Genomic DNA, 114062 nt, shown 5'->3' on the forward strand with positions numbered 1-114062 from the left:
AAGGATGAAGGAACCATTGGCTCTGTTATCTGCGAAGGCATCATAGAAAAACTCCTTCGCCGTCTTCAACTGCACGTCGGCAATTTCGTTCAGCTTCAGCTCGCTGACTTGTGTATTGTTGTCCAGCGTCACCACATCTATCAGGTTGGAAAGCGTGCTCACCTTCGCCTTGGCTACGTTTACCCCATGCTGCAACAGGTACGTACTCCCGGCCCGGAGCGGCTTTTTATCCATCCAGCAGATGGTGGCCTCCAGCTGTCGGCTTTGCCTCGGCAACTGGCTTAGAGGCACGATCATGTCGCCCCGGCTTATGTCTACGTCGTCCTGCAACAGTACACTGACAGACTCTTTGGCTTGCGCCGCTTCAATTTCACGACCAAATTTTTCAATGCGGGCGATGGTGGTTTCCTGTCCGCTTGGCAGCACGACTACCCGCTCGCCTTTGCGCAGCAGCCCACTGGCTACCTTACCCGCATAGGCTCTGTAGTCATGAAACTCCTCAGACTTAGGTCGCACCACATACTGTACAGGGAAACGGCTTGGCTCCTCTGACAGGTGCTGCTCCAAAGGTATAGCCTCCAGCAGACTTAGCAGTGGCGCCTCCTGGTACCAGGGCATGAGCTCTGACTGACGCACCAGGTTTTCGCCGTACAGCGATGACACAGGTATAAAGCTGATTTCCTGTCCCGGGAAGCGCACTTTTTCAGCAAAGGCCATGAAAGCGGCCTTTGTTTCCTCGAAACTTTTTTGGTCGTAGTCCACCAGGTCCATCTTGTTCACGCACACTACCACATTCGGTATGCGCAGCAGGCAGGAGATGTAAAAGTGTCGGAACGTTTGCTCCACCACCCCGTTGCGGGCATCCACCAGAATCATGGAAACATTGGCATTGGAAGCGCCCGTCACCATGTTGCGGGTATACTCAAAGTGCCCCGGTGTGTCGGCGATGATGAACTTTCGCATTGGGGTGGAGAAGTAGATGTGCGCCACATCGATCGTGATGCCCTGCTCGCGCTCCGCGATCAGGCCGTCGGTGAGGAGCGACAGGTCTATATAGTCGAGGCCTTTCTTTTTGCTGCTCGCCATAATGGCTTCCAGCTTGTCGGTGGTGATCGAATTGGTTTCGAACAGGAGCCGACCGATCAGGGTGCTTTTCCCATCGTCCACACTTCCTGCGGTTGCTATTTTTAGAACGTCCATACCTTAAAAATATCCTGCTTGCTTTCTTTTTTCCATGGCTGCTTCGGAGCGCTTATCGTCTATGCGGGCACCTCTTTCTGATACCGTGGCACTCAGTATTTCTGCAATGATGTCTTCGATCGCAACAGCCGTTGACTCAACGGCAGCCGTACAGGTCATATCGCCCACGGTTCGGAAGCGGACCATGCGGGTGCTCACCGGCTCGTCATCCGAAACTAGCATAAAGTTAGAGTAGGGGAGAATCTGACCGTCGCGCTCAAAAGTCTCGCGCTCGTGCGAGTAGTAAATGCTAGGTATAGCCAGCTGTTCTTCTCTGATGTAATTCCACACATCCAGTTCGGTCCAGTTGCTGATCGGGAAGACGCGTACATTCTCGCCCATACTGATTCTGCCGTTCAGCATATCGAAGAGCTCCGGTCGCTGCTTCTTGGCGTCCCACTGTCCAAAGTCGTTTCTGACGGAGAAGATGCGCTCTTTGGCGCGGGCTTTTTCTTCGTCGCGGCGGGCGCCCCCAATACAGGCGTCAAAGCCGAACTCCTCGATGGCATCCAGCAACGTGACGGTTTGCAGCACGTTGCGGCTGGCATATTTTCCGGTCTCTTCCACCACCTTCTGCTGGTCGATGCTGTCCTGTACATAGCGCACGATCAGCTCCAGGCCGAGTTCTTCTACCAGTTCATCCCGGAAGCGAATGGTCTCTTCGAAATTGTGCCCCGTGTCAACGTGCAGCAGGGGAAAGGGAATTCTGGCAGGATAGAAGGCCTTTTGTGCCAGCCTTACCAGTGTGATGGAGTCTTTTCCGCCGGAGAACAGAAGGACCGGTTTCTCAAACTGCGCGGCCACCTCCCGCAGAATGTAAATGGCCTCGTCTTCCAGTTCTCTGGGGAATGCCGTGTTGTGAGTAGCCATATTAATTTTTTTGGTTGAAATAATTTGCATGAAGTCCGCACTCTTTCTGGGTTTGTTCCCACCACCACCTGCCGGCCCGTGGTTCTTCGCCCGGCTGGATGGCCCGTGTGCAGGGGGCACAGCCGATGCTGATGAATCCCTGGTTGTGCAGCTTATTGTAAGGAACATCGTGCTCCTGCAGGTAGGCGATCATCTCGTCGTAAGACCAGTTAATGATCGGATTGAATTTGATGACCTGGAAAGCCTCGTCCCATTCCAGCAGGTTGAAGCTGCTACGGTTTGCACTTTGGCCGGAACGCAGCCCGGTCACCCAGACAGCCACTCCTTGCAGCGCTCTCGTTAGTGGAAGTACCTTGCGGACATGGCAGCAGGCCTTCCGGCTTTCAACGGAGTCGTAAAAACCGTTGATGCCATCGCGGCTGATGTACGCTTCTACATCGCTGGCCTGCGGAAAGAAGGGCTCTATTTTGCTGTTATATTTTTGCTCCGTTTCGCTCCAGAGGGTGTAGGTTTCCTGAAACAGCCGTCCGGTGTCGAGCGAGAAGATCCGGATCGGAAGCTTGTTGAAAAAGATGGCATGTGTAATGACCTGGTCTTCCTGGCCCAGCGCTGTCGAGAAAGCGATGCTACCGGGGAAACGGCTTGCCATTCGGGCAAGCGCTTCGGAGAGCGGCAAGTCCGCCAACTCCTCAAGCAGGGACGGAATCTGATCTTTCAAGTTCATGGGCGTGGTTTTTTGCGGTGAATCTTTCCCAGATTCGTTCGTGCACGTAGTAGAGCAGGATTTTGCTGAAGACCTCAATCGAACCGATCGAAAAAGCCATTTTCAGCTCGCCGGTGATGAAGTAAGAGATAACAATGGTGTCCAGGGTTCCCAGGATGCGCCAGGAGAATGCCTTGGCGACGCTCTTGAATTTGCTGTCCTTCTTAGGACCTTGCTTCCTGTTAAAAGCTTTTCGAAGATATTGGTCTAATAGCATAGCGCTGCTTTGAGCACTAAAACTACATAAAACCTACAAACTAAGTAGGGTATGCGATTAAAAAAAACTAAAATTATCTATGCTTAATATTTAAGATACTGTTTATCAGTAGTTTTTGATATAAGATCGGAGAGGGTTTTATTCTCAACAACGGCCAACGTTTGGTCCCGAACCTGGCACATAATCAGGTGCATGTTGCAGGTAGCTTCATCCACGCAGTCGGCGCATTTCTCATAATAATTCAGGCTCACGCAGGGTAGCCATGCAATGGGGCCGTTGAGCAATCGGATGATTTTGGCTAGTGTAATTTCTTCCGGCTTTTTGATGAGGTAATAACCGCCGCCTTTGCCTTTTTTGCTGCCCAGTATACCTGCCTTTTTCAATTCGAGCAGAATGTTCTCAAGGAATTTGTGCGAGATGTTCTTACTGGATGCGATTTCCTGTATCAGCACAGCGCCCTTCTCCTGGTTCTCGGCCAGGTAGGTGAGGGCATGAAAAGCATACTTTGTTTTCTTCGATAACATGTACCGTACTATTTAAAGTAATTAGAGCGATCCGAAGATATGGACCAGGTTGCGTTACAAAACTAAGAAGTATTTCAACAAGGTACTGTTTTAGTAGCCGATAAAGTGAACGACTTAGCTTTACTGCCTTCCGAAGAAGCCTATTAGACCTATACCTGTTGTTATTGAGAGAAAACAAAAATACCACTCCCGTTTTATCAGGAGTGGCATTGACTGGCATAGGATGATAAGGTCAGCCGTGCGGTGTGCATTTGCCTATCGTTCCAGAATCACTTCTTCGGTTTCTATCATTGTCTGGCCGTCTTTCTTCTCCTGTTCCACTTTTACAAGTGTGGCTCTGTTTCCGGAAAAGGTGACCGTATAAGGTTCTTTATTCGGGTGGTCCTGGCCAATGAAGAGCTTTCCATCGGTCATCCAGGTGGGCAGCGTGGTTTGCCCCCTTCCATGGCCATCGATGATGATGACTTTATTATTGTCAGTGAACTCGTAGGTCTTTTCACCTTTAGAGTACAATTCCTGCTCCCGTTCTACCTCATTGTCACCGATTTTCTCTGTGTCTGTTTTCGACATCACGCTCCATTTACCCAGCAGCCTGTTGTCTATAGGATTCTGTCCGGATTCATCTTTGTCCTTGCATGAGATGGTTATCAGGCACATCAAAAAGATCATTGAAAGCGTGAGATTTCTTGTAAGCATAGGTATGTTTTTTTGAATTGTAGAAAAAATGAATTTTAATCAGGGTATTCGATGCCGATGTTCTTGCTTTAATCTTTAAATTGAACAGTTGGGCAAAAGCAGTCCCATGCCCCACTCCGAGAAGGGAGTGGGTACAACAGGTCAGGCTAAAAGTTGTAGTGGATTCAGCCAGGGTATGGCCAGACTAGAGAATCATCTGGTGTTAGGGACGCTCCTCTGGAAATGGTATTAATTAATTCCCTCTGTAAGTGGCGTAACCGTAAGGAGACAGCGTGATCGGAACGTGGTAGTGATCGTTGTCTTTGATTTGGAAAACGACCTCAATGAAAGGGTAGAAACTTTCAGTTTTCTGGTTTTTGAAATAATCAGCCACTAAAAAACGAAGTCTGTAAACGCCTTTGTTATCCTTTTTATTGGATAGAAACTCCTTGATGCGACCATTTTCATCGGTGATCTTCTCATCAATCTGCTTCCATGCCTGGGTCTTCTCATCGAGCTTCTCTAACCTCACAGGAACTCCTTTGGCAGGTGTACCGGTAGAAATATCTATAATGTGACTGGATAACTGGTAAGTATTGGTCCGTGCAAAGGCAACGCTTGTTGCGAAGACAAACAGGAGCGATAAAAGTAATTTTCTCATAGTGTAACTATATATTAATGTATAAGTATGGCTGCGTCTTCTATGGCCGCAGCTTTTGCAATGTTGTGATCATTTTCTGGACCACCGCCTCCGGCTACACCGATGCCTCCAATAACCTGTCCTTTGTACCAAATGGGGAAACCACCGCCCAATAGTAACAGCTCCGGTAGGTTGGCCAGGTTTTCGGTATCTGCATTCGCTTTTGAATTGCGGGCCAGTTGCAGGGTAGGTGTTTTGGTGGAAAGCGAGGTATAGGCTTTTCTGCGGGCGGCTTCGGTATTGTGCGTTCCCACCCCGTTGCCCCGCGTCAGTATAATTACCTGGCCTGAGGCATCCACGATAGCAATGCTCACGTCTTTGTTCAACGATTTGGCAGCAACCCGGGCCCGGTTGGTCAGCTCAATAGCAGACTCCAGCGTGAGTTGGTGCGTTTCGCTTGTATACGTTGCCTGTGCCTGTTTATCCGATAACTTTTGTTTTGCACTGGTCTGTGCCAGCGACACCATCGGGATGAACAGAAACAAAAGCAACTGCAGTTTATAGATCATAACTAAATTTTTTACAAAATTACCAGCACTTCCTGTCAAAAGCATTGCCCTAAGTCAACGTTTTCAGAGTCTGACTTTTATCCTGCTTAAGGTGGAAGGGGAGAGGCCAAGGTAGGACGCAGCCATTTTATTGGAAACGCGCAACAGAAAATCAGGCTGGTGCTGGATGACCCACTTTACTTTTTCCAGTGCGTCAAATCCCTGAAAACCATAAATGCGCTTTTGGGCGGTAATAAAACCCAACTCCAGAATCTGCCTGTAGATGAGTGCGAATTGTGGGGTGGTGTCGACTAGGTGATAGAAATTGTCCCTGCTGATTCTGAGCAACTCTGATTTTTCGATGGTCTGCATGTATTCGCGGGCGGGTGTCTGCTCGATCAGGCTGGGCAGGGCGGTTCCGAACCCGTCTTCAAAAGCGAAGAACCGCGTAGTTTCTATACCTTCACTGCTGATCGTGAAAAGCCGGATGCAGCCTTTATTCACAAAGTAGTAGTGCTTGCAAACATCGTTGTAGTTCAGTAAAAGCTCGTTGCGTTTGGTTTTTACCGGCTCGAAGAAGGAGCAGATCAATTTCAGGGAGGCGTCGTCTATCTTTGTTCTGCTTTTAATAAAAGCTTCCAACAGGTTGTACATGGTGCTGGTTTGAATTCTTTCTCAGGAAGCCCACGGCTCCGCATGTTCGTTCTTAAAACGTAGACAACTATGTACAGTCCAGAAAGTTTAAGAATTTTTGTGCACCACGTACCTATACTTGCCTGTCAGTACGGCTAGCCCTGATGGTAACTGACAGGCAGGTATATGATTTTTGTAACAGTAATAAATCACCTTATTGGTTCAGGTAATCTAAAATAATCTGCACCTGTGCTTTTACTCCGCTCTCCAAAGCATCTTCGTCGAGGTTGAATTTTGGATGGTGGTTTGCTACACTTTTGCCTATACCCAGGGTTAGAAAACAGACTGGGGCAACTTGCCGGTAATAGGAAAAGTCCTCACTTGCAGTCATCAAGGGGGCATCAAATACATTGTTCTGTCCAAGTGCTGTAATGGCGCTCTGCTTTGCCAGGGAATTTAATGCTTTGTCGTTTTGAATGGAAGGATAGCTAAGGATGTAGTCGAGTTCATACGCTGCGCCGTGAGCCTTTGTGATATTCTCTACAATTGATTTGACCCTGGTCTCCATTAGTTTGCGGGTTGAGTCTGTTGTGGTGCCAATACTGGCTCCCAGTTCTGCTTTATCGGCAATCACATTGGGTGCATCGCCCGACTGAAATTTTCCTACGGAGATAACAGCCATCTCGCCCGGGGTCACTTTACGGGAAACGATCGTTTGTAGAGCACTTACAATTTCAGCGCCTACCACGATCGGATCTATACCTAGTTGTGGCATAGAACCATGCGAACCCTTCCCTTTAATTGTCAGGTAGAACCCATCTGAGGTAGTGGAGGCTGCGCCATCGGGCAGAACCCCAACATGACCTACAGGGAAATTAGGCATGACGTGCATCCCGAAAAAGGCATCTACGTCCTTCAGTGCACCGGATTTGATGATGTCCAGCGCTCCCCCCAGATCCTGCTCTTAAGCGTGTTGAAAAACAAAGTAAACCGTTCAGTTCACCTGGTCTTTCATCTTAGATAAAGTTGTGGCGGTTGCCAGTAACATCGCGGTATGGGCATCGTGGCCACAAGCGTGGCTTACGTTTTTGATCTTGGAGGCAAATGGCAAGCCTGTTTCTTCCTGAATGGGCAAGGCATCCATGTCGGCTCTGAAAGCCACCGTTTTTCCAGGCTTCGATCCCTTTAAAACGGCTATGATGCTTGTTTTGGAAGGTTTGATTATTTCCAGGTTATCAAGCTTTTTCAAAATGCCTTCAACATATTTACTTGTCTTCTCTTCTCTTCTTTAAAGGAGAATTCCGGGTTTTCATGAATATGCCTCCTCCATTTGATGAGGTCGTCTGTAGGTATGTTTTTCATCCAGGCGGTATTTGAAGTTTGGTTGGGTTTGTTGGTCTGGGGTTTTGTCTGTGCGAAAAGTATGGTGCTACTTAACAAAAGCAGTAGTACGGCAGGTACTTTTTTCATCCTTTTTGTTTATGGGAGTTTATTGTTAAAATGCTATACGAGCAGAAAGTCAATTTTGCATGCTGCCGCATATACCTTCACTCGGTTTTGGGTATAGGTTATACCTGAGCAAATGGAAGGAATCCTTCTCTATAGAGTGGCTACTTCTTCAATGGGCTGCATAGCAGTGTAGGTATAAAGATAGATGCCACTAGTGGGGCTATACCTTTTGTTAATACACCACTTTGCCTTGGTGGAGAAGTGATTTTACAGGCGATACACGCGATACGGCCTCTGCCGAGCAACTGGCATCCACCAGCACCAGATCAGCCTTATCACCTGCTTTTGGCCACTGTTGGTTTCCCTTGTCGTCGAGCGGAAGGATATTGTGTGTGGCTAGTTTCAGGCATCTGGAAAGCTCCAGCTCGGTAGAATAGCCGTACAGCTGCGCCATCAGGTTTGCTTTCTGTAAAACGCTGCCAGATCCAAAGGTATTCCAGTGGTCGATAATCGAATCGTTGCCGGTGCGAACATCCACGCCATACCTGTATAGTGTCGGGATGGGCATAATGGTATTGCCGAACGGAATGGTAGAAATGATACCGATCTTGGCATTGCCCAGCTTTTCTGCCACTTCATCAAGTTTGCGCTGCTCGAGTCTGGCGAGTACGAAACAGTGGCTCAGGAAAGTTTTGCCCTTCAATTCCGGATTCTCATTTACCTGGTCTATCAGGTACTCCACCGTTCTCAAGCCGGATTCTCCGCCTTCGTGCAGGTGGATGTCTATACCTTTGTTATGGTCCAGTGCCAGCTGCAGGACAAAGTCCATACTTTTCTCCAGGTTTCCATCGATCGCGTGCGGGTCCAGACCACCGATATAATCGATTCCCATGGTAGCAGCTTCTTTCATTAGTTGCTGCGAGTCGGAATGGAATATGCCGTGCTGCGGGAAGGCAACTAGTTCTGCAGAAAAGGAATCCTTTTTATTTTCAAGGGCCAGCTGCAGATTTTTAAGGGAATCGAGTTTGGAAGTAGGCTCGATGTTGACATGGCTTCTGGCAAAGTTAGCACCATGGAATTGCAGCAGCTCGATGATCTTCTCTGCCCGATGGGTAGAAGTCTTCAGCATATCCGGGAGTACCTGCTGCTCGTAAGCAATCATGTCCTGCACTGTCCTGTTTTTTTTACGGCGGGCCTGCCAAGGTCCTCCATAAAAGGTTTTGTCCAGGTGGATGTGCATGTCCTTGAAGGCAGGCAGCAGTAGTAAGCCTTTGGCATCGATGGCCCGGGCATTCGGGTTATTGGGCAGGATGGCTTTTATTTTATCCTCGCTGATCTCCAGGGTGAACAAGTCAGTTTTGGTGCCGGTAACTTCACCTTCCTCGTACTCAAAACCTGTTTCAAGCCTTACATTTTTCAACGTGAGTGTATCACCAGTGCTGATGTAGCCGGTCTGCTCATCAGCATCCGGTTGGTTTACAGCAAGCACGCTGCTACACGACATCAGACTGCTACCAGCCAGAAGAATAGAAGAACTTTTTATAAAATCTTTGCGGGAAAGTAAGGGAGTCATATAGTTATCTTTTAACTACAAAGTTTCCGCGAGTTAATATTGCATTGATGCAGGATTTCTGCCATAACTTGTAAATTTTATAACTGCTTCCGAAACCCCCGGGGCGAAACACCGGTCTGATTCTTGAAAAAATTGGAGAAGTAGGCCAGGCCATTGAAGCCCAGTTCGTAGGCAATTTCTTTTATAGACATCTCGGAAGCTCGTAGGAGCCGCTTTGCCTCCAGCGTGATCCGGGTTTGAATCAGAAACATGGCGGATACCTGTAGCTGCTTTTTACAGAGAATGTTCAGATAATTTGCTGAAATATGGAGCCTGTCGGCGTAGGCGGCAACCGTTTTATGCTCTTTAAAATGAAGATCGACCAGGGCATGATACTTCAGTAAAGCAGGGGCTGCCCGGTACAGCGTCAAATCCTCAAACTTACTTTCTGCCTCACGACTGATTAATTGAGCAATCAGCCTGCTCCGTAAGTTCACAATTCCCCAATGAACTGGCTTAATACTCAGCTCGTCCCGAATAGACTGAAACTCGTACTGCAGCTTACGGAATGCTGCAGGAGACAGCTCGATGACAGGGTGGTTTTGGTAGAGCACAAATGAAAACTGCAGAGAAGAAGTGAACAACTCAAAGAACGGTTTACTGATCATGAGCTGGTAGGCGAGGGTGCTCTTTTTCAAATCCCATTGGTGTACCTGACCCGGAAACAGCATGTGTAACTGATAATCGCCTACATTATACGACTGAAAGTCGATGGTATGCACCCCATTTCCTTCCTCAAATAAAAGTATAATAAAGAAGTCGTGCTTGTGCGGTTTTTCGATGAGCCTTTCCCCATGAATTTCGTGGTACTGCAAACTGTCATCTGATTGCAGGTCAAGCTGGAATTCTTTTATTCCGAGTATAGGAAAATGGTGTTTGTTGCTCACAATTGTAAGGTATATAAATCTCTGCACTCTTTATCAGCTGTCTCTGCTGTTATTTGTTAGTATAGATTGGTACAGTCTATATTAATGTAATAGTGTTCCTAACCTCGAGATAAAATATCGAGCACAAAAAAAGCCGCTTCAGTTATAGCAAAAGTACCTTTTGGTAGACCGAAAGATTGAATCGAATAATATGCACAGTGATTAAGCTGCGTTAGGAAACTATCAAAGGGTAGGAGAGGAATTAAAATAACTGATAATCCATAAAGGATAACCTTATCCTTTATGGATTAATTGCGTACCTTTAGAATATGAGCATCTTATAACCTGTTGACTTGACGAACTATAAAATGGATTATATACTCCCCAAAAACCGTTCAAAGCTCTTTAACGTCATATTCCTAACAACTTTTAGCCTCCTTCCGGCTGCCGCCTTTGCTCAATCTGAGAGCACGGGAGATAGCGGTCTTTTCAGTTTGCCGGGTATCCTGATCACCATCACCCTGCTGATTGTACCTGTAGTCGCCGCCATTTTTCTATTGGTAGTGAAGGCAAATGCACTCTTTAAGAATATTCAGAACAGAAAAGACTCCGAGGAGGCCACCCGTTTTGCCGCATACCTGAAGACGTTGAATGTGGAGCAGCTGGAAGCGCTGCAAAACGACAGGCTCCACCAGGATTACCACTTAAATAACCAGGAGCTCTCAGGGCCTTTTTCACCGGAAGATTCCAAGGGCCTTTTAAGCAGCGTTAATGAGCGAGCCAACATCCGCTTCATAGAGGCCAAACGCAAGGCCATCGTCCGGCCCGGCATCGACCCGGCTCTTTCAAGACTCATCCTTTGGTTTTTAGGTACTGCCACTTTCTGGCTTGTCTTCGGTACCTCGGTGGGGGAATATGTCGGCATTAAGTTCGTGGCGCCGGATGTGGACCAGGTAAGCTGGCTGAGCTTTGGCAGGCTGCGTCCGGTGCATACCAATGCCGTGTTCTGGGGCTGGTCGTCGCTGGCCATGCTCGGACTGGGCTACTACGTTGTGCCGCGGGTAAGCAATATCCAGATTCACAGCCTGAAATCCGGTTGGTGGTCGCTGATCCTCATCAATGCATCGGTTGTGTTGGGTACCATCGCGCTGATGGCGGGCATTAACAACGGCGGCGGCGAGTACCGTGAGTATATCTGGCCCATCCAGTTGCTGTTCGGCATCGGCTTGGTCATCACTTTAGTCAATTACCTGAGGACCGTCGCGCGACGAAAGACGACCGAAATTTATGTATCAAACTGGTATATCGTGGCGGCGGTGATGTTTGCGATCGTGATTTCCATAGTGGCCTATGTGCCTAATTTCCAGAACGGACTAGGCGAAACCATTATACAGGGCTACTACATGCATCAGGGCGTGGGCATGTGGTTTATGCTTTTCACGCTGGGTTTGGTTTACTATTACCTGCCGCAGCAGCTCAACAAACCCATCTATTCCTACAGCCTCGGTATACTTGCTTTCTGGTCGCAGATATTCTTCTATACCTTAATCGGAACGCACCACTTTGTGTTCAGCGCTATACCTTGGTCGCTGCAGACGGTGGCGATTGTAGGCAGTGCAGGTATGGTTATACCTGTCGTGTCTGGCACTACCAACTTTATAATGACCTTCCGAGGCGCCTGGCATAAGGTAGCCGGCAGTTATACTCTGCCATTCTTCATTGTGGGCATCATCTTCTATTTCACGGGCTCGCTGCAGGGCACGGCAGAGGCCTTCCGCAGCACTAACCTGATGTGGCACTTCACGGACTTTACGGTGGCGCACTCGCACCTGACCATGTATGGCATCATTGCTTTCTTTCTGTGGGGTGGCATCTACGCCATTGTGCCGCGGCTCACGCGTCAGGAGCCGCCACAAATCACGGTAGGCATTCACTTCTGGATGGCTTTTATCGGGATGATGTTCTATACTATTCCGCTGATGTGGGGTGGCACCATGCGCGGTCTGATGTGGATGGAAGGGCTTCCTTTTATTGAAAGTGTGACCATGATGGCGCCTTACTGGTTGTGGCGTGCCATCGGCGGCTCGCTGATGTGGGTATCGCACCTGGTGTTCGCCTACAACATGTACCGGATGATAAACCCGCGCAAAACAGTGAACATTAACGACGAAGCCATCAAGAAGCTCCATTCGAAGGACTATGAATTGGTGGACATCCTCGATAAATAAAAGCAGCAGACAATAGCACCCATTAAATTCCTAACAGTTGCTCTTTAGCACACACAGCATATGATGGATTTTTTTAACGACTATAGAAAACTATACCTTACGGCACTCGGCTTGTTTGTTCTGCTCACCATACTGGTTGCCATTATGCCCGCCATCAGCAACCAGAACAACAACAGTCCGCTGCCCAGCGAAGAGCCTCTGAGTGCCGCCGCCCTGGAAGGCAAGGCGCTTTATGTGGCCAACGGCTGTGTGGCCTGCCATACCCAGCAGGTGCGTAACCTCGATATGGACAAGGTATGGGGCAAGCGCCCCAGCATAGCGGCCGATTATGCCGATGAGCAACGCACCGATTTGTGGCGGAATACCGCTACCCTGATGGGGACTGAGCGCACCGGCCCTGACTTAGCCGATGTAGGCAACCGCCAACCCAGTGCTGAATGGAACCTGTTGCACCTGTATCAGCCACGCGCGGTAGTAGCTGAGTCGATTATGCCGGCCTACCCGTGGTTGTTCGAAGAGAAAGCCGAGTTGGAGGAAGGCGATGTAGAGGTTCCCGTGCCTGATGCCTTCCGAAAGGGAGTGAAAGGCAGGATTGTAGCAACCAAAGACGCCCTGAATCTGGTGGCCTACCTGCAGTCGCTGAAGCAGGCGGAGCTGCCCGGCTCCATGGCCCCGCCGGAGTTCCTGTACAAGCGGGAAGAAAAAGCTACTGCGACCACTGGCAGCGGCGAAGACCTGGGACTGGATGGCGCTGCGCTTTACGCGGCCAACTGCCAGAGCTGCCACCAAGCCAGCGGCGAAGGCCTGAAAGGAGCTTTTCCGCCCCTGAAAGGAAGCCAGATTGTACTGGACGATAACCCCGAGGTGCTGATTGATGTAGTGATGAACGGTTACGATGCCCGGCCGGAGTTTGCGTCTATGCCGGCTATTGGAACGAATATGAAGTTATCAGCTGCGGAAGTAGCCGCCATCATCAACCACGAGCGCAGCAGCTGGGGCAACAGCGCGCGCAAAGTGCCGGAGGAAGAAGTCCAGAAGATCATGGATCTGCTGAAACAGTCAGCCCAGAAATAAGGAAACATAAAGTTTATATCAAAAACAAGACTATATCTATGCAAAACCAGGAAGAAGATTACCTGCCGAGCCTTATTACTGCCACGCCCTTTGAAGGACGGCAACTTGCCATAAAGTTATCCCGGAAATCTATTGGCGCTATTCAGCCGGATGCCGGTGTACGACAACAGTTACGTGCGGCTTATGCTTCCGATACTGCTCAATTGATTGCATCAGCTCACGTAATAGCGATAGAATTTCAAACGATTGCACAGGCAAACAATTACTGGAGAACAAAAGATTAAAAAAGAACTGACCTATGAAAACATTACTGCTTACGGTTCTCGCCACACTCCTTAGCCTTGCAGCCTTTGCGTGTCCGGTGTGTGAGAAGCAGCAGCCAAAGGTGCTGCAGGGCATCAGCCACGGGGCCGGCCCGCAAAGTGACTGGGACTATATCCTTGTGTGGGCCACAGTGGTTATTGTGGTGGCTTGTTTGTTTTTTAGCATAAAATGGCTGGTCCGTCCGGGTGAAGAAAGTAGGGACCACATCAAAAGAACTGTATTAGAATTTTGACAGAATGGAAGACAAGAGCTCTGTAATAATTTTTGTAGATGACGATCCGCAGCCGGTAGGCTCCTTCAAATCGCCCATTAACTTCGAGCTGGATACCCGGAAACTGGTGGATGGTGAACATACCCTGCGCATCGTCAGCAAAGACCCATCCGGTAAGGAAGGCATCCGCAGAATTCCGTTTGTAGTGCGTAATGGGCCGGACATAAATGTGGAAGGCATTTCTGAGAATGAAGTGGTAGACGGTGTGCTACCCATCATGGTGAGTGCCTATGGCAAAGGCGATCAGAAGGTGTTCCTGATAGAAGGCAGTGAAACTCCACGGAGTATACCTAACTGGGTATGGATATTGCACATCCTTTTTGGCGGCTGGGCATTGTATTACCTTATCACACAATTTGCAATTTAGATATGACACAAAAACACGATATAACGGGACTGGAAGATATAAAAGTATTGGTAGATGAGTTCTATACATTGGTCCGGAACGATGAGCTGCTGGCACCCATTTTTCTTTTCAGACTCAATACTTACTGGAAGCCGCACCTGGAAAAGATGTATACCTTCTGGAACGCTGCGCTGTTCGGGGTAAGAGGCTATACCGGTAACCCATTTGCAAAACATGCGACCATGCCCGTAGATGGAGAACACTTCGAGCGCTGGCTCTCCCTTTTCATCGGCACCGTAGATACCTATTTTGAAGGGCCGATGGCAGAGGAAGCGAAGAAAAGAGCTTTGATTATGGCAACCAACTTCGAAAGGCGAATTGATGGTCTGAAGGGAACAGATAAGATAATGCTGGTATAAATAATTTTTGTAATTGAGCTGAAGTGGTTGAAATGGAAATGAAAGAAATTCATGCCAACGCTTCTTACAAAGTATTTAGCGTTAGCTTAGCAAAAGGTGAGGAGATGCCACGGCATTATGCTTCATCAGATGCATTCCTGGTTATCAGACAAGGCAAGGCGGTGCTCAAGCTTCAGGAAAGAGAAGTCGTACTGGAATCTGGTGCGACAATAGCTATTCCAGCGAATGAGCCGCACAGCCTGCATATTTTGGAAGACTTTGCTGCCACGGTTGTTTTAGCTGCCGATGCGCAGATAAATTTCATCAACGTCCAGTAAGACCGAAAGATCAATGACATATTTCTAATGGCTGCAGTAGCATTCCGATCAGGTATAGCTTAGAACCGTAAGCCGGTGCGTAAAGTTTTCTGTCTTATCTTAGGGTTTATACTTTATGTTTGTAGCAGGATTATTAAATAAGGGGAAAGAATATGATTTCCAAGTCGTGCAAATATGGTATCAGGGCAGCCGTTTATATAGCCTCAAAAGCAGGAGAAGGGGTAAAGTTGAATGTGAAAGCTATAGCAAAAGAGGTAGATGCACCCGAGGCCTTTACCGCAAAGATTCTGCAAATTCTCAACAAGCACCGGATCATTACTTCTTTAAAAGGACCCTATGGTGGGTTTTTCATTGAAAAATACCAACTGGAGCAGCCTGTTATCAATATCGTTAATGCCATAGACGGAATGGCCGTTTTCTGGGAATGCGGACTGGGTTTGAAAAAATGCTCTGAGACCCACCCATGCCCCATGCACGATAAATTTAAGGTGGCACGTGAGTCCCTGCGGGATGTGTTTCAGAACACCACCATACAGCAACTGGCTCAGGAGCTTAAAGAGGGTACTTCATTCATTAAGAACCTAAAGTAACGCACTCCCTGATAGGGGTTAAACTTGCCGGAGTCTTTTCAAATTGCCTATACCTGCAGGTTGCTCAGAGCTCACAACGAGAGGCTTGTTTGTACGATTCTAATAGGATAATCATGCCACAAGGTTAATCAGGCATTCAACTGGAAGTAAGTGAGTCGTAGAATTTGAAGGTATTGATCATATCACAGGAAAACTGTTTCTGTTTATCAAATTGATAGGTATCTGTCATGTTATGGTATAAGGTCTTTATAAGTAAGAAGGTAATTTTGCATTATCATTCAGCTTATTAAAACAGAAATATTATGAGTAAGAAAGCTTTGCTTGTCATAGACATACAGAACGATTATTTTGAAAACGGAGCCTGGGAACTGGAAGGACCGGTAGAGGCGAGCCTGAAAGCCCGTAAAATGATCGATCACTTCAGAGAAAATAGCCTGCCAATCGCACATATTCAGCATTTTGCAGCTGATGTTAACATGCCTTTCTTTCAACCGGATACAGCGGGCGTAGAGATACATGAAAACGTAAAACCACTTGAAGGAGAAAAGCTATTTAAAAAGTATTATCCGAATAGCTTCAGAGACACCGACCTATTGGAATATCTGAAAGCCAATGAGGTAACTGAAGTGGTGGTGACAGGTATGATGACCCATATGTGTGTGGATGCCACCACACGAGCCGCTAAAGACTTTGGATTTGAATGTACGGTAATCGGTGATGCCTGTGCTTCCCGCGATCAGGAAATCAATGGAAAAGTAGTAAAAGCTGCTGATGTACATCATGCCTTTTTAGGCGCTCTTTCCTTCTTTTATGCTAACGTCCAGAATGCGGAGGAATTCCTTTCAGCCTAAGAAACATTTCAGATTGAGGAAAAAACTTCCTGCCAGGTATATGGCGGGAAGTTTTTTTATTTTAATTGAATACCTGTTGGCAGATATTCAGGTAAAGCATTATGTATTAAATTTTCCTGCAGTAAAACAATGTCTGGTAATCTTCCTCAACTATGTTAGCATTGGCATTAGCAACACTAAGAACCTCGTTAAATCTCTGTTTAGGGTAGTACTGGTGTTTACAGCTCGAGTCCGTCCATAAGTACATTTTGTCTTTGCCTTTGGCCTGGAGAGCATCACCGCTGGTGAAGAAACGGAAATGGCCGGCATAGAATGATGTTCAGCTACCCAAAAGCGGGCAAATCCCCGTTGGTCAGCAAGCTTTGCCAGTTCTATGCTGTTTTGTATAGTTTCTATGGCAGAATAGCCTTTTCCTGTAATGGCAAAATCGAGCAAAGATACTGGGACAGGCGCATTCCCTCTTTTTGTTACTGGTTGAAAAGCTGTTGGTTGTTCTCCTTTCGGGGTATTCTTATCAGTGATTTCTTTAGTCAATTCCTATATTATCAAAATTTTGTTGCAAAATTACCCATGCAGAAGAGGTGCACTTAAATCAGGAATGGCCTGAATACTACCATTTTGATAAGGGCATTACTTTACTTTATTTAAATTAATTTATACTTGAAGATAGAGGCCAACAGCTTCAACCATTGGTAGAAGGCATCAAGAGCCGATCGGTAGATAGGGTTTTAGATGTTCATTTTTTGTAAATTGCCTGACAGCAGATCCTTGGGGTCAAGGTATGGGGCTATCTTGGTCGTAGCATTTTCATGAACATAACATGCTACCTTTTGTGCCAAGGTATAGCAATGGTAAGCTTATGGAAACCCTTAAATTTCTTAAGACGGAATGTGGCGTAGAAGTACTCTTGAACGTACTTCACTTTACAAGTGCTGACAGCGACTATTTAAAGAAAGTACCGTTTAACACAGATTTTTTTGAGGTCGTTTTCTTTAAGAAGGCCAAGGGGAAACTCTTGTTGAATGACCATCAAATCGAATTGACTGGTAACAGCGTCATTTTCCTTTCTCCATACCAGAAAAGGCAGTGGCATTTCGAAGAGGGCGAACAAGATTTTACCATACTCCTTTTCCAGGAGGATTTTCTGAACGACTTTTTTGCTGATAAGTTATTTGCCTTTCGCTTGTTGTACTTCTACCAGCTGGATTATCCGCTGAAGATGGATGTCGGAAAAGAAACAATTCAAAGCTTCTGTACACTTTTGACCGAAATTAAAACCGAGCTTGTAAATCCCAAGGCCGACAGCGGACACATCATACGGTCGCTGCTCTATTACATTTTACAGAAGCTGAACAGGGAATATGCTGTCGTTAACCAACTAAAAATGGAAAGGGACAATGACCATTATGCCTTTCAATTCAAGCGGTTGGTTGAGATGAATATAAAGCATAAGCAGCGTGTGAGCGACTATGCCGACATGCTGGGCATCACGCGGGTTTCTTTGAACAAAGCGGTAAAAGAGCAATTCAATGTCACGGCCAAGCACCTTCTCAAGCAAAGGCTGCTGCTCGAAATAAAGAACTATCTTTTCCATTCGAAGCTGACCCTCAGTGAGATTTCCTATGAACTCAATTTCCCGGAACCCAATCACCTGATGCGGTTTTTTAAAGCCCAGACAGGTATGACTGCAGGAGAATTTCTGCAGGCTAATGGTAAAGATGAATCTTTATAAGTGCAGCATTTACTGAAGATCAGCCGCAAAAAAAAGCCGCTCCAGTTTTAACTGAAGCGGCTTTTAGTAGTCCGTAGGGGAATCGAACCCCTGTTGCCAGAATGAAAATCTGGAGTCCTAACCCCTAGACGAACGGACCATTCTGTGTTATTGTGATGCAAATATAGCGTGTTGCTTTTATTTTGCAAACAGTCACCCATACTTTTTCTTGTATAAGAAGGCCATTACAGGCTAACTGGTTCATTTATAACCAGTAAATTTTGCCCTTTCCTGCTACTTTAACTGCTTAACTGGGGCTCCAATTCAAAATAGGCTTCTAAACTAAACTGACCAAGTGCTGGTGCTACACAGTCTACTTTGCTGACGGCAGTCATAAAAGTGAGTTTGTCATATAGGTTTCTGCTGAGCAAACGAACAAAAGGTAAAAGTGTTTCCACGTAGTCGAAAGGGATTTCAGTAACCCGGCCATTATAGCTGGCTGCTTCACACACCAGCTGCGCCAGCTCCTGTCGGGTATAGGTGACAGGTCCGCCCAGTTCAAGGGTCTGGCTTGGTTTTCCGATGCAGGAAATGGCGATGCTGGCCAGATCGCCATCATAGATTGGGTTAATAAGTTTTTCGCCCTGTCCAAGCTGCCCGATTTGTCCTTTGCGCGCCTTAATCGCCATTTCCTCCAGCATAGAAAACAGTGCAACGGGCTTAAGAATCGTGTGAGTGAGTGAACTGTTTTGCAATGCTTTCTCAAAATTGGCATGTGCCTTAAAATAGGCAAGCTGCTGAAATTGCCCGGCTCCAAAGGCAGACACATAAATGAATTGCTTCACACCCGCCTTTTCTGCTTCTTTGAGCAGATGTAGATTTGCTTCGTAATTAATGTCATGAAAAGAACCGATGCCGGTGTGACGAAGACTCAGATTTTTGCCAAGTGCTGATACCACCACCTCTACTTCCGTGCAACAACCTTCCAGTTCTTGTGGCCTCGTCGCATCGGCGAGCACGAGCTCTTCCGGATCAGGGAAAAGGGATTGTGCTTTTTTCAGATTGCGTGCCAATACACGCACTTCATATCCCTGTTGTTTCAGCTCCCGGAAAATATGCCTCCCCAGGTGCCCTGTTGCGCCGGCCAGTAGAACTTTTATCATATAGAAGGGGTGTTCATTTTGCGTTAATTCATATACGTGATAAGCAATTGATTTGCAGTGAATTAAAGGAAAAATACAATGCTGCATTACGTAATACCTGCAGCTTTGTTCAAAAATTCCTATCTTCGGCTATGCTTTTTGTAGGACAGAAAATAAACCCAATTCAACTGATACTACCGAATGGTTTGCTTAAGTAAGTTCAGCAATGCCTTAGCGCTTGCTTCTATATGCCTGGGATTGGCGGCTTGTGTTCCGCTCGAGCAGCAAGGCTACGCCACATCGGGCAGTACGACGACACAACAGTCTGTACTCTACGAAGATTTTGTGTACGACACCAGCATACGCTCAGTGCAGTGCTACCGGGGCACGGGAGGGCCGGAAGCCGTGCTGGAGCCGGCCGTTGTTTCCATAGGCCAGGAGCAACCCATCCTGCTCGAATTTGACCGCCTGAATGCCGGTCCGCAGCGATTGGTGGCCAAACTCGTGCATTGCAACGCCGACTGGACTCCTTCCGGTCTGAATGACGCACAGTTTCTAAACGACTTCAACGAGTTTTTTATTACCGACGTGCAGAACTCGATCAACACCCGGGTGCCGTATGTACACTATCGTTTTCGTGTGCCGCGCGTGAAGCTTAGCGGAAATTATGTGCTGCAGGTTAGTGAGGAGGGAGGCAATCTGCTGTTGACCAGGCGTATACTGGTATACCAGAATTTGGTAGCAGTGACAGCCAAACTAGGCGCGCCAACCGGGCCGGAGGGAAGGGCTGCACGCCAGCCGGTTGAGTTTAATGTATTCTACAAGGACTATGCGTTGGTAAATCCAGCGCAGGAAGTAAAAGCAGTGATGCGACAGAACCACCGCTGGGACAACGCCAAGGTATACCCGAAGCCAGCTTTTGTGCGTGACGACCAGCGCCGCCTGGAGTATGTGTTCTTCGAAGCCAAGGACCATTTTCTCGGCCTGAGCGAGTTCCGTTCATTTGATTCCCGCAGTATCCGCTTCAAAGGGCTAGGTATAGAACAGATCAACCTGGAGGCAGTGCCGGTGCATATTCAGCTTCAGCCGGAGCGTAGCCGAGCCGGGTTAGCCTACAGCCAGGACCCTGATGCTGATGGCAAGATGTTGTATGGCAACAGGGAGTATGGCAACTCGATTGTGAATGCTGACTATACCTGGGTAGATTTTGAGTTGAAGGCGGGAGAGGAGCAGGGAGAGGTATTTATACAGGGCGGAATGACCGATTGGCTGCTTAACGATGAGAGTCGGATGCGCTACGACCAGGAGCAACAGGCGTACAAAGGCAGACTGCTCCTGAAGCAGGGGTATTACAATTACTTCTATGCGCTTAGGCCATCAAAGGGGCAGGCAGCCGATGCCAGTTACTTTGAGGGAAGCCATTTTGCCACAGGCAACTCCTACGATATCCTAATATACTACCGTCCGCCGGGTTCCCGTGCCGACCTTCTGATAGGGTATGAAGAGGTCTTATTCAACAACCGATAAAGTCTCTACATAAATACCCAGTTGTGGGTATTTCGGAAAAGGTGTGGACGCTATACCTTTGAACATGACAATAGACTGATACGATCTGAGGTTAGCCTGCTATAAGCCCTTCTTATATGGCTAGCTTCAGTGACTATCAACTAAAAAGGCGGGAGTGATCCCGCCTTTTTAGTTGTGTAAAAGAATGTCTTAAACGCTATACGTTGAAGCGGAAGTGCATGATGTCACCGTCCTGTACAACATAATCTTTGCCCTCTACTGCCATTTTACCGGCCTCTTTGATCTTCGCTTCGGACTTGTACTCCTGGTAATCTTTCAGTTTGATCACTTCAGCACGAATAAAGCCTTTCTCGAAGTCGGAGTGGATAACACCCGCAGCGGCAGGGGCTTTCCAGCCTTTACCGATTGTCCAGGCACGAACTTCTTTTACACCAGCGGTAAAATAAGTGATCAGGTCAAGTAATTCGTAAGAGGCACGGATCAGCTTGTTCAGGCCAGACTCCTTCAAACCATACTCAGACAGGAACATTTCTTTTTCCTCTGGATCCGTTAGTTCGGCAATCTGAGCTTCAATAGAGGCAGAAATTAGAACAACCTGTGCATTTTCGTTTTTCACGTGCTCTGCCAACGCTTTGGAGAATTCGTTGCCATCGTTCATGGAGTTTTCGTCCACGTTGGCAGCATAGATCACCGGCTTGTCAGTGAGCAGGTTCAGTTCGCTAACTGTTTCCTTGTCGTCTTCAGTAGCCTCGAGGCTACGGGCGTTCAGGCCCTGCTCCAGATGGTTCTTATATTTTTCGAGGCTGGCCAGCTCTTTCTTCGCTTTTGCATCACCTGCTTTTGCGGAGCGCTGTACCTTGATCATCATCTTCTCGATCGACTCCAGGTCTTTCAGCTGAAGCTCGGTATCGATAATCTCTTTATCAGAGATCGGATCTACTTTGCCGGCGACGTGCACGATATTCGGGTCTTCGAAGCAACGCACCACGTGAATGATGGCGTCAACCTCCCGGATGTTGGCCAGGAACTTGTTACCCAATCCTTCGCCTTTGCTGGCTCCTTTTACAAGGCCGGCAATATCCACGAACTCGATCACCGTTGGCAACACGCGCTGCGGGTTTACCAGTTCTTCCAGGATCTGGAGGCGCTCATCAGGCACCGTGATAACACCCACGTTTGGTTCGATGGTACAGAAAGGGTAGTTGGCAGACTCTGCCTTGGCATTCGAAATGGCGTTGAACAAAGTGGATTTGCCCACGTTTGGCAGTCCCACGATTCCGCATCTTAGTCCCATTTATCTTTATCTTGTTTTATATCAGGGTGCAAAGGTACGAAATTTCAGCAAGTTTAAAGTAGGGGGTGGGGGTATAAAAAAAGCCCGTGCTTGAAACACGGGCTCTCGTTCGCTAAACTAAAAACGTGGAAACTATTCCCACTTCAATTCTTCATCAAAAGATACCTCGGCTGCGGCCACCGGTATAGGAGTCGCCTCAGTTTCTGTTGGGTTCTCGAGAGCGGCAAGCGCCTCTTCTGTCAAAAGTTCAGATTTAACATGATCGATTGTGCCCTGTAATGCTTCCATGAACTTCACGAAGTCCTCTTTGTAAAGGAAGATTTTGTGTTTCTCGTACGAGAACTCATCATCCTTAAACTTGCGCTTGCTCTCTGTGATGGTCACATAGAAGTCATTTGAGCGAGTTGATTTCACATCAAAGAAATACGTTCTCTTCCCTGCTCTTACCCTTTGGGAATAAATTTCTGCTTTGTCGTTGTTCTCTTCCACCGTGTTATAGACGTTAAATTCAACTTTCTGAACCTAAAGCTAACATATTGTTCTGATATATAAAAATTTTTGAATTTAAAATTCGGTCATTTTGCAGCCCTGCAGAGAATAAATTCTATATTTGTCACTGGACCATATATAGTATAGTATGAATTTGCTTTCACTTATACTAGTATTTCTCTTTTCTTTCAACGCTAACACAGCGCTATATTCTGCTGACGGCAAGGCCTCTTACTACGCCGACCGCATGCACGGACACCGGACAGCCAACGGCGAACGCTATGATAAAACGCAGCTGACAGCCGCCCACGCTACCTTGCCATTTAATACCTATATACAGGTAACTAATGTGCGGAACGGCAAAAAAGTGATCGTGCGCATCAATGATCGTATGGCGCATAGCCGGCATCGTATCATCGACCTTTCGAGGGCAGCCGCTCAGGAGATCGAGTTGATCCGGGAGGGAATCGCCTCGGTTCAGTTGCACGAAGTTCCGGATGACGGACAACCCGAAATGACGACTATCGTTTCTGAGATAAAGCCGACCGGAAAAAAATAAGCCCTATACCTGTATGAAGAAGCCGCTCACCTTAGCCGATGTCCAGAAATTTGAGAACATGGAATTTCTGGCCAAGCAGCTGGTAGAGGGTTTTATCACGGGGCTGCACCAGTCGCCTTACCATGGTTTTTCGGTGGAGTTCTCGGAGCACCGCCTCTATAACAGCGGCGAAAGCACCCGCCACATCGACTGGAAGGTATACGCCCGCACCGACAAGCTGTTTGTAAAGCGCTTTGAGGAAGAGACCAATCTGCGCTGCCACATCCTGCTCGACGTTTCCCCCTCCATGTATTATCCGGTGGAGAACAACGGGAAACTGACCTTCAGCATACTCTGCGCGGCTGCTCTTGCCACCCTATTGCGCAAACAGCGCGATGCCGTTGGGCTAGTGACCTTCGCTGACAGCATCCGTCATCAAACGCCTGTCCGTTCCACCGCTTCGCATCTGCATACCTTGTTGTTGCTGCTCCAGAAACAGCTGGAAGAGGCCCCAACACGCGCCCAGACCGATGTGGCTTCCGTCATTCACCAGATTGCTCAGCAGATTCCGAAGCGCTCACTGGTTGTTATTTTGAGTGATATGCTGGGCCAGCACGAAAACAGCGACGCCATTTTTGCAGCCCTGCAGCACCTCAAGCACCAAAAGCACGAAGTGCTGATCTTCCATGTGATGGACCGCCGCACCGAAGAGGAGTTTGACTTTGCTGAACGACCTTACGTGTTTGTGGATGTGGAGACAGGGCAGGAGCTGAAGCTGCAGCCTTCGCAGGTGAAGGAGCATTACCGCAATGCCGTTGCCAACTACAAGCGCGAACTGGAACTGAAATGCGGCCAGTACAAGATAGATTTTGTTCCAGTGGATATCAGCGAGCCGTTTGACAAGGTGCTGTACAGTTACCTGGTGAAGCGGGCAAAAGTAAGGTAGGTATAGCAGCAGGCGTTTTTTTGCTACCTCATCAAGCTACTGGTTTCCCTGCCTCCTTCCAGGCTTTGAAGCCACCATCCATATGAGCGACATTCTCGTAGCCCATCTGTTTTAACGTAGCCGTTGCCAGGGCCGAACGTCCGTCGGAAGCGCAGTGCAGAATGAGGCGCTTGTTTTTGTCAAACTCCGGGCGATGGTAGGGCAAAGAGGAATCGGCGTAGAACTCCAACATGCCGCGCGGAGCATGTACAGAGCCTGCAATCTTACCATTTTGCTGCAGTTCATCGCTCTCGCGAATGTCAATCACTGTAGCATTTCCCTTTGAGATTTCTTCTTCCACCTGGTCAGGCGAAAGGTTTTCGATTTGCTGTTTGGCCTCATTCACCAAGTCAGTAGCGGATTTGTGTGCCATCGTTTCGATATAAACTAAGTCTAAAGTAAAAGTTAGTTTTATATCGTTGTTGGTAATTGAATGTTGTGACTTTTAGTTAAAATATAAAGCGATGTGGTTTATTATTTCGTCTGTCGGCAAGGCAAAACTCGCTATACAAATTATACAAATGGGTAATTGAATTGGTGTGGGACAACGTGCATACCTAACGAGTCCAGAAGCGCCTATGAACATGCAGATTTTACGTAGGCATATTGTCCAGCGACTGCCATAGGTATTTGCACGCAATGGTACGGTAAGGCCGCCAGTTCTCTGCAATTTCGAGCATCCTGGCTTTGAGTGCCTTGCCACTTTCCTCCAGGCCATAGTGCCGTTTCATGGCATTCTGTATACCCAGGTCATCGACTGGCATCACATCCGGCCTTTCCAAAGCAAACATCAGCAGCATTTCTACAGTCCAACGGCCGACACCCTTGATGTGGGTGAGGTGCTGGATCAATGCTTCATCCTCCATGGCGTCAATCACCGGATGTTCTAAGTTCCCGCCCTGCGCAAAAGCCGCTACGTTCCGCACATACCCGATCTTCTGAAAGGAGAGCCCGGCACCTCGCAGCGTTTCGTCCGGCGTTTCGAGTACAAAGTGCGGGTGCGGGTGCGGGTAGCGGTCTGGGAAGAGTTCCCGGAAGCGCGCAAATATGGTTGCGGCGGCTTTGGTGCTGAGTTGCTGCGAGACGATGGCACTGAGCAGTTTAAAATAAACGTCTTCTGATCTTGAAGATTCCAGAGGCTTACCCCTGCCGACTATACCTACCAGTATCGGATCTTTTGAGAACACAGCCATCACCTCGGAAGCCGGAAAGTCAGGGAAATAATTTTCTGTCATGATCGGATTTTATCAGGTATAGGTATAAAAGAAGGTATAGCCAGTGGCTATACCTCTACTTGTTTTTTGTTAAGCGAGTGCAGAACCTGCAGCACATGCTGCAACATCTCCTCGCTCACATCCAGGTGGGTCACGAAGCGCACCATCTGCGGCCCGAAGCTGGAAGCCCGGATATTGTTTTCAGCCAGCGCTGCTACAAAATCCGCATCCTTATACCTGTCGTTGAGTTTGAAAATGACGATGTTGGTCTGCACAGGGAGCACGAAGTCCACATAATCCGCTTCGTTCAAAACTGCTTCCAGCTGCTTTGCTTTTGCATGGTCTTCGGCCAGGCGCTCCACATGGTGCTCGAGTGCGTAAATGCCAGCTGCAGCAAGGTAACCGCCCTGACGGATGCCGCCACCCAGCACTTTGCGGATGCGGCGCGATTTTTTTATGAAGTCTTTTTTGCCAAGCAGCAGCGAGCCGACCGGCGCGCCCAGTCCTTTGGAAAGGCAGATCGAAATACTGTCGAAGTACTTGCCATACTCCTGCGGATTCTCACCTGAAGCTACCAGCGCATTGAAAACACGGGCACCGTCCAGGTGCAGGGCGATGTTGTGGCGCTTGCATACCTCCGCGATTGCCGCAATCTCGGGCAAGGTATAGAAGGAGCCGCCTCCTTTGTTGCAGGTGTTTTCGAGCGCCACCAGGCGGGTAGGAGGGTAGTGGATGTTATCCGGACGGATGTGCGCCTCTACCTGAGCCGGCGTCATCTTCCCGCGCTCGCCGTGCACGAGTGCCACCGATGCCCCGGAGTTAAACATGATACCGCCTCCTTCATACTGGTAAATATGGGCCGTGATGTCGCAGATCACCTCCGTCATAGGCTCGGTATGGGCTTTGATAGCAATCTGGTTGGTCATGGTGCCGGAAGGGCAGAAGAGGCCGGCTTCCAGCCCGAAGAGGGCGGCTGCTTTCTGCTCCAGTGCGTTTATGGTCGGGTCTTCTTCGTACACGTCGTCGCCAACCTGGGCGGCGAACATCGCCTGCAACATGTCAGGAGTGGGCCTGGTAACGGTGTCGGAACGGAGGTCTGTTATGTTCATATCGAATTTGATGCTAGATTTACTTTACTTTGTAAAAATAATAACTTACTTTTGCCCTTCAAATTTAAATTTTGCAACGATGGGAGTTACTAGACTTAAAAGAAAAGACCGTAAGAATAAGGCAAGAGCAAACAACAAGGTTGCCAGAATTAAGCAATTGCTTTTGACGCCAGTTATCAAGAACGTGGACATGGACGAGCTGCGTGCTCAGTTCGGTGAAGCGCCAAAGAACAAGAAGGAAGAAGAAGCTTCTGCTGAGTAGTCTTTTACGGCAAAGTAAAACCATCTGCCTGCCAACGCTGTGAAAGCTGCGGGTGGCGGGTTTTCCGAAGACTTCAAAGTGTGCTTGCACCAGCAGGCACGCTTTTTTTATGCCCTTTTGCCCAGTTCGATCACCTGCAGGTCGAGCACCTTTCCCGCCTCTATAGTGAAGCGTACCATCGTGCGTACTTTGTGAAAGCCGTGCATGCCAGCTGCACCCGGATTGATGTGTAGCAAGTTGTTCAGGCTTTTGTCCGGCATCACTTTCAGGATGTGCGAGTGACCGGTAATGAAAAGTCCGGGAGGGTTTGCCTTGATCTGATCCCTGATATCCGGATGGTACTTACCCGGATAGCCCCCGATGTGTGTCATGAGCACGTCCAGCCCATTGGCCTCAAATCGCAGCACTTTCGAGTATAGCACCCGGATGTCCTGCCCGTCGATGTTGCCATACACACCCCGGAGGGGGGCCACCTCGCTGAGACGCTCCGCCACCCGTGCTGTGCCGAAATCGCCGGCATGCCAGATCTCGTCCCGGTCGCCTAGCAGGCGCAGGATTTGATCGTCAACGTAGTCGTGTGTGTCAGAGAGGAGGCCTATCTTCATATTATCTTGGTTTCTTATACCTTCCAGGTTTCCGGTGATTGGCGCCATTCTGCCAGCGTTGGTAGGGCCGACTCCGGGATATAACCCTTTTGCAGGGCCGCTTTGGTCAGCGCCTGGTAATCACTCAGGGAGTGCAATGGTATACCTGCCTCTTTAAAATTGTTTTCTGCCACCGTAAAGCCATACGTGAAAATGGCGGCCATACCGATCACATTCCCGCCCGCAGACCGCACAGCTTCAGCCGCCTTCAGCGAACTGCCGCCTGTCGAGATCAGGTCCTCCACCATCACTACTTTCTGACCCGAAATTAATTTACCTTCAATCTGGTTGGCCATACCATGACTTTTCGGTTGGGGACGTACATACAGGAAGGGCATTTCGAGCAGATCGGCCACCAGTACACCCTGCGCTATACCTGCCGTGGCCACGCCTGCTATGGCCTCGGCCTCTGGAAAGTTTTGTCTGATCATGTCGGCCAGTTGCTGCTTGATATAGCTCCGGATGTACGGAAAGGATAAGGTTACGCGGTTGTCGCAGTAAATGGGCGAATTCCAGCCGGAGCTCCATTTAAAGGGCTGCTCTGGTCTCAATTTCACGGCCTCCGTTTCCAGCAGGAAAGAGGCTACCTGGTGTGCTGTCGTCTGATTATCCATGGCCGAATTTAAGAAATATTTCCCCTTTTTAGCGCCCTGTACTTTCTTTACATCGAAATATTGATTGATTTGTGTTAATTTCAAGCCTGATACACGAGCACCTTTCCCTATGAACGTTTTTATTAACGATATTCCGCTTATCATCAAAAAGTCAAACGAGAAGGTATACCGTCATCACTATGACCTGGTGCTCGATGCCGACAACCACTTCACGTCCAAGGATCTGGTAGGGGATGTGATGATCAAACGGGCTGATTCGCTGTTGATTGATCGAATTATCAGGTTGATGGAAGTAAAAAAGCTGAAAAAGCTGAACTCGCTTACTCTGGTAGCGAATAAGAAAAAGCAGCTGATCGAGCACCTGAAGGATCAGTTCAAGATCGTGAAGGCCGGTGGCGGACTGGTGCTGAAAGATGGCAAGGTCCTGATGATTTATCGCCTGGGCGTGTGGGACTTGCCAAAAGGGAAGCTGGACAAAGGGGAGAAGTCGCAGGATGGGGCTATACGCGAAGTTGAGGAGGAGTGCAACATCACAGTAGAGGTGTTGAGCAAGCTCCCAAAAACCTGGCATTCATATGCCTTTAAGGGCAAAAAGATACTCAAGAAAACAAGCTGGTACCTGATGCAGTGTACCGATGACAGCCTGATGAAGCCGCAGGCAGAGGAATTTATCGAAGAAGTGCGCTGGATGACGCCGGAAGAGGCCATGGAAGTACTACCCAAAGCCTATACCTCCATTGCCTTTATTGTGCGGGAATATCTCCAATCTCTGAAATCCGGAAAGGTATAAAATCATCTACGTTGCCCCCGAAACGGTGAATCTCGCGGATGATAGTGGAACTGATAGCCGCCAATGCCGGTGAGGTAATCAGAAACACCGTCTCCAGTTCCGGATTGATGTGGCGGTTGGCTTGTGCGATCGTGTTTTCGTATTCGAAGTCTGTCGTATTGCGCAGCCCACGCAGCAAAAAAGTAGCACCTACTTCCCGGGCAAACTCTGCCGTCAGCCCTTTGTATGCCTGCGCCTTGATGTGAGGCTGGTCCCTGAACACCCCGTTTATCACTTCCACCATTTTCTCAACCGGAATGTAGCGCTGCTTGCTACTGTTATTGCCGATAGCAATAATGATCTCATCAAACATTTTAGAACCACGCAATACCACGTCCAGGTGGCCATTGGTAAAAGGGTCAAACGATCCGGGAAAAATGGCGGTTCTTTTCATTTTTTAATGAGTGAGTTAGCGAATGAATGATTGAGTGAATTGGCTGAAGGTTGAATTGTTAAATTGTTGATTGTTAATTGCTGATTGTTAGTGGTTATATCTTGAAGCTACCTGGGTTTCGGTGTTTAAGAGCTCGCGTAGTGAAGGAAGCATCTAATTTTCGGAATGATATGGAGATCGTTTACCAATTTAACCATTTAGCAATATAACAATCATCACTCACTCACTCACTCACTCACAAAAATGTAAGCTAAAGAGCTCGAAGTAGCGATGATCAAACAGGTCGTCGAATTTGTAGCTGTAGCCTACGTCAGTAGGCCGCTTGCCGAATTTTACCTGCCTGATATACTTTTTGAGCATGTTGAAGAGGCTGGAGTCTGGGGTGATGTCGCCCCAGACAGTGATGGTCTCCTGCTCGGGATTCATCTTTTGCTCCTGCATCACAAAAACAACAAAGTAGATAAAGTCCTCCGGGCTCAGGTAATGGAAAACATTGCAGAACTGTAAGCCATTTTCGTCTATAACCAGTACCGTCACATAATTCCGTTCCACATACAGGTGCATCGTGCGGCCAGCCTTGCGGTCCGTCTGGTGCAGCAGGCTTTTGATCAGGGCGCTGGTCTGGTGCGTGAACCGGACGTTACGTTCCGGGAACAGGCTCTGAACCATGCGGTAGAGTACGCCATCGATTGCAAAGATATTTACCGCCTCCAGGCCGAATGTGCGATTGTGAAGGATGACGTGGTGCTGTGGGTCGAGGGTGCTGTGCAGACGCAGGTAATCTTCCTGGTGGGCCGGGTCAAAGAGGGTTTCCGGCACGAGTGTGAAGAACTGGTTGCTGATGCTGATGCGAATGTCCAGCCAGCGCTGCTCCTGCAGAATGGGGCTTTGGTCAGCGATCAGGCGCAGTTGTTCGGCAATCTGGAGGGGTGTAAAAACTGTGATCAGTTCATAATCTTCCAGCGCCACAAACTTGTTGCGCTCCACATCCGCTACAGCCAGACGCATGGCTTTGGAACTGATAGCAATGTACAGGTTGCAATTGCCTGCCTGCGAAAGCTGAAAAGCTTCGTCCTGTAGTTGGTAAGACAGCCGAAAGTGCGTGTTGATGGTATTCAAGGTATAGGAGCTCCAGGTAATGCTATATTGTGCTATGCAAGTATACTAAAAATATAGTAAAATGATCATCTCTGCACAAAGTGATGTGGCAATCCGAACAGATCGTCCAGCGAAAAAAGGTAATGGAGTATACGGTGTTTATCTGCCAAAGGAATCTGCCGGATTTCGTTCAGACTCAGAAAAGCAACCTCTTCGATCAGCTGTTGATCGGCACCCGCTTCAGGATCTATACCTGTCATCAGCTCCCCACCGGTTAGCTCCAGCTCAAAAAATAGCTCAACGGCCTGAAGCGGCTCCTCCAGAAATTCATTGACAAACAGGAAGCGCTTTACCTTTGTCCGCAAGCCGGTTTCTTCCAGCACTTCCCGCACCAAACAAGCTTCAACGGTTTCACCATACTGCAGTCCGCCACCGGGCGGCGCCCAGAAAGCGACATTGTTGAGCGTTGGCTGGTGGCGCACGAGCAAGAGTTTATCGTCCTGCAGGCAAATGCCGCACACGCGCAGCCTTACTTTACCGGCATAGGCGGCGGCATTGGGGTTTAGTGTGTTCATGTTTGCGTTAGCGGGGTATAGGTGGTAAATTTACGAAATGATACAGACCTACAACCCCGATTTTCGGGCAGATATAAAAGAAAAGCTGGAGCGGCAGGAGTTTATGAAGCTCATGGGCTTTGAAGTAACCAAAATAGAAGTGGGCAGGGTAGAGGGCGAAATGCTGTTGGAGCAGAAGCACAAGCAGCACAAAGGCTTCGCGCACGGCGGCGTTATTGCAACGCTGGCCGATATTGTGGCCGGCTTTGCTGCCGTGAGCCTGGTGCCGAAGGGCCACCATGTGGTAACGGCCGAGATCAAAGTGTCCTACTTCCATCCGGGAGTGGGCGAGAAGCTACTCGCTAAAGGCTACGTGCTAAAGCAGGGGCGCAAACTTAATTTCTGCGAGGCCGAGGTATACGTGGTAAAAGGAGGCCAAGAGCCGCTCATGATCGCCAAAGCCAGCGCCTCTATGGCCAATATCGCCCCCGAGGAGTTGAGGGGTTAGAGAGTTTGGAAGTTTAAGGGTTGACCAGATAGTAGGTTGCTTGAGCAGAAGAAGCCAGGCAGAATATTATTCGCATTCAAAAACTAATCTTCACGAGAATACCCCCTGCTAAGTCAACAAATTTAAATTTTCAAACCAGCCAATTTCACTCATCCACTCAATCACTAATTCACTCAATAATTTAACTCATGCGTCCAGTAGAGGCACTTAGAACAAGTTTTCCGTTTGAGCCTACCCAGGACCAAGCACGGCTTTTTGCCAGGCTTGACGAATTCATAATGGACACCGAAGCCGAAAAATCGGTGTTCCTGCTCAAAGGCTATGCCGGTACAGGCAAGACCACGGTCGTTACCTCGCTGGTTAAGATTCTCCGCACCTTCGGATATAAGTATGTGCTGCTGGCCCCTACAGGCCGTGCTGCTAAGGTGATGGCCTCATACAGCGGCCGCAAAGCGTTTACCATCCACAAAAAGATATACCGGCAAACGGCTAATCCTTATTCCGAAGGACTGGCTTTCACCCGCATGCCCAACAAAGCGGATAAAACCTTTTACATTGTAGACGAGTCCTCCATGATCTCAGATGACAGTGGCTTTGGGCAGAATGGTTTGCTGCGGGACCTGATGGGCTACGTGTTTGAGAACAAGAGTAACAAACTGCTGCTGATAGGTGATACGGCCCAGTTGCCCCCGGTTAACCAGGCACTGAGCCCGGCACTTAATGCAGATTACTTAAAGCAGAACTTCCGATGCCAGGTACACGAACTGGAACTGCGCCAGGTCATGCGTCAGGCAGAGGCCTCGGGAATATTGATGAATGCTACGCAGCTGCGTGACCAACTGCTAAGCGACAAGCCTGAGATAAAACTGCATACCAAAGGCTGGCGCGACATTTACCGCATGACGGGCGAAAAGCTCGAGGACGGCCTGCGCTACGCGTATGATAAGTTCGGGGTCGAGAATTCTATCGTGATCTGCCGATCTAACAAATCAGCCAACCTGTACAACCAGCACATCCGGCGGCAGATCTTTTTCTCTGAGGATGAGATAGGCGTAGGAGATTACCTGATGATCGTGCGCAACAACTATTTCTGGCTGCCAAAAGAGTCTAACATCGGCTTTATGGCCAACGGTGACTTTGTGGAGATTACTAAGATCATCCGGTATGAGGACATGTACGACCTTCGCTTTGCCGATGTGCGTGTACGTTTTGTCGACTATCCGGAGGAAGGAGAGCTGGAAGTGAAGATCATGCTTGATACTTTGTACACTGATGCACCGGCCTTACCCGCTGACCAGAATAAGAAACTATATGATGCGGTGCTGCAGGATTACGCGGACATCAAAAACAAGCGGGAGCGCTCCAAAGAAATGAAGCAGAACCCTTACCTGAACGCATTGCAGGTAAAGTTTGCCTATGCCCTGACCTGTCATAAAGCACAGGGTGGTCAGTGGAAAGCCGTGTTTGTGGACCAGGGTTTTTTGAAGGATGATATGGTGAACGAGGAATTTGCCCGCTGGCTTTATACGGCGCTCACCCGTTCGTCGGAAGAGCTATACCTGCTGAACTTTAGCAAGCAACTATTGGTTGACTGATATATTTGGATGGTCTGCCAAAACGTTAGAACTTAACAACAGACAAATCGTAACAGCAATAGCTAAACCCTTTATACGTATGAAAAAGTTAATCCTGTCTTTTGCAATGGCAGCACTGGTAGCCGGTGGTGCCGTAGCGCAGCAAGGCCCTGCAAAGCAATCCGCGGCTCCGCAGGCACAAGCCAAATCAGGTCCTGCCATCTCTTTTGAGTCGACCGAGCATAATTTCGGTGAGATCACGCAGGGCGATGTGGTGGAGCATACCTTCACTTTCACAAACACAGGCACTCAGCCGCTCATCATTGACCGCGTGGACGTAACCTGCGGCTGTACGTCACCTGACTGGACCAAAGAAGCAGTAATGCCGGGCAAGACCGGTTTCGTAAAAGCAAAGTATAACAGCGCCGGCCGTATGGGCCAGCAGAAGAAAGCTATTACGATCCATTCTAACACAGGCGAACCAACCTACGTTTACATCGTGACCAATATCAAAGAGAAAACAACTTCTGCCGCTAAAGCGCAGTAAGTTGCTATACCTTCCTAAAACAGAAAGGCTCCCGGTTATCTGTCGGGAGCCTTTCTGTTTTATTGATTTTCTATACCTTAAAGCGCTTTCAAAATAGCATAGAACAGAGCAGCCCAGCCCACGATCAAGGCCGTACCACCGAGTGGCGTGATGGCACCCAACCAGGTCACGCCTGTCAGTACCAAGGTATAGAGCGAGCCGGAGAAAATGAGGATGCCGATCAGGAAAGCCCAGGCGGCAACCTGCAGGGCCGGATGTTCCACTTTGAACAGCAGCAACCCAACCGCCAGCAGCGCCAGGGTATGGTACATCTGGTATTTCACAGCCGTCTCAAAGGTCTCGACACGGTTAGTGGCACGCAGCAAAGGAGCCAGCGCATGCGCCCCGAAGGCGCCGATCATCACACTAAGTGCGCCAAGGGCACTGGCTATCAGGAGTATGGCTTTTTGAGTCACGGTTTGAGAATAGTTTGGTTGAATCAGACGCTAATTTCCGACATTAATCCAGCATTTCATAATTCCCGGTACAAGTTCGGGTAATCAGAGATCAGGCCGTCTACGCCCATCTCTTTTAACCGCTGCATCTCCTGCAACTCGTTGATGGTCCAGGGAACAACCTTCATACCTTGTGCATGACAATCTTTGATCAGCTTTGGAGTAATCAGTTTATAATAAGGGCTGTAGATATCAGGTATAAAGCCCAGTGCCTCCAGGTTCTTGTTCAGTCCTTTCACGTTTTCAACCAGCAGGGAAGTTTTCATATGCGGGTATCGTTTATGCAGGACCTGCAGCGTGCGCACATCAAACGACTGGATGATGACCCATTCGGCTATACCTTTCTCCTCTATCACATCCATCAGCAGGTTCACAAACTCCTCCGGCGCGGGGTGCAGCTTGCTGTCGCCGCTTGGTTTTGATTTTGTTTCGATGTTGTAATATACCTGCGGAAGGTCATTCTGCTGCAGGTATACCTGTACCGAGTCGATCAGGTCGGAGAGGAGGGGTTTGTGTGTAGGCAGTTTCTCTTGGTGCGGAAATTTTTCATAGAATTTAGAACCCGCATCGAAAGTCCTGATGGTTGCATAATCCATCTGGTAGAGCACATACTTATGCTTGTCAGCAGCCGGTATTTCGTTGCCATCGGGCAGAAGGTCGTGCTCGTGATTGATGTACGGGTCATGGGACAAAACCACCTGTTTGTCTTTGGTGATGTGCGTGTCCATCTCGAGGGTGGTCACTCCCAGGTCAAGTGCCCGGATCATGGCCGGGATGGTATTCTCAGGCATCAGTCCGCGGGCGCCGCGGTGGCCTTCCAGATCGAAAGCGGGCAGGTGGCGGACTTTGCTGTCAGGTATAGCGCCTTGTTGTGCTGGCATAATGCAGGAGCTTAGCAGGTATAGGAAAGGGGCAAAAAGCAGGTTTTTGAGCATGCAAATCTTTTGACAGCAAAGTAGGCGAATCGGCAGGCAAGGCTATACCTTATACCCGTTAAGAAATCGTTAATTCTTATACCTGCCCTTCGGCCTGTTTCTGCTTCAGCTTACTCGTCTTCGCCTTCCAGCGCTTCGATTACCTGCTCTTCAAATTCATCCTGGCTGTCGTATTGCGTGAATTCCAGGGTCTTGCCCTTTTGCTTCAGTTCGTGCACCACGTCAAGCGCCACCACCAGCGGCTCCATTTCGCGGCCTACCAGGCTGGCATCCCAATCCGAACCGAGCAGCAGCTGGTCACCGTACATACCCACGCACCAATTCTCCAAAAACTCGACCAGCGTGATGGATTCCGGCTTGTAATCTTTCCAGTCATCTTCGGCACAGGCTTTGGCACCTGCTGCGTCGGACCAGAACAGGATCACCTCTGCGTCTTCGTACTCGGCAGAACTGGAAGTAGCCCAGGTTTCGTCGTGAGTCAGGCCCCAAACGCTTTCGGAGTCGACGATGCTTTGGATGAATTTTCTGTAATTGGCCTCTATGTTCTCGTTGGTATTCTCTTGCATGGTGCAGGTTTATTTAGTGTGAAAGGATGGTGTAAGGTATAATTATTTGTTGTAATTGCGAGCGCCAAATATGCCGCTGCCAACGCGAATTAGGGTACTGCCTTCAGCTACAGCGAGTTCCCAATCGGAAGTCATGCCCATCGAGATTTCCTTGAAGTCGTCGTTGCCGGCAAAGAATGTCTCTTTCAGCTTTTCGAAATAGCCTCTCAGGGTTCTAAATTCGCCCCGAAGTTTTTCCTGTTCATCGGTGTTGGTGGCGATGCCCATTACACCCGTCATACGGATAAAGTGCATGTTGCGGTACTCGTCACTCTGCAGCAGGGCAACGGCTTCGTCATAGCTCATGCCATACTTGGTATCCTCGTCGGCAATATCGAACTGCAGCATGCAGTTGACTGGCAAAGTCCGGTTAAACTGCTCGGCTCTTTTGTTGATCTCCACCAGCAGTTTCAGACTGTCAACCGATTGGATAGTATCGATGAACTGAGCGATCTGTTTTACTTTATTTGTCTGCAGGTGCCCGATCAGGTGCCAGGCGATGTCGTGGGGCAACTTGTCCCGTTTTTCCAGCAACTCCTGCACTTTGTTCTCTCCAAAAATACGATGCCCGGCATCATAGGCTTCCATGATCATTTCAGGAGAATGCGTTTTGGAAACAGCTACCAGACGGCAGGGAGTGTCGCGCAGCTTCTCATCAAAAAAACGGATATTATCAGCAATTACAGACATAGTTTTATGTGGTGTGTTCTAAATAAATTCCGCTCTCTTAAAAAAACGGGTATAGGTATAAGCTAGCCGCTATACCTGATTGATAGATTTAGCTTACAGGTATAGCAAAAAGGCTTTCTCTAATTCCTCAACTTTCTAACTCCTTAATCTTCCAGCACATTGGTCATGAAGGTGTTTTTCAGTAACATCCAAACCAGCAGCAACAGCAGGGCCCACTTCAGGTATACCTGGTAGTAATCGTAAGTGTCACGGAAGCGTTTTTCCCGAACCTCGGTTTTTTCGTACTGGTTGATGTTCTGGAAAACCTCCTGCAAACCGTCACGTGAGTCGGCTCTGAAGAACTGTCCTTCGCCGGTATCGGATATGTCACGCAGGCTTTTTTCGTCTAACTGCGTTTCGACTAACAAGGTTTTGCCATCTGCATCCACGTCGTAGGGCACGAGCCCGTCTTTCCCGATCCCGATTGTGTATACCTTTATCTGGTGCGCATAAGCCAGGCGGGCGGCCATGTGCGGATCCAGACTGCCGGCTGTATTCTCACCATCGCTTATCAGAATAGCTACTTTACTCTTCGCATTGGAGTCGCGCATACGGTTGATGGCGACGGCCAAAGCGCTACCAATAGCCGTTCCGTCGTTCGGGATCATCCCGTTTTCAATAGAGCGGATGCTCTCGCGCAGCAGTTCGTAGTCGGTAGTGAGCGGAGCCAGAGAGTAGGCATCGCCGGCAAAAACCACCAATCCGATGCGATCGGCTACACGGCCGTTTATGAAGTTGATAGCAACCTCTTTGGCAGCTTCCAGGCGACTCGGTTTGATGTCCTGCAGCTCCATGGAACCCGATACGTCCATGACCAGCACAATGTCTATACCTTCGGACGTTTGCTCTACCTGTTCGTTAATTCGCTGCGGTCGTGCCAAGGCCAGCAACACGAGCATCACAAACAGCATGTAAACTACTTCTGGCACAAAACGAAGCAGACTCGACCATTGCCAGTGAACGGTTCCCTCGAACATGGCCATGTCCAGTTTGCTGCGTGACTTCAGGCGGAGCAGGCCCTTGATCATAAACAGGAGAGGCACAGCCGGCAAGGCATAGAGCACCAACGGGTACACCCAGTCAAAGGAGCGCATTGTGCTCAGGCTAAACCACTCCAGGCTCAACCAGTCTAGCATGTCATTGCTTATTCCTTGCATTTCCGGTTATTTCACGATGTGTTTTATAGCGGCTGCGGGCGAAACGGCGCAGCATGCTCAGGGCTTGGTTTGTTTCCTGATCCGGCTCAGCGGTAACGTTGCCGTAAATGGCTTTATCGCATAGGCGCAGCGCCACGTTCACCTGTTCGTCATCGTTGTAGTACTCCACTATCTCTTTTGTAGTGAAAGAGTTGATAGCGCTCCGCTCCAATTTGGTCAGGTAGTTCTTCCAAAGTGCCACGGCTTTCTCCATACTGGTGGGCACACCCGTTTTCACGAAGCGGTCGACGTGGGAGTTATACCTGGAGTTGAAGTACAGGTGGTCTTTACGAAGGCGGTAAAGCTGGTATTTAATCTTGATCGTTTGCCCGAACACCAGCCACACCAGCGTGATAAACGCGGCTATCGTGACGATCCAGAGTAGTAGGATGGGCCAGTCGAATCGTTCTTCCACCTTTGCCAACGTGGTCTGCGTGTGTATTTTAAGGGGAGTAGAGACGTCCTGAACCAGCTGTCGCAACACCACTGACCGCCTTGGCGACACGACCTGCAGCGTATCCTTGCCCTGCAGCACGATGGCCGGCAGTTCTAGCGACTGCACAGGCGCTGTCTCGAAGGTACGCAAGGTATAGACGGTGCTGTCCGTGCTGATTCCCGCACGCGTGTTGGTCGGGTAGTATTCCTGTCGCACCAGTTCGAAGGGAGCGAAATTGTAGCTGGAGTCCGGAAGGATCACTTCCTGGGCTGCAGGGTGCCTGTGCACCAGGGTATAGCGCACGAGCTCCCCGATATATACCGAGTCTTTGCTGAAGCCACCAGCAGGCGGAAGCAGCAGCTGCGCCTGCGTGCCAATGGAAATCATGCAAAAGAATATAATCAGGGTTTTACGCACTTTTCTTGGACGTTCGGTTACGGAGTCGGAACAGGTTCACCAACTGCATGACATAGTCTTCGTTGGCCTGTATGGCCAGGTAATTAGCCTGGTATTTTTGGCAGATTCTGATCACGCGGTCCTGGTTCTGTTTATACTGGGCAAAATAATGCTCCTTAAATTCTGCCCCTGAGGTGTTGAGCCAGATCGTCTTCCCCGTTTCTTTATCCACCACCGGCACAATGCCCAGACTCGGCATGTTGCGCTCACGCAGGTCGAGCAGCTGAATCACGATCAGGTCATGGCGCTTGGCCAGCATAGCCAGCTCCCTTTCGTAGTCCACATCAATAAAATCGGAGATCAGCAGGATAATGCTGCGGCGCTTGACGATGTCAAGTGTTAGTTTGATGCCGGCGGCGAGGTTGGTCTTCACCGATTTAGGCTTCAGTTCTTTTAATGCCTTAATCAAGGTATAGGCCTGCTCAATCCCTTTGGCAGGTTTGATGTAGCGCTCTTTCTGATCACTAAAACAAATAATACCTATCTGGCTTTGCTGTCGGGCAGCGGCGAGGCTTAGTACGCCGCATATCTCTTTGCCCACATCTAGTTTGTGCTGGCGGCCCGTTCCCACAGTTTGAGAGGCGCTCACATCCAGCATCAGAAATACGGACTGCTCTTTTTCCTCCCGGTAGGTTTTCACGAAGGTACCCTGTCCTTTGGCGGATACGTGCCAGTCGATTGAGCGCACGTCGTCGCCGTACTGGTAGGCGCGCACGTCATCAAACTCCAGCCCCGTACCTTTAAAAACGGAGTGGAAGTCGCCCTGCATCTGGGTGTTGATGGCTTTGCGTATGCGTATCTCGTACTTGCGCAGCTTTTGAACAAGTTCCTTCATAGGGTAGGGGCTTTGCCTCAGATTTTAAAATTAGGACATATTCCCGTAATATTACATTCGTGAAACGATTTTTATACCTACTTTCCTTTGCCGTACTGGCTGGCTGCGGCCAAAGTCCTGAAAAGCGACCTGCTGACTTATTGCCAGAACAAAAGATGGTGCAGATTCTGGCGGATGTGCATATCGCTGAATCGCGCATCGAAACGCACGTGATGTACCCGGATACAGCACTGATGGTCTTCAACAAAGAGCAGCAGCAGATCCTGGCGGAGCATGGTGTTACACAGGAAGACTTTCGCAAGACCTACCGCTACTACCTGAGCAACCTTACACAGATGGATAAACTCTATGAGATTATTCTGGATACGCTGAGCGTTCGCGAGGCCAAACTGCGCGCCACCGATACAACGGGCGTAGCTCCAAGGCAACCGCCGGTGCCTATACTGGAAGGTATGCAGCAGGCTTATTAGCCTAAATCAGCTTGCTGCCATTCGGCACGGGGCCGGCCGGTTGCGCCAGCACTATATCTCCGTTCTCGTCGGCAAAACCTGTCACCAGCACCTCCGACATATATTTTCCGATTTGTTTGTTGCCCAGGTTGGTCACACACAGCACCTGCTTTCCGGGTAGATCTTCCAAGGTATAGTGCTTCGTGATCTGCGCGCTTGATCTTTTCAAACCCAGTGGACCCAGGTTGATGAGCAGTTTATAAGCCGGTCTGCGCGCTTCCGGAAATTCTGTGGCTTCTACGATAGTGCCCACTCGTATATCTGTTTGTTCAAAATGTTGCCATGAAATGGTCGGCATGGCTTCTTCGGGTGTATGCATTGTCTGTATGTTTTTCACGCCCAAGTTAAGGAATCTCCTTTAAATTAAGTTCGTTAAGCCCTCCTGTTGGCCTCTTGGGTAACATTAGGCTTATACCCGCGTATCCTAGGCAACTGACTTTCTTACTGTTAAAAATGCAGAAAGTGTAAGTTTGTCGAAGCTATTGCAAAACCTATAAACTATGAAAAGAGAATCTGGAGCAAGTTTACCCGTGTGGGTGGAGAATATATCGATGCCTGTGACCAGTCCCCTACAGGACAATATCCGATGTGATGTCTGCATTGTTGGGGCAGGTATAGCAGGAGTTACCACGGCCTACCTGTTGGCAAAAGAAGGGCGCGATGTTGTGTTGCTGGAGGCCAAAGAAATAGGCGGTGGCGAAACAAGCCGCACGACGGCCCACCTGTCCAATGCGCTGGATGAGCGGTTCGACGAACTGATTCGCCTGCACGGGGAGGATGGCGCGCGCCTGGCTGCCCAAAGCCATGGAAAGGCAATCGACAAGATCGAAGAGATCATAAAGGATGAAAAAATTGACTGCGATTTTGCCCGTGTAGACGGCTATCTGTTCGCCACGGACAACAAGCAACAAGATGACCTGATGAAGGAATTAGAGGCGCTGCAGAAAATCGGTTGGCTTGATGTGGTGCTTCGCAAACGCAGCCCGCTGAGTACGCTGACGGAGTTCCCTTGTCTGCAATACCCCAACCAGGCGCACTTTCACGTTTTGAAATACCTTTCTGCTCTGGCTAACGCCTTTATCAAAGCAGGTGGCCGTATCTTCACTAAAACCAAGGTTGAGCGTTTTGAGACCGGCCCGGTTGTATCGGCTGTTTCAAAAGAAGGTCATGCAGTGGCAGCTAACCATTTGGTGGTGACAACGAACACGCCGATCAACGACATGGTGACGATGCACACAAAACAGGCCCCTTACCGCACCTACGCCATCGGGCTTGCGGTACGGCAGGGCGAAGTGCCGGATGCGCTTTACTGGGACATGGAAGATCCTTACCACTACGTGCGGTTGATGAAAGGCAAAACAGGCGGTGAGAATGCAGAGGACCTCGACCTGCTGATTGTGGGAGGGGAGGACCACAAGACAGGACAGGGCGATCACCTGAGTGAGCGATTTGAGGCCCTTGAGCGCTGGACGCGCAAGCATTTCCCGATGGCCAAAGAAGTGGTCTACCGTTGGTCAGGCCAGGTGCTGGAACCTGTCGACGGCCTTGGTTTCATAGGACGTAATCCGGGTGATTCTGAGAATGTGTACATCGCCACCGGCGACTCGGGCCATGGCATGACAAACAGCACTATTGCCGGTATGTTGATTACCGATCTGATACAGGGAAGGCCAAATCCGTGGGAAAAGCTCTATGATCCGAGCCGTAAGAACACTCAATCGGTAGGTGAGTTCCTAAAGGAGAACATCAACGTGGCCGCTCAGTTCAAGGATTTCGTGACACCCGGTGAGGTGAAAGATCCGATGGAAGTGATGCCGGGAACGGGCAAAATCATGCGTAAAGGCATGAGCAAAGTAGCAGTTTACTGCGACCAAGATGGTGTGCGGCACCAATGCTCGGCAGTGTGTACGCACATGGGCTGCGTGGTGCATTGGAACGAAGTGGAAAGTTCTTGGGATTGTCCCTGCCACGGCTCCCGCTTTGATCCTTTCGGAAAGGTAATTACGGGTCCGGCTTCCAAAGACCTGGGTCCGGTTGAAGAATAACCTGCTTAAAAACTTAAAATCAAAAGCCCTGCTTTGCGATGTCGTAAAGCAGGGCTTTTGATTTTTGTCTTATTTCCAGGAGTCCAATTCCTGCAGGCGTTGTGTTATCCGCTCATCCCAATCTTGCTGAGCCTGTGCATCCAGCCCATGGCGGGACAATTTATCGAATTGATCTTGCTCAGCTTTCCAGGCTTTGAATGCGTTACCGACCGTGTTGTTAAGGTTTGTCTTTAGGTTGCCACAAGACATTCCAAGTTCCTTCAATTCCCGGCGCAGCATACGGGCATGCACCTCCGTGAGGTCAAAATGTAGTTGCTCGTGTGCCAGCAGCTTCTCCGACTTCTTGTTCTTCGACCAGGACTCTCCCGGAAGAAACACGCACTTCACCTCGTAGTAAAACATATTGTCTTTGCAGCGTGCGTCCACGGCCAGGTTGGCAGCCGTGAGGGCATGGTGCGGGTTAGTCGATTCAGGTATCCCTCTGAAGTCTTCCCAGTTTAATCTCCGCTCTGCAGACCAGGCCAGTTGTTCCGTATTAGAAACGGTGTGACTGGCTGAGTTCGGAACATGAATAACGGTCGCCGGCGAACCGGCTGGGGTGGGATATGGCAATAGCAAGCCCACCAGTAGGCTAAGGAGTAGAGTAATGATAAACATCGGCTAAAAGTTTAAAAAGTCTCTATCGGGGCAACACGGTCACGTGTAAATAGGTGCCACTATTGCATTATTTTATTTACTAAGCCTACTGCTTAGCATTTTAAAGCGCCAGAATAGTAATATAGCGGCTACTGACAAACCGACCAGCAGGCCAGTCCAGACACCGTGCACCCCGAAGCCCAGCTTAAAGCAGAGTATGTACCCTACCGGCAGGCCAATCACCCAGTAGGCAATCAGGGAGATAAGTCCAGGTATACGCACATCCTCAAGGCCTCGCAATGCTCCCAGTCCCACCACCTGTACACCATCCGAAATCTGGAACAGGGCGGCAATAATGAGGAGGGTAGAGGCCAGCTCGATCACCATCGGATCGTCCAGGTATAGGGAAGGTATAAAATTTTTTCCGGCTATCATAAGCAGTCCGCTCAGAATCATGAAAAGCACACCCATCATAAAACTGCTATTGCCGGCTACCTGCATAGCTCTGAAGTTACCAAGGCCCTTCTGGTTGCCCACCCGAATGGTAGCCGCCGCCGCAATGCCGCTGGCCATCATGTAAGTGACTGATGCCACGTTAATGGCGATCTGATGTGCGGCCAGTTCGCGTGCGCCCAGCCACCCGATCATGATGGCCGAGAAACTGAAGGCACCCATTTCAAACACCATTTGTCCGGAGATGGGCAATCCCAGTCGGAAGATGTGGTACACGTGCACAAATGAAAGGTGCCGGAAGGTAAGGAAGCGGTGAAAGGCAGCAAAACGCTTGCCGTAAAGCACATAGCCCCCCATCATCAAGGCCATGATGACACGCGAGATCAACGTAGCCCAACCTGCACCAACCAGTCCCATCGGTTCAAACCCAAGTTTACCGTAGATCAGGATGTAGTTGAGCACCACGTTGAGTCCATTGGCAATGATGGAGATGTACATGGCCTGCTTGGTGAGCGAAAGCCCCTCAGCAAACTGCCGGAACCCCTGAAACAACATCAGTGGCACCATCGACAGGAACAGGATATTGACGTAAGGTATAGCTTGCCTGACTACTTCTTCCGGCTGGTCGAGCCAGGTAATGTATGGTGACAGAAAGTACCCGGCTATGAACAGAATGACCCCAAGCAGCAGGTTGGAAAACAAACCGTTGAGTAAGAGCAGGGAGATGCGGGTATAATTTCGTCGGCCGTCGGCTGCAGCGATCAGAGGCGTGATGCTGTACGAAACTCCGAGCCCGAACACCATCGTGATCGTGAAAATACTGTTGCCCAGCGAAGCAGCGGCCAAAGGTATAGTACCGATCTGACCCACCATCATACTGTCAACCACACTCACCATAATGTGCCCCAACTGACTGAGCACCACAGGGTATGCCAGCAGGAAATTCTTTCGGAAGTGGTCTCGGTATTCTAATGATATCATAAAGGGAAAGGAAAAAGGACTGCAAAATTAGCCTTTTTTCCTTTCCCTAGCACAAGTCCAGTTGCATTAGTCAGTTATATCGATCTGCTCAAGTGGCTTTTTTTATACCACGTAGCTTTGCTAGAATGGCTTTCGCCGGTATCGGGAGCAGCACCAGGGCAGCAGTCAAAATGATCTTTTTCGTATTCATAGGATGATTAGGTCGATCCAAGCAGGTTAGATAGCTTTAAAAAGCATGTCCGCAAAGCCACCCTCTTCGTCAAGGTAGGACGTGACGAATTCAAAGCCAGCTGAGCGGCCCATTTCGGTGGCCTGTTGCAGAGTATATTTGTGCGAGCTCTCCGTATGGATGGCCTCCCAGGCAGCAAAGGTATACCGCTTCTGGGTAGCTTCCAGGTATACCTCCTGCTCGCGCTGACTTACTAAAAAGCTCTTCATCACGCCCAATTGTGGGTCGTATAGCGCAAAGTGTTTGAAAGCATCCAGGTCAAAATTGCCGCCCAATTCCCGGTTGATGCGTTCCAGTAAGTTCAGATTAAAGGCAGCCGTTACACCGCTTGCGTCGTTGTAGGCTGCCAGAATGGTAGCCGGATCTTTGGCTAAGTCCACCCCTAGCAGAAACAGGTCACCTGGTTTAAGGTGCCGTCTGATCTGGCGGATAAATTCCAGACCCTCGTCCCGCTCAAAATTGCCAATGTTCGAACCCAGAAACAGCACTACTTTTCTCTCAGGCAGGTGCTGTTGGAGCCATTGCAGACCCGTGATATATTCCGCTACGACTGTCTGTATGAGCAGATCCGGATGTGTTTGTCGCAGGTCTTTGCTCAGTTCCTGCATCGCTGACCCCGAAATGTCCACAGGGACGTAATTGAAGGGTTTTTCCTGCTTTACCAATTCGGATAGCAGCAGTTTCGTTTTCATAGCATCTCCGGCACCCAGATCGACCAGATGAAAAAAACCACCGGCTGCAAAAGTGCTGACCATGTCCGATCGGTGCTGCTGCATCAGGCTATACTCGGCGCGCGTCAGGTAGTACTCCGGCAAGGCCATGATCTGCTGGAAAAGCCTGCTTCCGGTGGCATCGTAAAAGTAGCGGGATGATAATTGCTTCGGGTTTTGGCTCAGGCCATCTGCCACATCGTTGGCAAAAGCAGCACGATCCTGGCTACCGTCGGTTTTGCGAGAGAGGTCAATCAGTGTATTAGGCGTTGTTTGTAATAGCATAGTTTTATTGTGCCAGTCGAATTCCGGTGAACTGCCAGCGTTTGTCAGGATGAAAGAAATTGCGGTAGGTGGTTCTGATGTGGTTTTCGGGAGTAGCGCAGGAACCGCCACGCAACACCATCTGGTTGATCATGAACTTCCCATTGTACTCGCCCAATGCACCGGCAGCAGTTGTAAAGCTGGGATAAGGGTGATAGGCGCTGTAGGTCCATTCCCAGGCATCGCCGTAGAGTTGCTGCATACCTTTGTTTTGCACAGCTGCTTTGGGTTCGAACAATCCTGATTCCTGAAAGTTGCCCGAAGCGGGCGGGTATACCTGTGTAGCGGCTTCCCACTCAAACTCGGTCAGGAGCCGCTTGCCTGACCAGGCGGCAAAGGCCTGTGCTTCGTAAAAGCTGATGTGGCTGACTGGTTTGTGAAAATCCAGTTTTTCGAGTCCATGTAATGTATACTGGAACCAGTCACCGTCCTGCTCCAGCCAGTACAAGGGAGCTTTCAGATTGTCTTTTCTTACCATAGCCAGGCCTTCGTCCAGCCAAAACCGAAAATCGCTATACCCGTCGTCCTGCATAAAAGCCAGGTATTCAGCATTTGTCACCAGGCGGTTCATGATACTGAAGTCCGAAAGCAGCACGACGTGTACGCCCAGCTCATTGTCGAAACAAAATCCTTCTCCTTGAAAACCAATGCGGTAAATGCCGCCGGGTACCTCCAGGAATTCAGGTTTCCCCGGATCCTCAGTTTTCAGTGATTTACTTGTTTTGGTATAGGCCGGTAAAAGCGGATTGGTGCTCAGGATGTATTTGATATCCGTAATGAGTAGCTCCTGGTGTTGCTGTTCATGCTGCAAACCAAGCTCCAGCACGGGCAACAGCTCTTCTAGTTGATCATCGCTCACGGTTTGCAGTAACTCACCCATGTTTTCGTTCACATGGCGGCGGTAGGCGTAAATATCCCGGAGCGGAGGTCGGGTGAGGGTGCTTCGTTCTGCCCGCTGCACGCGGTTTCCTACCGTATTGTAGTAAGAGTTGAACAGAAAGGCATAGCTAGGATGAAACACCCGGTATTTTTTCAGGTATGGCCCGAGCACAAATTGTTCAAAAAACCAGGTCGTATGCGCCATATGCCATTTTGGAGGGCTCACATCGATCATCGGCTGCACTACCGTGTCTTCTGGCTCCAGCGGAGAACAGATTTTTTCAGTCTGTGCCCTAATCTGGTTAAATCGCTCAAGTATGGTCTGGCTGATGGAGGCAGTTATCGTTGTCATGGGGATGCGCTGGTTGGCAAAATGGTAGAGAAGTAGGTGTTATTGGAAGCTTTAATGTGCTTGTGACTGTCGTGTTAACTCTTTTTCTACGTACTTTGTTTTCGATAAGCCGAATTTGGAAAGCCTAATTTTACGCCATTATGCCTTTACAATTGTCCGTTACGCCTCATCAGCTTCAGTTCAAATTCGATGCCCGCACCTCGCGCGGGGCCATGCGCACGCACCAGGTATACTACCTTCAGCTTTGCGATTCTGAGGATCAGAAGCTAACAGGTATAGGGGAGTGTGCGCCGCTTCAGGGCCTGAGCATTGACGCACGACCTGATCTGGAAGCGAAACTCAAGCAGTTTGAAAAAGAAGTAAATGAGAATTTATTTACACCAGACGATTTGCTGCAGTTGCTAAATTCTGAGGATCTGCGCGACTGGCCCGCTATCCGGTTTGCGCTTGAAACGGCGCTGCTGGACCTGCAGCGGGGAGGCCGTAAAATCCTTTACAAAAACGACTTCAGTCTAGGCAAGGCAGGTATACCGATCAACGGCTTGATCTGGATGGGAGAGAAGGACTTTATGCAGGAGCAGATCAGGAAGAAACTGGCAGAAGGCTATACCTGTCTGAAGTTGAAAATTGGCAGCCTGGATTTTGCCACTGAGCTCGAACTATTGCAACGGATCCGGGAAGTGGCTGGGCCTGAAGACCTGACCATCCGGGTAGACGCCAACGGAGCCTTCGCTCCCGATGAAGCTTTACGTAAACTGGAACGTCTGGCCAGGTATAGCCTGCATTCCATTGAACAACCCATCCGGCAAGGACAACCCGAGCAGATGCAGCAACTCTGTGCTTATACGCCTATACCTATTGCCCTGGACGAAGAACTGATCGGCGTGCAGGAAGCGACACAGCAGGTGGACATGTTAAATTTTATAAAGCCGCAATACATCATCCTGAAACCCACACTGGTAGGAGGACTTCAAGCGAGTGCGGACTGGATTAAGCTGGCAGAGCAACGAAAAATTGGCTGGTGGATGACTTCGGCACTTGAATCGAATATCGGGCTAAACGCGATCAGCCAGTTCACGGCTAATTATGACATTCACATGCCGCAAGGGCTCGGCACCGGACAGCTTTACCACAACAACATCGCCTCTCCGTTGCAAATTAACAAGGGCTGGTTATGGTATAGCGACGGCATCTGGGGTCAACTGCCGGAACAGGCATAAGCTATACCTATACCTATACCTATACTTACCCAAAACCAAAAAGGCCTGCAAATCTTGCAGGCCTTTTCTGATATAAGGAATCATTTCAATAATTACATACCCGGACGACCACGGTGCATTCCCGGACCACGCTGCATGTTCTCCTCAGGTGTCGGAGCACCTTTAAAGCTGCGGATGTTGTAAGAGAACGTCAGCATGAAGAAGCGCTGCAATACAGTTGACTGCACGTCTTCCACATAAGATTCTGTGATGTTGCGGCGAATGCTCACGTTCTGGTTCATCAGGTCATTCACGCTCAGGCTAATCTCACCTTGCTTATCCTTGAATATCTTCTTGCCGAGGCTCATGTTCCAGAGCAGGAAGCTGTTGTCCACGCCGGCTGACAGACCAGAATTATACTGGTGGTTCAGTTCCGTGCGGTATACCAGGTCTTTCCAAAGGATCCAGTTGTAGCGAACGCTCGTGTTCTGGTTGAAGAAGTTGTTGTTCTGGGTCGTGCGCAGTGTGTTATTCACGATGTTGTAGCTGGAGAAAGTAGACACTGTAAAGTCTATCTTCTCGCTGATATTGCTGCTGATGTTGAAGCCGGCACCAAGGTTAGTGTTGTTAGCGTAGTTCACCTCCCCATCAATCTTTCCTGGTATTCTGGAATATCCCACAGAGCCGTTCACGTTAAAGTTTGAGCTGATGAAGTTAAGCGGCTGTCCGTAGTTGAAGAATGAGCGCACGTTGTAGTAACCGTCCATGTTCTCAGGGCGGCTCAGGCGGGCACCCGGACGGAACTCATATCCTTCGGCTATACCTTCCGGTGCACTGGTTGTGTATACACTGTTGGCTACGTAGTTGTTGGTCATGGTACCGAACATACCAATAAAGAACACGCGGTTGGTTTCGGCATTGAAGTTACGGTAGCGCGCGTTAAAACGAGTCTGGTAATCCTGCTCCAGATCTGCGTTACCGATACGAGCCTGCAGCGGGTTAGAGATATCGAGTACTTCCTGCAACTGCTCCACAGAAGGAGCGTTGGTGTTGGTTCTCAGGTTGAGCGTCAGGTTCTGTGATTGAGAAAACTTAAACTCATATTCTGCAGACGGCAGGAAGTTACTGAAGGTACGCTTCAGCGGGCTCAGGTCAACCGGGAACTGGCTGTCCGTGTCGAGTGTGGCGTACTCGTAACGGGCGTTTACCTGCAATCTGGCTTTGTCGTTACGGTACTGGTAGCTTGGGCCCACGCTTTGCGAGAGGTAGTCACTCTTGAATGAGCTGCTCAGCGGCATGTTAAAATTGGCATATTCACCGGCGGTCTCTACATAGTCGTAGGTTCTGCGATCTGAGTCGCGCATCTGGTTACCGATGCTGTACTCCAACTGCCAGCGTGATTTCTCACCCAGGCGCTGCGAGTAGTTGGTGCTACCTGACCAGCTGAAGTTCTTACGGTCCAGGCGGATGAACTGGTCGCGCAGTACGTTGTTGTCAGAGTTCTCAAAGTTTTGAGTTTGCTCATACTGGAAACCATCACCCTCTACATTGTTAATGCTGGTGTTGAAGTTCGTCGTCAGGATGCGGCCAGAGTCACCGAATCGCTTGGAGTACAGGATGTTGTTGTTGAAGCTAAATGTGGTATTGTCTGAGCTGGCTCGGTTCAGAGACTCTGACAGCGTCCCGTTTAAGTCAAAGGTTTGGGCGTTTCTTCCTGTGAAGCTCTCGTCATTCTGAAGTCGGAGGCTTGGCGTTACGAGCAGGCGGTTGTTTTCGTTGATGTTGTATTGCAGGCGCATGTTCAGACGGTGCCCGTCCTCACGGTCTCTGTTGTTCGAGTCTTCGGTGTACTGCAGCCCTGCTTCGTCTGATACGAAGTCGCGGAAACGGTACTGATCGTTGACGATGTCGCGGTTGGTATAGTTGTAGTTGGCGCTCACATCCATCTTTTTACCCCACTTGTCCTGGTAGTTCACACCGAAGTTGTTCGTGTTGATAATACCTGTCGGGGTGCCGCCGCCCCAACCGCCTCTACGGCCGCGCATGCCACCGCCCGGTGTTTCGCCGATAGAGAAGTCGAACATGTTGATGTTGTTGGTCAGGCCTGTTACCGTGATGCGGCGATCGTTGTTAAAGTAGTTGATGGCTGCACCTGCCATGTAGCGCTCGTCGGTGCCGTAACCTGCCGAGATCTTGCCGGTATAGCCCTGGCGACGATCTTTACGGGTAATAAAATTGATCGTCTTCAGTCGGTTGCCATCTTCAAAGCCGCTGAAAGCAGCCTGATCGCTTTGCGCGTCAAATACCTGCACATTCTCAATCATATCAGAGGAGATATTGCGCATGGCAGAAGTCACGTCTTCGCCGGTATAGCGTTTGCCATCGATCATGACCTGGCGCACTTCCTCGCCCTGCGCCTGAATACGGCCGTCCTGTATCTGTACGCCTGGCATTTTAGTTACCAGATCTTCCGCGCTTGCATCCGGAGCTGTTTTAAAAGCTTTGGCGTTAAACTGTGAAGTGTCACCCTTTTGCTCACCGAGTGGCGCGCGACCGATAATTTGCACTTCACCCAGACGGGTGTTCTGCTCCTGCATGCTCAATACGCCCAGGTTAACAGGCGCCTGCGCTACCTGAACAGGTCTGGAAAGCAGGTCGTAACCCAGGTAACGAATTTCTAGGGTATAATTTCCGGAAGGCACCCGCTCAAAGCGGAAGGCACCTTGCACATCGGTCGAAGTGGTTAGAATCGCCTCGCTGGCGACACGTTTCATCACCACGCTGGCGCCCGGCAAACCGCTTTTGTCTGTAGCGCTCTGCACTGTGCCGGATACGGTTTGTGCGTAAACTTGTGAAAAGCCAATCAGCATGATCAGCAGAGAGAATAACTTCCTCATTCTAAGTAGTAGTGTAGTAGTTTTGGACTTTAATGTATCGCTTTAATCAGGGTAATACTGAGCCTTCTGAAAAGTGCTTCCTTGCCTTTCCTGAACCCCTTAGAGCAGGTGGCAGCCGTAAAGGTTTAACCACCCATCAAAAATATTTTCTGGGAATACTCCGATACACGCTGGATAGGCTACTGGCAGCGTAAAACGGCTCTATGGCTGAGTGCAGGCCGTTCAGTCACGATATAAAAGGGAGTAATGAGTTTGAGTTGGCTTTGTACTAACAGACTTTAGTTAGGAGGTATAGCCTTACAGATACCTTTCCAGAAGTAGTGTTTTAACTTTGTCCATACCTGTGCTGGCCTTCTCTTCGAACAGGTGCAGATTAGGCCGCGGGCGCACATAGGGGAGGTTTGGGTCAACAACCAGAACTGGTGCTTCGTCAGGCACCAGGTCCACCAGTCCGGCAGCGGGGTATACAACCAGTGAGGTTCCTACTACCAGAAAAATGTCAGCACTCATGGTATCCTCCATCGCCTTCTCCATCATGGGCACGGGCTCTCCAAACCAGACAATGTTGGGTCTCAGCTGTGACCCACGTTCGCATTTATCGCCCAGGTTCAGCTGCCAGCCTTCTATCGGGTATATTAATCTTGGATCAAGCGTACTGCGGCTTTCAAATAGTTTCCCGTGCAGGTGGATGACGTCGGTAGAGCCCGCTTGCTCGTGCAGATCGTCCACGTTTTGCGTGATGATCTTGACATCGAAGTCCTGCTCCAACTCCGCTAGGATCCTGTGTCCGGCATTGGGCTGCACGCTGTGCGCGTTTTTGCGGCGCTGGTTGTAAAAGTCCAGCACGAGTTCCGGGTTTTTGCGCCATCCCTGCGGAGAGGCCACTTCCATAACATCGTGCCCTTCCCAAAGGCCGTTCGCATCGCGGAAAGTGGCAATGCCGCTTTCTGAGCTTATACCTGCTCCTGAGAGCACCACGAGTTTTTTCTTCCCCATTTGTAGATGATTGTTCTGTGCTTATTTACTGGCTACGCCCCGAGCAGGTTTAATCCGCTAAACGCAATGCACGAAGTTGATGATGCCTATACCTATACCTGTTGTAGGCCTATACCTGCGGGCATAACAGAAAGAAGCCGCTCGGTTTGGAGCGGCTTCTTTTTAATTATTTCTTTTTCGGCGCTGCTTTTTTTGCCGGAGCCTTTTTTGCAGCCGGTTTCTTCTCGGCTGTAGCGGTTTCCGTCTTTTTCTTGAAGCCACCGCGGCCTTTTTTCTCCGGGGTCTGCTCCGCCAGATCCAAACATTCCTGCAGGGTCAGCTCCGCCGGCTCCTTGCCTTTCGGGATCTTCACGTTTTTCTTGCCCACCACGATGTAGGGGCCATATCTGCCGTTGAGCACCTGCACTTCCGGATTCTCAGGGAATGATTTGATCAGCTTTTCTGCATCTGCCTTACGTTTGGCTTCGATCAGAGCAATCGCCTCCTCAGCCGTTACCGTCATCGGGTCCATCGTTTTAGGCAGCGAGTAAAACTTGCTGGCATGGCTGATGTAAGGGCCGAAGCGCCCGATGGCAGCCTTCATTTCCTTCTCTTCATATACACCGACAATGCGAGGCAGTTTAAACAAGTCCAGCGCATCCTCCAGTGTCAGGCTTTCGAGGAACTGGCCTTTGCGCAAACTGGCGTATACCGGCTTCTCACCGGTTTCAGGGTTTTCCTCACCTAACTGCACATAAGGCCCAAAACGACCCAGCTTAGCGATGATCTGCTGGCCAGATACGGGGTCTATTCCTATCTCACGCGCCCCGGAAACATCGGCACGGTTGATATTCTCGCTGTTTTCGATGCGCTCATGGAATTTCCCATAGAAATTCTCCATCATCTGTTCCCATTCCTGCTGCCCCTGTGCGATCTCGTCAAACTCTGCCTCTACGCGGGCCGTGAAAGAGTAGTCAATCACATTGGGGAAGTGCTCTACCAGGAAATCGTTCACCACCATAGCCGTATCCGTCGGGAAGAGTTTGTTTTTCTCCGCACCCGTGATCTCGGTTTTGGTCTGGGCTGTGATCTGGTCGCTTTTCATGGTCAACACGTTGAATTTACGCTCTTTGCCCTCGCGGCTGTCTTTCTCTACGTACCCTCGCTTCTGGATCGTCGAAATGGTAGGGGCGTAGGTAGATGGTCTGCCGATGCCCATTTCTTCCAGTTTCTTCACCAGGCTTGCCTCGGTATACCTTGGGGCAGGGCGGGAGTAGCGCTGTGTCGCCTGCATCTGGCGCAAGCCAAGCGTCTGGCCAATGCTCAGCGGCGGCAACATTCCTTTCACATCCTCGTCACCGCCTTCTTCATCATCCCTCGATTCGATGTATACCTTCAGGAATCCTTCAAACTTGATCACTTCGCCGGTGGCCACCAGTTTCTCTGGCTGCGTCGATATATCAATGGTCGCGGTTGTTTTCTCTATTTCAGCATCCGCCATTTGGGAGGCAATCGCTCGCTTCCAGATCAGCTCATAAAGGCGCTGTTCGTTGCGGTCGCTGCTGGCAGTCAGTTGCGAGAAGTCGGTTGGGCGAATGGCCTCGTGGGCTTCCTGTGCTCCCGATGATTTGGTTTTAAAGCGGCGGGTCTTCACAAACTTCTCCCCGAAAGAATCGCGTATCGCGTTGGAGGCACCCTGTATTGCTTCCTCGGAAAGGTTCAGGGAGTCCGTACGCATATAGGATATTTTACCGGCCTCGTACAGGCGCTGCGCCACCGTCATGGTCTGAGCTACAGAGAAGTACAGCTTGCGGCTGGCCTCCTGCTGCAGGGTAGAAGTGGTAAAAGGAGGAGCGGGGCTACGCTTGAGCGGTTTGGTCTCGAGGTTGCCAATGGTATAGCTTGCTCCGATGCAACGCTGCAAAAATGCCTGCGCTTCTTCTTCCGTCTTGAATTTTGTAGGCAGTTCGGCTTCCAGGGTCTTGCCCTGCACATCAAACTGGGCTGTGATCCGGAAAGTCGGTTCGGCGTTGAATTTCTCAATCTCACGCTCGCGCTCCACCACCAGTCGCACAGCCACTGACTGCACACGACCGGCGGAAAGACCGGTTTTGATCTTCTTCCAGAGAACCGGCGAAAGCTCAAAACCCACCAGGCGATCGAGCACACGACGGGCTTGTTGCGCGTTCACCAGGTCCATGTCGATGCCACGAGGAGAACTGATGGCATTCAGGATAGCGTTTTTGGTAATCTCCCGGAAAACAATGCGGCGAGTTTTGGCTACGTTCAGGTCGAGGGCTTCGGTCAGGTGCCACGAAATGGCTTCTCCTTCCCGGTCGTCGTCCGATGCGAGCCACACTGTTTCAGCTTCCTTTGCCAGTTTCTTTAATTGCGATACTATTTCCTTTTTGTCGCTCGAGATCACATAAGTCGGTTTAAACTTATTTTTGATATCGATGGCGTTGTTGTCTTTAGGCAGGTCCCGCACATGGCCGAAACTCGATTTCACCACAAAATCTTTTCCCAGGTATCCTTCAATCGTTTTGGCCTTGGCCGGTGACTCGACTATGACTAAATTTTTTATCATCCTTTATAATTAGGGGCAATTCGTTTGAATTTTGCCCAAAGTTCAAATTTTTTTTCAAACATATACAACCTGAAATTGATAACATAGGTTTAACATGCCAACATTGTCTTCATTAAAAGGCTGTTTTATTAGCTTAAACTATCTATACGGACCACTTTTATATTTATATGCAACGATTGTTAGTCATTTGCCGGCACGCTGAGCCAAATGATCCTTTCCCGCTCCAGCCCGACTTTGAACGGGAACTTACTAAAAATGGGCAACACCAGGCGCGTATCACCGGCAAATGGCTCCGGGATACGTTCCAGAAGGTCGATGCCATTCTGAGCAGTCCGGCCCCCCGAGCCGGCCTAACCGCCAGGCTAGTAGCTGAAAAACTTTATTTTGATGAAGATCGCATCGAATACGAGCCTGACTTTTACAATGCGCGTGAAAGTGTGCTCGTCAACATACTGGCTAAGCTTCCTGACCATCTGACGCGGGTGCTGCTGGTGGGGCACAATCCAGGTATAACAAGTCTGTCGCGCACCCTGACGGGGGAGCACGTAGGTTACCTGGACCCCGCAGGGGCTTATGCCATAAAGCTGGAGCTCGCCACCTGGCAGGAACTGCATGTGACAAGCGGAAAGCTGGAGGCTGAGTTCACACAGCCGTAAGCCCGGAAACGGCCCAACTGGCATTATTTGTCAATTTTTTTTAATAGCTTTAAACACTCTTTACTTTTTGCACCTATACCTGATCATCATAAAGCTGGATGAAAACCAAAATAGTAGCCGTTATTAACCAAAAAGGCGGCACAGGCAAAACGACTACCACCATCAACCTGGGCAGCGCCTTAAGCAAACAGGGGCACAAAGTCCTCTTAGTTGATCTCGACCCCCAAAGTAACTTATCGTACAGCCTCGCTGTTTCCTCGCCTGACCAGACGCTGGCCGAAGCCTTTTTAGGGACACAAAACATAAAAGATATCCTTGTCGAAAAAGACGGCCTGTGGGTGGCTCCGGGTTCCAACGAATTAGTCGACGTGGAGATATCGCTCGTGTCGCAGCCGGACCGGGAACAGTTTCTGAAAACCATGCTGCAGCAGGTCAAAGGCTTTGATTATGTGTTGATTGACTGTCCACCCTCACTTTCGGTGCTTACCCTTAATGCGCTGACAGCGGCGCATGAAGTACTTATACCTTTGCAGATGGAGGTACTTACCCTTCAGGGCCTGGACCAGATCATGCAAACGATCGCGAAAGTAAAAAAGGCATTTAACCCGAAACTTAAAATTAAGGGAATCGTAGTGGTCATGTTTGATGTGCGACGCAAGCTGAGTCAGGAAGTACTCGCCTATCTGCAGGAGAACGTGAAAGAGAAGATTTTTGAAAGTCAGATCAGACTAAATGTGAAACTGGCCGAAGCACCCTCTTTCGGTAAGAGCGTGCTGGATTATGATAGCTCCTCCAACGGGGCGAAAGATTATGCCGCACTGGCCGCCGAATTCAGTCAAGCATAACAGGAGATTGCATAAAATCGCAATATTTTAAGTAAATTGCAGTAACATTCCCTTTGTACTGTTCAGCCAGTCAGCTAAAACTGATGCTGACGAAGGGCCGAACAGTTAACAAACCCTATACAACCCTAAACATATGGCCTTAGGTAAAAATTTGAAGCTGAGCAAAGACAAGCTCATTAGTGACGTAGAAACCAGCCAACCAGAAAAGACGACTCCATCGCGTGCGAAAGCGAAACAGCAGATGCCTGCTGCCACTACGACTGTGGAGGAGAAACAGGAGCCCCCTCAATTGAAACAGGAAAGTACCAATGCTCCTGCAGCCAGGACGGAAGCCCCTGATACTGCTGCCAGAAAAGAAGCAGGCACTAGTTCGCTTGCTGTGAAAAGCGCACCCAACGGAAAGCAGAGCCGCAAACAGGTGCTGCCATCCAGCCCGGAATATATTGGCGAACAGCTAAACAAAGTGCTTTATGCCCTTGATGCCTTTAAAAAAGGGGATATCTCGGTTCGTCTGACCAAACAGAACGACGACATTTTCGCAGAGATCGCCGAAGCCTACAACTCGATGGTGGAAATGATCGGCGGTGTAGGCGGTGAGGTGTCACGTATCTCGAAAGTGGCAGGAGTAGAGGGTAACCTGAAAGCCCGTGCCTCGGCCGAGAATGCTTCCGGTTTCTGGAAGGACATGATCAACAACATCAACGGCCTGGTGGACTCCATTGCGGTTCCGGTACTCGAAGTGGGTAAAGTACTGAAGAACATCTCGCGTGGTAACCTCGACGAAACATTCCAAATCCCGGTATCGGGTGACTTCAAGGTCATGGCCGAAACTATCAACCGTACCATCGACAACCTGAACCTGTTTGCCGGTGAGGTAACGCGTGTGGCGCTTGAGGTGGGTACCGAGGGTAAACTCGGTGGCCAGGCATCGGTGCCAAACGTGGCAGGCGTATGGAAAGACCTGACCGATAATGTAAATACTATGGCCAGCAACCTGACCTCGCAAATGCGTGACATCTCGAATGTGGCGACTGCGGTGGCGAAAGGTAACCTGGCTCAGAAAATATCAGTGGATGTTCGCGGTGAGTTTGCCCAGTTGAAGGACAACATGAACCAGATGGTGGACTCGCTCAACATCTTCGCTGACGAAGTGACAAGAGTGGCCCGCGAGGTAGGTACGGAAGGACGCCTCGGTGGCCAGGCCAAAGTGCCGAACGTTGGTGGTGTATGGAAAGACCTGACCGACAACGTGAACACGATGGCCAGCAACCTGACCTCTCAGATGCGCGACATTGCAAACGTATCTACGGCAGTTGCGAAAGGCGACCTGACGCAGAAGATCACGGTGAATGTACGGGGTGAGATGGCTGAACTGAAAGATATCATCAACCAGATGGTGGACTCACTCAACATCTTTGCCGGTGAGGTAACAAGGGTTGCCCGTGAAGTGGGAACAGAAGGTAAACTAGGCGGACAGGCAGCTGTACCAAATGTTGAAGGTACCTGGAAAGAACTCACTGACAACGTGAACCTGATGGCAGGCAACCTGACACTGCAGGTACGTGACATTGCAGAAGTAGCGACAGCTGTGGCGAAAGGTGACCTGACTCAGAAAGTGTCTGTAGACGTGAAAGGAGAGTTAGGTGATCTGAAAGACATCCTGAATGAAATGGTGGACCGACTGAATGTGTTTGGCGCGGAAGTAACCCGTGTAGCACGTGAGGTAGGTACCGAAGGTATACTAGGCGGTCAGGCCGACGTGCCGAACGTGGCGGGTATCTGGAAAGAGCTCACCGACAACGTGAACTACATGGCTTCCAACCTGACCCTGCAGGTACGTGATATTGCCAATGTGGCAACCGCTGTGGCGAAAGGTGACCTGAGCCAGAAGATCACAGTGAATGTGAAAGGCGAACTTGCCGACCTGAAGGAGAACCTGAACCAGATGGTGGACTCGCTAAACATCTTCGCTGACGAAGTAACAAGAGTGGCCCGCGAAGTAGGTACTGAAGGACGCCTCGGCGGCCAGGCCTCAGTGCCGAACGTTGGTGGGGTATGGAAAGACCTGACCGACAATGTGAACACGATGGCCTCCAACCTGACGCTGCAGGTACGTGACATTGCCAACGTAGCGACTGCAGTAGCGAAAGGTGATTTGGCGCAGAAAGTGTCTGTGGATGTGAAGGGTGAACTGGGCGAGTTGAAGGAAAACATCAACCGCATGGTGGACTCACTGAATATCTTCGCCGGTGAGGTGACTCGTGTGGCCTTGGAAGTGGGAACCGAAGGTAAACTGGGTGGACAAGCTACTGTTCCAAACGTGGGCGGTGTTTGGAAAGACCTGACCGATAATGTAAATACGATGGCCTCCAACCTGACCACACAGGTGCGAGGTATAGCCAAAGTAGCAACTGCCGTGGCGAAGGGTGACCTTAGCCAGAAAATTACAGTTGAAGCGCGTGGCGAACTTCTTGATCTAAAAGAGAACCTCAACCAAATGGTGGACTCTCTGAACGTATTTGGTGATGAAGTAACGCGTGTGGCTCGTGAAGTGGGTACAGAAGGTAAACTGGGCGGACAGGCCAATGTGCCAAATGTAGCCGGAACCTGGAAAGATCTGACTGACAACGTAAACTACATGGCTTCCAACCTGACTTCTCAGGTACGTGACATCGCTAAGGTAGCGACCGCGGTAGCGAAAGGTGACTTGAGCCAGAAGATCACGGTGGAAGCCCGCGGTGAGATTTTGGATCTGAAGGAGAACCTGAACCAGATGGTGGACTCGCTCAACATCTTCGCTGACGAAGTAACCCGTGTGGCACGTGAGGTGGGCACGGAAGGTCGCCTCGGTGGTCAGGCGAATGTACCTAAGGTACGTGGTACCTGGAAGGAACTCACTGACAACGTGAACACCATGGCCTCCAACCTGACGCTGCAGGTACGCGACATTGCTAAAGTGGCAACTGCCGTGGCGAAAGGCGACCTGACGCAGAAAGTGTCTGTAGATGTGAAAGGTGAACTGAACGAGCTAAAGGAAAACATGAACCGCATGGTGGACTCGCTCAACGTTTTCGCCGGTGAGGTAACACGTGTGGCGCTAGAAGTAGGTACAGAAGGTAAACTGGGTGGACAGGCCAACGTGCCAAATGTAGGGGGCACTTGGAAAGACCTGACTGATAATGTAAATACCATGGCCTCCAACCTGACCACACAGGTGCGAGGTATTGTACGCGTAGTAACGGCCGTATCAAAAGGTGACCTGACCCAGAAACTGACCCTCGAAGCAAGAGGAGAGGTAGCTGAGCTGGCCGACACGATCAACACCATGGTGGTTGACCTGAACCGCCTGGCGGGTGAGGTTAGCCGTGTGGCGAGAGTAGCTGGTGTGGAAGGAAAACTGACCGAGCGAGCCACTCTGCAAGGTGTAGGCGGCAGCTGGAAAGAACTGGTGGATACGCTGAACGACCTGCTGGAGTCCATCGTGACGCCGGTACTGGAAGTATCCCGCGTAGTGCGCGCTATCTCAGAGGGTGATTTGACCCAGAAAGTGGAGGCACATACCGCTGGTGACATTCTGGACATGGCCAACGCCCTGAACCTGGCGGTTGACAACCTGAACGCGCTTCTTGGTGAAATTAATGACTCATCGCTGGTAGTAGGAAGCTCTTCCGAAGAAATGGCTGACAAAGGCCTTGAAATGAACCGCGTGACGCTCGATGTGGCACTTGCCATGCAGCAAATGGCGGAAGGTGCCCAGAATCAGGCCCTCAAGACAGACCAAGCCTTCAAGCTGATCGAAGAGATCATGAAAACTACGAAGGATACGGCAGCTCGTGCAGAGGTAGTGAACAAATCCGCCACGCTGGGTGAGGAAACATCTCAGTTGGGTCTGAAAACAGTAGCCGAAGTGGTGAAGAACATGGAAGAGATCTCCAGTTCTGCCTCGCTTACCTCTAAAACAATTGAAGTACTAAGTGCCCGTTCGCAAGAAATTTCCAAATCACTTGGTGTGATCACCGACATTGCCGCACAAACAAACCTGCTTGCCCTGAACGCTGCCATTGAGGCGGCCCGTGCCGGTGAGGCAGGACGCGGTTTCGCGGTAGTAGCTGAAGAGATTCGCAAACTGGCCGAGGGATCACGCAAATCTGCTAACGAGATCAACACGCTGGTAGAAGACGTGAAAAAAGATACCGCCTCTGCCGCAATGGCGATCTCCACCATGGAAGGCCGTGTATTGAAAGGAAAGAATGCGACATTCGAAGCATCCGGTGCCTTCAAAAATATTGCCGCTTCCTCTGGTGAAACGCTTCGTTCGGCACAGGACATCCTGACAGCAACTGAGGTACAGAAGTCATCGATCGGTGATGTAGTGAAGTATGTGGAAGAAGTAGTAGCCATTGCCGAGCAAACGGCCTCTGGTACACAGCAGGTGGCGAGCACAGCCAAGCAGCTGTCCGCTTCGATGCAGGAACTTACGTCTTCTTCTCAGAACCTGAACGACATTGCCGCTGACCTGCAGATTAGTATCTCCGCCTTTAAACTGGTGGATGGTAACCTGGTGTTTAACCATAGCCCGAATAACCGTCGTCTGGCTTCTATGCCTGCCAAGCCGAAGCAAAAGCAATTGGCTGGTAACTCACGTCTGAGCTCTGTTAGCTCCAGAAATAAAACCAGCGAGGACAACAAATAAACCGTCCCGAACTGATGAAAGAAAAGACGAACAAGAAAGAGGAGCAATCAGCAGCTGAGTCCGTTGCATCCAGAAAGGGTAATACAGCTGAAACTACCGTGGCTCCTGCTAAAGAAAGTCCGGCCAAGCCTGAAGCAGTGAAGGACGAGATGATTCACCTGATCGTCTTTAAGCTTGGCGCGGAAGAGTACGGGATTAAGATAGATCAGGTAAAAGAGGTGACGGTAACTCCAAATGTGACCCGTATGCCGCGAACGCCTGATTTTATCAAAGGGGTGGCCAATATTCGTGGTGACATTATCGCTATTATGAATCTGGAAGAGCGCTTTGGCATTCGTTCTGTTCCACTGGCCAATGACGTGAATCCACACATTACCTATACCCTGGTAATAGAAGCAAGGGAATACAGTATAGGTGTGATTGTGCGCGAAGTTCCACAGTCCCTGAACCTTTCGATGACCAAGATTGACAAGACTCCTTCGTTTTTGCAGGATATCAATATCCACGAAAATTACATTGAGGGCATTGCCAAGGTCAATAGCCGCCTGATCATTGTACTGGATATGTATAAAATCCTGACCCAGGATGAGATAAGGGAGCTGAAAAATAATTAAAGCAATTCATTCAAATTGAAGCTATACTTTAAAGTATGAAAAGAATTCTGATTGTAGATGACTCCTTCTATATGCGCACCATGCTCAAGAACATGCTCACAGATGCAGGTTATGAGATAGTTGGAGAGGCTCCAAACGGGCAAACAGCGCTGGAACTGGCTAAGGAAACCAATCCTGACCTGATTACGCTCGATGTGATCCTGCCAGACAATACGGGACTTGATGTGCTAAAGGGCATTAAAGCCGAGCAGCCTGAGATGAAAATCGTGATTGTGAGCGCCGTAGGGCAGGAAGTAATCGTGAATGAAGCACTGGAGTACGGCGCTCTTTCTTATATCGTCAAGCCTTTCTCAGAAGAGCGGGTGCTGGAGGTTGTTAAGAAAGCGCTGGAAGAATAGCTGTATTCTGACTGTAGGAGTACTTATTGTTGGTAGAAGGAAAGGAGTCGTACTTTGAAAGGACAGAATAGCAGGCTGAAAGTCCTGGTTGCTGACGGATCAAGTCATGCTCGCCTAGTGCTTGAGAGCATCCTCAGTCATTCACCTGATCTGGAAGTGATAGGTCTTGCTTCTAACGGAGCTCAGGTGTTGGAAACGTTGCGTCACCGGAAAGCAGACGTCATACTTGCTTCTGTGGATCTTCGGGATAACGAGCATTTACTTGTATTCAAGCAGATCTTCAGTGAGTGCCCGACACCGATCATAATGTTGGTGGGGAAAGAACAGCTGAGTCTGGAACTTCTCCAGGAGGCTATCGATCTGGGAGTTTATGGGATGATTCTGAAGCCAGGCCCATTGACAAGACCAGCCTATAGAACCATAGCAGAGGAGATCTGCAGGAAAGTAGCCGCAGTACGGGATTCCGAATACTGGGATCCTAAAAAGCGCCTAAGTATGCTAGGTGAAGAAGCGCAGATTCTGCATCTGACTGAGCAAAAGAGGCACCGGAATGCAACAGCAGACACCATCATTGTGATTGGTGCTTCAACAGGCGGAACACAGGCAGTGGAGCAAATCATACGGCAATTAGACCCGAAGCTAAAGGCTTCCGTTTTAGTTGCCATACACATGCCGCCAAAGTTCACGCACAGTTACGCACGCAGACTCAAAGGAATGACGGGGCTGACCGTGACGGAGGGCCGTACAGGTTTGATACCAAGACCCGGTCATGTGATTATTGCCCCTGGAGGTAGAAATATGATTGTACATACTGTGATGGGAAATGCCTCCAACCTGAAGGTCGGCTTTAATGAAGGCGATGAAGCAGAACACGATCTGCCATCAGTCGATCAGCTGATGATGGCGGTCGCGCAAAGCGGCGTACGACGCGTGATAGGTGTCATACTCACAGGTATGGGCAAAGACGGCACCACAGGAGTTATGGCCATATCACAGCGGGAAGGGGGACATGTTATAGCACAGGACGAGGCTTCGTCGGCCATTTTTGGGATGGCCAAATCAGCCATAGAGAGCGGTAACACCGACAAAGTGCTGCCTTTGTCAGAAATAGGCCAGTACCTCAACCGGTATGTGGCAGCAGGACAGCAGCAAGTCAGTACAACTGACATTAATTCATGAAATCGAGAGAGCAGGAGTATAAAGAGATATTTATAGCAGAAGCGCTGGAGTATTACGACGCCCTCAACAGGCTCATCAGCGAACTGGAAAAAAAACCGCAGGACGATCAGGTGCTGGCGGAGATATTCCGTATGCTACATAACCTGAAGGCAAACGCGAAAGCGATCGGTTACCTGCAGATCGCTGACGTATCGCATAAACTCGAAACAGCATTTGGCCTGATCCGCAACAAAGAGCTGAGTTTCAGTGATGAAGTGGTAGGCGTTCTGTTTGATGGGATCGACTTGCTCGGTGAACTGATCAAGAACATCGACAGCGAACGTCAGGTAGAAATTGACCCGGTTCTAATCCGAAACCTGGATATCGTAGTCGACAGTCTTTCAGATAGCACGGTAGAGTTGGCCAAGGTGCAGAAATTCAGCACCTCCCGCAACCTGACGCTATCTGATCTCATTTACATTCAGGTCAAAAAGCTGGACCACCTCATGAACCTGGTAGGTGAGCTGATCATTGACCGGGACCGTATACTCTCGCTCAGTCGCGAGTTGGACAATGATGAGCTAAAGATGGTGAGTTCACATTTGTACCGCATTACAGAGGATCTGCAGTACAGTGTGATGGATGCGCGCCTGGTAAGCATCGGTACATTGTTCAATAAATTTCCGCGAGTTGTACGCGATATTTCAACTGCCGAGAAAAAGGAGGTCAATCTGGAGTTAAGCGGTCAGGATATTCAGATTGACCGAAATATTCTGCAGATCATAACAGACTCGCTGCTGCACCTGGTGCGCAATGCAATCACGCACGGTATTGAGAAACCTGAACAGCGGTCGAAGGTGGGTAAAACAAAAGCCGGTTCGCTGCAGCTCTCGGCCCGCAGCGACCGCGAAAGTGTAATTATCACCCTGACAGACGATGGAAGAGGTATAGACGTCGGAAAAGTGAAGAGAGCCGCTGTTGAACGACATCTGGTTTCAGGGGATGTAGCTGACGGGCTTCCGGACTCAGAAGTGTACTCTTTCCTGTTTGAGCCTGGTTTCTCGCTGGCCAAGGAAGTGACAGAGTTCTCTGGCCGGGGCGTCGGGTTGGATGTCGTGAAAAATGCGATCGATTCAATTGGCGGACGCATACGTATAGAGTCAGAGAAAGGAAAAGGGACCTCTTTTATTCTGCAATTACCGACTTCCATTGCCGTTAAGGGAGCCCTTTTATTTGAAATAGACAGTATTTTTTATGCCATCCCACTGATCCACACTGATTCCGTGGTAGCGCTGGATAAAGACGAACTCCACGAAGTAGGAGAGGTGCTTGTCGCCGACATTAAAGGAGAAACAGTAACGGTCGTATACCTGGACGAGCTCCTGAACATGGAGGAAAGCCAGATGCGTTTGGGTGATAAAACACGGTTAAAGGGACAGGTACAGAACATCATTATTGTTACCTACAACAACCGCAAGCTCGGCCTGATAGTGGATAAGCTTTACCGGCAACAGGATATAGTAGTGAAGCCACTTAGCAAGCCACTGGATAGCATTGATTTATATGGCGGTGTCACGCTGCTCGGCACAGGCAAAGTATGCCTGGTGCTGGACGTGCCTGCTATCACTAAGTACTTTGTGAACAAAAGATGAGGAATTGAGGCGATGGATTACGGAATTTATAACACGATGAACATGATGGATACGCATGTAACCGAGTTGGAAAAGGATATTATCAAAGAAATCCTCAATATAGGACTGGCACGCGCCGCCGATTCTTTTGCCACTATCGCCAAAGATAAGGTCATGCTCAAGGTGCCCGATGTGCAGCTGATCGAAGTAAAAGACCTTATTTCGCTTATCGCCAAATATGAAAACTCACACTTTATCATTCAGTCTGATATAAAAGGTGACTTTAACGGCGCTACGCTCATGCTCTTTTCAGATGAGCACATCACACTGCTCTCCAACGTGTGCCTCAGCATGTTGAATGTGCAGAAGGGCGAACTGAATGTGATGCAGGAGTCACTGCTACTCGAAATCAGCAATATTATAACGGGAGCCCTGGTTACCCAGTTGGCTAACATCCTGAAGAGTAACATTTACGGCTCGCCCCCGAAAGCGCCTAAAAGCCACATTGCGAACTCACTGAAGGATATCTTGGTACAGCATCCGCTTTTCCAGCCACTTGTGTTCACGGTCATCACCAAGTTCCAGCATAATTCAAAAGATATAGAACTTCCCTTGCTATTGTTTTTCGATACAGGCACTCTTATCAAGATGCTTGAAATCATCAGAACTTTTAAAGTATAAACAGCTTGTCGTATACCTGTTTATAACCGATTCAAATAAAATAACTGACGAGCTATACCTGTCTGGTTTATCCCCACAGGTATAGCTCGTACGCTTTTTATGCTATCCTGTGCTCGTGAAGGGGACGGCTCGTACAGTTCTAACTAGATGGCGTAGTTTGATTATAGCGTCAGTTTTCGTTTTTTTGCATTTTTATTTTCAAGAAACCACTAAGTCAATTGATGAACGCTTTAGGAAGACACATTTTAGTTGAATTTTACGATTGCTCCCCTGAATTAATGAACGATGTGATCCACATCGAAAACAGTATGGTTGCCGCCGCCGAAACGGCCGGGGCCACCGTCATCAACAGTACTTTCCATCACTTCTCGCCTTATGGTGTATCCGGAGTGGTGGTAATTCAGGAAAGCCACCTGGCCATCCATACCTGGCCTGAGTATGGCTATGCAGCCGTAGACCTGTTTACCTGCGGCGACTCGGTTGATCCTTGGGTTTCTTATACCTACCTGAAAGAGGCCTTCCAGTCTGGTCATGGTTCTTCGATGGAGCTGCGCCGCGGCCAATTAAGTCTTTTGAAGCGCAACGACTTCAACCTGGAGTCACTTCGTGACGCGTCTGCCAAAACCATTGAAGCAGATGGTTCTATTACAAGAGATGTTTGGTTCACTGAGCGTGACGAGAACATCGCCTTGTCGCTAAAGCATACCGGCAATCAGCTTTATAAAAAAGACTCAGACTATCAGCGGGTAGAGGTATACGAGACATTGGCTTACGGCAACATGCTGACGCTGGATGGCATGGTGATGTGCACACAAAAGGATGAGTACGTATATCATGAGATGATCACGCATGTGCCGATTCTTAGCAACCGCTCCGCAAAGCGTGCATTGGTGATCGGAGGAGGCGACGGTGGTACCGTACGCGAACTATTGCGTCACGAGCAACTGGAGGAGGTCACGCTGGTGGAAATCGACGAGCTCGTGATCGAGGCCTGTAAGCTGCACCTGCCTGAAACAGCCGTAGCCTTCGATAACCCGCGTCTGAACCTGTTGATTGAGGATGGCATCAAATATATTAAAGAGTGTGCTGATGAGCACTACGACCTGATCATTGTAGACTCTGCTGATCCGGTTGGGCCGGGTGAAGGCCTGTTTACTGCAGCGTTCTACCAGGAAGTATACCGTTGCCTGACAAAAGATGGTGTGATGATCACGCAAAGTGAGTCTCCACGCTTCAACTCGGCTGTTTTTGTTGAAATTTACGATACTTATAAGAAGATATTCGGACAAGATAAGGTATACTGCTACCTGGCGGCTATACCTACTTACCCGACCGGCACCTGGAGTTTCTCGTATTCAGCAAAAGGTAATGCCAGACCTTTGCAATTTGATGCTGAGACAGCTGCAGCGTTTTCCAAAAAAGAGGGCCTCAAATATTACAATGAAGAAGTGCATATGGCTGCCTTCGCACTCCCGAACTTTGTGAAGGAGCTTTTAAACACTAAACCTGAACATGTAACTGATGAGTACTCAGCAGAACCGACCAACCAATAGCAAACAACAGAAGATCGCATCATTTGACCCGAACGGGGTGGGCGACGTGAATGGTGGCCTTTTCGGTTTGCCATTTACTATAGAAGAATCAGAGGTTGTCCTTATACCTGTGCCCTGGGAAGTAACGGTGTCTTACAGTGCCGGTACAGCAGCAGGACCACAGGCCATCAAAGATGCCTCCCCACAGCTTGACTTGTTCGAACCTGCCATCAAAGACGCCTGGAAACTGGGTATAGGGATGGAGGAAATCTCTGAAGAATGGACAGTAGTAAGTGATAACCTGCGCCAGCGTGCAGAGAATTATATCAACTGGCTGGAAGATGGAAGCCCGGAAACGGACAGAGCGGAGTTTGAGAACCTGCCAGCAGAAGTGACTGAAAAAGGGGAGGAGTTGCTGCAGTGGCTCAAGGCAAAGGCGCACAGCTACCTGGACCAGGGCAAACTGGTTGGCGTAGTGGGCGGCGACCACAGCACACCGCTTGGACTGATGCATGCGTTGGCCGAGCGCCACGATGAATACGGCATCCTGCAGGTCGATGCACACGCCGATTTACGCGATGCCTATGAAGGCTTTAAGTATTCGCATGCTTCGATTATGTTCAATGCGCTGCAGCTGCCGCAGGTCAAAAAACTGGTGCAGGTAAGTATACGCGATATCTGTCAGGCAGAGGCGGAACTGGCTAATCAGTCAAACGGACGCGTTGCTATTTTCTATGACAGTGTGCTGAAAGAGAATATGTATGCAGGAGACAGCTGGAAAAAAGAGTGTAAGAAAATCATCGCCCAGCTTCCGCAGAAGGTATACATTAGCTTTGACATCGATGGACTTGACCCGAAACTTTGCCCTGCCACAGGTACACCGGTGCCTGGAGGTCTGGAGTTTGAAGAAGCCATATACCTGATCAAAGCGCTTGTGAGGTCAGGGCGTGAGATCATCGGTTTTGACTTATGTGAAGTAGCACCCGGCGACAGTGAGTGGAATGGCAATGTAGGCGCGCGACTGCTTTACAGGCTGTGTAACTGGATGGCTGTATCTCAAAAGCGACTGGAAGTGCAGTAGTCTTACCTTTATTCCCGATTTGCCGTATAGCGGGGTAGAAATAACAATCTATCACTATATATCGAAACAAAATGGGAATCATCATTAAGATCTTACTGACCGGTGTAGCCGCTCTTTTGGCTGCCTACTTACTGCCCGGTGTACATATTGACGGATTTGTAACGGCTCTGATTCTGGCAGTTGTGCTAGCTTTGCTTAATGCAGTGGTTCGCCCGATTCTGGTTATTCTGACTATACCGGTTACAATACTGACACTAGGCTTGTTTTTGCTGGTCATCAACGCGCTTATCATTCTGTTGGCCGACTACCTAATTGGAGGTTTCGATGTGGATGGTTTCCTGTGGGCGCTTATATTCAGTTTATTGCTGTCTCTTATTTCAGCGATACTAGACATGATCTTTTAAACGCAACTTTACCATAAACAGAAAAGCTCCTGGTTTAGATCAGGAGCTTTTCTGTTTTGATAACTTGGTCTTTAGCGTGACATCCAAGCTTCGCAGGCGTCAGCACATTCGCGGCAGGCGTCAGCGCATTTCTGGCAATGTTCGTGATCGTGCTTGCGGCACTCTTCTTCACACAGACGACAAATTTCTATGCATTCCTTCATTACATGCTTGGCATGGGCCGAGTCGCGGGCAACAAAACGCGCTGTAAGGGTACAGATGTCGGCGCAATCACGGTCGAGCATGATGCAGCGTACCATCATTTTAACGTCGTCTTCCTGCAAACAAGCGGTAGCACAGGTCTCGCAAGCGGTGATGCATTTGATCAGCACATGCTCTAGATCATTGGTTCTTTCAGATTTCATAGCTTCTGGTTTATAAAGTTCATACTTCTTTAAAATACGGTTGCGTGTGTTCATTGTTGATCTATCCGAAACCTATACCTAAAACATGAACCTATTTCACGCTGATATTGGTTAACTTTGGGTTCAGGACAGCAAATCTATTTCGCATCGTTACACTTTCTACAAAGCATGAGTTTAGGTATAAGAGAAGCACGTGAGGCATTAAAACTGTATTTTGGTTATGAGCAGTTCAGGCCTATGCAGGAGGAAATCATCACGAATATTCTGCAGCAGAAAGATGTGGTAGTGCTCATGCCAACCGGCGGCGGTAAATCAGTCTGCTACCAGGTGCCTGCCGTGGTCATGCCTGGTCTGTGCGTGGTGGTATCTCCTTTAATTGCCCTGATGAAGGACCAGGTGGAGGCGCTTTTGGCTAATGGTATACCTGCTGCTTTCCTGAACAGCTCTCAGACGGCGGACGAGCAGTATAAGATAGAGGAGAAAAGCTTGGCAGGGCAGATCAAATTGCTGTATGTTTCTCCTGAGAAACTGCTTTCTGCAGGTTTTTTCTCTTTTTTGAAAAGATTGCAGGTATCCCTTTTCGCGGTAGACGAGGCACACTGTATCTCTTCCTGGGGGCACGATTTCCGGCCGGAGTACACCCAGCTACGTGCACTCAAGCAGCAGTTCCCGACTATACCTGTGGTGGCGCTCACTGCCACTGCCGACAAGCTTACTAAAAAGGATATACAGGAGCAGCTGCAGCTGCGACAACCCCAAGTGTTTGTGGCTTCTTTTGACCGGCCAAACATTAACCTCACGGTGCTGCCCGGGCAGAATCGCTTTAATAAGATCACAGATTTCTTGTCACGCCGCTCCGGACAGCCGGGTATTATTTACTGCCTGAGCCGTAAAGCAACAGAAAGCCTATCTGGCAAGCTGCGTGAGAACGGGTATAATGCGACTTTCTATCATGCCGGTATGAACGCACAACAGCGCTCAAAAGCACAGGAGGCTTTTCTGCGTGACGATGTGCAGATCGTTTGCGCGACCATCGCCTTCGGTATGGGCATCGACAAATCCAATGTGCGTTGGGTGATCCACTACAATCTGCCTAAAAATGTAGAAGGCTACTACCAGGAGATCGGACGGGCCGGTCGCGACGGTGCCAAATCGGACGCACTCTTATTCTACAGTTTTGCTGACGTCATGAATTTGCGTTCGATGCTGTCGGAGAATGACAAGGCTCAGAACGAATTGCAACTGGTGAAACTGGAACGTATGCAGCAGTTCGCCGAAGCCACCTTCTGCCGTAGGCGCATTTTGCTCCAGTACTTTGGCGAGGGCATGGCTAAGGACTGCGGCAACTGCGATATTTGCCGCAATCCGCCTAGCCGCTTTGATGGTACTCTAATCGCGCAGAAAGCCTTGTCTGCCATTGCACGTTCGCAGGAAAAACTGAACATGAGCCTCTTGGTTGACGTGCTTCGCGGCTCCCGCAACAGCCAGGTAATGGCCGGCGGATACGATCGCATCAAAACCTACGGGGCAGGTCGCGATATTGGCACCCTGGACTGGCACCGTTACCTGCACCAGATGCTCAACGCAGGTCTGGTCGAGTTGGCCTATGACCAAAACTATACCTTAAAGTTGACGGAGCAGAGCAAACAGGTACTTTTTGATGGCCGTAAGATTGAGCTTGTTAAGTTTGAGGATGCCAAGCAGCAGACCGAAACACTGCAACGGGAAAAACCAAAACGCGAAATCATTAAAGATGCCCTGTTCGAGCGTCTCCGGGCTTTGCGCAAGCGCCTTGCCGATGCGCAGAACGTTCCGCCTTATGTTGTGTTCACCGATAGCACACTGCAGGAGATGGCAGCTGAGAAGCCGGCGAATCGTATTGCCATGTTAGCGATCAGTGGGGTCGGAGCTCAGAAGTTCGAGCGCTACGGTTATGATTTTATAAATGAGATCATTGCTTTTCTGACAGAAGAGCAGGCAAAAGGCAGTGCGATCAAAGGTGCTACGCACCTGGTTACCTGGGAGGCATATCAGCAGGGACTAAGTCCGGAGGAAATAGCAAGGCGGCGCAATCTGAATCCTGTGACGATATATTCCCACCTGGCCACGCTACTGGAACAGGGATACGATGTGCCGGTTCACGATTTTGTATCGAAGCGTGAGTACGAGGCAATTTCAGAAGCGATAGAAAATCTCGGAAAGGATGCCAAGCTGAAAGATCTGTTTGAGCACCTGGAAGAGCGCTACGAGTACTTCAAGATCCGACTGTCGGTTGCCATGTACAAAATGCAATACGCCTGGTAAAATAATAGTCAGTGAATGGTAAAAACGGAAGGCCGCTCTGCAAAGAGCGGCCTTCCGTTTTATTATAAGGTATGAGATTTACTCCACTGAAGCAATTGGATCTGGCCAGTTGTCTTTGTCTCCATTCACAATACCTTGCGAGATCACTTCGCCACGGAGAAGCAGAATGCCGGCTACGTGCGGTGCTGCGAAGGAGGTGCCGCTTCCGGCGCTGCCGATACCACCGCCTATGCGCGTAGAAGTTACACTCACGCCTGGAGCAGCGTAGTCAACTGGAGCACCGTAGTTGGAGCTTGACCAGAGATTTTGATAGCTATCCATAGCAGAAATTGTATACACACCGGTCGCATTTACACGGGCAGGGGAGTTTACAGAGCAATCTGTAGCGCTATTGCCAGCTGCGATGGCAAACAGAATGCCTCTGCTGGCCGCATTCGTCACGGCATTATCCAGCGTGCTGGAGATACCTGATCCGAGGCTCATGTTTACTACATCACCAGGCTTCGCCATGTTAATCACATAGTTTACTGCACTGATAGCACGCGATACTGTGCCATAGCCTGTGTTATCAAATACGCGAAGGGCCACAATAGTAGCATTAGCTGCTACACCCACCATGCCGGTGCCATTGTTTTTGGCGGCGATGATACCTGCCACATTCGTGCCGTGACCAAAACCATCCTCAATGGAGGCATCCCCATAGATAAGCGATGCGCTGCGCTGAAGGTCAACATTCAGGTCCGGATGATCCGTATCAATACCTGAGTCGATCACCCATACCGTTTTACCGGTACCGTCACCATAGCCGTTCATCGCAATGTGCCAAGGCAGTGTTTCGCCTGTAAGAGGCGTTATTTTAGCATATGGGCTGTTGGTAGGCTGCTCGGGTTCCGGCTCCGGGCTTGGCTCTGTAGGAGTAGGCTCAGTTGGAGCAGGTTCTGTTGGCGCTGGCTCAGTCGGAGATGGTTCTGTAGGAGTGGGCTCCGTAGGCGCTGGCTCAGTCGGCGTAGGTTCGGTTGGCGTTGGCTCTGTAGGAGTTGGTTCAGTTGGGGCTGGCTCAGTTGGTTTTTTCTTGCCGTTACCGTTACCGTTGCCTTTTGTATTTGTATCCGTGCTGCCGTCTTTTGTTTTGCCATTCCCTTTTGTGGTCGTGTCATCACTCGTATCCTTGGTCTTACCACTGTTACCTTTCGCTGATGTATTATCAGTGCCAGGCTTTGCAAGCATAATAATACGGTCTTGCTCAACATAAGCTACCTCGGAGTTTTTGCGCAGTTGCTCTAACTGATTTTTGGTCAGTCGAGCTGCAAAACCGTTTACATTTCCTTCAAAAGTTTGCTGTATAGCGTCACGCTCTATACCTGAAGCGAGTAACATTCGCTCACGAAGCGCCACTGTGGCAGCACGTCCCGCTATGGACATAGCACTCACACCAGTTGCGCTTAAATTGTTGGAACCGTTTTTAAATACTACAATGTATTGGCCAGGTATAGCCTGTCCGTGTTGCGAGTTTATTTGAACAGAATCTGTTTGAAACTGCTCCTCCATAAAGTCCTCTTTCTGACAGCTGGATAGGGTGAATACGGAAGCCAGTGCTAAACCTGACAACGCTTTAAATAGTGTAGAATTGTTCATCATATAAGCTTGGTTGGATTGGGTAATTAATTGAAGTTATTTTTTCACAAAGTATCGTAACAACACGTATTTTTAAAAAGTTTAAAGCAAGTCAAAAATTGTAAAAATTTAATGATGGCTTCAAATTTAGATGAATAGAAAATTCCTGTCTACATTTTAAAATGTGGATTCTTGAAGATATAGGTCTCGTAAAGAGAGGGGAGGAATGTAAGGTTTTAGTAGATTTTTATCATATAATACACGTTATCAGTTACTTTTTACGAAAGATAATTGGATAAAAAGTAAGAAAGCAAGTTTTTGTGCAACTAAATTTTAATTGCATTATCAGGAGGTATTTTATAAGCAATTAAAATAATTATGCATTAGTAAAATTGTACTTTTAAGCTGCGTATAGGTTTTTATAAATATAACTAAAAATTACAACAAATATTTGCTAATAAAATTAGTATAATACGTATAGATTTAGTAAGTTTACATGCCGGCACCAAGCGTGCCCTATTTATTGTCAGGACCCGAAGAAAGAATAATAGTGGAAAAGGTAACATCTAATATAAGGCATCTTCGCAAGCACGCTGGGTATACCCAGGCACAGCTTGCCGAAAAGTTAGAGATCAAGCGTTCGTTGGTAGGAGCGTATGAGGAAGGAAGGGCAGAGCCAAAATTAAGTACCCTTGTGAATGTGGCCCGCCTCTTCGAGGTTTCTTTAGACGAACTCATCACCGCTGACCTGTCAGATCCAAACTATAAACCAGAAGTTGGTCAGTCAGGTGGTGGCAAACTGCGCGTGCTGGCCATTACGGTTGATCAGGATGATCGTGAAAATATAGAGCTGGTGCCCCACAAGGCGAGCGCCGGTTACCTCAACGGGTATGCCGATCCGGAGTTTATTGAGGAGCTTCCTCGTTTCCGGCTTCCTACTTTGGGAAGCGGCGGCACTTATCGCGCGTTCGAGATTAGCGGAGACTCTATGCTGCCGCTGTCTTCCGGTACTGTCATTGTCGGGAGGTATGTGGAGGACTGGAATACTCTGAAAGACGGAACCCCCTGCATCATCGTGAGTGGCAAGGAAGGCGTAGTCTTTAAGCGGGTATTCAACAAAGTGAAAGAGGCTGCTACCCTGCGTCTCCATTCTGACAACCCGCTTTATGTGCCTTATGAACTTTCGGTAGATGATGTGGTGGAGATCTGGGAAGCCAAATCTTACATCAGCTCTACTTTCCCCATTGCTGACATCTCACTTGACAAATTGTCGTCTATTGTTTTGGATCTTCAGAAGGAGATGCTCAAGTTGAAGAAAGCCGAATAACTTGTACCTTTAGGTATAGGAACAGTAGTACATCCTGTCTCTAATGAGGCAGGATGTACTGTTTTAGCGCTGTTTTAATTGGTCCGTTAACTACAAACGGCATTATCCGTAAAGGCATAGCATAAAACAAAAGCGCGATATGATACGATTAATTACCGATTCCCAAAGATATGAGGCGCAGGTAGGCGAAGGACTTCGTTCTCACTACCTTTTCTCTTTTGCAGATTATTACGATCCGGAAAACATGGAGTTCGGCCCTTTGCGTGTCTTCAACGATGACTATATCGCTCCTCGCTCCGGTTTTCCCGCGCATCCCCACTCTGAAATGGAGATCATGACTATAGTGCTCTCAGGTGAACTCACTCACAAGGATAACATCGGGAATGAAACAACCGTTACGCCGGGCCAGGTGCAGCGCATGACCGCAGGCACAGGGCTCACCCACTCCGAAACGAACGAAACGGACGAGGAAATCCACTTGCTCCAGCTTTGGTTTTTGCCGAACAAGCGCGGGCTGGCGCCTTCCTATGAAGTGATGGATGTCGGATTCCTGAAGGCTAAAAACGAGCTTATACCTTTGGTGACCGGACAGAAAGTGTTAGAAGATGTGGCTTACATCAACTCTAACTCTACAGTATATTATGGAAGCGTCACGCAAGGAGAGGAGGTTGATTTCAGAACCTTTAAACTTCGCAGAACTTTGATCTATGTGCTGACAGGCAGTGTGCTGGTCAACAATGTGGAAGCCGATAGGCATGACCAGATTAGGTTGGATGACCTGGAGGTTATTGGGATAAAAGCGACAGCCGATGCTACCTTTATCCTGGTAGATGTTCCAGCCGTTGAGGCTAACTACTAATCGAAATTTTCGAGTAAAGGCAATGGGCTAGGCTATAGACTTGCCCACTGCCTTTGCTTTTTATCAGTCGATGTCCTCCCCGGGAACAGCGATAGCTTCCTGCAGGAGGTGTTCATCCAGTTGCTTGCTTGTTTTAGCGCCAAGTTCACGCAGTATCTCCACTTTGCGTATCAGGTTACCCTTTCCTTCGGTGAGTTTGTTCATGGCACCATTATAGGCGGTCTGGCTTTGCTCCAGATGGCGGCCAACCATTTTGAGGTCTTCTACAAATCCTACAAACTTATCGTAGAGTTTTCCGCTTTCCTCTGCAATCCTGAGTACGTTTCTTTTCTGGTCTTCCTGGCGCCACACGCCGGCAACGGTACGCAAAGTAGCCAGTAGGGTAGAGGTGGTCACGAGGACAATGTTCTTGTCAAAGGCATCCGTAAAAATGTTCTGGTCATGCTGTAGCGCCAGGTTAAAGGCCGGCTCAATGGGAATGTACATTAGCACAAAATCAGGGGAATTGATGCCGCTCAGGCGGTGGTAGTTCTTGCGCCCCAGATCCGTATAATGTGTCCTGATCGATGTGATGTGACTGCGCAGGTATGTCTCCAGCTGTGAGTCATCTTCGCAGCTGCAATAAGCTTCATAGGCGACGAGCGAAAGCTTAGAGTCGATGACCAGGTGCTTAGTATCTGGTAAGCGAATGATCACATCTGGGCGGTATACCTTTTGCTCATCGTTCTGCCATACCTCTTCACGCTCATAATGCACTCCTTTTCTTAAACCGGATTTTTCGAGCAGACTCTCCAACAAATATTCACCCCAGTTTCCTTGTGTTTTGTTTTCACCTTTCAGGGCCTTGGTCAGGTTAAGCGCATCCTGGCTCATCTGCTGGTTCAGGGCCGATAACTGCGTGATCTGTTCTTTTAGTGAGATGCTATCCTTAAGTGTTTTCTCGTAGGTCTGGTCGACTTTGGCTTCGAACTCGCGGATGCGCTCTTTCAAAGGAGACAGGATGCGCTCTAGGTTTTCAGAAGAAGCTTTGTTGAAGTGCTCGGCATTCGTCATCAGTACCTGGTTGGAGATGTGCTGAAACTGCTGCAGAAATTTTTCGCGGAGTTGCTCCAGTTCTTTTGCCTGCTCGTGCATCCGCTGGCGCAGGTGTTCGTAGTCAGATTCGGTCTTGGTCAGCGCATTGGTCAGTTCCATGGTCTCGGACTGCGCATCCCGCAATTGCCCTTTAAGCGCTTCGGCTTCCTGCGCCTGGTGCCTCGCCTGTCCCTCCAAAACACCCTGTGCCACGACTGCCTGGTTGAATTTGTCCTGCAGTGCGCTTATTTTTCCTTTCATAGCCAGAAAGGCTATCACGAGCCCTACCAGAAATGCCGCTATACCTACTATGATCTCCATACAGTAAAGGTATGTTTTTTTAGCATTTCAAACCAGATGCTAACCATTTTAGTTTTTAGGGATTCTCCGTATTGTCTTTTGCTTCCCACTCTGCATAGAACTGGCTCAGAAAATCCTCCATGTACTGGTGGCGCTTTTCGGCCATGGAGCGGGCCGTCGAGGTGTGCATCCGGTCTTTTAAGAGCAGCAGCTTTTCATAAAAGTGGTTGATGGTCGGCGCCGTGCTTGATTTGTAAGCCTCGAAATTGTCGTGCAGCACAGGTGCTATACCTGGGTTGTAGAGTTCTCTTCCCTTATGACCCCCGTAGGCAAAGGTGCGGGCAATGCCAATCGCACCGATGGCGTCCAGACGATCCGCATCCTGCACGATACGGCCTTCTAGGGTAGGCATGGCAGAGGAGGTACCGGCTCCTTTATAAGAAAGACCGCTGACGATGTCACACACTGTGGCAATGAACACTTCATCGAATGGTTTTTTCTCCAGCCATTCCCGCACCAGGCGCGGTCCTACGGTTTCGTCTCCGTTATGAAACTTGTGATCCCCAATGTCGTGCAGCAGCGCCGCCAGTTCAACAGTGAACAGGTCGGCGCCCTTCTCCTGTGAGGCAATGTAGCGTGCGTTCTTCCAGACCCTGAAAATATGCCACCAGTCGTGACCGGAGCCTTCGCCCTCCAATTGCTCTCTGACATAGCGAGCGGTTTCGTCAATAATAGCTTGTTGCTGCATAATAACAGGTATAAGCTCCAAAACTGCGAAATATCCCGCTAAGCCGCAACGTTATGACTATACCTTTATACCTGTTCCAAGCGCTTCTATACCTTGCATTGATGGCAGCTGGACTAAGTCGAGTTCGAGCAGAGCGGCCCATGTGTGCAGGTATAGGACCACATCATCACGCAGGTTGTGTTTCAAATAGCGCCTATTGGGTGGAAGTGCCTCAGTCACTTTTCTATCGGAGAGACTCTCCAGGTGCGCCAGGTCATCCCTGGTAAGACCCCAGGAAAGCATCTGATCGATGATCTCATCCATAGGCAATCCACTTTGGGGGCAGTAATCGCGCAATTGTTCACTCCAGTCGCCGTGCCGCCACATGGCCGCCCCGTGTATGTGCCCTTTGTCGAGTTGGGTAATGGTTTGGGCCAGGTGGCCGCAGTTGCAGCTGCCCATGTGTCCCCACTGGTAATTGGCGCCTTGTGCCAGTCGGTCGGCTGTCTGGCGTATAGCCGTCACCAGTTGTGCTGAACTTCTTGCCATAAGCTTTATTCTTAAAGGTGATTGTGATAGTGGAGGTATAAGCCTCTCTTGATATAAAACGGCTGAGACGCCAAATGTTATGAAAAGGGGCCTTATTTTCATACCTCCCCCGGGCTTTATACCTTTGCAGGTATACCTGCTCACCCTGCTAAGCCTATGATCATGCGTACTATACCTGCCGTCGCCCTTTTAATGTTGATTTTGTTCGTCAATACTGCACCGACTGCAGAGGCTCAGATCCTCAATATTGAAAGGTCCAGGATCGAGCGTGATACGGCAGATTTTGTAACAGGCAATGCTGGGCTTAACTTTTCGATGTTCAACCGCAATGCAGGGCGAAACAATCCTAATAATTTTCTGCAGCTGACCTTTAACGGCGATCTGGCTTATATTTCAAAACAGCATACCTATCTGTTTCTCAACTACTATAACTACCTGCTTGTAAACTACGACTCCCGTGAGTTGCGCAATACGGTAGCCAGCAACGGCTACTCCCATTTCCGAGTAAATCTACTTAGTCGTCGAAAGGTGTCGTATGAGTTGTTCACGCAGTACCAGGCCGATATGGCCCGCGGACTGGAGCGGCGCATTCTGACGGGAGGAGGCGTGCGCTGGCTGCTCTATCGCACGGACAATACCTCGTGGTTTGCGGGCACGGGCCTGATGCACGAGCACGAGCGTTGGAAAGACCCGGAGCAAGAGGGAGTGACCCGTGTATCGGATCTGTTGAAGTCTTCCAATTATGTGAGTCTCCGCTCAAAACTTTCGGAGCACGTAGAGACGAATAACATCGCCTATTTCCAGACAGGATATGACCGCAACATCAGCCGTTTTCGTAACCGCATCAGCGGGGATCTGGGCCTGACCGTGAAATTGATAGGCCGGGTGTCCATGCGCACGAATTTTAACTTTACATACGAAGACAAACCGATTGTTCCGGTTACCCGCTTTATCTATGCGATTACGAACGGATTGCAGGTGGATTTTTAGCCTGCCTGACTGTCCGTAACAACAAATGCAGTATTTGCACTGCTTGATAATGGATTTATATCAAATTTTTTTAATATAATTTGCACTGAACCGAACAATGGAGTCAACTTTGGCGTAAGCTGCGTCATAGGATTAAGTTGCAGGCACGTACCTGACCTGCATTTCAGTAGATATTCTGAATCCGGAACGCTCAATCCCGGTCAATAACGTTTAATTAAATAACTGGTAAGTCCAGCGCGCTTATAGGGCGCATATTTGTACTTTTTTATCGATGGAAAAAACTTCTAAAATTTACATTGCTGGCCACCGGGGCATGGTAGGCTCTGCCATTCTGCGCCAACTCGAGGCCAACGGTCACACCAACATCATCACCAGAACCTCTTCGGAACTGGACCTGCGCAACCAGCAGGCCGTGCAGGATTTTTTCGAAACCGAAAGGCCCGACTACGTTTTTCTGGCAGCTGCTAAAGTAGGGGGGATTCACGCCAACAACACTTTCCGGGCTGAGTTCCTGTATGACAACCTGATGATCGAGGCCAACATCATTCACGCTGCCCACGTGACGGGGGTGAAGAAGCTGATGTTCCTGGGCTCTTCGTGCATCTATCCGAAGATGGCGCCACAGCCGCTTGAGGAAGAGTACTTGCTGACTGGGCCGCTAGAGGAGACAAACGAGCCTTATGCCATTGCCAAGATTGCGGGCATCAAGCTGTGCGAATCTTACCGCGACCAGTACGGCAGCAATTTCATCAGCGTGATGCCGACTAACCTTTATGGGTATAACGACAACTACGACTTGCAGAACTCGCACGTGCTGCCGGCCCTGATCCGAAAAATACATGAAGCGAAAGACAACGGCGCACCCACTGTTACCGTATGGGGTACGGGTAGTCCAAAACGCGAATTCCTTTTCGCAGATGATCTGGCAGCTGCCTGCTTATACCTGATGGACAACTATGACGGCCGCGAGTTGGTGAATATCGGAACCGGAGAAGATATTTCTATCAAAGAGCTGGCCATGCTAATAAAGGACGTGATCGGCTATGAAGGAGAGCTGGAGTTCGACACCACCAAGCCAGACGGCACGCCCCGCAAGCTCATGGACGTGAGCAAGCTTCACAGCCTCGGCTTTAAGCACAAAATTGAACTCCGTGAAGGTATAGCACTCGCCTATGCCGATTTTAAAGAAAAATACGTGACAGCCTAGTCATACATTCTATACAACCATAAAAAGAGAATTACATTAAAGAAGTATATCACATGAAGACAGCCCTTATCACAGGCGTAACCGGACAGGACGGCGCATATTTAGCTGAATTATTGCTTAGCAAAGGATATAAAGTACACGGCGTGAAGCGTCGTAGCTCCATGTTCAACACCGAGCGCATCGACCACCTCTACCAGGACCCGCACGAGAAGAACATTAACTTCAAGCTCCATTACGGTGACCTGACCGACTCCACTAACCTGATCCGCATCATCCAGGAAACTCAGCCCGACGAGATCTATAACCTGGCCGCCATGAGCCACGTGAAGGTAAGCTTCGACACGCCCGAGTACACGGCCAACGCCGACGGACTGGGCACGCTCCGCATCCTGGAGGCCATCCGTATTTTGGGCTTGACAAAGAAGACGAAAGTATACCAGGCTTCTACTTCAGAACTGTATGGTTTGGTGCAGGCAGTTCCGCAGTCAGAGACCACGCCATTCTACCCGCGTTCGCCGTACGCAGTGGCCAAACTATACGCTTACTGGATCACGGTTAACTACCGCGAGGCTTACGGCATGTTCGCCTGCAACGGCATCCTCTTCAACCACGAGTCCCCGCTCCGTGGCGAGACCTTCGTGACGCGCAAGATCACCCGTGCTGCCGCCCGCATCGCCATGGGCCTGCAGGACGGTCTGTATTTGGGTAATCTGGACGCCAAGCGCGACTGGGGCCATGCCAAGGACTACGTGGAGGCCATGTGGCGCATCCTGCAGCAGGACGAGCCGGAGGACTTCGTGATCGCTACAGGTGTAACAACAACTGTTCGTGACTTCATCCGCATGGCCTTTGGCCACGTAGGTATCGAGCTTGAGTTTAAGGGCGAGGGCGTAGACGAGAAAGGTTATATTGTAGCCTGCAACAATCCGGAGTACCAACTGGAAATTGGAAAAGAAGTGGTGTGCGTGGATCCGAACTACTTCCGTCCGACAGAGGTGGAACTGTTGATTGGTGATGCTACCAAGTCGAAGGAAAAGCTGGGCTGGGTGCCGAAGTACGACCTGCAGGCGTTAGTAACGGATATGATGCAGAACGATATCGAGCTCTTCAAGCGCGACACTTACCTGATGGAAGGCGGTCACCGCATCCTCAACTACCACGAATAATCGCTTATACTTTAAACAAGGTATAGCTCAGATAGAAAACGGCAGTCTCACTTTGGTGGGGCTGCCGTTTTTTTATCCGAACCAGTTAGTTTGGTATTTTAAAATAGGGAATTCACTGATAATAGGTATAGCTCAACTGATGACAGGTATAGCTCGGTAGATAATTTTAGAAGTAAAAAGTTGAGCGTGATAGGGGAGTTAACTCAGGTATAGGCTAATTCTGGCAATAACTTAAGGAGTCTGATAGTGTGAGCGTCCTAGCTCGTGTCTTCTATGGTGAGACCTCTGGCCCAAGTATAGGTATAGGTATAGGTATAGGTATAGGTATAGGTATAGGTATAGGTATAGGTATAGGTATAGGTATAGGTATAGGTATAGGTATAGGTATAGGTACGGCAGGGGAAGGGAGGTCTATATACGCAAAAAGCCCTTGCTTTCGCAAGAGCTTTTAAGCGGTCTGGACGGGACTCGAACCCGCGACCTCCGCCGTGACAGGGCGGCATTCTAACCAACTGAACTACCAGACCAATACTTAGAAAAGATCAGAGTCATCTACTCTGAAAAATAAACCGCAGTTTAATTCTGCGGTCCGGACGGGACTCGAACCCGCGACCTCCGCCGTGACAGGGCGGCATTCTAACCAACTGAACTACCGGACCAAAATTTTAAAAACAGTAAAACCTGTTGCTTTACTACTAATAACCGCAGGGGTTAAGCTGCGGTCTGGACGGGACTCGAACCCGCGACCTCCGCCGTGACAGGGCGGCATTCTAACCAACTGAACTACCAGACCAAACTGTATTTCCTTAACGCTATCCGTTAAAGTGTCACAAATGTAGACGGTAAATTTCGATTCTGCAAGACCAATGCTATATTTTACCCCTATATTTTTAGCCTGAAACCGTAAGTCGCTCAAAACCAAATATTCTTTTTTTGCAATGCACGATAAATTTCGAATAATAGCCATTCCATATTCCGAAACTGTTAAATTTGTGATTCAATCAGCAATGAGGATTTATGCTTTTGGATTTTGAGAAACCTATAGCGGCCCTGGAGGGCAAACTGCAGGAAATGAAAAAGCTGGCCAATGAGAGCCAGGTAGACGTTTCGGAAGCAGTCAAAGCGCTTGAAGAAAAAATAAAGACGCTTAAGAAAGAAACCTATGCCAACCTGACCCGCTGGCAGCGTGTGCAGCTTTCGCGCCACCCGGACAGACCGTATACCTTAGATTATATTGCAGGCATCACTTCTAAGTTCGTGGAGTTGCACGGCGACCGTACCGTTAGCGATGACAAAGCGATGGTAGGTGGATTTGGTGAAGTAGATGGCCGCAGTATCATGTTTATCGGGCAGCAGAAAGGCCGCAATACCAAGCAGCGCCAGATGCGCAACTTTGGTATGGCCAACCCCGAAGGATACCGTAAAGCACTCCGACTGATGAAAATGGCTGAGAAGTTTGGCCGTCCTATCGTTACTTTCATCGATACCCCGGGTGCTTTTCCGGGACTGGAGGCTGAGGAGCGCGGACAGGGCGAGGCGATTGCCCGCAACCTGAAAGAGATGTTCATGCTGAAAGTTCCGGTAATCTGCATTATCATTGGAGAGGGAGCTTCTGGCGGTGCCCTGGGTATAGCCATCGGCGACCGTGTAATGATGCTGGAGAATACATGGTACTCGGTGATTTCGCCTGAATCCTGCTCGTCTATCTTATGGCGCAGTTGGAACTACAAGGAGCAGGCAGCCGAAGCCCTGAAGCTGACTGCTACTGACATGCTGCAAAATAAACTGATTGACGGTATCATCAAAGAGCCACTGGGGGGAGCGCACACAGAACCAGATAAAATGATGCGTGCACTCAAGAAAGAGATTTGTAAAATGCTGGATGAGTTGGAAGGTATAGCACCTGAAGACCGCATCATGCAACGCATCGAGAAGTTCTCTGCCATGGGCGTGGTACAGGAAGGCTAATTAGAGTTTAGGAGTTAACGCAATCCTGAACATAGCGAATTAGCTTCTCAACTATATAAGAGGTGGCGGGCCGGACAGGCTTTGTCACCTTTTTTTGTTTTGGTAACTTTAGGCAGCTCACGATAACAAAAGAGGACGCTGCTAGTAAAGAGTGGTAATCATTTCTCTAATGCTAAATAGATCAAATTCCCTAACGAGATATAATTATGAAACTGCATGTAATTGATACCGGGTTCTTTAAATTGGATGGTGGTGCCATGTTTGGGGTAGTGCCCAAATCACTTTGGCAGCGAACTAACCCGGCCGATGAAAATAATTTATGTACATGGGCGATGCGCTGTCTCCTGATCGAAGATGGTGATCGTCTCATTCTGATCGACAATGGCATTGGCAACAAACAGGATGCTAAGTTTTACAGTCACTACTACCTCCACGGAGAGGCCACGTTGGAGAAATCTTTGCATGCGGCAGGCTTTTCGCATCAGGATATCACGGATGTTTTTCTGTCCCATCTTCATTTCGACCATTGTGGAGGAGGCGTAAAGTATAAGAACAGCGAAGGCGCCCTGGAACTGGTTTTCCCGAATGCTACTTACTGGTCTAATCCCGACCACTGGAAATGGGCAACGCAGCCTAACGCACGAGAAAAAGCCTCTTTCCTGAAAGAGAACATCCTGCCCATGCAGGAGAGCGGTCACCTGCAATTTATTGATCCTACCAAGCCATCCCCTTTCCCGCAATTCGACATCTTTTATGCTGATGGCCATACAGATAAGATGATGGTACCGATTATACCTTACAAAGAACGTAAAGTGGCCTTCATGGCTGATCTGCTGCCTTCCACAGGTCATATTCCGCTGCCTTATGTGATGGGCTATGACACGCGCCCCCTGCTGACGATGGATGAAAAAGCCCGTTTTCTTAAAATGGCAGCCTACGAGAATTTTGTGCTATACCTGGAGCATGATGCCGTAAATGAGTGCTGCACGGTACAATATACCGAAAAAGGGATCAGGCTGGATTCAACCTTCTCACTTAGCGAACTTTAATGAAGAAAATTGGGCTGGCACTGTCAGGAGGCGCCGCCAGGGGGATTGCCCATTTAGGTGTGCTGAAGGCCTTTGACGAATTAGGTATAAAGCCGGCCATACTTTCCGGTGTAAGTTCAGGGGCTATTGTGGCGGTGTTCTATGCTGCAGGCTATAAACCAGATGACATTCTGCGCCTTATAAAAGAGCTACGTATTTACCGCATCATGCGGCTGGCTATCGGGCAGGTAGGTATCCTACACCTTGATGCGGTTGAAAAGCTGTATTTCCGTTACCTGGGTGAGCAAGCCTCTTTCGAAGACCTGAGCATACCCGTTATCATCGGAGCAACCGATATGCATGCCGGAGTCACAGTAAATTTTTCGAGTGGCGAACTGATAAAACCTTTGATTGCCTCTTCTGCAGTGCCTATTCTGTACAGGCCCGTGCATTTTCAGGGTATGCTGCTTAATGACGGCGGTCTGCTCGACAATCTCCCGATCGAAGCCCTGTCAGGAAAGTGTGATGTTAAGATTGGCGTGCATAGTAACCCGATAAATCATGATGCGCGCATCACCAGCCTTCGGAGTATGATAGAACGCACGGCGCACCTGGCCATTAATAACAACGTGCAACTCCGCCATCATCTTGCTGATTTTTTCATGGAACCGCCCGAGCTAAAACATTACAGATTAATGAGTTTCAGTAAGGCAGATGAACTTTTTGAAATAGGCTACAATTACACTATAAATATTAAAGAGCAATTACTGCAGGTAACTACTTGAGCATAAAAGAAAAAGACAAAAATAAATTCTTTTTCTCATGTACTTTTGTTAATATTAGAAGATGATTTTGATCTTATTTTAATATTCATCGTAAAACCTGCATATACAACCCAAACCCACTATGCTACAACGCACCTTTACCCTTATTGTAGCCCTATTTCTTATTGGAATCTGTTCTCTTAGGGCCCAGGAAAACGAGAGTTCACTTATCAGAGCCAAAATCAAGCATGGCTCTTTGCTATTAGGCGGTAATCTCCAGGGGAGTTACCAGGTCACATCCAGCGAATTAAACAGCACGGGCCAGAAAGTAGATGGGCGCCGCATCGATTTTAATTTGCGCAGTAAGAATGGTTATTTCGTTCTCGAAGATTTAGTGGTAGGTCTCGATCTGAGCGTACTGCACCAGAGCAACAAATTAAACGATGTTTCAGATAGGGTGAGCGAGCCACGCAGGGAGACGTTTGTCATGGCTGGTCCTTTCGTGAGATACTATATGCTCAATGGTGTCTTTGGCGAACTGACCATGCTGGCAGGTCTTCATAACTTCAATGATGTTGGCCAGAAGTATAAAGCCCTGGAAGGTGGGGTAGGCCTGGGCTATGCCTTCTTCCTCAACAAACAGTTTTCTTTGGAACCGGTACTCTCCATGCGCTACTTCCGGAAAGTTGACAGAGATGGAAGAGCTTACAGCGAATTTGGCCCTATGATCGGCTTCGGTTTGCAGGCTTATTTACTACGTCAGAAATCCCATGTGATCAAACGCGCTCTCTAGGTTCAGATTTAACAGAGAATATACTATATTTGAAATGCTAATCCAGTCGCTCTGATCGAGTCGTGGATTAGCATTTTTTTATAGCCTTTTTATGTTAGCAAAAGCGATCTCTAAACTTATTTTCAAACTTGCAGGCTGGAAGTTGAATGGCAACCTGGCGCCTGACCAGCGGCGCTGTGTGATGGTGGCTGCGCCCCATACCAGCAACTGGGATTTCATTTTCGCCCGCGCAGCCTTTTACATGATGGAAGCCCCCATTCGCTTCACGATTAAGAAGGAATTCATGCGATTTCCTTTTGGCGGCCTTCTCAAATCGATGGGGGCCCTGCCTATCGACCGTTCTAAAAATACCCGAATGGTGGACGCCATGATCAAGATCATTAAAGAAACTCCAGGTGATATGTGTGTGCTCGTAACACCAGAAGGCACGCGCAAATACCAGCCGCGCTGGCGTTTGGGCTTTTATCATGTAGCGATAGGTGCCGGAGTGCCCATTGTGCTTGGCTATGTCGACTATGCGAAGAAGGAGGCAGGTATAGGACCATCTATTTATCCGACAGGAGATGTAGAAGCGGATCTGGAGAAAATCAAAGCATTTTACCGCACCAAGCAAGGCAAGTTTCCAGAAAATGGCGTGCTGTAACGCGCACAATTTTAAAAGCTGATCTTCTGATGAATATAGAAAAATTAAGGGCCTACTGCCTGAGCCTGAAAGGTGTGACAGAAGACGTGAAATGGGGAAATGACCTCTGTTTTCTGATCGGTGGCAAAATGTTTTGCGTGACAAGTCTGGACGGGGAACCAAGCGTATCCTTTAAGGTGGCGGATGATGCTTTTGATGAACTGGCTACCTCAGCAAGTATAATTCCGGCTCCCTACATGGCGCGAAACAAATGGGTGCAGGTTCAGACCTGGGATCGCCTATCTGTGCAGGAGTGGGAAAGTTATGTTAAGCAGTCTTATGAACTCGTTAAGTCAAAACTTACCAAAAAGATGCAAAAAGAAATAGAGGCTGCTTAGGTATAGCATGGCCTTTCGCAATCTTGTTGGTCACGTATAAGGTATACCAGATATAGCTGATTGGATCGAATAACATTTTCGCTAGAAACATAAAAGGAGCCGTTTGTTAAGACCGACTCCTTTTATGTTTCAGGTATAGCCAATCGGCTAAGCGATTTGTCTTAAGTCTACAGGTATAACCCTGGATATACCTGCCTCAATCATAGTGATGCCGTACATCACGTCTGTAGAGGCCATAGTGCGCTTGTTGTGCGTTACCACAATGAACTGCGATTCGTTCGAGAAGGTACGGATGATGTTGTTGAACTTGTCAATGTTCGCATCGTCCAGTGGTGCATCCACCTCGTCGAAAATACAGAACGGTGCCGGCTTGAGCAGGTAAATGGCGAAGAGCAGGGAGATAGCCGTCAAAGTCTTCTCACCACCCGACAACTGGTTGATCGTCAGCGGTCGCTTGCCTTTTGGTTGCGCCATGATCTCGATACGCGAGTCCAGTGGGTTCTTCGGATCTGTCAGTACCAGGTCGCAATTATCTTCTTCGGTAAACAGGCTGCGGAATACCCGGATAAAGTTCTGCTTGATCTCATTAAATGAGGACAGAAACTTCTCTTTTGCCACCGTGTCGATCTCGTTGATCGTATCGATAAGCGCATTCTTGGCGTTAACCAGGTCATCCCGCTGCTCTGTGATAAACCTGTTGCGCTCTTCGATCTCCACATAAGCTTCGGCCGCCATGGCATTCACCGGGCCCATTTTATCCAGCGATGTTCTGATCTCACTGATGTTCTTATTCAGCTCTTCATTACTCAATTGGAACAGTCCATCGTGCTCCAGCTCAGGTATAGGTTGCTCCAGTTCTTCGGTTGCAATATTAAATTCAGCTCCCAAACGCTCCTGTACTGACACCAGTTTAATGCGTGTATCATTAATGGTCTGCTGCATCCGCATCAGTAGTTCATCCGCATTCTGACGCTTGCGTTGCAGCTCGCGTATGGTTTTGTCTTTCTCGTCGAGCTCGCCTCGCATACTGAAGTATTTCTTTTCTACAGCATCCAGTTCATAGCCAAACTCGCTGCGGGCTTCCACCATAGACTGAACCAGCGCCTCGTTCTTTTCTATAAAATCAGTAGCTTCAACTGTTTCTTCCTCTGATTTCTCCAGTTCCTGGCGCAGACCGGCGATACGCTCCTGGTTCGTCTCTACTGTCTTCTGCTTATAGCTGATTTCCTGCTGCAGAGAACCAAAGCGGTTCTTGAGTTGGTGAAACTGGATGTTCTCCTGGTTGTACATACCTGAGATCACCGTAATCTGCTCTTGCTGTTGGTTAATCTGCGAATTGAGTACAGCCATTTGCTCCTCCAACTGCTTCAGTTCCTGCATGTCCTCCTCAGCCTGTGGCGAAATCTGCTGACTCTGCACGTATAGATCGTCAAGGCGCTGTTGCAATTCCTGTTGCTTCTGATCGAAGTTTTTGCGGTTCTGCTGGTGCTGCTCGTTTTTAATGCGAACCGTGAGTAGTTCCTGCTGGAGTTTTGCCACCTCTTTTTCCAGCTGCTTGATCGCATCTTTCTGTGACTCGCTACGGTAGTTGAGCAGAATCTGCTGCTGTGCGTTAATACGGCTTTGCATCAACTCTACGCCCTGTTGCAGTTTCTCCAACTCTTCGGACAGTTGCTCCAGGTTTTGCTTGCGCCCCAAGCGGCTGCCATCAAACAGGCCTACCGAGCCTCCTGAAAGACTGAGCGGCTTCTTAATAGCGGAACCGTCTTTTAGGATGATCGTGCGGTAGTCTTCTGCTGAAAAGTCTTCTTCAGTTTCGTCGCTGATGTACACATTGCGCAACATGTACTTGAGCAGGTTGCTATATTTCTTATCAGCTTTTACGACCTCAAAAGCAGCCTTCAAAGCTCCCTCACTAAAGGTAGCTGTCGGCTCCAGTTCTTCAATTTCGGAGAGGATAATAAAGTTTGCACGGCCCTTGTTGTGCTGCTTGAGCAAGGCGATAGCATCTACGGCATCCTGCAGTTCCTCTACCACAAAGAAGTTCATGTAGGGCTCGAGATAGCTTTCGATAAGCGACTTATAATCAGGCTCACAGACAATGATATCTGAAAGGAGTGGAGCTGGATTTTTCCAGTCTTTCGACTGCGCCAGGTACTTGATCGCCTCCGGAAAACCTTCCATATTTTCGACCAGTGATTTGGTCAGGTTGTACTGGTTCTGACGAGCGTCACGTGTTCGGTTTAGCGCTACCAGCTGTTCTTTCAGCCCTTCAATATCAGTTTCTGTTTTCTCAATATTCTGTAGCAGCGACTCTTCCTTAGCCTGCAAACTCACAAGGGTAGAGGTCCTGTCTTCCAGCTCGGCCTGTGCCTCCTGTAGTTGCTCCTGCAGCAGGGCTGCGTCTTCGTCGGCTGTCAGTTGTTGCTGTCTGAGTTGCTCCAAATCCTGTGTCAGGTTATGAATCTGAACCTGGCTGATCTCAAGAGATTTATTCAGTTGGAATACGGCATTCTGCTTGATTCGCTGTTCCTGCGACAATTCTTGGGAAGCTTCCTGCAGGCTGAGCTTTTGTTCGTTCGCCTCCTGCAGCTGCTCTTTTAATGCATTCACTTGTTCTTCGGCACCTGCAAAACTGTCCTGTACCTGTATCAGTTCGTCACGCAGCTCTACAATACTCTCCTGTGTATGCTCCAGGTTGGCAGTATCCTGACTGATCTGCTGCCGAAGCTGCGTCATTCGCTCTTTCAGGAAATTGCTGCGTTCCGATTTAAGCTTGATATCATTCTCCAGTTGGCGCAGTTTGGCTGTCTGCACCTGCATGGTTTTCTGCATCTCGGCCAGCTGCTCCTGTGTCAGGTTCAGTTCGGATTTCTGGTCGGCAATAGCGTCTTCAGCTTCTGTTACAGCCAGCACATAACTCTCTTTTAGCTCAGTTTCGCGCTGCACATCCTGCTCCAGCCGCTCCAGCGTTTGCTGGTACTGGTTGATGTTGCGGCGGGCAAACTCCAGACTGAATTTCTTGTAGTCATCCTTTAACTGGAAGTACTTAATCGCCTGTTTTGCCTGGCGTTCCAATGTTTTCATGTTCTTGCCGATCTCGAAGAGTACGTCTTCTACACGCTCCAGGTCGGCATCAGTTTCTTCCAGCTTCTTGAGCGTCTGCTTTTTGCGCACACGGAACTTGGATATACCAGCAGCTTCTTCAAATAACAGTCGACGGGAGTTTTCCTTATCGTTCAGGATCTCATCTACCATCTTCAGCTCAATAATGGCGTAACTGTCAGATCCTATACCTGTGTCGAGGAAGAGCTCATTGATGTCTTTGAGTCGGCAGGTTACGCCGTTGAGCATATACTCGCTGTCGCCGTTGCGGTAGTACTTGCGCGTAACGGTTACCTGGGAGTACTCGGTCGGGAGGATGCCCTTGTTGTTGTCGAAGGTAATAGACACTTCGGCCATCTGCACCGGCTTGCGGGTTTTGGAGCCGTTGAAGATCACGTTCTCCATTTTGTCGGAGCGCAGGTTTCGGGTCTTCTGTTCTCCCAACACCCAGCGTATAGCATCCACAATATTGGATTTGCCGCAGCCATTCGGGCCCACTATACCTGTAATTCCTTCATCAAAATTAATGACGACACGGTCGCCAAAACTCTTGAATCCTTTAATCTCTAATCTTGATACTTGCATTCGCGTTTGCGGAATCTATTCAAACTAAACTCAAAAATAAGACTAATTTGTTTACCATATCACAAGGGAGCGGTATAAATATGCAGGTAGTATACCGGTGGAATACATTATTTATGCTATATTTGATAAGAGACCGAGAGCATGGAAGATTTTAAACTGATTCTATACATACTGGCCATTGTGGCTTATTTCATTTACACGGCCTGGCGCAAAGCCTTTAAGACGCCTGACGAAGATGGCCGGCCCCCGGCACCGCAGGAGCGTCCATTGGAAGAACGACCAGCGAGGAACCGTGCAGACCAGGAGCGCCCTACACCACGACCTATACCTGCCTCCCCATCACAGCCACGACAGCAAAGACCGGCAGCCCCTGCTACTTCATTTGAGGATATTCTGCGGGAGATGCAAAGTAAAATGGAGCGGGCTAATGAGCAGAATAGAGCCCCTGTAGAAAAGCCCAAACCAGTCTTGCAACCAATCACGAAGGCGGTAACCAAAGAGCGGACACCTAATCGTGCGCTCTCGCTGGAAAATCCGGAACAAGCCCGACTCTATAACCAGCAAAGGAAGGAGCGCATTGCTGCAGCGGATGCCCTGTACGAGACAAAGAAGCTGGAGCGTAAGGCAGTGCCGAATGTTTATGGTGAGCTGCTGCACAATCCGCAGTCTGTTCGCCAGGCATTTATACTTTCAGAGATTTTTAACCGGAAACAGTACTAGTTATACCTTAGTCTTTAATAGATTGTGCGATATGCGCTTCTTATCTGGGCGAATCAAGATTGAAGAGAATACTTCTTCGCGATAGATTGGTAAAGATTAGTCTCAGGTATAGAATCAACTACAAATACTGCGTGAGGGCATAGGCCAGAATATTGGTGCCCATCTGAAGTGCTTCCTGTCTTTTATTTTCGGGATCGTTGTGTACTTCTGCATCCTCCCAACCATTGCCTAAGTCTGTTTCGTAACTATAAAAGCAAACCAACCTGCCTTTGTGGATGATGCCAAAGCCCTGTGGCGGCTTGTTGTCGTGCTCGTGGATTTTAGGCAGGCCGTTTTTGAAGGTATATTTCTGATTGTAGATCAGGTGATCAAAAGGCAACTCAACAAACTCATATTCCGGAAATACCTTCTTCATCTCTTTCCTGATGTACTGGTCCATCCCGTAGTTGTCGTCGATGTGCAGGAAACCGCCGCTGATCAGGTAATTGCGTAAATTTTGTGCTTCTGCATCTGAAAACACCACATTGCCATGCCCTGTCATGTGCACAAAGGGATAGGTGAAGAGTTCAGGGCTTCCGACTTCCACCACGCCTTCTTCCGGCGCGATGTTCATGTTCAGGTTTTGATTACAGAATTTGATCAGGTTTGGCAAGGAAGTTTTATTCGCATACCAGTCACCACCTCCATTATACTTCAGTTTGGCTATTTTAAAGCTATACTTCTGCTGTGCAGCCAGTGTACCACAAAACAGCATCAGGTATAGGAATAGGAGGGAGCGCTTCATAAATCAGAACTTATAAGTTTATAACGGGGCGTAGATATCGTGTAGTACGTGTAAGGTATGGCAGGCAACCAAGGCGGCTGTTTCAGTGCGTAACCGACTCTGACCCAGCGTAACGGGCTTTATACCTGCTTCATAGGCAGCCGCAATTTCGGTGATAGAAAAGTCACCTTCCGGACCGATCAGAATACAATGCTGGCGGTTAGGCTTGTAATGATCTTTAATCGATTTGGTCGCATCATCTTCCAGGTGCGCAATAAAGGTATCCTCAGGTATACAGGTCTTGATGAAGCGCTGAAATGGAGTTAGTTCGTTCAGAAACGGTAGGTAACCCTTCTGCGATTGTTTCATGGCACTAACCGCTATTTTTTCAATGCGGTCGAGGCGGAGCTGCTTGCGTTCGGAGTGCTCACATTCCAGAAAAGTGATCGCACTGACCCCAATTTCAACAGCTTTTTCTACAAACCACTCAATCCGGTCCATGTTCTTAGTCGGTGCCACGGCAATGTGCACGTAATAAGGAAGTTTGCCATATTCGAGCTGCTTGTCTATTATCTGCAGCTGACAGCGCTTCTGGTGTGCATCCTGAATGATGGCTGTATACCTGCCACCCCGCCCGTCCACCAGGTATACGGTGTCGCCCTGGTGCAAGCGCAGCACACGGGTACAGTGCTTGGATTCGTCTTCGGCCAGGGTATAGATGTCAGAACTGATGTCGGGGGTATAGAATAAGTGCACGGTAGTATCGGTTGAATTACAAAGCCTGCTACAGGTATACGAATGTAGTCATTTTAGTAACAAGGAAACAGACTGACTTGCATAAAAAAAGCCTTCCCACTTAAGCAGGAAGGCTTTCTTAGACGATAATTTTATCTTAGTTGATAGAAACTTCTACCTGTGGCGCACCAGCCAGGATGTCTTCGCTGGCACCATCTGCATACTTGCTGAAGTTCTTCACAAACTTAGAAGCAAGGTCAGTGGCTTTCGCATCGTACTCTTCCTTGTTAGACCAAGTGTTGCGTGGGTTCAGGATTTCTGCCGGAACGTTCGGACAGGTGTTTGGCATTTCTACACCGAATATTGGATGTTTTGTATATTTCACGTTGTCAAGCTCACCATTCAGGGCTGCTGTGATCATGGCACGGGTAAAAGGCAGTTTCATGCGAGAGCCTACACCGTAAGCACCACCTGTCCAGCCTGTGTTTACCAGCCAAACGTTTACGTTGTTCTCGTTCATCTTCTGTCCGAGCATTTCCGCATACTTAGTAGGGTGCAATGGCAGGAAAGCAGCTCCAAAACAAGCAGAGAACGTAGTCTGTGGCTCTGTTACGCCTACTTCAGTTCCGGCAACCTTCGCTGTATAGCCAGAAATAAAATGGTACATGGCCTGGCTGGTGTTTAGCTTCGAGATGGGAGGCAGTACACCAAAAGCATCAGCCGTCAGGAAGAAAATGTTCTTTGGAATGTCAGCTCTGGATGGTTCTACCGCGTTATCAATATGGTTAATTGGATAAGCTGTACGCGTGTTTTCCGTAACAGATTTGTTCTCGTAATCTACTGTGCGTGTGCCTTCAATAAAGCGCGTGTTTTCTACGATAGACCCAAACTTAATGGCATCCCAGATCTGTGGTTCTTTTTCGCGGCTCAGGTCAATTACCTTGGCGTAGCAACCGCCTTCGAAGTTAAACACGCTGTCTGAAGTCCAACCGTGCTCATCGTCACCGATCAGTCCACGGTTAGGGTCAGCAGACAAGGTAGTTTTACCTGTACCTGACAAACCGAAGAAGATAGCCGTATCGCCGTCTTTGCCAACATTGGCCGAACAGTGCATAGACAAGGTGTTTTTCTCCTCAGGCAGGATGTAGTTCAACACGCCGAAGATACCCTTCTTCATTTCACCTGCATAGCCAGTGCCACCGATCAGGATGATGTTGCGGGTAAAGTTGATGATCGCGAAGTTAGCCTGACGTGTGCCATCTACTTCCGGATCAGCTTCGAACTCAGGAGCGCAGATGATCGTGAAGGCAGGGTTGTGGTCTTTAAGCTCTTCTTTGCTAAGACGCAGAAACATGTTGTTGCAGAAGAGGTTATGCCAGGCCTGTGTGTTCACGATGCGCAAATCGAGACGGTAGTCCGGGTGAGCGCCTGCATACGCGTCGCGTACGTACAGACGACGGTCTTTCAGGAAGTCAACCATTTTGTCGTAGAGTCTGTCGAACTTCTCGGGATCGAACGCTATGTTGATGTCGCCCCACCAGACAGTGTTTTCAGTTTTGGCGTCTTTCACCACAAAGCGGTCCTTCGGAGAACGACCTGTAAACTTGCCTGTGTCACACATCAGGGCGCCAGTGTCAGTGAGTACGCCTTCGCCATTTTTCAGAGCCTCTTCCACTAGCTCGGCAGGAGTGAGGTTCCAGAGCACTTCTTTCGCTTCTTTAATGCCCAGGCTCTCCAGACCTACTTTGCCTGATTTATTACCAGATTCTTTCATTTGAAAATAAAGGGGTTTTTAAGTGAACTGTTTGTTTCACAACGGTGCTACAAAAATATAAAATATTAGATATTAAAATAAGATTAGTCGCTATAATTAAAAAAGAGGTCTGCTAATGGCGTTCCACCAAAAAAATTTGTCAGTAAGTGTTTAAACCGATATATTTACCTTCTTTGTATGCTAAACTGAACAAAACTAACTCAACAATCAACTAACAAACCCTATGTCTTATCAAGATCATACGCTTACTGACCAGGTAAGTGAGCAAAATGCACCGATTGGCGCTGACCCTACCGGACCGGAAATGTTCGGGCATCCGAAGGGGCTTTTCTACCTTTTCTTTGCCGAACTCTGGGAGCGTTTCAGCTTCTACGGCATGCGCGCCCTGTTGGTGCTTTACATGGTAAACAACCTGTTTCAGTCATTTGCCAACCGCGACGAGATCGCAATTGGTATCTACGCAGCATACGGAGCCTTAGTTTATGCCACTCCGGTGATTGGCGGTATGATTGCCGATAGATTGCTGGGCTACCGCAAAGCTATTATGCTGGGTGCCGTGCTGATGGCGCTGGGCCACTTTGCACTAGCCATTGAGCATCCTGTTTTCTTCTACGGTTCTCTTGCCCTTTTGATTGTAGGTAACGGTTTTTTCAAGCCAAATATTTCAACAATGGTAGGTACTCTTTACAAAGAGGGTGATACGCGCCGCGATGCAGGTTTCACGATCTTTTACATGGGTATCAACATTGGCGCCATGGTGGCACCACTTATTTGTGGTTGGTTAGGTATGACTTACGGCTGGCATTTCGGCTTCGGCGCCGCCGGTGTTGGTATGTTGCTTGGCCTGATCATGTTCTGGCAAGGTGGCCGTAGCGGCGTATTCGGTAGCAATGGTCTTCCGCCGGAGCCGGCTGTTATCAAGGAGCGTGTGGCAGGCGTTACAAAAGAAGCCTGGATCACGATTCTGAGCTTCCTGTCGCTTCCAGTTTTCGGTCTGCTGCTGTTCAATGGTACGCTTGATCTGCCTGGTTTTGGCGAAACGATTTTTGATGGTTCTATCATGCACATCGTGATGAACTACATCCTGCTGCCAGTTATTGCTCTTGTTTTGATTTACAACCTGGTGAAAGTAGACAGTGTAGAACGTCAGCGCCTGTTTGTGGTGATTCTACTTACCTTTTTCATCACGGTTTTCTGGTCATTCTTTGAGCAGGCGGGTTCTTCACTCACACTATTTGCTGAGCGTAACGTGAACCTTACCTTCATGAACGCGGCTCAGACCAACTCGATCAACCCTTTCTTTATTATCCTCTTCGCCCTACCTTTTTCGGCCATGTGGGTGTTCCTGTCCAAGCGTCGTGTTAATCCATTCACGCCGGTTAAGTTTGCGCTGGGTATAGCACAGCTTGGTCTGGGCTTCCTGATCTTTGCCTGGAGTGCTAATTATGCCGACGCTGATGGCAGAGTGTCTATTTGGTTCCTGATCCTCGGTTACATGTTCATCACGACAGGTGAGTTGTTCGTATCGCCGGTGGGTCTTTCAAAAGTAACGGAGCTTTCTCCAAAGAAGATTGTAGCCTTTATCATGGGTATCTGGTTCCTGTCATCTTCTTTTGCACACTATATAGCAGGTCTTATCGCCAAGCTGACCGCCGTAAGCGGCACCGAAGGCGAGGCTGCTACAGGTATGGCTTCTCTGCTGGTTTACACAGGCGTGTTTGAGCAAATTGCTTATGTGGCCTTTGGTTTTGCTGTCCTAGCGCTGTTGCTGACTCCCATCATGCGTAAGTGGATGCACGGTATTCACTAATCTGAATATTCTCATATAAAAAGAGCCCGCACTTTAACAGGTGCGGGCTCTTTGTTTTTAAAGTGCTATTCGTGATATTGCGAAAAATTTCGGATCAGCGCTGAACTGCCTGTTAGCTAGTGGCTTGGTGTTTATCTATAATTACAATTTTTAGCCACATTACTATTTACATGCATTTATCGATCAGGCGCTTTTTTTTAGCCGCCTCCATTATGTTTGTAGCTGTCTCATGCGAGGTAGAGACAACTACCACTACCACCACTAATACTGATTCTCCTGTACCAGAGCCGGCGAACACTACTTTTACCATCAAAAAGGGCGGGCACACGACTCAGAACCCATTGAAGTTTGTCGATACCTCTTCTATTCGCTTTGAGGCGACCTTCGACAGTACCGCTATTTACACGACCAGTGTACCGGGCAATCAGGCTGACATCAACAAGCTGTACGGCCTCTCTGATTGCGAGACAGACCACCACACTAACAGTGCGCGCTTTGGTTGGCGCTGGTACGATGGGCGTCTGGAAATTCACGCCTATACCTACAGTAACAAGAAACGTAACACAGCCTATATCACTTCGGTGCAGCCTGACCAGACAAACAGGTATGAACTTGTGTTAGGGGAGAAGGCGTATACCTTTAAAGTAAATGATAAACAAGTATCATTGCCACGACACTGTAGCACGGCGGGCAGCCATTACCAGCTTTACCCATACTTCGGGGGTGACGAGACGGCCCCACATGATATCACCATCCAAATCCGCGATTTGCAATAGGGCCTAATCCCGTATTGATAACTCGTCAATAGGTATAGGTATAGCAGGGATACATGGCTATACCTAAAAACACAAAGCCCCAGGCCTATTGGCCCGGGGCTTTGTTATATAGACTATGGGAGTCGATTACATCATGCCGCCCATACCGCCCATGCCACCTGGCATGCCGGCTGGCGCGCCACCTTCTTCAGATGGCTCTTCTGATACTACACACTCCGTAGTAAGCAGCAGGCCGGCTATAGAAGCAGCGTTCTCAAGCGCAAGACGCGTTACTTTGGTTGGGTCGATGATACCTGCCGCAAACATGTTTTCGTATCTGTCGTCGCGGGCGTTGTAACCGTAGTCAGCTTTGCCTTCACGCACAGCTTGTACCACTACAGAACCTTCGCCACCGGCGTTGGCTACGATTGTGCGAAGTGGAGACTCAAGTGCTGTTTTGATGATGCTTACACCTGTCTGCTCGTCCGCATTGTAAACGTCAATGTTGTTCAGGGCATCCAGCGCACGGATCAGGGCAACGCCACCACCAGCTACGATACCTTCTTCTACGGCAGCTCTTGTTGCGTGCAGCGCATCGTCCACACGGTCTTTCTTTTCTTTCATCTCTACTTCAGTAGAAGCACCGATGTAAAGGATGGCAACGCCACCAGAAAGTTTAGCTAGACGCTCCTGCAGTTTTTCTTTATCATAGTCAGATGTAGTAGACTCCATCTGAGATTTGATCTGGTTGATACGAGCCACGATATCATCTTTCTGACCAGCACCGTTTACTACAGTCGTGTTGTCTTTGTCGATGATGATCTTCTCGGCTTTACCCAGGTATTCCAGTGTAGCGTTCTCCAACTTGTAACCGCGCTCTTCAGAAATCACAGTACCACCAGTCAGGATGGCGATGTCTTCCAGCATAGCTTTTCTGCGGTCGCCGAAGCCAGGAGCCTTTACAGCAGCGATCTTCAGGGAACCGCGCAGTTTGTTTACTACCAGGGTAGCAAGAGCTTCGCCATCCACATCTTCAGCCACAATCACAAGGCCTTTACCAGTCTGAACAACCTGCTCCAATACTGGAAGCAGCTCTTTCATGGTAGAAACTTTCTTGTCGTAAATCAGGATGAAAGGGTTGTCGAACTCGGCTTCCATCTTCTCAGCGTTAGTCACGAAGTAAGGAGAGAGGTAACCGCGGTCAAACTGCATACCTTCTACAGTTTTAACTTCAGTCTCTGTACCTTTTGCTTCTTCAACCGTGATCACACCGTCTTTACCAACTTTGTCCATCGCATCGGCAATCATTTTACCGATTTCAGAGTCGTTGTTGGCAGAGATAGTACCCACTTGCGCGATCTCAGAAGAGTTTTCAATTTTCTTAGACTGTGAACGCAGGTTCTCAACTACAGCGTGAACTGCCTTGTCGATACCGCGCTTCAGGTCCATTGGGTTGGCACCAGCTGCTACGTTCTTGATACCAGCCGTGTAGATAGCCTGAGCCAATACAGTGGCAGTTGTAGTACCGTCACCAGCCTGGTCAGCAGTTTTAGAGGCTACTTCTTTTACCAGTTGTGCGCCCATGTTCTCGATCGCATCTTTCAGCTCGATCTCTTTCGCTACGGATACACCGTCTTTTGTGATGGTAGGGGCACCAAATTTCTTATCGATGATTACGTTACGGCCTTTAGGACCCAAGGTAACTTTTACAGCATTTGCCAGTTTGTCAACGCCAGACTTAATCTTGTGGCGAGCTTCAGCATCAAATGTGATGTTCTTAGCCATAGTTATATTGCTTTGGTTTTAATTAAATGGAAAAAATTAAAGGATAGCCAGAATATCTGACTCACGCATGATCAGGTAATCGCTTCCGTCGATGGAAATCTCGGTACCTGCATACTTGCCATACAACACCTGGTCGCCAACGGCAACCTGTGGCTTCATCAGAGCACCTTGCTCAGATACTTTGCCCTCGCCTACAGCTACGATCTCGCCGCGCTGTGGCTTCTCTTTAGCAGTGTCCGGAATGATGATACCAGACTTCGTTTTTTCTTCTGCTGCAGCAGGAGCTACAATCACTCTGTCTGCTAATGGTTTAATGCTGATTGACATAGTTTGTTATGTTTTTAGTTTTTGTGGTTAATGATATAACGTTGAAACCATACTGTCCCTATCATTTCCTGTGCCAAGGCCGTTTCTCTGCCAATTTGAGCCATTTTAGCAGCTTTCGGCCACTTGCTGACTGACATTTCTGTCAGGCTATGTCAGGTATGCATGAACTGGCAGGAGGGAGTGACAGGGAGCGAGGTGCGAAAACAAAAAAGCCGGCTTTAAAGGCCGGCTTTTTTAGGTATAAGTTAATGCTACTTGGCAGTGTCTGTCATAGTAGGGATCTCAGCTGCGTCAGGAATCGACATGTCACCTTCAGACTCAGCTCCTGGCAGAGCCGGAGCAGCTGGAGTACCCATCTGGCGGGCACGCTCTTCGTTTACGCTGCGGATGGTTGTATCAGCACTGGTGTCGATCATCATGTGTGTACCAAGCGTCAATACTACCAACGCAATGGCGAAACCCCAGGTTAGTTTCTCAAGCAGGTCGCCTGTGCGCTTCACGCCCATCAGCTGGCTGGCACCACCGCCGCCAAACTGGCTTGAAAGTCCACCACCTTTAGGGTTTTGAGCAAGTACTACTAATATAAGAAGTACGCAAATGAAAAGAATGATACTGATTAGGGCGATATACATTTTATGTTATGTTTTGTAATTTCTCGATCTGTTCGGCAAAGTAAGACTTTTTTTCCGGATATTTCAAAATAAGCTGTTCATAAATTTTAGCAGCTTTTTTGGGCTTTCCTTGTTTAATAAAGATGTTGGCCAGGCTTTCAGTCGCCATCCCTTTCTTTATTTTAGAGCTCTTGAGGGATAAATCTTCCTGTGGCTCAGGCTTTAGCTTCAGGCTGGCCATGGTCTTGAGCCTCGGGTTGAGCTTAAGAAACTGGTCGATAATGTCAAGTTGTTTGCTGAGCACATGTGCTGTAGGCTGGATTGCTTTTTCGAGCTCGTGGGTTTTGCTGTACTCTAAGATCAGTTCCGGGTGAAAGCCTAGGGGACGTGTTCGGGTATAATCGTCCTTTAGCTGCAGCACTTCACCCAGGCGGCTGGAGCCCATCCAATAGCCAAGGGCATCTTCGGCGTACAGGCGGTCAATTTCGTCAAACGAATAGTTGATCTCCGCATCTTCCGCATTTACCTGTGCCGGCTCATCTTCTTCATCTAACAGCTCAACACTGGTCTCTGAAGATTCAGTTAGCGGTGGTTCCTCTCGAAGTTCGTCCTCCAGATCCGGCTCTGACTGCAACTCGGGTATAGTCTGCGCCTCAGCGTCTGGTTCATTAGGCTGCTCTTCTTCCAGGTCATGCAGTGCTTCGGCTGCTTCAGAGAGGTATGCGTATTCAGATTCCTGTGCCGCCTCTTCAAGGTTTTCCTCTTCTCGTTGACTCAGCAAGTCAGTGGAAGAGGAGCTGATGCTGTTAAAAGTAAACAGCAAGGCAAGCTCTGAATCTATTTCTGCATCAGGGGTTTCTGTGTCAGATTCAGTTGTAGCCTCGGCTAGGTATACGCTCTGGTCGGCAGGGGCAGGGCTGTATACCTGCTCCAGCGTTTCTTCCTGTACAATCTCTTCCTGATCAGGTATGGCAACTGTTGTTTCAGCATCCGCTATAACGGATTGTTCAGCCTTCACTGTAGTTTCTGTTTCAGCGGTGACAGCATCCAACGAGGTTGTCTCTGTTTCCTCTGAAATTAGCTCCTCGTGTTCCTCGGCATAAACCGGTTCCAGTACGGGAGCGGCGTAAATGATGCGCTTGAGCAATTGACGGTCTGTTGCATAGGCCGAGGCCCGGCGCAGGCGCTGTGTTGAGAGCATGCTGCCTCTGTCATAAGCTGACTTTGCCAGCAGCAGATGGGCCGTCTGGCAATAAGGGAAGGTGGCCGCCACCTGCTCCAGCTCATTTTGCTGCTGGTCAGAAATGTCGGATACCTGCTTGATCAGTTTAAGAAAGGCAGATTTATTCATGTAAGGGTTAAAGGTAATGGTGCTATGTAATGACTACCAGTTTGCAACCGACTTGTTAAACACATCGGCTACCAATCGCTCAGTCATGCGGTCGATGGCAGCGGGTGGTATGCTTGTAATGTCCACGGTCGGAGGGAACTCCTCAGTGATCGTAAACTGCTGATCAAAATCCTGCTCGGGATCCTTCGCGTTCGTAAAGCGGATTTGAATGCCCATCGTGAGGCGGTTCAGCGTGGCCTGATCAATATTCCCATCGCGCTGTACCGCGTTTGGCGTCAGCGTAAAAGTAATGATCTGTCCCTCTAATTGCAAATCGCCATCGCGCTGCAAAACAGTCAGGTTTGTGTTGCGCTGATAATAGTTTTTGAAGCTGTTGGTGACCACCTGCGAGAGGTTGGAGGGGCCTTCGCCGGCCGTGTTCTCGATCGTCTGGATCGAGATGGTCTTGATATCAGGGGAGATGGAGGTGCCTGTAAAAGAATAGACCCCGCAGGCATTGCAGCACAGGGCTACCAGCACAGTCAGACACAGGACAAGGGTTTTAGTTCTCAATATCATATTGCTTCAGTTTGCGGTACAGCGTTCTTTCCGAAATACCCAGATCATTGGCCGCGTATTTCCGTTTGTTGTTGTGCTTTTTAAGCGCTTTCAGGATCATCTCCTTCTCCATTGACTCCAGCGACAGGCCTTCTTCCTCAGTTTCATGAGAGATGTCTTCTACACGCTCATCATATTCTTCATCATCACGTGGCTGCTGCACAGGCAGGTAGTAAGGCTCGGGTTTCTCAGCGCTCTTGTAAGGGCGCACATGATTTACCTGCTCAATGTTCTCAAACAAGTGACTGTGCTCTTTCAGCAGTTCGTTGTCGCCGGACTGCCGTGTCATGAGTTCGTATACCAGTTTTTTGAGATCCGACACATCGCGCCGCATATCAAAGAGTACTTTGTACAGCAGATCACGCTCAGAGAAAGAGTGGTCCGCACCGTTCTCTCTGGCCAGCAAAGCCGGAACCTGACTGCCACCCTGCTCACGGGGAAGGTAGTGTCTTAGCCTGGCTGCGTCGAGCTCACGTTCGTACTCCAACACCGATATCTGCTCGACAATATTTTTCAGCTGACGGATGTTACCCGGAAAACGGAAACTCAAAAGCTCCTCCACCGCATCTGGCGTAAGCGTAATGGATTTAACGCGGTAACGTTCCGCAAAGTCAGAGGCAAACTTTCTGAACAGCAGGTAAATATCCTCGCCACGTTCACGCAAAGGTGGAACTGTGATTGGCACCGTGTTCAGTCGGTAATACAGGTCTTCCCGGAAACGGCCTCTTTCCACGGCATTGATCAGGTTTACATTGGTAGCAGCCACTACCCGTACATCCGTCTTCTGTACTTTGGAAGAGCCAACTTTGATAAACTCACCGTTTTCGAGCACGCGAAGCAGACGAGCCTGTGTGGCAAGAGGCATTTCACCAATCTCATCGAGAAAGATTGTGCCACCGTCCGTTACTTCAAAATAGCCTTTGCGGGTATCTGTGGCGCCAGTAAATGAACCTTTTTCGTGACCGAAAAGCTCCGAGTCGATGGTGCCTTCAGGTATAGCGCCGCAGTTAATGGCAATGAACTGTCCATGCTTGCGCGGACTCAGTTGGTGTATGATCTTGGAAAAGGACTCCTTGCCGCTGCCGCTCTCACCCGTAATCAGCACGGTCATTTCGGTTGGGGCCACTTGGGCAGCCACCTGTATGGCGTAGTTAAGCAAGGGTGAGTTGCCAATAATGCCAAAACGCTGTTTTATGCTCTGTATATCGATGTTGCGCATGTCTTAAGATTTGAGGATTTGGAGATAAGCAGATTTGAAAATGGTTTAGAAGAGCAAAGTATACGTTTCGTCATCTTCAAATTTCCAAATTTTCAAATCTCCAAATTAATCAACCGCCTCGCCGAAGAGGGTGCCTACGGAGCAATCGTTAACAAATACGTTCACGTAGTCGCCTTTCTGGTAATGCTTCTTGTCGAAGATCACAACTTTGTTCTGGTCATTGCGTCCGCTCAACTGCTGGTCAGATTTCTTGGAGAATCCTTCTACCAGCACGCGGTGCATGCGCCCTATATCGCGCTTGTTGCGGTTCAGGGAGCACTCGCGCTGCTTTTCGATGATCTCGGCCAATCGCCGTTTCTTTACTTCCAGCGGAATGTCATCTTCCAGTTTACGAGCAGCCAGGGTGCCTGGGCGCTCGGAGTAGAAGAACATATAGGAGTAGTCGTACTGCACATAATCCATCAGCGAAAGCGTATCCTGGTGCTCTTCCTCGGTTTCGGAGCAGAAGCCGGCGATCATGTCGGAAGAGATGCCACAGTCTTCACCCAGTATGGCACGGATCGCATCCACACGGTTCAGGTACCAGGCACGGTCGTAGGTACGGTTCATCAGTTCCAGCACACGGGAATTACCGCTCTGCGCTGGCAGGTGAATGTATTTGCAGATGTTGTCGTACTTTTTCATGGTATACAACACCTCGTCTGTAATGTCTTTGGGGTGGGAGGTAGAGAACCGAACGCGCATCGTCGGGTTGAGTTTCGCCACCATTTCCAGCAGTTGGGCGAAGTTTACACTTTCTGTGCCGTCTTCTGAAGCCCATTTGTAAGAGTCTACATTCTGGCCCAGGAGAGTGACCTCTTTATAGCCTTGTGCCACTAGCGCTTCAGCTTCACGTACGATCGAGTGGGCGTCACGCGAGCGCTCACGACCGCGGGTGAAGGGCACCACGCAGAAAGAGCACATGTTATCGCAACCACGCATGATCGAGATAAAAGCACTCACGCCGTTGCTGTTCAGACGGATTGGGTTGATATCGGCATAAGTTTCTTCACGGGAAAGCAGCACGTTCACCGCTTTTTGTCCGCCATCCACTTCACTGATCAGGTTGGGCAGGTCGCGGTAAGCATCAGGGCCTACCACCAGGTCCACGATCTTTTCTTCTTCCAGTAGTGATTTTTTCAGGCGTTCGGCCATACAACCCAGTATACCAATCACCATTTCCGGCTTTTTCTTCTTGAAGTAATTGATCTGACCCAAACGGTTGCGTACAGTGGTTTCGGCCTTCTCACGGATGGAGCAGGTGTTCAGGAACACCACATCGGCCTGCTCAATCTGAGCTGTAGTGTCAAAGCCCTGCTCAAACATGATCGACGATACAATCTCACTGTCAGAGAAGTTCATCTGGCAACCGTAGCTCTCGATGTACAGTTTGCGGGACTTACCGGTATTGGTTTCAGCCGTCACTTTGGTATCGCAGGAAGCCGCGGCAGTTGCCTGCTCAGGTGTGCGATTATCTATAAAATCTAAATCAATGATTGGATCCATGCTTCAAAAAATCTCTTAGGAGGTGCAAATATACTATAATCTGCTTTAAAACGTGACAGAATGGCAGAGGATTTCTTTAAATCTGATGACTTATTCCAGTCCCAGAGCTTTCCGTATACCCTGCGCTTTGAGCCGACACTCTTCGTACTCCTGTTCAGGTATAGAGTCGTAGGTAATGGCGCTGCCCACCATAAAGGACATATAACCTGTAGCTGCATTGTACTGCAAACTTCGGATAACGACATTGAAGTCGAAATCCTGGTTCGGCTTCAGGTAGCCGAAAGCCCCGGAATAAAGTCCCCGTTTGGTCACCTCGAGGTCTTCGATCAGTTCCATTGCCCGGATCTTTGGTGCGCCCGTCATGCTACCCATCGGAAATGCCCCTTTCAGCGCATCGGCTATATCGCATTCAGGTCTTAATTCACCTGTTATGGTCGAAATCATCTGCGAAACCTGCCGGAAGCCGTAAATCCCGAACATCTCCTCGACCTTAATGGTGCCCGTAGCGCAGGAGCGGCGCAGGTCGTTGCGCACCAGGTCTACGATCATCATGTTCTCGGCCAGTTCTTTCTCGTCGTGGCGTAGTTGGTGCTGTAGTTGCTGGTCCTCCTCAGGTGTAGCGCCGCGCCGGATGGTGCCTTTGATAGGCTGCGAGATCAGTTTTCGACCTTCTTTTTTCAGAAAGCGCTCCGGTGAAGCACAGAGTAGGTAGAGGTCGCCGTACTTTAGGAAACCCGAGAAAGGGGTGGGAGAAAGGGCGTTGAGCTGAAGGTATAGGGGCAAAGGAGCCAGCCTGACTTTCTCGGCGAAAAACTCCATGCAGTAATTCAGTTCGTAGACCTCACCATCCCGAATATAGTCCCTTACTTGCTCCACATTCCGGATATAAGCCTCTTTAGCTACCCTTTTTTTTAGTTGAACAGGCGACGTGTTGAAGTCTTCAGGTATAGGAGTTGCCTGGATTTGAGATAAGATGGCAGAGATGTTATCTTCTTTGCTGTAGACACTTACACTATTTTCGTAAAAGTATAGGTATAGCTCTGGCTCAAAAAAGAAAATGTCCGGAAAGCCTACTTCATCTCTATTTCGACTGCTCAGCTTCTCTACCTGATTCTTGAGGTCATAGCCCAGGTAACCGCACCAGAGTTGCTGCTGTGTTGCTAATTTTTGCTGCAGTTCCTCAAACGCATTATCCTGCTCCCACTTAATAGGTTCGCTACTGGACACAGCAATTAATTCATCAAAACCATCATAAGGATACGGTATTCCATTAGAGGTATAGCAGGCTACCAGCGGAAATTGCTGCGCCCAGTATAGTGCCTTCAGGCGAAATGAATCCAGTGGAACCGGAAGGTCAGGTATAGGTATATGGAGGGTATAGGCCATGGGTTTACAGCTTTTTAAGCGTTTGAAGGGCCAGTTTGGCTTTGCCGTCTATGCTGTTTTTATAGGTATGCCCTTTGTAAGCCAGCGCTTTGGTATACCATTGCCTGGCAGTGTCGGGTTTCTGCTCGTCCTGGTAAATGTAGCCTAACTGCAGGGCTGCATAGGGAGCAAAATACAGACTTGTGTTCTGGCTCGCTTCAATGGCCTGCTCATAGTAGCGCTTGGCTTGTGGCAGATTCTCCAGTCCATGGTAGATGCGGGCCTTGCGGTAATAGTACTCGGTCCGTTCAGCAGGTATAGTCTCGGGCCTAAGTGGCATTATGTTCATGACCTCGAGTGCCTCCTGATAATAGCCACCATCATATTTCAAGCGGGCCAGCATCAGATAGCGGTTAGGGTGAGGCTGTTCTTTCACAAAACGAGCGGCATAGGCATCTTCATCCATTTCAGACAGGCCCTGTTTTGCTATTTGGGTAATGTGCTTTTCTGCTTGCTGTGGTTGTCCGCCCAGCCAGTGAGCCAGGTATAGCTTGTAGTTTGCTGCCTTTAGATAGTTTTCACCTTTGTGCTGTGACAGAAACAACTGGTTTGTTTTAATGGAGTTGCTGAAATCGCCTTTGTACAGGTATAGGTCTGCCGCCATGTGATGCAGGTAAGGGAAAGCCAGGTAGCCCGCTTGCTGCGGCCGGTCAAGGTATACCTGCAAAGCTATATCACTTTTATGTGTTTTTTTGAGCACGTGCATGGCAGCGAAGCTGAATAGGAGATTGTCAGGAGATTGCCTGCTAAGTTTTAAAACCGATTCGGCAGCAGCGTCATTTGATTCCGGATCAACCAAATGCTGCAGCAGCGCCAGCAATAGTTGTGCTTCTTCCCGAAATGGATTGCTTTTAGTCGCAGCAACTTTTAGGTTGGCCATACCTGTTTCGATGCTTCCCTGCATACCGATGATGTTGAGCAGCGCGCGGTAAGAGTCAGGTACGGAGCCGATAAGCACCTGAAGGGCACCTAGCGTTTTACGGTTTGGCAGAAAGTCGGGGTAGAGCCGGGCGTTGGCAGAATATTGCAGGTAGGCCTGCCGTAAATCCCAGGCGGCGCCCAGTTTATTGCCTTGCAGCAATTTACTTAAAGCGATCTGCAGTCGCACTTCGGCCAGGGCATAGCCTACCCACACGGTATTATCACTAAGACTGCTGAGCTGCTGCAATCGCTTTTCCTGTCGTGCCAGTATACCTGCGTATACCTCCGGATTTTGTTGAATGGCCCAGGTGAGAAAGTCTTGCTGGTTGGCGATCAGAAGGGCAGCAGCATTGTCAGGGTTATGTAAGAGTTCCTGCTGTAGCAGGCGGCGACCTTCCGGTATGCGCAAACTGATTGTGGCCTCATAGGCTTTGCGCACAGCGGGGCTGTAGACGGAGGCTGCCTCTCCAGGTATAGGAGAGAACAGGTATAGACACAAAAAAAAAGGATGGGCGAACGCCATCCTTTTTAGGTATGTATGCAAGCGCATTACGCTCAACACAGCAATGATTTAGTAGATACGCTGCTCAACACCTGCCATAACACGGCCACAGTGCTCGCATACGATTACTTTTTTCTGAGCTGCAATATCGGCCTGGCGCTGAGGAGGTACTGTGTTAAAGCAACCCCCGCAGGCATCACGCTTCACCAGTACCACGGCAAGACCGTTACGTACGTTTTTGCGGATACGGTTGTAAGCTGTCAGCAAACGCTCTTCGATCTGATTGGCAGCTGAATCACGGTCTTTTTCCAGGTTCTTTTCCTCTTCTTCGCTCTCGGCTACAATCTGATCAAGCTCGTGCTTCTTGGTGTCAAGGTCTTTGCGACGCTCTTCCAGACGGTTTTTTGTGCCTTCAATCTCGTTGATCTTCTGCTCGATCTGGTAGTGCGCTTCTTTGATTTTCTTCTCTGCGATCTGGATTTCCAGTTTCTGCAGTTCGATTTCTTTGGTGATGGCGTCGTACTCGCGGTTATTGCGGACGTTCGTCTGCTGGTCTTCGTATTTGCGGATCAGACCTTCGGCATCTTTGATGGACTGCTTGCGCTGGGCAATGCTGTCGTTGAGCGCGGCCACTTCATCGTCAAACTTACGAACCCTTACCTCATAGCCCTCAATTTCATCTTCGAGGTCCTGAACCTCTTCTGGCAAATCGCCTCTTACTCTTCTGATTTCATCAAGCTGCGAATCGATACTCTGAAGCTTTAGCAGTGCTTCTAATTTGCTGGCTACCGTACTTTCCATGTAGTTAATTAGGTGTATCTGATAGGGTTTGTGTTTACTTCCGATAAATAGACTGCAAAATTAGCAAAGTTTTTGGAAATTGTATCATAAAAAATCTCCTTTGTGAATACCTCACTTTCGTAGTGCCCGATGTCGGCGATGAGTAGCTTTCCTTCGGCGTCAAAGAACTCATGGTACTTCACGTCAGCCGTCACATAGGCGTCAGCGCCCTGCCGTATCGCGTCCTTTATCAGGAAACTGCCCGATCCGCCACAAACCGCTACACGCTTGATCTTTTTGTCTCCTACAGGGGTATAGCGAATAACTGACAGCTGCATGTGTTTTTTAAGGTAGTCCAGAAGATTCTGCTCCGACAATGGTTCCGTCAGTTCACCGATCATTCCAATACCGACTTCCTGGTTACCGTTTTCGAGCAGGGTTAAGTAATGAGCCACTTCTTCGTAAGGATGCGCCTCCAGCAGAGCCTGCATGATGCGCTGCTGCTTGAAGGCCGGGAAAATGACCTCTATGCGGTTTTCCTGTACCTGCTCCGGTTTGCCCGGTTTGCCTATGGTCGGGTCAGCATTTTCGGAGGGGAGGAAGCGGCCGGTGCCCTGTACCTGGAAGCTGCAGTCGCTGTACTCGCCGATCTGCCCGGCACCGGCTTTGTGAATGGCGTTCAACACCTCATCGGAATTATTAACGGGCACAAAAAAGGCCAGTTGCATGAGGGTATGCGGTTTGGAGGTGAGCAAACGGGTATTCTGCAGCTTCAGCTTTTCAGCGATTTTGGCGTTCACGCCATTGTGCACACTGTCCAGGTTGGTGTGGCAGGCGTAGATGGCAATGTTGTTTTGGATGGCTTTGATGATGGTGCGCTCCACATAGCTGCGACCCGTCAGGCTTTTGAGACCTTTGAAGATAACCGGGTGATGCGCCACAACTAAATTACAGCCTTTGGCAATGGCCTCTTCGATAACGGCTTCGGTGCAATCGAGGGTCAGCAGCACGCCTTTTACTTCGTCGCTGGCATGGCCGGTCTGCAGGCCGGAGTTGTCGTAGCTTTCCTGATAAGGGATGGGAGCATATTGCTCGAGTACCTTTATAATATCGCCTATGGTGCTTTTCTCTTTCATTGTTCGGTTTACTTTTGAAACTACCAAATTACGAAGATCAGACCAAGGCTGGAAATTTAAAGCACCTGGAGTTGCAGATAACCGGTCTCCGGCTGGCGCTTGAGCTCTTTGCCGTTGAAGTAAAAGGCGGAGTAGGTATAGTCGGTATAGCACTTGCCCCGGCTCACGGTATAGGCGATGTCGAGCGTGTCGGTGTTCTGGCTGTTGATCTGGAGCAGCATGCGGACCCTGGACTTTGTGTAGATAACCGGATACGTCTCAAATACCAGGTTGTTCACCTTTTCATCGGTGCCTGTAAATAGGTAGTTAAAGGGTTCTCCATCCAGCATCAGTTGAATAGAGTCGGGGTGCATACCGGCACCGGGGTTGTTGAACGCACTGCTGCCGGAGGCATCTACCAGGTAGAAAGATACAGGGGCCGGTGGGTCGGAGCGCATGGTGGCGCAGGGGGAGCAGGCGGCCGCACTGAGCAGCAGCGAGAGCAAAATACAGGCAATGGTATGGTTCGTTTTCATGTGAAGGAGGTTGGGTCGGATATTGTCGGTACTAAATATAGTGTATTCAGAGTATACGAATCAAGTACAATCGCTGGCTTTGCGCATATTTCTATACCTTTGCAAGGTATAGCCGACCCATATGACTGTTTTGCGTTACCTTTTATGGCCTTTTTCGATCCTATATGGCGGAATCATGCTGTTGCGGAATTGGCTGTACGACAAAGGCTGGCTGCGATCAGAGCGATTTGAGGTACCGGTTATCTCGGTTGGGAACCTGACAGTGGGAGGCACCGGCAAAACGCCGCACGTCGAGTACGTGCTGCGCCTGGTAGCAGACAAAAAAACAGCGGTGCTAAGCAGGGGCTACCGCCGGAAAAGCAAGGGCTTTGTGCTGGCCGATGAACACGCGACGGCTGAAACGCTGGGAGACGAGCCTTTTCAGTACCACCGCGATTTCCCGGAGGCGCTGGTGGCGGTGTGCGAAAGCAGACCAGCAGGTATAGCCCAGTTGCTTCGCATACAACCGGATACGGAGGTCGTGCTCCTGGATGATGCCATGCAACACCGCCCTGTTCATCCTTCGCTGAATCTGATGCTGACCGACTATGGACGTCTGTTTTACAAAGATCATGTACTGCCAACCGGTTTGCTACGTGAGCATCGGCAGGGTGCCCGACGGGCGGATGCGGTTATCGTGACTAAGTGCCCGGTTGATTTGTCGCCTGTTCAACTTGCCGACATTACCAAACGGGTACAAAGGTATAGCCGGCCCGGCACACCGGTTTTCTTCAGCGCCTTTCGCTATGGCAAGCCGGTAGGTATAGGCAATGCAGCGCAGCTGACCAAGCGTGTGGTTTTGCTGACAGGTATAGCCAATGCCGGGCCGCTGCTGCGCTACCTGACTAATAAGGGGCACGAGGTGGTGCAGCACCTGGCATATGCAGACCACTACAGCTATACCTCAGCCGATCTGGAGAAGCTGAAATTGATACTGGAACAACAGCAGGGTAACGGTCTAACTATCATCACGACGCGGAAAGATGCTGTGAAGTTAACGGATAAGGCGTTGGCAGCTCATACAAGTCAGTTGCCCATTTTTTATGTGCCCATTGAGGTATTCTTTTTGCAGCAGGGGGAAGCTTTTGATGCTTTGATCAGGCAGCACATTGGTTCTTATGAAGCGGCAAAATCTACTGAAACGGATAAAATTTAAACGAATACACCTGATACTTCCAATAGGTACGTATACGGGTTGCACGAAAATCACTAATTTTGGCTTGTGAAAAGTAAGCTCTTAGCAGTAATATGGCTCCTGGTGGGTCTGGCTGGCGCCGCGCAGGCACAGTCCCAGATTATTGATGACACGACCAAAGCGCTCTTCAGTCCTAAAACAACCCTGCAGTTGTTTGAAAATGATGTGTTGGAAGGACGCTATCTCTTGCAGCGCATCGATACCAGCATCAACAACATGCAAAATGAACGTTTCTGGTATCAGGACACGGCTTATTTTCAGCATCTGGGCAACGTCGGGACGGCTTCCAAACCCATCCTTTTCAGAGTACCGAACAAGATTGGCGCCCGCCTGGGTAAAAACGTGTTTGACCGCTACGCCTATGACCCACGCCGCATCAACTATTACGACACACGTTCTCCTTACTCTCACATTTATTATGTTCAGGGTCAGCGTGGTGAACAGATATTTGAAGCTACACATGCCCGCAACATTACCCCGCGCTGGAATGCCGGTGTGGCTTACCAGATCATTTCCGGTAACAGGCAGATAGGACCAGGTGTAACTAATCGGGATGGCATCATGAGCAGCCAGGCCGTGAAGGCTTTTACCCACTACCGCTCTGAAAACGAGAATTACAACCTTTTTGCCAATTTCACCCATCTCAACCACGAGCAGATAGAGTTTGGAGGTATAACAGCCGAGGAGGCAAACCGTTTTCTGTTCCAGCAGGCGACTACTAACCTGGACCAGGCATCCACACGTGAACTCCGCAACAACTACCACCTGCTGCACATGTATAAGCTGGCAGGAGAGGACCTGAAGCTTTTCCATAGCTTTGATTGGGGTAGCCAGAATAATATTTTTCAGGATGATGCTATTCAAAGACTGGCAAATGAAGAACGTTCGCCCGTTTTTTACCCACGCGTGCTTTCGGGGCTTAACCGCACGGATGATCGCAGCGCTTACCGTGAAATGGAGAATGTGGCAGGCGTAACGGGCAACAACAAAATCTCTTTTTACAAAGCCTACGCCAAGTTTCGTAACTCCAAATTGGACTACAGGGTGCTCAGCACAGCAGAGCAGGATTCGACTGTTGAGGTATACAATGAAATTAGTAATAGCCTCAACCAGTTGTTTGTAGGCGGTGAGTTCCGGCTTATGTACAAGCAGGCGCTGCTGTCCTTTGATGGTGAGTTTCAGATGACAAATGACTACAAAGTGGGCGCTACTGCCAAACTGGGCCCTCTGCAGGGCCGTGTTAGCCGCATCTTACGTTCCCCCTCTCTTGTAGAGCAACGTTTAATCAGTAACCACTTCGACTGGATCAACTATTTCAACAACTCGGTAACCGATCGTCTGGAGGCAACCTTTGCCAGCAAGCTAGGCGAGCGTCAGTTTGTGCTGCTGACCGGTCACTTCAACCACATCAAACGCCACATTTACTTCGACACGGTTGCCGTACCAGCCCAATATGCCGACAACCAGCAGGTATTCGGTGTAGAACTCAAGCATCACATTCGTTTTGGCAAGTTTCATTTCGAAAACTTTGTAGCTTATACCAACACCAACGAAGCGCCCGTTTTCCGCATGCCGGAATGGCTCTTTGATTCCAAGCTCTACTTCGAGGGGGCTTTGTTCAGAAGAGCGCTGATAGGCCAGTTTGGGGTGCAGGTATATACGCCTACCGCCTACATGGCCGATGCCTACATGCCGGTGACACAGCAGTTCCACCTGCAGAACGGCTTCACCATAGAGCCTTACCCGATAGCAGATGTGTTTATCACGGCGGATATCAAGAGCCTGAACGTGTTCCTGAAGATGTCAAACATCGCTTCCGATCTGACTGCGCCCGGTTACTTTACCACACCGTACTACCCTGGTATGCGCACAAGCTTTGTGTTCGGCATCAAGTGGATGTTCTTCGATTAATTGATTTTTTACTTATGTCTTCTCAGTTCACTAAAACCATCCTGCGCCTGCAACTCCCAACAGATCCGCGTTGGGTGAATATTGCCGAAAAAAACATTGAAGAGATCCTGGTAGACCACGCCTATTGTGAGCAGAAAGCGGCGACCTCAGGTATATCCCTGATCGTGAAATACCCGGATAAAACCCGCCTGGTGGAAGAGATGACGGACCTGGTAGCCGAGGAGTGGAGTCACTTCGAGCGTGTGCTGGCTGAGCTAAAAAAGCGCGGCTGGGGGCTGGGACGCAACCGCCCTGACGAGTATGTGGTGGAACTGACCAAACACATCCGCAAAGGGGGCTTGAGGGAAAGACAGCTGATGGACCACCTGCTGGTAAATGCCCTGATCGAGGCCCGCAGCTGCGAGCGCTTCAAGTTGCTCTGGAAAAACATACAGGACGTGGACCTTCAGAAATTCTACTACGAACTGATGGTATCAGAAGCAGGCCACTATGTAAGCTTCGTAAAGCTAGCCAAAGAGTACATGCCCGCCGACGTTGTGGACGACCGCCTGAAAGAACTGCTCGAGATCGAAGCAGCGATCATCCGTAACCTGGAGCCTCGACCAGACAGGATGCATTAAGTTTTATTGTTAAATTGTGGATGCGTTAAATTGTTTATTCAAACTAACCTTGTTCTTGTAAGATAACTAGGAGCAAGGTATAGGAACGTTCACGTACAATCGCTTTCAAAACCTGAATGGGATAATGACCAATTCAACAATTTAACCATCAGCAATTTAACAATTCACCCCTCACGTCTTCTGCTTTTTCTTCTTAGCCGCCGGGAAAAGGATGTTGTTCAGGATAAGCCTATAGCCGGGGGAGTTGGGGTGGAGGGCTAGGTCGGTCGGGTCTTCGCCTACAAGGTGCTGGTAATCCTCCGGATCATGGCCGCCATAAAAGGTCCAGGTGCCCCGGGCGAAGGTGCCGTGCATGTACCGAATCTCGCCTACTTCTTTGTTCTCGCCCATTACTACTACTTCGGGCTTCACCTGGCTTTTACGGAAGGCGGTGGTCTGTCCCATAAATCCCTTAATGGTTTTCGCATGATTCTGTGTTAGCATAGTAGGTATAGGATCCCACTTGGCTGAGAAGGTGAAGAGCTGGAAAAAATCGTTTGGCTCCGTCAAGCCGCGCTCCTGTGGCTGCATATCAATGTTGGAGTATTCGTACTCGAGCGGGTTACGCACCAGCGAGAAATCTTTAAAGGCAAAGGTTTTACCAAAGTCCAGTTTACTTTGCGCATTGGGATCGGAGCCGTCTCCGTCGTACATCGCTTCAATAAAGTCTATACCTTCAGCAGCAAGCGCGATGTCGTAGGTGTCGGTGGCGGAGCACATGGCGAACAGGAAGCCGCCTCCAGCACAGAAATCGCGGATGGTGCGTGCTACAGCGCCTTTCAGATCAGACACTTTATTGAAGCCGAGCGACTTGGCAGAAGCCTCTGATTCGCGCTGCTGCTCCTGGTACCAGGGGTAGTGCCGGTAGCTGGAGTAAAACTTTCCATACTGGCCCGTAAAGTCTTCGTGGTGAAGGTGTAACCAGTCATACTTAGGCAGGTCTCCGCGTATAATTTCTTCGTCGTATACCTTGTCGTACGGTATCTCGGCATAGGTCAACACTAGCGTCACTGCATCGTCCCAGGGCATTTTAGATTTTGGGGTATAGACTGCGATCTTCGGCACTTTCTCTAATTTCATCACGTCCATATTCGCCTCCGGATCGCTGATCTGGGTGAGGATGGTGTTGTATTGCGCATCCGAAATAACCTGGTAACTGATGCCCCGAACTACGAGTTCATTTTCGAGCTGCGGTGCATGCTGAAAAGCGAAACTTCCGCCCCTGAAGTTCAGCAGCCAGTCAACTGACACACTTTTGGAAAGTACCCAGTAAGCTGCCCCATACGATTTCAGATGGTCTTTCTGCGTCTCGTCCATCGGTATCAGTACCATGGAGCTGAACGCCTGAAAAGGGAGCACTAGGCATGCGGCAAGCAGTAGAGTAAGGCGGAATGACTTCATGGGCTTAACATATGGTAACAAATGTATTGAAATTGGTTCTTTTTTCAGATATTAGAGGTCAATTAGAAAACAGAGGTTCCCTCTTATACTTAACGCAAGGGGGAACGTTTCGCATATAAGACCCAACCTATGGACCTGTTCGAAAATATACGGGAAAG

The 114062-nt window shown here is 49.1% G+C and carries 112 protein-coding genes, 4 tRNA genes and 1 pseudogene (2 of these 117 running past the window's edge); 52 read left to right on the forward strand and 65 right to left on the reverse strand.

Features of this window, described 5'->3' with window-relative positions:
* The 12 genes and pseudogenes from L1278_RS12105 to L1278_RS12160 all read right to left on the reverse strand — a co-directional run.
* A protein-coding gene (locus L1278_RS12105; RefSeq protein ID WP_253404572.1) for a sulfate adenylyltransferase subunit 1 crosses the window boundary here: on the reverse strand, window positions 1-1200 show its 5' portion. Its footprint begins 48 nt before the window's first position; only the first 1200 of its 1248 coding nucleotides appear in the window; the start codon lies at window positions 1198-1200; its stop codon lies beyond the left edge, outside the window.
* A 3-nt stretch (window positions 1201-1203) separates the two neighbouring features.
* Window positions 1204-2109 (reverse strand): sulfate adenylyltransferase subunit CysD, encoded by a 906-nt coding sequence (gene cysD / locus L1278_RS12110; RefSeq protein WP_253404580.1) that lies wholly within the window; start codon window positions 2107-2109, stop codon window positions 1204-1206.
* 1 nt (window position 2110) lies between these two features.
* Window positions 2111-2833 carry a phosphoadenylyl-sulfate reductase gene (locus L1278_RS12115; protein WP_253404582.1) on the reverse strand — a complete coding sequence of 241 codons (723 nt, stop codon included), beginning with the start codon at window positions 2831-2833 and terminating at the stop codon, window positions 2111-2113.
* On the reverse strand, window positions 2799-3089 hold the full coding sequence (locus L1278_RS12120; protein ID WP_253404584.1) for a DUF2061 domain-containing protein: 291 nt from the start codon (window positions 3087-3089) through the stop codon (window positions 2799-2801). Before L1278_RS12120 ends, L1278_RS12115 begins: the two co-directional genes overlap by 35 nt.
* A gap of 83 nt (window positions 3090-3172) precedes the next feature.
* Entirely contained in the window at window positions 3173-3613 is a 441-nt protein-coding gene (locus tag L1278_RS12125; protein WP_253404591.1) for an Rrf2 family transcriptional regulator, read from the reverse strand.
* Window positions 3614-3868: 255 nt separating this feature from the next.
* A complete protein-coding gene (locus tag L1278_RS12130; RefSeq protein WP_253404593.1) occupies window positions 3869-4309 on the reverse strand; it encodes a hypothetical protein in 441 nt (146 codons plus the stop codon).
* Between the two features lie 232 nt (window positions 4310-4541).
* Window positions 4542-4949 carry a hydroxyisourate hydrolase gene (gene uraH / locus L1278_RS12135; protein ID WP_253404595.1) on the reverse strand — a complete coding sequence of 136 codons (408 nt, stop codon included), beginning with the start codon at window positions 4947-4949 and terminating at the stop codon, window positions 4542-4544.
* A 14-nt stretch (window positions 4950-4963) separates the two neighbouring features.
* Window positions 4964-5497 carry a heme-binding protein gene (locus tag L1278_RS12140; protein ID WP_253404598.1) on the reverse strand — a complete coding sequence of 178 codons (534 nt, stop codon included), beginning with the start codon at window positions 5495-5497 and terminating at the stop codon, window positions 4964-4966.
* Between the two features lie 63 nt (window positions 5498-5560).
* Complete coding sequence (locus L1278_RS12145) at window positions 5561-6130, reverse strand: Crp/Fnr family transcriptional regulator (RefSeq protein ID WP_253404600.1); 570 nt, start codon at window positions 6128-6130, stop codon at window positions 5561-5563.
* Between the two features lie 193 nt (window positions 6131-6323).
* Window positions 6324-7271 (reverse strand): annotated as a pseudogene (locus L1278_RS12150) (M20 family metallopeptidase).
* 519 nt (window positions 7272-7790) lie between these two features.
* A complete protein-coding gene (locus tag L1278_RS12155) occupies window positions 7791-9131 on the reverse strand; it encodes an amidohydrolase (RefSeq protein ID WP_253404602.1) in 1341 nt (446 codons plus the stop codon).
* A gap of 77 nt (window positions 9132-9208) precedes the next feature.
* On the reverse strand, window positions 9209-10057 hold the full coding sequence (locus tag L1278_RS12160; protein ID WP_253404604.1) for a helix-turn-helix domain-containing protein: 849 nt from the start codon (window positions 10055-10057) through the stop codon (window positions 9209-9211).
* A gap of 347 nt (window positions 10058-10404) precedes the next feature.
* On the opposite strand from L1278_RS12160, the gene L1278_RS12165 reads away from it, so the two are divergent.
* The 9 genes from L1278_RS12165 (at window position 10405) to L1278_RS12205 (ending at window position 16456) form a co-directional block, all read left to right on the forward strand.
* Window positions 10405-12264 carry a cbb3-type cytochrome c oxidase subunit I gene (locus tag L1278_RS12165; RefSeq protein WP_253404606.1) on the forward strand — a complete coding sequence of 620 codons (1860 nt, stop codon included), beginning with the start codon at window positions 10405-10407 and terminating at the stop codon, window positions 12262-12264.
* A 60-nt stretch (window positions 12265-12324) separates the two neighbouring features.
* Window positions 12325-13338: a cbb3-type cytochrome c oxidase subunit II gene (locus L1278_RS12170; RefSeq protein WP_253404608.1), complete on the forward strand. Its 1014-nt coding sequence runs from the start codon at window positions 12325-12327 to the stop codon at window positions 13336-13338.
* Between the two features lie 38 nt (window positions 13339-13376).
* A complete protein-coding gene (locus tag L1278_RS12175; protein ID WP_253404616.1) occupies window positions 13377-13622 on the forward strand; it encodes a hexameric tyrosine-coordinated heme protein in 246 nt (81 codons plus the stop codon).
* A 14-nt stretch (window positions 13623-13636) separates the two neighbouring features.
* Window positions 13637-13894, forward strand: coding sequence for a hypothetical protein (locus L1278_RS12180; protein WP_253404618.1), 258 nt, complete (start codon window positions 13637-13639; stop codon window positions 13892-13894).
* 4 nt (window positions 13895-13898) lie between these two features.
* Entirely contained in the window at window positions 13899-14300 is a 402-nt protein-coding gene (locus L1278_RS12185; protein WP_253404620.1) for a cytochrome C, read from the forward strand.
* A 2-nt stretch (window positions 14301-14302) separates the two neighbouring features.
* The gene (locus tag L1278_RS12190) at window positions 14303-14698 is read left to right on the forward strand and encodes a group III truncated hemoglobin (protein WP_253404627.1); all 396 of its coding nucleotides are present in this window, start codon (window positions 14303-14305) and stop codon (window positions 14696-14698) included.
* Window positions 14699-14730: 32 nt separating this feature from the next.
* Window positions 14731-15015: a cupin domain-containing protein gene (locus L1278_RS12195; RefSeq protein ID WP_253404629.1), complete on the forward strand. Its 285-nt coding sequence runs from the start codon at window positions 14731-14733 to the stop codon at window positions 15013-15015.
* A 152-nt stretch (window positions 15016-15167) separates the two neighbouring features.
* The gene (locus L1278_RS12200) at window positions 15168-15605 is read left to right on the forward strand and encodes an Rrf2 family transcriptional regulator (protein ID WP_253404631.1); all 438 of its coding nucleotides are present in this window, start codon (window positions 15168-15170) and stop codon (window positions 15603-15605) included.
* Between the two features lie 302 nt (window positions 15606-15907).
* Window positions 15908-16456 (forward strand): cysteine hydrolase family protein, encoded by a 549-nt coding sequence (locus L1278_RS12205; RefSeq protein ID WP_253404633.1) that lies wholly within the window; start codon window positions 15908-15910, stop codon window positions 16454-16456.
* Between the two features lie 150 nt (window positions 16457-16606).
* Here the strand turns inward: L1278_RS12205 and L1278_RS12210 are convergent, their stop codons facing one another.
* Window positions 16607-16990 carry an LLM class flavin-dependent oxidoreductase gene (locus L1278_RS12210; RefSeq protein ID WP_253404635.1) on the reverse strand — a complete coding sequence of 128 codons (384 nt, stop codon included), beginning with the start codon at window positions 16988-16990 and terminating at the stop codon, window positions 16607-16609.
* Window positions 16991-17315: 325 nt separating this feature from the next.
* Here L1278_RS12210 and L1278_RS12215 point away from each other — a divergent pair, with 325 nt between their 5' ends.
* Complete coding sequence (locus tag L1278_RS12215; RefSeq protein WP_253404637.1) at window positions 17316-18188, forward strand: AraC family transcriptional regulator; 873 nt, start codon at window positions 17316-17318, stop codon at window positions 18186-18188.
* A gap of 67 nt (window positions 18189-18255) precedes the next feature.
* Here L1278_RS12215 and L1278_RS12220 read toward each other — a convergent pair.
* Together L1278_RS12220 and L1278_RS12225 are read right to left on the reverse strand one after the other, a co-directional pair.
* Window positions 18256-18327: transfer RNA gene (locus tag L1278_RS12220), tRNA-Glu, on the reverse strand.
* Window positions 18328-18466: 139 nt separating this feature from the next.
* Window positions 18467-19330 (reverse strand): SDR family oxidoreductase, encoded by an 864-nt coding sequence (locus tag L1278_RS12225; protein WP_253404645.1) that lies wholly within the window; start codon window positions 19328-19330, stop codon window positions 18467-18469.
* A gap of 180 nt (window positions 19331-19510) precedes the next feature.
* Here L1278_RS12225 and L1278_RS12230 point away from each other — a divergent pair, with 180 nt between their 5' ends.
* Window positions 19511-20836, forward strand: a complete 1326-nt coding sequence (locus tag L1278_RS12230; protein ID WP_253404647.1) for a DUF5103 domain-containing protein — start codon at window positions 19511-19513, stop codon at window positions 20834-20836.
* Between the two features lie 196 nt (window positions 20837-21032).
* Here the strand turns inward: L1278_RS12230 and ychF are convergent, their stop codons facing one another.
* Both ychF and L1278_RS12240 read right to left on the reverse strand, forming a co-directional pair.
* Complete coding sequence (gene ychF / locus L1278_RS12235) at window positions 21033-22130, reverse strand: redox-regulated ATPase YchF (protein ID WP_253404661.1); 1098 nt, start codon at window positions 22128-22130, stop codon at window positions 21033-21035.
* Window positions 22131-22262: 132 nt separating this feature from the next.
* Window positions 22263-22619 (reverse strand): DUF3276 family protein, encoded by a 357-nt coding sequence (locus L1278_RS12240; protein ID WP_253404669.1) that lies wholly within the window; start codon window positions 22617-22619, stop codon window positions 22263-22265.
* A gap of 148 nt (window positions 22620-22767) precedes the next feature.
* Between L1278_RS12240 and L1278_RS12245 the strand changes: the two genes are divergently transcribed.
* Together L1278_RS12245 and L1278_RS12250 are read left to right on the forward strand one after the other, a co-directional pair.
* Window positions 22768-23178 carry a septal ring lytic transglycosylase RlpA family protein gene (locus L1278_RS12245; protein WP_253404678.1) on the forward strand — a complete coding sequence of 137 codons (411 nt, stop codon included), beginning with the start codon at window positions 22768-22770 and terminating at the stop codon, window positions 23176-23178.
* Between the two features lie 13 nt (window positions 23179-23191).
* Complete coding sequence (locus tag L1278_RS12250) at window positions 23192-24103, forward strand: DUF58 domain-containing protein (RefSeq protein WP_253404680.1); 912 nt, start codon at window positions 23192-23194, stop codon at window positions 24101-24103.
* A 31-nt stretch (window positions 24104-24134) separates the two neighbouring features.
* Here the strand turns inward: L1278_RS12250 and L1278_RS12255 are convergent, their stop codons facing one another.
* The 3 genes from L1278_RS12255 to L1278_RS12265 form a co-directional block, all read right to left on the reverse strand.
* On the reverse strand, window positions 24135-24515 hold the full coding sequence (locus tag L1278_RS12255) for a rhodanese-like domain-containing protein (RefSeq protein ID WP_253404682.1): 381 nt from the start codon (window positions 24513-24515) through the stop codon (window positions 24135-24137).
* A gap of 220 nt (window positions 24516-24735) precedes the next feature.
* Complete coding sequence (locus L1278_RS12260; protein WP_253404684.1) at window positions 24736-25377, reverse strand: DNA-3-methyladenine glycosylase; 642 nt, start codon at window positions 25375-25377, stop codon at window positions 24736-24738.
* A gap of 47 nt (window positions 25378-25424) precedes the next feature.
* On the reverse strand, window positions 25425-26465 hold the full coding sequence (locus tag L1278_RS12265) for a low specificity L-threonine aldolase (RefSeq protein ID WP_253404688.1): 1041 nt from the start codon (window positions 26463-26465) through the stop codon (window positions 25425-25427).
* Window positions 26466-26544: 79 nt separating this feature from the next.
* Here L1278_RS12265 and L1278_RS12270 point away from each other — a divergent pair, with 79 nt between their 5' ends.
* Window positions 26545-26727 (forward strand): hypothetical protein, encoded by a 183-nt coding sequence (locus L1278_RS12270; RefSeq protein ID WP_040574265.1) that lies wholly within the window; start codon window positions 26545-26547, stop codon window positions 26725-26727.
* Between the two features lie 107 nt (window positions 26728-26834).
* Here the strand turns inward: L1278_RS12270 and L1278_RS12275 are convergent, their stop codons facing one another.
* Together L1278_RS12275 and pyrE are read right to left on the reverse strand one after the other, a co-directional pair.
* Window positions 26835-27332 carry a metallophosphoesterase gene (locus L1278_RS12275; RefSeq protein WP_253404690.1) on the reverse strand — a complete coding sequence of 166 codons (498 nt, stop codon included), beginning with the start codon at window positions 27330-27332 and terminating at the stop codon, window positions 26835-26837.
* Window positions 27333-27346: 14 nt separating this feature from the next.
* On the reverse strand, window positions 27347-27985 hold the full coding sequence (pyrE, locus tag L1278_RS12280; RefSeq protein WP_253404702.1) for an orotate phosphoribosyltransferase: 639 nt from the start codon (window positions 27983-27985) through the stop codon (window positions 27347-27349).
* A gap of 109 nt (window positions 27986-28094) precedes the next feature.
* On the opposite strand from pyrE, the gene L1278_RS12285 reads away from it, so the two are divergent.
* A complete protein-coding gene (locus L1278_RS12285; protein WP_253404705.1) occupies window positions 28095-28775 on the forward strand; it encodes an NUDIX hydrolase in 681 nt (226 codons plus the stop codon).
* Here L1278_RS12285 and coaD read toward each other — a convergent pair.
* From coaD to L1278_RS12300, 3 genes are all read right to left on the reverse strand, one after another.
* On the reverse strand, window positions 28729-29208 hold the full coding sequence (gene coaD, locus L1278_RS12290) for a pantetheine-phosphate adenylyltransferase (protein ID WP_253404707.1): 480 nt from the start codon (window positions 29206-29208) through the stop codon (window positions 28729-28731). The genes L1278_RS12285 and coaD overlap by 47 nt on opposite strands.
* A gap of 231 nt (window positions 29209-29439) precedes the next feature.
* A complete protein-coding gene (locus L1278_RS12295) occupies window positions 29440-30327 on the reverse strand; it encodes a DUF3822 family protein (protein ID WP_253404709.1) in 888 nt (295 codons plus the stop codon).
* Window positions 30328-30392: 65 nt separating this feature from the next.
* Window positions 30393-30881, reverse strand: coding sequence for an NUDIX hydrolase (locus L1278_RS12300; RefSeq protein ID WP_253404711.1), 489 nt, complete (start codon window positions 30879-30881; stop codon window positions 30393-30395).
* 37 nt (window positions 30882-30918) lie between these two features.
* Here L1278_RS12300 and L1278_RS12305 point away from each other — a divergent pair, with 37 nt between their 5' ends.
* From L1278_RS12305 to L1278_RS12315, 3 genes are all read left to right on the forward strand, one after another.
* Window positions 30919-31368 (forward strand): PaaI family thioesterase, encoded by a 450-nt coding sequence (locus L1278_RS12305; protein ID WP_253404713.1) that lies wholly within the window; start codon window positions 30919-30921, stop codon window positions 31366-31368.
* A 188-nt stretch (window positions 31369-31556) separates the two neighbouring features.
* Window positions 31557-32963, forward strand: a complete 1407-nt coding sequence (locus L1278_RS12310) for an ATP-dependent RecD-like DNA helicase (protein WP_253404715.1) — start codon at window positions 31557-31559, stop codon at window positions 32961-32963.
* 79 nt (window positions 32964-33042) lie between these two features.
* Window positions 33043-33489 carry a DUF1573 domain-containing protein gene (locus tag L1278_RS12315; RefSeq protein WP_253404716.1) on the forward strand — a complete coding sequence of 149 codons (447 nt, stop codon included), beginning with the start codon at window positions 33043-33045 and terminating at the stop codon, window positions 33487-33489.
* Between the two features lie 77 nt (window positions 33490-33566).
* Here the strand turns inward: L1278_RS12315 and L1278_RS12320 are convergent, their stop codons facing one another.
* The 7 genes from L1278_RS12320 to L1278_RS12350 form a co-directional block, all read right to left on the reverse strand.
* Window positions 33567-33944, reverse strand: a complete 378-nt coding sequence (locus tag L1278_RS12320) for a DUF423 domain-containing protein (RefSeq protein WP_371927351.1) — start codon at window positions 33942-33944, stop codon at window positions 33567-33569.
* 56 nt (window positions 33945-34000) lie between these two features.
* Window positions 34001-34918, reverse strand: coding sequence for a glycerophosphodiester phosphodiesterase (locus tag L1278_RS12325; RefSeq protein ID WP_253404718.1), 918 nt, complete (start codon window positions 34916-34918; stop codon window positions 34001-34003).
* Between the two features lie 110 nt (window positions 34919-35028).
* Entirely contained in the window at window positions 35029-35484 is a 456-nt protein-coding gene (locus L1278_RS12330; RefSeq protein WP_253404720.1) for a DUF2750 domain-containing protein, read from the reverse strand.
* 42 nt (window positions 35485-35526) lie between these two features.
* Window positions 35527-36213 (reverse strand): YggS family pyridoxal phosphate-dependent enzyme, encoded by a 687-nt coding sequence (locus L1278_RS12335; RefSeq protein WP_253404722.1) that lies wholly within the window; start codon window positions 36211-36213, stop codon window positions 35527-35529.
* 143 nt (window positions 36214-36356) lie between these two features.
* Window positions 36357-37388: a VWA domain-containing protein gene (locus L1278_RS12340; protein ID WP_253404724.1), complete on the reverse strand. Its 1032-nt coding sequence runs from the start codon at window positions 37386-37388 to the stop codon at window positions 36357-36359.
* Window position 37389: 1 nt separating this feature from the next.
* Window positions 37390-38271, reverse strand: a complete 882-nt coding sequence (locus tag L1278_RS12345; protein ID WP_253404726.1) for a hypothetical protein — start codon at window positions 38269-38271, stop codon at window positions 37390-37392.
* A gap of 22 nt (window positions 38272-38293) precedes the next feature.
* On the reverse strand, window positions 38294-39175 hold the full coding sequence (locus tag L1278_RS12350; RefSeq protein ID WP_253404729.1) for a DUF58 domain-containing protein: 882 nt from the start codon (window positions 39173-39175) through the stop codon (window positions 38294-38296).
* 59 nt (window positions 39176-39234) lie between these two features.
* Between L1278_RS12350 and L1278_RS12355 the strand changes: the two genes are divergently transcribed.
* Entirely contained in the window at window positions 39235-39645 is a 411-nt protein-coding gene (locus L1278_RS12355) for a DUF4296 domain-containing protein (RefSeq protein ID WP_253404731.1), read from the forward strand.
* Window position 39646: 1 nt separating this feature from the next.
* On the opposite strand, the gene L1278_RS12360 is transcribed toward L1278_RS12355, so the two are convergent.
* Window positions 39647-40003, reverse strand: a complete 357-nt coding sequence (locus L1278_RS12360; protein ID WP_253404733.1) for a tRNA-binding protein — start codon at window positions 40001-40003, stop codon at window positions 39647-39649.
* 181 nt (window positions 40004-40184) lie between these two features.
* Here L1278_RS12360 and L1278_RS12365 point away from each other — a divergent pair, with 181 nt between their 5' ends.
* A complete protein-coding gene (locus tag L1278_RS12365) occupies window positions 40185-41729 on the forward strand; it encodes an FAD-dependent oxidoreductase (protein ID WP_253404735.1) in 1545 nt (514 codons plus the stop codon).
* A gap of 69 nt (window positions 41730-41798) precedes the next feature.
* Here L1278_RS12365 and L1278_RS12370 read toward each other — a convergent pair whose 3' ends face one another.
* The 4 genes from L1278_RS12370 to egtB form a co-directional block, all read right to left on the reverse strand.
* Complete coding sequence (locus tag L1278_RS12370; RefSeq protein WP_253404737.1) at window positions 41799-42386, reverse strand: DUF922 domain-containing protein; 588 nt, start codon at window positions 42384-42386, stop codon at window positions 41799-41801.
* A gap of 72 nt (window positions 42387-42458) precedes the next feature.
* The gene (locus L1278_RS12375; RefSeq protein WP_253404739.1) at window positions 42459-43799 is read right to left on the reverse strand and encodes an MATE family efflux transporter; all 1341 of its coding nucleotides are present in this window, start codon (window positions 43797-43799) and stop codon (window positions 42459-42461) included.
* Window positions 43800-44015: 216 nt separating this feature from the next.
* Window positions 44016-45023 (reverse strand): L-histidine N(alpha)-methyltransferase, encoded by a 1008-nt coding sequence (egtD, locus tag L1278_RS12380; RefSeq protein WP_253404748.1) that lies wholly within the window; start codon window positions 45021-45023, stop codon window positions 44016-44018.
* A 4-nt stretch (window positions 45024-45027) separates the two neighbouring features.
* Window positions 45028-46293: an ergothioneine biosynthesis protein EgtB gene (gene egtB / locus L1278_RS12385; RefSeq protein ID WP_253404750.1), complete on the reverse strand. Its 1266-nt coding sequence runs from the start codon at window positions 46291-46293 to the stop codon at window positions 45028-45030.
* 140 nt (window positions 46294-46433) lie between these two features.
* On the opposite strand from egtB, the gene L1278_RS12390 reads away from it, so the two are divergent.
* A complete protein-coding gene (locus tag L1278_RS12390) occupies window positions 46434-47513 on the forward strand; it encodes an o-succinylbenzoate synthase (protein WP_253404752.1) in 1080 nt (359 codons plus the stop codon).
* 92 nt (window positions 47514-47605) lie between these two features.
* On the opposite strand, the gene L1278_RS12395 is transcribed toward L1278_RS12390, so the two are convergent.
* The 3 genes from L1278_RS12395 to topA form a co-directional block, all read right to left on the reverse strand.
* Complete coding sequence (locus L1278_RS12395; protein WP_253404754.1) at window positions 47606-50389, reverse strand: outer membrane beta-barrel protein; 2784 nt, start codon at window positions 50387-50389, stop codon at window positions 47606-47608.
* A gap of 297 nt (window positions 50390-50686) precedes the next feature.
* A complete protein-coding gene (locus L1278_RS12400; protein ID WP_253404756.1) occupies window positions 50687-51385 on the reverse strand; it encodes an NAD-dependent deacylase in 699 nt (232 codons plus the stop codon).
* A 166-nt stretch (window positions 51386-51551) separates the two neighbouring features.
* Window positions 51552-53951: a type I DNA topoisomerase gene (topA, locus tag L1278_RS12405; protein WP_253404759.1), complete on the reverse strand. Its 2400-nt coding sequence runs from the start codon at window positions 53949-53951 to the stop codon at window positions 51552-51554.
* A 167-nt stretch (window positions 53952-54118) separates the two neighbouring features.
* Between topA and L1278_RS12410 the strand changes: the two genes are divergently transcribed.
* From L1278_RS12410 to L1278_RS12460, 11 genes are all read left to right on the forward strand, one after another.
* Window positions 54119-54607: a histidine phosphatase family protein gene (locus L1278_RS12410; protein WP_253404768.1), complete on the forward strand. Its 489-nt coding sequence runs from the start codon at window positions 54119-54121 to the stop codon at window positions 54605-54607.
* 98 nt (window positions 54608-54705) lie between these two features.
* On the forward strand, window positions 54706-55452 hold the full coding sequence (locus L1278_RS12415; protein ID WP_253404770.1) for a ParA family protein: 747 nt from the start codon (window positions 54706-54708) through the stop codon (window positions 55450-55452).
* A 133-nt stretch (window positions 55453-55585) separates the two neighbouring features.
* Entirely contained in the window at window positions 55586-60145 is a 4560-nt protein-coding gene (locus L1278_RS12420; RefSeq protein WP_253404772.1) for a HAMP domain-containing protein, read from the forward strand.
* A 14-nt stretch (window positions 60146-60159) separates the two neighbouring features.
* Complete coding sequence (locus L1278_RS12425; RefSeq protein WP_253404774.1) at window positions 60160-60759, forward strand: chemotaxis protein CheW; 600 nt, start codon at window positions 60160-60162, stop codon at window positions 60757-60759.
* A gap of 35 nt (window positions 60760-60794) precedes the next feature.
* A complete protein-coding gene (locus L1278_RS12430) occupies window positions 60795-61157 on the forward strand; it encodes a response regulator (RefSeq protein WP_253404776.1) in 363 nt (120 codons plus the stop codon).
* A gap of 54 nt (window positions 61158-61211) precedes the next feature.
* Window positions 61212-62336, forward strand: a complete 1125-nt coding sequence (locus tag L1278_RS12435; RefSeq protein ID WP_256488594.1) for a chemotaxis protein CheB — start codon at window positions 61212-61214, stop codon at window positions 62334-62336.
* The gene (locus L1278_RS12440) at window positions 62333-63967 is read left to right on the forward strand and encodes a chemotaxis protein CheA (protein WP_253404787.1); all 1635 of its coding nucleotides are present in this window, start codon (window positions 62333-62335) and stop codon (window positions 63965-63967) included. The genes L1278_RS12435 and L1278_RS12440 overlap by 4 nt, the downstream gene beginning before the upstream one ends.
* A gap of 42 nt (window positions 63968-64009) precedes the next feature.
* Entirely contained in the window at window positions 64010-64627 is a 618-nt protein-coding gene (locus tag L1278_RS12445; protein WP_253404789.1) for a chemotaxis protein CheC, read from the forward strand.
* Window positions 64628-64848: 221 nt separating this feature from the next.
* Window positions 64849-66180 (forward strand): polyamine aminopropyltransferase, encoded by a 1332-nt coding sequence (gene speE / locus L1278_RS12450; protein ID WP_253404791.1) that lies wholly within the window; start codon window positions 64849-64851, stop codon window positions 66178-66180.
* A complete protein-coding gene (locus tag L1278_RS12455) occupies window positions 66149-67240 on the forward strand; it encodes an agmatinase family protein (protein WP_253404793.1) in 1092 nt (363 codons plus the stop codon). Before speE ends, L1278_RS12455 begins: the two co-directional genes overlap by 32 nt.
* A 71-nt stretch (window positions 67241-67311) precedes the next feature.
* Window positions 67312-67644 (forward strand): phage holin family protein, encoded by a 333-nt coding sequence (locus L1278_RS12460; protein WP_253404800.1) that lies wholly within the window; start codon window positions 67312-67314, stop codon window positions 67642-67644.
* A 71-nt stretch (window positions 67645-67715) separates the two neighbouring features.
* Here the strand turns inward: L1278_RS12460 and L1278_RS12465 are convergent, their stop codons facing one another.
* A complete protein-coding gene (locus L1278_RS12465; protein WP_253404802.1) occupies window positions 67716-68048 on the reverse strand; it encodes a four-helix bundle copper-binding protein in 333 nt (110 codons plus the stop codon).
* Window positions 68049-68216: 168 nt separating this feature from the next.
* Between L1278_RS12465 and recQ the strand changes: the two genes are divergently transcribed.
* Entirely contained in the window at window positions 68217-70352 is a 2136-nt protein-coding gene (gene recQ / locus L1278_RS12470) for a DNA helicase RecQ (protein ID WP_253404804.1), read from the forward strand.
* A 78-nt stretch (window positions 70353-70430) separates the two neighbouring features.
* Here recQ and L1278_RS12475 read toward each other — a convergent pair whose 3' ends face one another.
* On the reverse strand, window positions 70431-71990 hold the full coding sequence (locus L1278_RS12475; protein ID WP_253404806.1) for a S8 family serine peptidase: 1560 nt from the start codon (window positions 71988-71990) through the stop codon (window positions 70431-70433).
* 526 nt (window positions 71991-72516) lie between these two features.
* Here L1278_RS12475 and L1278_RS12480 point away from each other — a divergent pair.
* Both L1278_RS12480 and L1278_RS12485 read left to right on the forward strand, forming a co-directional pair.
* Window positions 72517-73293, forward strand: a complete 777-nt coding sequence (locus L1278_RS12480; protein WP_253404808.1) for a helix-turn-helix domain-containing protein — start codon at window positions 72517-72519, stop codon at window positions 73291-73293.
* Window positions 73294-73432: 139 nt separating this feature from the next.
* A complete protein-coding gene (locus tag L1278_RS12485; protein ID WP_253404810.1) occupies window positions 73433-74152 on the forward strand; it encodes a pirin-like bicupin family protein in 720 nt (239 codons plus the stop codon).
* A 63-nt stretch (window positions 74153-74215) separates the two neighbouring features.
* On the opposite strand, the gene rmuC is transcribed toward L1278_RS12485, so the two are convergent.
* Genes rmuC through L1278_RS12500 form a run of 3 tightly spaced genes read right to left on the reverse strand, consistent with a single transcriptional unit; the run spans window position 74216 to window position 76802 of the window.
* Window positions 74216-75547 carry a DNA recombination protein RmuC gene (rmuC, locus tag L1278_RS12490; protein WP_253404812.1) on the reverse strand — a complete coding sequence of 444 codons (1332 nt, stop codon included), beginning with the start codon at window positions 75545-75547 and terminating at the stop codon, window positions 74216-74218.
* 55 nt (window positions 75548-75602) lie between these two features.
* Window positions 75603-76274, reverse strand: coding sequence for an HD domain-containing protein (locus tag L1278_RS12495; RefSeq protein WP_253404814.1), 672 nt, complete (start codon window positions 76272-76274; stop codon window positions 75603-75605).
* 57 nt (window positions 76275-76331) lie between these two features.
* Window positions 76332-76802, reverse strand: a complete 471-nt coding sequence (locus tag L1278_RS12500) for a hypothetical protein (protein ID WP_253404816.1) — start codon at window positions 76800-76802, stop codon at window positions 76332-76334.
* Window positions 76803-76958: 156 nt separating this feature from the next.
* On the opposite strand from L1278_RS12500, the gene L1278_RS12505 reads away from it, so the two are divergent.
* The 4 genes from L1278_RS12505 to L1278_RS12520 all read left to right on the forward strand — a co-directional run bounded on the left by L1278_RS12505 (window position 76959) and on the right by L1278_RS12520 (window position 80617).
* A complete protein-coding gene (locus L1278_RS12505; RefSeq protein ID WP_253404817.1) occupies window positions 76959-77792 on the forward strand; it encodes a DUF481 domain-containing protein in 834 nt (277 codons plus the stop codon).
* A gap of 253 nt (window positions 77793-78045) precedes the next feature.
* Entirely contained in the window at window positions 78046-78999 is a 954-nt protein-coding gene (locus tag L1278_RS12510; RefSeq protein WP_371927355.1) for a GDP-L-fucose synthase family protein, read from the forward strand.
* A gap of 53 nt (window positions 79000-79052) precedes the next feature.
* Window positions 79053-80165: a GDP-mannose 4,6-dehydratase gene (gene gmd, locus L1278_RS12515; RefSeq protein WP_253404821.1), complete on the forward strand. Its 1113-nt coding sequence runs from the start codon at window positions 79053-79055 to the stop codon at window positions 80163-80165.
* Between the two features lie 248 nt (window positions 80166-80413).
* Window positions 80414-80617 (forward strand): hypothetical protein, encoded by a 204-nt coding sequence (locus L1278_RS12520; RefSeq protein WP_253404823.1) that lies wholly within the window; start codon window positions 80414-80416, stop codon window positions 80615-80617.
* Window position 80618: 1 nt separating this feature from the next.
* On the opposite strand, the gene L1278_RS12525 is transcribed toward L1278_RS12520, so the two are convergent.
* The 3 genes from L1278_RS12525 to L1278_RS12535 all read right to left on the reverse strand — a co-directional run bounded on the left by L1278_RS12525 (window position 80619) and on the right by L1278_RS12535 (window position 80958).
* A tRNA-Asp gene (locus L1278_RS12525) sits at window positions 80619-80692 on the reverse strand.
* Window positions 80693-80750: 58 nt separating this feature from the next.
* Window positions 80751-80824 (reverse strand) — tRNA-Asp (locus tag L1278_RS12530).
* A 60-nt stretch (window positions 80825-80884) separates the two neighbouring features.
* Window positions 80885-80958: transfer RNA gene (locus L1278_RS12535), tRNA-Asp, on the reverse strand.
* Between the two features lie 224 nt (window positions 80959-81182).
* Between L1278_RS12535 and L1278_RS12540 the strand changes: the two genes are divergently transcribed.
* From L1278_RS12540 to L1278_RS12565, 6 genes are all read left to right on the forward strand, one after another.
* Window positions 81183-82133 (forward strand): acetyl-CoA carboxylase carboxyltransferase subunit alpha, encoded by a 951-nt coding sequence (locus L1278_RS12540; protein ID WP_253404825.1) that lies wholly within the window; start codon window positions 81183-81185, stop codon window positions 82131-82133.
* Window positions 82134-82339: 206 nt separating this feature from the next.
* Window positions 82340-83182 (forward strand): MBL fold metallo-hydrolase, encoded by an 843-nt coding sequence (locus L1278_RS12545; protein ID WP_253404827.1) that lies wholly within the window; start codon window positions 82340-82342, stop codon window positions 83180-83182.
* Window positions 83182-83946, forward strand: a complete 765-nt coding sequence (locus tag L1278_RS12550; protein ID WP_253404829.1) for a patatin-like phospholipase family protein — start codon at window positions 83182-83184, stop codon at window positions 83944-83946. Before L1278_RS12545 ends, L1278_RS12550 begins: the two co-directional genes overlap by 1 nt.
* 235 nt (window positions 83947-84181) lie before the next feature.
* Window positions 84182-84718 carry a hypothetical protein gene (locus L1278_RS12555; protein ID WP_253404831.1) on the forward strand — a complete coding sequence of 179 codons (537 nt, stop codon included), beginning with the start codon at window positions 84182-84184 and terminating at the stop codon, window positions 84716-84718.
* Between the two features lie 91 nt (window positions 84719-84809).
* On the forward strand, window positions 84810-85361 hold the full coding sequence (locus tag L1278_RS12560) for a 1-acyl-sn-glycerol-3-phosphate acyltransferase (RefSeq protein WP_253404833.1): 552 nt from the start codon (window positions 84810-84812) through the stop codon (window positions 85359-85361).
* Window positions 85362-85390: 29 nt separating this feature from the next.
* The gene (locus tag L1278_RS12565; protein WP_253404835.1) at window positions 85391-85738 is read left to right on the forward strand and encodes an MmcQ/YjbR family DNA-binding protein; all 348 of its coding nucleotides are present in this window, start codon (window positions 85391-85393) and stop codon (window positions 85736-85738) included.
* Between the two features lie 147 nt (window positions 85739-85885).
* Here the strand turns inward: L1278_RS12565 and smc are convergent, their stop codons facing one another.
* Window positions 85886-89428 carry a chromosome segregation protein SMC gene (smc, locus tag L1278_RS12570; protein ID WP_253404837.1) on the reverse strand — a complete coding sequence of 1181 codons (3543 nt, stop codon included), beginning with the start codon at window positions 89426-89428 and terminating at the stop codon, window positions 85886-85888.
* Window positions 89429-89569: 141 nt separating this feature from the next.
* Here smc and L1278_RS12575 point away from each other — a divergent pair, with 141 nt between their 5' ends.
* Window positions 89570-90148 (forward strand): hypothetical protein, encoded by a 579-nt coding sequence (locus tag L1278_RS12575; RefSeq protein ID WP_253404839.1) that lies wholly within the window; start codon window positions 89570-89572, stop codon window positions 90146-90148.
* A 118-nt stretch (window positions 90149-90266) separates the two neighbouring features.
* Here the strand turns inward: L1278_RS12575 and L1278_RS12580 are convergent, their stop codons facing one another.
* The 3 genes from L1278_RS12580 to pckA all read right to left on the reverse strand — a co-directional run bounded on the left by L1278_RS12580 (window position 90267) and on the right by pckA (window position 93420).
* A complete protein-coding gene (locus L1278_RS12580; protein WP_253404841.1) occupies window positions 90267-90932 on the reverse strand; it encodes a DUF4159 domain-containing protein in 666 nt (221 codons plus the stop codon).
* A gap of 18 nt (window positions 90933-90950) precedes the next feature.
* Window positions 90951-91667 carry a 16S rRNA (uracil(1498)-N(3))-methyltransferase gene (locus tag L1278_RS12585; protein ID WP_253404843.1) on the reverse strand — a complete coding sequence of 239 codons (717 nt, stop codon included), beginning with the start codon at window positions 91665-91667 and terminating at the stop codon, window positions 90951-90953.
* 136 nt (window positions 91668-91803) lie between these two features.
* A complete protein-coding gene (gene pckA / locus L1278_RS12590; RefSeq protein ID WP_253404845.1) occupies window positions 91804-93420 on the reverse strand; it encodes a phosphoenolpyruvate carboxykinase (ATP) in 1617 nt (538 codons plus the stop codon).
* 223 nt (window positions 93421-93643) lie between these two features.
* Between pckA and L1278_RS12595 the strand changes: the two genes are divergently transcribed.
* Window positions 93644-95230, forward strand: a complete 1587-nt coding sequence (locus tag L1278_RS12595) for a peptide MFS transporter (protein ID WP_253404847.1) — start codon at window positions 93644-93646, stop codon at window positions 95228-95230.
* Between the two features lie 212 nt (window positions 95231-95442).
* On the forward strand, window positions 95443-96006 hold the full coding sequence (locus L1278_RS12600) for a hypothetical protein (protein WP_253404850.1): 564 nt from the start codon (window positions 95443-95445) through the stop codon (window positions 96004-96006).
* 126 nt (window positions 96007-96132) lie between these two features.
* On the opposite strand, the gene groL is transcribed toward L1278_RS12600, so the two are convergent.
* From groL to L1278_RS12660, 12 genes are all read right to left on the reverse strand, one after another.
* Window positions 96133-97770 carry a chaperonin GroEL gene (gene groL, locus L1278_RS12605; protein WP_253404852.1) on the reverse strand — a complete coding sequence of 546 codons (1638 nt, stop codon included), beginning with the start codon at window positions 97768-97770 and terminating at the stop codon, window positions 96133-96135.
* Window positions 97771-97806: 36 nt separating this feature from the next.
* On the reverse strand, window positions 97807-98097 hold the full coding sequence (gene groES / locus L1278_RS12610) for a co-chaperone GroES (RefSeq protein WP_116542610.1): 291 nt from the start codon (window positions 98095-98097) through the stop codon (window positions 97807-97809).
* Between the two features lie 251 nt (window positions 98098-98348).
* Complete coding sequence (gene secG / locus L1278_RS12615; protein WP_253404859.1) at window positions 98349-98729, reverse strand: preprotein translocase subunit SecG; 381 nt, start codon at window positions 98727-98729, stop codon at window positions 98349-98351.
* A gap of 1 nt (window position 98730) precedes the next feature.
* Entirely contained in the window at window positions 98731-100059 is a 1329-nt protein-coding gene (locus tag L1278_RS12620; protein ID WP_253404861.1) for a hypothetical protein, read from the reverse strand.
* A gap of 33 nt (window positions 100060-100092) precedes the next feature.
* Entirely contained in the window at window positions 100093-100617 is a 525-nt protein-coding gene (locus L1278_RS12625) for an LptE family protein (RefSeq protein WP_253404863.1), read from the reverse strand.
* A complete protein-coding gene (locus tag L1278_RS12630) occupies window positions 100601-101875 on the reverse strand; it encodes a sigma-54-dependent Fis family transcriptional regulator (RefSeq protein ID WP_253404865.1) in 1275 nt (424 codons plus the stop codon). Before L1278_RS12630 ends, L1278_RS12625 begins: the two co-directional genes overlap by 17 nt.
* Window positions 101876-101980: 105 nt before the next feature.
* Window positions 101981-103420, reverse strand: a complete 1440-nt coding sequence (miaB, locus tag L1278_RS12635) for a tRNA (N6-isopentenyl adenosine(37)-C2)-methylthiotransferase MiaB (RefSeq protein ID WP_253404867.1) — start codon at window positions 103418-103420, stop codon at window positions 101981-101983.
* 90 nt (window positions 103421-103510) lie between these two features.
* Complete coding sequence (locus tag L1278_RS12640) at window positions 103511-104806, reverse strand: anthranilate synthase component I family protein (RefSeq protein ID WP_253404869.1); 1296 nt, start codon at window positions 104804-104806, stop codon at window positions 103511-103513.
* A gap of 4 nt (window positions 104807-104810) precedes the next feature.
* Window positions 104811-106289, reverse strand: a complete 1479-nt coding sequence (locus L1278_RS12645; RefSeq protein WP_253404870.1) for a lipopolysaccharide assembly protein LapB — start codon at window positions 106287-106289, stop codon at window positions 104811-104813.
* Between the two features lie 48 nt (window positions 106290-106337).
* A complete protein-coding gene (locus tag L1278_RS12650; protein WP_253404872.1) occupies window positions 106338-107069 on the reverse strand; it encodes a zinc ribbon domain-containing protein in 732 nt (243 codons plus the stop codon).
* Window positions 107070-107077: 8 nt separating this feature from the next.
* Window positions 107078-108184, reverse strand: a complete 1107-nt coding sequence (locus L1278_RS12655) for a Nif3-like dinuclear metal center hexameric protein (protein WP_253404874.1) — start codon at window positions 108182-108184, stop codon at window positions 107078-107080.
* A gap of 56 nt (window positions 108185-108240) precedes the next feature.
* Window positions 108241-108699 carry a hypothetical protein gene (locus L1278_RS12660; RefSeq protein WP_253404876.1) on the reverse strand — a complete coding sequence of 153 codons (459 nt, stop codon included), beginning with the start codon at window positions 108697-108699 and terminating at the stop codon, window positions 108241-108243.
* Window positions 108700-108820: 121 nt separating this feature from the next.
* Here L1278_RS12660 and lpxK point away from each other — a divergent pair, with 121 nt between their 5' ends.
* The 3 genes from lpxK to L1278_RS12675 all read left to right on the forward strand — a co-directional run bounded on the left by lpxK (window position 108821) and on the right by L1278_RS12675 (window position 112464).
* Window positions 108821-109894 (forward strand): tetraacyldisaccharide 4'-kinase, encoded by a 1074-nt coding sequence (lpxK, locus tag L1278_RS12665; protein ID WP_256488598.1) that lies wholly within the window; start codon window positions 108821-108823, stop codon window positions 109892-109894.
* Window positions 109895-109960: 66 nt separating this feature from the next.
* Window positions 109961-111844, forward strand: coding sequence for a putative porin (locus tag L1278_RS12670; protein ID WP_253404880.1), 1884 nt, complete (start codon window positions 109961-109963; stop codon window positions 111842-111844).
* Window positions 111845-111858: 14 nt separating this feature from the next.
* The gene (locus tag L1278_RS12675; protein ID WP_253404882.1) at window positions 111859-112464 is read left to right on the forward strand and encodes a tRNA-(ms[2]io[6]A)-hydroxylase; all 606 of its coding nucleotides are present in this window, start codon (window positions 111859-111861) and stop codon (window positions 112462-112464) included.
* Window positions 112465-112635: 171 nt separating this feature from the next.
* On the opposite strand, the gene L1278_RS12680 is transcribed toward L1278_RS12675, so the two are convergent.
* Window positions 112636-113835, reverse strand: coding sequence for an asparagine synthetase B (locus L1278_RS12680; RefSeq protein WP_253404889.1), 1200 nt, complete (start codon window positions 113833-113835; stop codon window positions 112636-112638).
* Between the two features lie 198 nt (window positions 113836-114033).
* On the opposite strand from L1278_RS12680, the gene L1278_RS12685 reads away from it, so the two are divergent.
* Window positions 114034-114062, forward strand: the 5' portion of a protein-coding gene (locus L1278_RS12685) for an ABC transporter permease (protein ID WP_253404897.1). 1219 nt of this gene lie beyond the right edge of the window; the window shows 29 of its 1248 coding nt (coding positions 1-29); it begins with the start codon at window positions 114034-114036; the stop codon falls past the right edge of the window.

Origin of the sequence: Pontibacter sp. HSC-36F09, from assembly GCF_024171605.1 — a bacterium.
In the GTDB taxonomy this organism is placed as follows: Bacteria; Bacteroidota; Bacteroidia; order Cytophagales; family Hymenobacteraceae; genus Pontibacter.

What these genes read in the sequence shown, in the direction of transcription:
- L1278_RS12115 (WP_253404582.1), bottom strand. Translation starts at nt 2,833, where the DNA reads ATGAACTTGAAAGATCAGATTCCGTCCCTGCTTGAGGAGTTGGCGGAC.
- L1278_RS12225 (WP_253404645.1), bottom strand. Translation starts at nt 19,330, where the DNA reads ATGATAAAAGTTCTACTGGCCGGCGCAACAGGGCACCTGGGGAGGCAT.
- L1278_RS12190 (WP_253404627.1), top strand. Translation starts at nt 14,303, where the DNA reads ATGACACAAAAACACGATATAACGGGACTGGAAGATATAAAAGTATTG.
- L1278_RS12185 (WP_253404620.1), top strand. Translation starts at nt 13,899, where the DNA reads ATGGAAGACAAGAGCTCTGTAATAATTTTTGTAGATGACGATCCGCAG.
- L1278_RS12215 (WP_253404637.1), top strand. Translation starts at nt 17,316, where the DNA reads ATGGAAACCCTTAAATTTCTTAAGACGGAATGTGGCGTAGAAGTACTC.
- L1278_RS12265 (WP_253404688.1), bottom strand. Translation starts at nt 26,465, where the DNA reads ATGAACATAACAGACCTCCGTTCCGACACCGTTACCAGGCCCACTCCT.
- L1278_RS12345 (WP_253404726.1), bottom strand. Translation starts at nt 38,271, where the DNA reads ATGATTTCCATTGGCACGCAGGCGCAGCTGCTGCTTCCGCCTGCTGGT.
- L1278_RS12125 (WP_253404591.1), bottom strand. Translation starts at nt 3,613, where the DNA reads ATGTTATCGAAGAAAACAAAGTATGCTTTTCATGCCCTCACCTACCTG.
- L1278_RS12300 (WP_253404711.1), bottom strand. Translation starts at nt 30,881, where the DNA reads ATGAACACACTAAACCCCAATGCCGCCGCCTATGCCGGTAAAGTAAGG.
- speE (WP_253404791.1), top strand. Translation starts at nt 64,849, where the DNA reads ATGAACGCTTTAGGAAGACACATTTTAGTTGAATTTTACGATTGCTCC.
- L1278_RS12170 (WP_253404608.1), top strand. Translation starts at nt 12,325, where the DNA reads ATGATGGATTTTTTTAACGACTATAGAAAACTATACCTTACGGCACTC.
- L1278_RS12465 (WP_253404802.1), bottom strand. Translation starts at nt 68,048, where the DNA reads ATGAAATCTGAAAGAACCAATGATCTAGAGCATGTGCTGATCAAATGC.
- L1278_RS12255 (WP_253404682.1), bottom strand. Translation starts at nt 24,515, where the DNA reads ATGGCACACAAATCCGCTACTGACTTGGTGAATGAGGCCAAACAGCAA.
- egtB (WP_253404750.1), bottom strand. Translation starts at nt 46,293, where the DNA reads ATGACAACGATAACTGCCTCCATCAGCCAGACCATACTTGAGCGATTT.
- groES (WP_116542610.1), bottom strand. Translation starts at nt 98,097, where the DNA reads ATGTCAATCAGCATTAAACCATTAGCAGACAGAGTGATTGTAGCTCCT.
- L1278_RS12425 (WP_253404774.1), top strand. Translation starts at nt 60,160, where the DNA reads ATGAAAGAAAAGACGAACAAGAAAGAGGAGCAATCAGCAGCTGAGTCC.
- L1278_RS12315 (WP_253404716.1), top strand. Translation starts at nt 33,043, where the DNA reads ATGAAAAAGTTAATCCTGTCTTTTGCAATGGCAGCACTGGTAGCCGGT.
- ychF (WP_253404661.1), bottom strand. Translation starts at nt 22,130, where the DNA reads ATGGGACTAAGATGCGGAATCGTGGGACTGCCAAACGTGGGCAAATCC.
- L1278_RS12475 (WP_253404806.1), bottom strand. Translation starts at nt 71,990, where the DNA reads ATGATGAACAATTCTACACTATTTAAAGCGTTGTCAGGTTTAGCACTG.
- secG (WP_253404859.1), bottom strand. Translation starts at nt 98,729, where the DNA reads ATGTATATCGCCCTAATCAGTATCATTCTTTTCATTTGCGTACTTCTT.
- L1278_RS12400 (WP_253404756.1), bottom strand. Translation starts at nt 51,385, where the DNA reads ATGGGGAAGAAAAAACTCGTGGTGCTCTCAGGAGCAGGTATAAGCTCA.
- L1278_RS12545 (WP_253404827.1), top strand. Translation starts at nt 82,340, where the DNA reads ATGAAACTGCATGTAATTGATACCGGGTTCTTTAAATTGGATGGTGGT.
- L1278_RS12675 (WP_253404882.1), top strand. Translation starts at nt 111,859, where the DNA reads ATGTCTTCTCAGTTCACTAAAACCATCCTGCGCCTGCAACTCCCAACA.
- recQ (WP_253404804.1), top strand. Translation starts at nt 68,217, where the DNA reads ATGAGTTTAGGTATAAGAGAAGCACGTGAGGCATTAAAACTGTATTTT.
- L1278_RS12155 (WP_253404602.1), bottom strand. Translation starts at nt 9,131, where the DNA reads ATGACTCCCTTACTTTCCCGCAAAGATTTTATAAAAAGTTCTTCTATT.
- topA (WP_253404759.1), bottom strand. Translation starts at nt 53,951, where the DNA reads ATGATAAAAAATTTAGTCATAGTCGAGTCACCGGCCAAGGCCAAAACG.
- L1278_RS12680 (WP_253404889.1), bottom strand. Translation starts at nt 113,835, where the DNA reads ATGGTACTGATACCGATGGACGAGACGCAGAAAGACCATCTGAAATCG.
- L1278_RS12485 (WP_253404810.1), top strand. Translation starts at nt 73,433, where the DNA reads ATGATACGATTAATTACCGATTCCCAAAGATATGAGGCGCAGGTAGGC.
- L1278_RS12390 (WP_253404752.1), top strand. Translation starts at nt 46,434, where the DNA reads ATGCCTTTACAATTGTCCGTTACGCCTCATCAGCTTCAGTTCAAATTC.
- L1278_RS12455 (WP_253404793.1), top strand. Translation starts at nt 66,149, where the DNA reads ATGAGTACTCAGCAGAACCGACCAACCAATAGCAAACAACAGAAGATC.
- L1278_RS12365 (WP_253404735.1), top strand. Translation starts at nt 40,185, where the DNA reads ATGAAAAGAGAATCTGGAGCAAGTTTACCCGTGTGGGTGGAGAATATA.
- uraH (WP_253404595.1), bottom strand. Translation starts at nt 4,949, where the DNA reads ATGAGAAAATTACTTTTATCGCTCCTGTTTGTCTTCGCAACAAGCGTT.
- L1278_RS12600 (WP_253404850.1), top strand. Translation starts at nt 95,443, where the DNA reads ATGTTTGTAGCTGTCTCATGCGAGGTAGAGACAACTACCACTACCACC.
- L1278_RS12120 (WP_253404584.1), bottom strand. Translation starts at nt 3,089, where the DNA reads ATGCTATTAGACCAATATCTTCGAAAAGCTTTTAACAGGAAGCAAGGT.
- L1278_RS12495 (WP_253404814.1), bottom strand. Translation starts at nt 76,274, where the DNA reads ATGCAGCAACAAGCTATTATTGACGAAACCGCTCGCTATGTCAGAGAG.
- L1278_RS12230 (WP_253404647.1), top strand. Translation starts at nt 19,511, where the DNA reads ATGGTTTGCTTAAGTAAGTTCAGCAATGCCTTAGCGCTTGCTTCTATA.
- L1278_RS12645 (WP_253404870.1), bottom strand. Translation starts at nt 106,289, where the DNA reads ATGGCGTTCGCCCATCCTTTTTTTTTGTGTCTATACCTGTTCTCTCCT.
- L1278_RS12460 (WP_253404800.1), top strand. Translation starts at nt 67,312, where the DNA reads ATGGGAATCATCATTAAGATCTTACTGACCGGTGTAGCCGCTCTTTTG.
- gmd (WP_253404821.1), top strand. Translation starts at nt 79,053, where the DNA reads ATGAAGACAGCCCTTATCACAGGCGTAACCGGACAGGACGGCGCATAT.
- lpxK (WP_256488598.1), top strand. Translation starts at nt 108,821, where the DNA reads ATGACTGTTTTGCGTTACCTTTTATGGCCTTTTTCGATCCTATATGGC.
- L1278_RS12360 (WP_253404733.1), bottom strand. Translation starts at nt 40,003, where the DNA reads ATGCATACACCCGAAGAAGCCATGCCGACCATTTCATGGCAACATTTT.
- L1278_RS12630 (WP_253404865.1), bottom strand. Translation starts at nt 101,875, where the DNA reads ATGCGCAACATCGATATACAGAGCATAAAACAGCGTTTTGGCATTATT.
- rmuC (WP_253404812.1), bottom strand. Translation starts at nt 75,547, where the DNA reads ATGGAGATCATAGTAGGTATAGCGGCATTTCTGGTAGGGCTCGTGATA.
- L1278_RS12660 (WP_253404876.1), bottom strand. Translation starts at nt 108,699, where the DNA reads ATGAAAACGAACCATACCATTGCCTGTATTTTGCTCTCGCTGCTGCTC.
- L1278_RS12305 (WP_253404713.1), top strand. Translation starts at nt 30,919, where the DNA reads ATGATACAGACCTACAACCCCGATTTTCGGGCAGATATAAAAGAAAAG.
- L1278_RS12285 (WP_253404705.1), top strand. Translation starts at nt 28,095, where the DNA reads ATGAACGTTTTTATTAACGATATTCCGCTTATCATCAAAAAGTCAAAC.
- L1278_RS12440 (WP_253404787.1), top strand. Translation starts at nt 62,333, where the DNA reads ATGAAATCGAGAGAGCAGGAGTATAAAGAGATATTTATAGCAGAAGCG.
- L1278_RS12410 (WP_253404768.1), top strand. Translation starts at nt 54,119, where the DNA reads ATGCAACGATTGTTAGTCATTTGCCGGCACGCTGAGCCAAATGATCCT.
- L1278_RS12595 (WP_253404847.1), top strand. Translation starts at nt 93,644, where the DNA reads ATGTCTTATCAAGATCATACGCTTACTGACCAGGTAAGTGAGCAAAAT.
- L1278_RS12330 (WP_253404720.1), bottom strand. Translation starts at nt 35,484, where the DNA reads ATGCAAGAGAATACCAACGAGAACATAGAGGCCAATTACAGAAAATTC.
- L1278_RS12260 (WP_253404684.1), bottom strand. Translation starts at nt 25,377, where the DNA reads ATGACAGAAAATTATTTCCCTGACTTTCCGGCTTCCGAGGTGATGGCT.
- L1278_RS12650 (WP_253404872.1), bottom strand. Translation starts at nt 107,069, where the DNA reads ATGGAAAGTACGGTAGCCAGCAAATTAGAAGCACTGCTAAAGCTTCAG.
- L1278_RS12195 (WP_253404629.1), top strand. Translation starts at nt 14,731, where the DNA reads ATGGAAATGAAAGAAATTCATGCCAACGCTTCTTACAAAGTATTTAGC.
- L1278_RS12430 (WP_253404776.1), top strand. Translation starts at nt 60,795, where the DNA reads ATGAAAAGAATTCTGATTGTAGATGACTCCTTCTATATGCGCACCATG.
- L1278_RS12340 (WP_253404724.1), bottom strand. Translation starts at nt 37,388, where the DNA reads ATGCTAGACTGGTTGAGCCTGGAGTGGTTTAGCCTGAGCACAATGCGC.
- miaB (WP_253404867.1), bottom strand. Translation starts at nt 103,420, where the DNA reads ATGGATCCAATCATTGATTTAGATTTTATAGATAATCGCACACCTGAG.
- L1278_RS12375 (WP_253404739.1), bottom strand. Translation starts at nt 43,799, where the DNA reads ATGATATCATTAGAATACCGAGACCACTTCCGAAAGAATTTCCTGCTG.
- smc (WP_253404837.1), bottom strand. Translation starts at nt 89,428, where the DNA reads ATGCAAGTATCAAGATTAGAGATTAAAGGATTCAAGAGTTTTGGCGAC.
- L1278_RS12415 (WP_253404770.1), top strand. Translation starts at nt 54,706, where the DNA reads ATGAAAACCAAAATAGTAGCCGTTATTAACCAAAAAGGCGGCACAGGC.
- egtD (WP_253404748.1), bottom strand. Translation starts at nt 45,023, where the DNA reads ATGCTATTACAAACAACGCCTAATACACTGATTGACCTCTCTCGCAAA.
- L1278_RS12175 (WP_253404616.1), top strand. Translation starts at nt 13,377, where the DNA reads ATGCAAAACCAGGAAGAAGATTACCTGCCGAGCCTTATTACTGCCACG.
- coaD (WP_253404707.1), bottom strand. Translation starts at nt 29,208, where the DNA reads ATGAAAAGAACCGCCATTTTTCCCGGATCGTTTGACCCTTTTACCAAT.
- L1278_RS12310 (WP_253404715.1), top strand. Translation starts at nt 31,557, where the DNA reads ATGCGTCCAGTAGAGGCACTTAGAACAAGTTTTCCGTTTGAGCCTACC.
- L1278_RS12335 (WP_253404722.1), bottom strand. Translation starts at nt 36,213, where the DNA reads ATGTCTGTAATTGCTGATAATATCCGTTTTTTTGATGAGAAGCTGCGC.
- L1278_RS12560 (WP_253404833.1), top strand. Translation starts at nt 84,810, where the DNA reads ATGTTAGCAAAAGCGATCTCTAAACTTATTTTCAAACTTGCAGGCTGG.
- L1278_RS12445 (WP_253404789.1), top strand. Translation starts at nt 64,010, where the DNA reads ATGATGGATACGCATGTAACCGAGTTGGAAAAGGATATTATCAAAGAA.
- L1278_RS12245 (WP_253404678.1), top strand. Translation starts at nt 22,768, where the DNA reads ATGAATTTGCTTTCACTTATACTAGTATTTCTCTTTTCTTTCAACGCT.
- L1278_RS12130 (WP_253404593.1), bottom strand. Translation starts at nt 4,309, where the DNA reads ATGCTTACAAGAAATCTCACGCTTTCAATGATCTTTTTGATGTGCCTG.
- L1278_RS12205 (WP_253404633.1), top strand. Translation starts at nt 15,908, where the DNA reads ATGAGTAAGAAAGCTTTGCTTGTCATAGACATACAGAACGATTATTTT.
- L1278_RS12140 (WP_253404598.1), bottom strand. Translation starts at nt 5,497, where the DNA reads ATGATCTATAAACTGCAGTTGCTTTTGTTTCTGTTCATCCCGATGGTG.
- L1278_RS12200 (WP_253404631.1), top strand. Translation starts at nt 15,168, where the DNA reads ATGATTTCCAAGTCGTGCAAATATGGTATCAGGGCAGCCGTTTATATA.
- L1278_RS12500 (WP_253404816.1), bottom strand. Translation starts at nt 76,802, where the DNA reads ATGGCAAGAAGTTCAGCACAACTGGTGACGGCTATACGCCAGACAGCC.
- L1278_RS12420 (WP_253404772.1), top strand. Translation starts at nt 55,586, where the DNA reads ATGGCCTTAGGTAAAAATTTGAAGCTGAGCAAAGACAAGCTCATTAGT.
- pckA (WP_253404845.1), bottom strand. Translation starts at nt 93,420, where the DNA reads ATGAAAGAATCTGGTAATAAATCAGGCAAAGTAGGTCTGGAGAGCCTG.
- L1278_RS12565 (WP_253404835.1), top strand. Translation starts at nt 85,391, where the DNA reads ATGAATATAGAAAAATTAAGGGCCTACTGCCTGAGCCTGAAAGGTGTG.
- L1278_RS12370 (WP_253404737.1), bottom strand. Translation starts at nt 42,386, where the DNA reads ATGTTTATCATTACTCTACTCCTTAGCCTACTGGTGGGCTTGCTATTG.
- L1278_RS12395 (WP_253404754.1), bottom strand. Translation starts at nt 50,389, where the DNA reads ATGAGGAAGTTATTCTCTCTGCTGATCATGCTGATTGGCTTTTCACAA.
- L1278_RS12655 (WP_253404874.1), bottom strand. Translation starts at nt 108,184, where the DNA reads ATGAAAGAGAAAAGCACCATAGGCGATATTATAAAGGTACTCGAGCAA.
- L1278_RS12145 (WP_253404600.1), bottom strand. Translation starts at nt 6,130, where the DNA reads ATGTACAACCTGTTGGAAGCTTTTATTAAAAGCAGAACAAAGATAGAC.
- groL (WP_253404852.1), bottom strand. Translation starts at nt 97,770, where the DNA reads ATGGCTAAGAACATCACATTTGATGCTGAAGCTCGCCACAAGATTAAG.
- L1278_RS12325 (WP_253404718.1), bottom strand. Translation starts at nt 34,918, where the DNA reads ATGCTCAAAAACCTGCTTTTTGCCCCTTTCCTATACCTGCTAAGCTCC.
- L1278_RS12640 (WP_253404869.1), bottom strand. Translation starts at nt 104,806, where the DNA reads ATGGCCTATACCCTCCATATACCTATACCTGACCTTCCGGTTCCACTG.
- L1278_RS12250 (WP_253404680.1), top strand. Translation starts at nt 23,192, where the DNA reads ATGAAGAAGCCGCTCACCTTAGCCGATGTCCAGAAATTTGAGAACATG.
- L1278_RS12625 (WP_253404863.1), bottom strand. Translation starts at nt 100,617, where the DNA reads ATGATATTGAGAACTAAAACCCTTGTCCTGTGTCTGACTGTGCTGGTA.
- L1278_RS12275 (WP_253404690.1), bottom strand. Translation starts at nt 27,332, where the DNA reads ATGAAGATAGGCCTCCTCTCTGACACACACGACTACGTTGACGATCAA.
- L1278_RS12580 (WP_253404841.1), bottom strand. Translation starts at nt 90,932, where the DNA reads ATGAAGCGCTCCCTCCTATTCCTATACCTGATGCTGTTTTGTGGTACA.
- L1278_RS12270 (WP_040574265.1), top strand. Translation starts at nt 26,545, where the DNA reads ATGGGAGTTACTAGACTTAAAAGAAAAGACCGTAAGAATAAGGCAAGA.
- L1278_RS12180 (WP_253404618.1), top strand. Translation starts at nt 13,637, where the DNA reads ATGAAAACATTACTGCTTACGGTTCTCGCCACACTCCTTAGCCTTGCA.
- L1278_RS12550 (WP_253404829.1), top strand. Translation starts at nt 83,182, where the DNA reads ATGAAGAAAATTGGGCTGGCACTGTCAGGAGGCGCCGCCAGGGGGATT.
- L1278_RS12620 (WP_253404861.1), bottom strand. Translation starts at nt 100,059, where the DNA reads ATGAATAAATCTGCCTTTCTTAAACTGATCAAGCAGGTATCCGACATT.
- L1278_RS12165 (WP_253404606.1), top strand. Translation starts at nt 10,405, where the DNA reads ATGGATTATATACTCCCCAAAAACCGTTCAAAGCTCTTTAACGTCATA.
- L1278_RS12505 (WP_253404817.1), top strand. Translation starts at nt 76,959, where the DNA reads ATGATCATGCGTACTATACCTGCCGTCGCCCTTTTAATGTTGATTTTG.
- cysD (WP_253404580.1), bottom strand. Translation starts at nt 2,109, where the DNA reads ATGGCTACTCACAACACGGCATTCCCCAGAGAACTGGAAGACGAGGCC.
- L1278_RS12350 (WP_253404729.1), bottom strand. Translation starts at nt 39,175, where the DNA reads ATGAAGGAACTTGTTCAAAAGCTGCGCAAGTACGAGATACGCATACGC.
- L1278_RS12575 (WP_253404839.1), top strand. Translation starts at nt 89,570, where the DNA reads ATGGAAGATTTTAAACTGATTCTATACATACTGGCCATTGTGGCTTAT.
- L1278_RS12540 (WP_253404825.1), top strand. Translation starts at nt 81,183, where the DNA reads ATGCTTTTGGATTTTGAGAAACCTATAGCGGCCCTGGAGGGCAAACTG.
- pyrE (WP_253404702.1), bottom strand. Translation starts at nt 27,985, where the DNA reads ATGGATAATCAGACGACAGCACACCAGGTAGCCTCTTTCCTGCTGGAA.